Annotated in this window: 91 protein-coding genes and 23 pseudogenes (1 of these 114 cut by a window edge); 57 read left to right on the top strand and 57 right to left on the bottom strand. The window is 51.7% G+C overall.

Annotated features, from left to right (window positions below; all coding sequences use genetic code 11):
- Positions 1-415: 415 nt before the first annotated feature.
- Positions 416-1,324 (bottom strand): gluconeogenesis factor YvcK family protein, encoded by a 909-nt coding sequence (locus LU633_RS16320; protein WP_016189788.1) that lies wholly within the window; start codon positions 1,322-1,324, stop codon positions 416-418.
- Positions 1,325-1,338: 14 nt separating this feature from the next.
- Here LU633_RS16320 and LU633_RS16315 point away from each other — a divergent pair, with 14 nt between their 5' ends.
- The 12 genes from LU633_RS16315 to LU633_RS16260 all read left to right on the top strand — a co-directional run bounded on the left by LU633_RS16315 (position 1,339) and on the right by LU633_RS16260 (position 11,790).
- Positions 1,339-1,557 carry a hypothetical protein gene (locus tag LU633_RS16315; RefSeq protein ID WP_016189787.1) on the top strand — a complete coding sequence of 73 codons (219 nt, stop codon included), beginning with the start codon at positions 1,339-1,341 and terminating at the stop codon, positions 1,555-1,557.
- A 56-nt stretch (positions 1,558-1,613) separates the two neighbouring features.
- A complete protein-coding gene (gene moaA / locus LU633_RS16310) occupies positions 1,614-2,603 on the top strand; it encodes a GTP 3',8-cyclase MoaA (protein WP_087949661.1) in 990 nt (329 codons plus the stop codon).
- A 17-nt stretch (positions 2,604-2,620) separates the two neighbouring features.
- Positions 2,621-3,136: a molybdenum cofactor biosynthesis protein B gene (gene moaB / locus LU633_RS16305; RefSeq protein WP_016189785.1), complete on the top strand. Its 516-nt coding sequence runs from the start codon at positions 2,621-2,623 to the stop codon at positions 3,134-3,136.
- 3 nt (positions 3,137-3,139) lie between these two features.
- Positions 3,140-3,625, top strand: a complete 486-nt coding sequence (gene moaC, locus LU633_RS16300) for a cyclic pyranopterin monophosphate synthase MoaC (protein ID WP_016189784.1) — start codon at positions 3,140-3,142, stop codon at positions 3,623-3,625.
- Positions 3,618-3,863 (top strand): molybdopterin synthase sulfur carrier subunit, encoded by a 246-nt coding sequence (gene moaD, locus LU633_RS16295; protein WP_016189783.1) that lies wholly within the window; start codon positions 3,618-3,620, stop codon positions 3,861-3,863. Before moaC ends, moaD begins: the two co-directional genes overlap by 8 nt.
- Positions 3,864-3,903: 40 nt before the next feature.
- Positions 3,904-4,317, top strand: a complete 414-nt coding sequence (gene moaE / locus LU633_RS16290) for a molybdopterin synthase catalytic subunit MoaE (RefSeq protein ID WP_046372257.1) — start codon at positions 3,904-3,906, stop codon at positions 4,315-4,317.
- Positions 4,318-4,593: 276 nt separating this feature from the next.
- Positions 4,594-5,706: a DUF1615 domain-containing protein gene (locus LU633_RS16285; RefSeq protein ID WP_016189781.1), complete on the top strand. Its 1,113-nt coding sequence runs from the start codon at positions 4,594-4,596 to the stop codon at positions 5,704-5,706.
- A gap of 172 nt (positions 5,707-5,878) precedes the next feature.
- A complete protein-coding gene (locus LU633_RS16280; protein WP_016189780.1) occupies positions 5,879-6,589 on the top strand; it encodes a Bax inhibitor-1/YccA family protein in 711 nt (236 codons plus the stop codon).
- Between the two features lie 725 nt (positions 6,590-7,314).
- Positions 7,315-7,698: a YbhQ family protein gene (locus LU633_RS16275; protein ID WP_016189779.1), complete on the top strand. Its 384-nt coding sequence runs from the start codon at positions 7,315-7,317 to the stop codon at positions 7,696-7,698.
- Between the two features lie 307 nt (positions 7,699-8,005).
- The gene (gene rhlE / locus LU633_RS16270; protein ID WP_016189778.1) at positions 8,006-9,412 is read left to right on the top strand and encodes an ATP-dependent RNA helicase RhlE; all 1,407 of its coding nucleotides are present in this window, start codon (positions 8,006-8,008) and stop codon (positions 9,410-9,412) included.
- 56 nt (positions 9,413-9,468) lie between these two features.
- Positions 9,469-10,410 carry a tRNA dihydrouridine(16) synthase DusC gene (gene dusC / locus LU633_RS16265; RefSeq protein ID WP_016189777.1) on the top strand — a complete coding sequence of 314 codons (942 nt, stop codon included), beginning with the start codon at positions 9,469-9,471 and terminating at the stop codon, positions 10,408-10,410.
- 198 nt (positions 10,411-10,608) lie between these two features.
- Positions 10,609-11,790 (top strand): MFS transporter, encoded by a 1,182-nt coding sequence (locus LU633_RS16260; RefSeq protein ID WP_040465382.1) that lies wholly within the window; start codon positions 10,609-10,611, stop codon positions 11,788-11,790.
- A 375-nt stretch (positions 11,791-12,165) separates the two neighbouring features.
- Here LU633_RS16260 and LU633_RS16255 read toward each other — a convergent pair whose 3' ends face one another.
- Positions 12,166-12,372, bottom strand: a complete 207-nt coding sequence (locus tag LU633_RS16255) for a hypothetical protein (RefSeq protein ID WP_016189775.1) — start codon at positions 12,370-12,372, stop codon at positions 12,166-12,168.
- A 111-nt stretch (positions 12,373-12,483) separates the two neighbouring features.
- Between LU633_RS16255 and LU633_RS16250 the strand changes: the two genes are divergently transcribed.
- Both LU633_RS16250 and LU633_RS16245 read left to right on the top strand, forming a co-directional pair.
- Positions 12,484-14,058: a methyl-accepting chemotaxis protein gene (locus tag LU633_RS16250; protein WP_040465381.1), complete on the top strand. Its 1,575-nt coding sequence runs from the start codon at positions 12,484-12,486 to the stop codon at positions 14,056-14,058.
- A 36-nt stretch (positions 14,059-14,094) separates the two neighbouring features.
- The gene (locus LU633_RS16245; protein ID WP_016189773.1) at positions 14,095-14,334 is read left to right on the top strand and encodes a hypothetical protein; all 240 of its coding nucleotides are present in this window, start codon (positions 14,095-14,097) and stop codon (positions 14,332-14,334) included.
- Between the two features lie 154 nt (positions 14,335-14,488).
- On the opposite strand, the gene LU633_RS16240 is transcribed toward LU633_RS16245, so the two are convergent.
- From LU633_RS16240 to LU633_RS16220, 5 genes and pseudogenes are all read right to left on the bottom strand, one after another.
- The gene (locus tag LU633_RS16240; protein WP_016189772.1) at positions 14,489-15,520 is read right to left on the bottom strand and encodes a methionine synthase; all 1,032 of its coding nucleotides are present in this window, start codon (positions 15,518-15,520) and stop codon (positions 14,489-14,491) included.
- A 26-nt stretch (positions 15,521-15,546) separates the two neighbouring features.
- Positions 15,547-16,530: a DUF1852 domain-containing protein gene (locus LU633_RS16235; RefSeq protein ID WP_016189771.1), complete on the bottom strand. Its 984-nt coding sequence runs from the start codon at positions 16,528-16,530 to the stop codon at positions 15,547-15,549.
- A 1,062-nt stretch (positions 16,531-17,592) separates the two neighbouring features.
- Positions 17,593-18,786, bottom strand: a complete 1,194-nt coding sequence (locus tag LU633_RS16230; RefSeq protein ID WP_046372256.1) for a L,D-transpeptidase family protein — start codon at positions 18,784-18,786, stop codon at positions 17,593-17,595.
- A 178-nt stretch (positions 18,787-18,964) separates the two neighbouring features.
- Positions 18,965-19,369: pseudogene (locus LU633_RS16225) on the bottom strand (glycoside hydrolase family 15 protein); the annotation flags it as partial.
- Positions 19,370-19,375: 6 nt separating this feature from the next.
- Positions 19,376-19,848: pseudogene (locus LU633_RS16220) on the bottom strand (DedA family protein); the annotation flags it as partial.
- Positions 19,849-20,119: 271 nt separating this feature from the next.
- Between LU633_RS16220 and LU633_RS16215 the strand changes: the two are divergent.
- The 3 genes and pseudogenes from LU633_RS16215 (at position 20,120) to LU633_RS16205 (ending at position 24,448) form a co-directional block, all read left to right on the top strand.
- Positions 20,120-20,705 (top strand): annotated as a pseudogene (locus tag LU633_RS16215) (Yip1 family protein).
- A gap of 269 nt (positions 20,706-20,974) precedes the next feature.
- Positions 20,975-21,916, top strand: a complete 942-nt coding sequence (gene pbpG / locus LU633_RS16210) for a D-alanyl-D-alanine endopeptidase (RefSeq protein ID WP_016189766.1) — start codon at positions 20,975-20,977, stop codon at positions 21,914-21,916.
- A 93-nt stretch (positions 21,917-22,009) separates the two neighbouring features.
- The gene (locus LU633_RS16205) at positions 22,010-24,448 is read left to right on the top strand and encodes a DUF3772 domain-containing protein (protein ID WP_016189765.1); all 2,439 of its coding nucleotides are present in this window, start codon (positions 22,010-22,012) and stop codon (positions 24,446-24,448) included.
- Between the two features lie 260 nt (positions 24,449-24,708).
- Here LU633_RS16205 and LU633_RS16200 read toward each other — a convergent pair whose 3' ends face one another.
- From LU633_RS16200 to LU633_RS16185, 4 genes are all read right to left on the bottom strand, one after another.
- A complete protein-coding gene (locus LU633_RS16200; RefSeq protein WP_016189764.1) occupies positions 24,709-24,936 on the bottom strand; it encodes a tautomerase family protein in 228 nt (75 codons plus the stop codon).
- A gap of 21 nt (positions 24,937-24,957) precedes the next feature.
- Complete coding sequence (locus tag LU633_RS16195; protein ID WP_040465379.1) at positions 24,958-25,893, bottom strand: pseudouridine-5'-phosphate glycosidase; 936 nt, start codon at positions 25,891-25,893, stop codon at positions 24,958-24,960.
- Positions 25,894-25,911: 18 nt separating this feature from the next.
- Positions 25,912-29,766, bottom strand: coding sequence for an amino acid adenylation domain-containing protein (locus tag LU633_RS16190; protein ID WP_016189762.1), 3,855 nt, complete (start codon positions 29,764-29,766; stop codon positions 25,912-25,914).
- 149 nt (positions 29,767-29,915) lie between these two features.
- Entirely contained in the window at positions 29,916-30,401 is a 486-nt protein-coding gene (locus LU633_RS16185; RefSeq protein ID WP_040465285.1) for a MarR family winged helix-turn-helix transcriptional regulator, read from the bottom strand.
- Between the two features lie 121 nt (positions 30,402-30,522).
- Here LU633_RS16185 and upp point away from each other — a divergent pair, with 121 nt between their 5' ends.
- From upp to LU633_RS16170, 3 genes are all read left to right on the top strand, one after another.
- Positions 30,523-31,188: a uracil phosphoribosyltransferase gene (gene upp, locus LU633_RS16180; protein WP_016189760.1), complete on the top strand. Its 666-nt coding sequence runs from the start codon at positions 30,523-30,525 to the stop codon at positions 31,186-31,188.
- Entirely contained in the window at positions 31,181-32,041 is an 861-nt protein-coding gene (locus LU633_RS16175; protein ID WP_016189759.1) for an EamA family transporter, read from the top strand. Before upp ends, LU633_RS16175 begins: the two co-directional genes overlap by 8 nt.
- A 93-nt stretch (positions 32,042-32,134) precedes the next feature.
- Positions 32,135-32,308 (top strand): hypothetical protein, encoded by a 174-nt coding sequence (locus LU633_RS16170; protein WP_157275205.1) that lies wholly within the window; start codon positions 32,135-32,137, stop codon positions 32,306-32,308.
- Between the two features lie 225 nt (positions 32,309-32,533).
- Here the strand turns inward: LU633_RS16170 and LU633_RS16165 are convergent.
- The 3 pseudogenes from LU633_RS16165 to dld form a co-directional block, all read right to left on the bottom strand.
- A pseudogene (locus LU633_RS16165) lies at positions 32,534-32,884 on the bottom strand (D-lactate dehydrogenase); the annotation flags it as partial.
- An 8-nt stretch (positions 32,885-32,892) separates the two neighbouring features.
- Positions 32,893-34,057: pseudogene (locus tag LU633_RS16160) on the bottom strand (IS3 family transposase).
- 73 nt (positions 34,058-34,130) lie between these two features.
- Positions 34,131-35,543 (bottom strand): annotated as a pseudogene (gene dld / locus LU633_RS16155) (D-lactate dehydrogenase); the annotation flags it as partial.
- Between the two features lie 184 nt (positions 35,544-35,727).
- Here dld and bglX point away from each other — a divergent pair.
- The 3 genes and pseudogenes from bglX to LU633_RS16140 all read left to right on the top strand — a co-directional run.
- Positions 35,728-38,025, top strand: coding sequence for a beta-glucosidase BglX (bglX, locus tag LU633_RS16150; RefSeq protein ID WP_016189756.1), 2,298 nt, complete (start codon positions 35,728-35,730; stop codon positions 38,023-38,025).
- A 469-nt stretch (positions 38,026-38,494) separates the two neighbouring features.
- Positions 38,495-39,361, top strand: a complete 867-nt coding sequence (locus tag LU633_RS16145; protein ID WP_040465284.1) for an oxygenase MpaB family protein — start codon at positions 38,495-38,497, stop codon at positions 39,359-39,361.
- Between the two features lie 125 nt (positions 39,362-39,486).
- Positions 39,487-40,887, top strand: a pseudogene (locus LU633_RS16140) (methyl-accepting chemotaxis protein); the annotation flags it as partial.
- Positions 40,888-40,889: 2 nt separating this feature from the next.
- Here the strand turns inward: LU633_RS16140 and LU633_RS16135 are convergent.
- Positions 40,890-42,212: an IS4 family transposase gene (locus LU633_RS16135; protein WP_046371868.1), complete on the bottom strand. Its 1,323-nt coding sequence runs from the start codon at positions 42,210-42,212 to the stop codon at positions 40,890-40,892.
- An 81-nt stretch (positions 42,213-42,293) separates the two neighbouring features.
- Between LU633_RS16135 and LU633_RS16130 the strand changes: the two are divergent.
- The 3 pseudogenes from LU633_RS16130 to LU633_RS16120 form a co-directional block, all read left to right on the top strand.
- A pseudogene (locus LU633_RS16130) lies at positions 42,294-42,809 on the top strand (methyl-accepting chemotaxis protein); the annotation flags it as partial.
- Positions 42,810-42,949: 140 nt separating this feature from the next.
- Positions 42,950-43,507, top strand: a pseudogene (gene idi / locus LU633_RS16125) (isopentenyl-diphosphate Delta-isomerase).
- 90 nt (positions 43,508-43,597) lie between these two features.
- Positions 43,598-44,762, top strand: a pseudogene (locus tag LU633_RS16120) (IS3 family transposase).
- 147 nt (positions 44,763-44,909) lie between these two features.
- On the opposite strand, the gene LU633_RS16115 reads toward LU633_RS16120, so the two are convergent.
- The 8 genes from LU633_RS16115 to LU633_RS16080 form a co-directional block, all read right to left on the bottom strand.
- Complete coding sequence (locus LU633_RS16115) at positions 44,910-45,014, bottom strand: protein YohO (protein WP_016189752.1); 105 nt, start codon at positions 45,012-45,014, stop codon at positions 44,910-44,912.
- Between the two features lie 81 nt (positions 45,015-45,095).
- The gene (locus tag LU633_RS16110) at positions 45,096-45,629 is read right to left on the bottom strand and encodes a DUF3833 domain-containing protein (RefSeq protein ID WP_016189751.1); all 534 of its coding nucleotides are present in this window, start codon (positions 45,627-45,629) and stop codon (positions 45,096-45,098) included.
- Positions 45,629-46,864 carry an SAM-dependent methyltransferase gene (locus tag LU633_RS16105; protein ID WP_016189750.1) on the bottom strand — a complete coding sequence of 412 codons (1,236 nt, stop codon included), beginning with the start codon at positions 46,862-46,864 and terminating at the stop codon, positions 45,629-45,631. Before LU633_RS16105 ends, LU633_RS16110 begins: the two co-directional genes overlap by 1 nt.
- A gap of 3 nt (positions 46,865-46,867) precedes the next feature.
- Positions 46,868-47,581: a DUF1365 domain-containing protein gene (locus tag LU633_RS16100; RefSeq protein ID WP_016189749.1), complete on the bottom strand. Its 714-nt coding sequence runs from the start codon at positions 47,579-47,581 to the stop codon at positions 46,868-46,870.
- Positions 47,578-48,855: an NAD(P)/FAD-dependent oxidoreductase gene (locus LU633_RS16095; RefSeq protein ID WP_016189748.1), complete on the bottom strand. Its 1,278-nt coding sequence runs from the start codon at positions 48,853-48,855 to the stop codon at positions 47,578-47,580. Before LU633_RS16095 ends, LU633_RS16100 begins: the two co-directional genes overlap by 4 nt.
- Positions 48,856-48,857: 2 nt before the next feature.
- Positions 48,858-49,574, bottom strand: a complete 717-nt coding sequence (locus tag LU633_RS16090) for an SDR family NAD(P)-dependent oxidoreductase (RefSeq protein WP_016189747.1) — start codon at positions 49,572-49,574, stop codon at positions 48,858-48,860.
- Entirely contained in the window at positions 49,571-50,002 is a 432-nt protein-coding gene (locus LU633_RS16085; RefSeq protein ID WP_016189746.1) for a nuclear transport factor 2 family protein, read from the bottom strand. The genes LU633_RS16090 and LU633_RS16085 overlap by 4 nt, the downstream gene beginning before the upstream one ends.
- Positions 50,003-50,010: 8 nt before the next feature.
- Positions 50,011-50,745 (bottom strand): MerR family transcriptional regulator, encoded by a 735-nt coding sequence (locus LU633_RS16080; RefSeq protein ID WP_016189745.1) that lies wholly within the window; start codon positions 50,743-50,745, stop codon positions 50,011-50,013.
- A 178-nt stretch (positions 50,746-50,923) separates the two neighbouring features.
- On the opposite strand from LU633_RS16080, the gene LU633_RS16075 reads away from it, so the two are divergent.
- The 4 genes from LU633_RS16075 to ybiB all read left to right on the top strand — a co-directional run bounded on the left by LU633_RS16075 (position 50,924) and on the right by ybiB (position 55,920).
- The gene (locus tag LU633_RS16075) at positions 50,924-51,442 is read left to right on the top strand and encodes a GNAT family N-acetyltransferase (RefSeq protein WP_016189744.1); all 519 of its coding nucleotides are present in this window, start codon (positions 50,924-50,926) and stop codon (positions 51,440-51,442) included.
- Positions 51,443-51,682: 240 nt separating this feature from the next.
- Positions 51,683-52,258, top strand: a complete 576-nt coding sequence (locus tag LU633_RS16070; protein WP_016189743.1) for an Ail/Lom family outer membrane beta-barrel protein — start codon at positions 51,683-51,685, stop codon at positions 52,256-52,258.
- Between the two features lie 492 nt (positions 52,259-52,750).
- On the top strand, positions 52,751-54,916 hold the full coding sequence (dinG, locus tag LU633_RS16065; protein ID WP_016189742.1) for an ATP-dependent DNA helicase DinG: 2,166 nt from the start codon (positions 52,751-52,753) through the stop codon (positions 54,914-54,916).
- 32 nt (positions 54,917-54,948) lie between these two features.
- Positions 54,949-55,920: a DNA-binding protein YbiB gene (gene ybiB, locus LU633_RS16060; RefSeq protein WP_016189741.1), complete on the top strand. Its 972-nt coding sequence runs from the start codon at positions 54,949-54,951 to the stop codon at positions 55,918-55,920.
- 124 nt (positions 55,921-56,044) lie between these two features.
- On the opposite strand, the pseudogene LU633_RS16055 reads toward ybiB, so the two are convergent.
- From LU633_RS16055 to LU633_RS16040, 4 genes and pseudogenes are all read right to left on the bottom strand, one after another.
- Positions 56,045-56,533: pseudogene (locus LU633_RS16055) on the bottom strand (flavin reductase family protein).
- A gap of 85 nt (positions 56,534-56,618) precedes the next feature.
- Positions 56,619-57,790, bottom strand: a pseudogene (locus LU633_RS16050) (M20 aminoacylase family protein).
- A gap of 1,058 nt (positions 57,791-58,848) precedes the next feature.
- Positions 58,849-59,370: a 5' nucleotidase, NT5C type gene (locus LU633_RS16045; RefSeq protein ID WP_016189737.1), complete on the bottom strand. Its 522-nt coding sequence runs from the start codon at positions 59,368-59,370 to the stop codon at positions 58,849-58,851.
- 92 nt (positions 59,371-59,462) lie between these two features.
- Entirely contained in the window at positions 59,463-60,092 is a 630-nt protein-coding gene (locus LU633_RS16040) for a flavin reductase family protein (RefSeq protein ID WP_016189736.1), read from the bottom strand.
- 121 nt (positions 60,093-60,213) lie between these two features.
- On the opposite strand from LU633_RS16040, the gene rlmF reads away from it, so the two are divergent.
- Positions 60,214-61,125, top strand: coding sequence for a 23S rRNA (adenine(1618)-N(6))-methyltransferase RlmF (gene rlmF / locus LU633_RS16035; RefSeq protein ID WP_016189735.1), 912 nt, complete (start codon positions 60,214-60,216; stop codon positions 61,123-61,125).
- 9 nt (positions 61,126-61,134) lie between these two features.
- Here rlmF and ybiO read toward each other — a convergent pair.
- The 9 genes and pseudogenes from ybiO to rhtA all read right to left on the bottom strand — a co-directional run.
- Positions 61,135-62,565: pseudogene (gene ybiO, locus LU633_RS16030) on the bottom strand (mechanosensitive channel protein); the annotation flags it as partial.
- 152 nt (positions 62,566-62,717) lie between these two features.
- Complete coding sequence (locus LU633_RS16025) at positions 62,718-63,932, bottom strand: IS91 family transposase (protein ID WP_046371879.1); 1,215 nt, start codon at positions 63,930-63,932, stop codon at positions 62,718-62,720.
- Positions 63,933-63,940: 8 nt separating this feature from the next.
- The gene (locus tag LU633_RS16020; RefSeq protein WP_161796965.1) at positions 63,941-64,081 is read right to left on the bottom strand and encodes a hypothetical protein; all 141 of its coding nucleotides are present in this window, start codon (positions 64,079-64,081) and stop codon (positions 63,941-63,943) included.
- A gap of 399 nt (positions 64,082-64,480) precedes the next feature.
- Positions 64,481-64,681 (bottom strand): annotated as a pseudogene (locus LU633_RS16015) (hypothetical protein); the annotation flags it as partial.
- A 337-nt stretch (positions 64,682-65,018) separates the two neighbouring features.
- On the bottom strand, positions 65,019-65,741 hold the full coding sequence (gene glnQ, locus LU633_RS16010) for a glutamine ABC transporter ATP-binding protein GlnQ (protein ID WP_016189732.1): 723 nt from the start codon (positions 65,739-65,741) through the stop codon (positions 65,019-65,021).
- The gene (gene glnP, locus LU633_RS16005) at positions 65,738-66,397 is read right to left on the bottom strand and encodes a glutamine ABC transporter permease GlnP (RefSeq protein WP_016189731.1); all 660 of its coding nucleotides are present in this window, start codon (positions 66,395-66,397) and stop codon (positions 65,738-65,740) included. The genes glnQ and glnP overlap by 4 nt, the downstream gene beginning before the upstream one ends.
- 78 nt (positions 66,398-66,475) lie before the next feature.
- The gene (gene glnH / locus LU633_RS16000) at positions 66,476-67,222 is read right to left on the bottom strand and encodes a glutamine ABC transporter substrate-binding protein GlnH (protein WP_016189730.1); all 747 of its coding nucleotides are present in this window, start codon (positions 67,220-67,222) and stop codon (positions 66,476-66,478) included.
- Between the two features lie 351 nt (positions 67,223-67,573).
- Positions 67,574-68,077, bottom strand: coding sequence for a DNA starvation/stationary phase protection protein Dps (dps, locus tag LU633_RS15995; RefSeq protein ID WP_016189729.1), 504 nt, complete (start codon positions 68,075-68,077; stop codon positions 67,574-67,576).
- Positions 68,078-68,413: 336 nt separating this feature from the next.
- Positions 68,414-69,307 carry a threonine/homoserine exporter RhtA gene (gene rhtA / locus LU633_RS15990; protein WP_016189728.1) on the bottom strand — a complete coding sequence of 298 codons (894 nt, stop codon included), beginning with the start codon at positions 69,305-69,307 and terminating at the stop codon, positions 68,414-68,416.
- A gap of 352 nt (positions 69,308-69,659) precedes the next feature.
- Between rhtA and ompX the strand changes: the two genes are divergently transcribed.
- From ompX to LU633_RS15960, 6 genes are all read left to right on the top strand, one after another.
- Positions 69,660-70,172, top strand: a complete 513-nt coding sequence (gene ompX / locus LU633_RS15985) for an outer membrane protein OmpX (RefSeq protein ID WP_016189727.1) — start codon at positions 69,660-69,662, stop codon at positions 70,170-70,172.
- Between the two features lie 334 nt (positions 70,173-70,506).
- Complete coding sequence (gene mntR, locus LU633_RS15980; protein ID WP_016189726.1) at positions 70,507-70,959, top strand: manganese-binding transcriptional regulator MntR; 453 nt, start codon at positions 70,507-70,509, stop codon at positions 70,957-70,959.
- 24 nt (positions 70,960-70,983) lie between these two features.
- Positions 70,984-72,099: an SLC13 family permease gene (locus tag LU633_RS15975; protein ID WP_040465283.1), complete on the top strand. Its 1,116-nt coding sequence runs from the start codon at positions 70,984-70,986 to the stop codon at positions 72,097-72,099.
- Between the two features lie 116 nt (positions 72,100-72,215).
- Positions 72,216-73,325, top strand: a complete 1,110-nt coding sequence (locus LU633_RS15970; RefSeq protein ID WP_016189724.1) for an HlyD family secretion protein — start codon at positions 72,216-72,218, stop codon at positions 73,323-73,325.
- On the top strand, positions 73,322-74,890 hold the full coding sequence (locus tag LU633_RS15965) for a DHA2 family efflux MFS transporter permease subunit (protein ID WP_016189723.1): 1,569 nt from the start codon (positions 73,322-73,324) through the stop codon (positions 74,888-74,890). The genes LU633_RS15970 and LU633_RS15965 overlap by 4 nt, the downstream gene beginning before the upstream one ends.
- A 1-nt stretch (position 74,891) precedes the next feature.
- Positions 74,892-76,448, top strand: a complete 1,557-nt coding sequence (locus LU633_RS15960; RefSeq protein WP_016189722.1) for an efflux transporter outer membrane subunit — start codon at positions 74,892-74,894, stop codon at positions 76,446-76,448.
- Here LU633_RS15960 and LU633_RS15955 read toward each other — a convergent pair.
- The gene (locus LU633_RS15955; RefSeq protein ID WP_232426824.1) at positions 76,387-76,548 is read right to left on the bottom strand and encodes a DUF2778 domain-containing protein; all 162 of its coding nucleotides are present in this window, start codon (positions 76,546-76,548) and stop codon (positions 76,387-76,389) included. The genes LU633_RS15960 and LU633_RS15955 overlap by 62 nt on opposite strands.
- 120 nt (positions 76,549-76,668) lie before the next feature.
- Between LU633_RS15955 and tnpA (LU633_RS15950) the strand changes: the two are divergent.
- From tnpA (LU633_RS15950) to LU633_RS15935, 4 genes and pseudogenes are all read left to right on the top strand, one after another.
- A pseudogene (gene tnpA / locus LU633_RS15950) lies at positions 76,669-76,986 on the top strand (IS200/IS605 family transposase); the annotation flags it as partial.
- 161 nt (positions 76,987-77,147) lie between these two features.
- Positions 77,148-77,315 (top strand): annotated as a pseudogene (locus LU633_RS15945) (IS256 family transposase); the annotation flags it as partial.
- Between the two features lie 182 nt (positions 77,316-77,497).
- Positions 77,498-77,923 carry an IS200/IS605 family transposase gene (tnpA, locus tag LU633_RS15940; RefSeq protein ID WP_046371944.1) on the top strand — a complete coding sequence of 142 codons (426 nt, stop codon included), beginning with the start codon at positions 77,498-77,500 and terminating at the stop codon, positions 77,921-77,923.
- Between the two features lie 758 nt (positions 77,924-78,681).
- A complete protein-coding gene (locus tag LU633_RS15935; protein ID WP_016189718.1) occupies positions 78,682-80,274 on the top strand; it encodes an ABC-F family ATPase in 1,593 nt (530 codons plus the stop codon).
- A 530-nt stretch (positions 80,275-80,804) separates the two neighbouring features.
- On the opposite strand, the gene LU633_RS15930 is transcribed toward LU633_RS15935, so the two are convergent.
- Together LU633_RS15930 and moeA are read right to left on the bottom strand one after the other, a co-directional pair.
- Complete coding sequence (locus LU633_RS15930; protein ID WP_016189717.1) at positions 80,805-81,572, bottom strand: molybdopterin-synthase adenylyltransferase MoeB; 768 nt, start codon at positions 81,570-81,572, stop codon at positions 80,805-80,807.
- Between the two features lies 1 nt (position 81,573).
- On the bottom strand, positions 81,574-82,812 hold the full coding sequence (gene moeA, locus LU633_RS15925; protein ID WP_016189716.1) for a molybdopterin molybdotransferase MoeA: 1,239 nt from the start codon (positions 82,810-82,812) through the stop codon (positions 81,574-81,576).
- Positions 82,813-83,149: 337 nt separating this feature from the next.
- On the opposite strand from moeA, the gene LU633_RS15920 reads away from it, so the two are divergent.
- From LU633_RS15920 to LU633_RS15895, 6 genes and pseudogenes are all read left to right on the top strand, one after another.
- Positions 83,150-84,118: an isoaspartyl peptidase/L-asparaginase gene (locus LU633_RS15920; protein WP_016189715.1), complete on the top strand. Its 969-nt coding sequence runs from the start codon at positions 83,150-83,152 to the stop codon at positions 84,116-84,118.
- A complete protein-coding gene (gene gsiA, locus LU633_RS15915) occupies positions 84,115-85,977 on the top strand; it encodes a glutathione ABC transporter ATP-binding protein GsiA (protein ID WP_016189714.1) in 1,863 nt (620 codons plus the stop codon). Before LU633_RS15920 ends, gsiA begins: the two co-directional genes overlap by 4 nt.
- 42 nt (positions 85,978-86,019) lie before the next feature.
- Positions 86,020-87,552: a glutathione ABC transporter substrate-binding protein GsiB gene (gsiB, locus tag LU633_RS15910; RefSeq protein WP_016189713.1), complete on the top strand. Its 1,533-nt coding sequence runs from the start codon at positions 86,020-86,022 to the stop codon at positions 87,550-87,552.
- A gap of 62 nt (positions 87,553-87,614) precedes the next feature.
- Entirely contained in the window at positions 87,615-88,535 is a 921-nt protein-coding gene (gene gsiC, locus LU633_RS15905) for a glutathione ABC transporter permease GsiC (RefSeq protein WP_016189712.1), read from the top strand.
- Between the two features lie 9 nt (positions 88,536-88,544).
- Positions 88,545-89,450, top strand: coding sequence for a glutathione ABC transporter permease GsiD (gene gsiD, locus LU633_RS15900; protein WP_016189711.1), 906 nt, complete (start codon positions 88,545-88,547; stop codon positions 89,448-89,450).
- Positions 89,451-89,454: 4 nt separating this feature from the next.
- Positions 89,455-89,900, top strand: a pseudogene (locus tag LU633_RS15895) (DUF4385 domain-containing protein).
- 168 nt (positions 89,901-90,068) lie between these two features.
- Here the strand turns inward: LU633_RS15895 and rimO are convergent.
- Both rimO and LU633_RS15885 read right to left on the bottom strand, forming a co-directional pair.
- The gene (gene rimO, locus LU633_RS15890) at positions 90,069-91,379 is read right to left on the bottom strand and encodes a 30S ribosomal protein S12 methylthiotransferase RimO (protein ID WP_198292510.1); all 1,311 of its coding nucleotides are present in this window, start codon (positions 91,377-91,379) and stop codon (positions 90,069-90,071) included.
- Positions 91,380-91,729: 350 nt separating this feature from the next.
- Positions 91,730-91,999: a haloacid dehalogenase-like hydrolase gene (locus LU633_RS15885; RefSeq protein ID WP_016189707.1), complete on the bottom strand. Its 270-nt coding sequence runs from the start codon at positions 91,997-91,999 to the stop codon at positions 91,730-91,732.
- On the opposite strand from LU633_RS15885, the pseudogene LU633_RS15880 reads away from it, so the two are divergent.
- Positions 91,978-92,850 (top strand): annotated as a pseudogene (locus tag LU633_RS15880) (serine-type D-Ala-D-Ala carboxypeptidase); the annotation flags it as partial. The gene LU633_RS15885 and the pseudogene LU633_RS15880 sit on opposite strands and share 22 nt — an antisense overlap.
- Positions 92,851-93,035: 185 nt before the next feature.
- Here the strand turns inward: LU633_RS15880 and ybjG are convergent.
- Positions 93,036-93,635, bottom strand: a complete 600-nt coding sequence (ybjG, locus tag LU633_RS15875) for an undecaprenyl-diphosphate phosphatase (RefSeq protein ID WP_016189706.1) — start codon at positions 93,633-93,635, stop codon at positions 93,036-93,038.
- Positions 93,636-94,107: 472 nt separating this feature from the next.
- Here ybjG and LU633_RS15870 point away from each other — a divergent pair.
- Positions 94,108-95,123, top strand: a pseudogene (locus LU633_RS15870) (IS256 family transposase).
- A 20-nt stretch (positions 95,124-95,143) separates the two neighbouring features.
- On the opposite strand, the pseudogene LU633_RS15865 reads toward LU633_RS15870, so the two are convergent.
- Positions 95,144-96,792: pseudogene (locus LU633_RS15865) on the bottom strand (aspartate:alanine antiporter).
- Between the two features lie 379 nt (positions 96,793-97,171).
- Between LU633_RS15865 and ybjM the strand changes: the two are divergent.
- A complete protein-coding gene (gene ybjM, locus LU633_RS15860; protein WP_016189701.1) occupies positions 97,172-97,528 on the top strand; it encodes an inner membrane protein YbjM in 357 nt (118 codons plus the stop codon).
- Positions 97,529-97,791: 263 nt separating this feature from the next.
- On the opposite strand, the gene LU633_RS15855 is transcribed toward ybjM, so the two are convergent.
- Positions 97,792-98,055, bottom strand: a complete 264-nt coding sequence (locus LU633_RS15855) for a GrxA family glutaredoxin (RefSeq protein WP_016189700.1) — start codon at positions 98,053-98,055, stop codon at positions 97,792-97,794.
- 519 nt (positions 98,056-98,574) lie between these two features.
- On the opposite strand from LU633_RS15855, the gene nfsA reads away from it, so the two are divergent.
- Both nfsA and LU633_RS15845 read left to right on the top strand, forming a co-directional pair.
- Positions 98,575-99,297, top strand: coding sequence for an oxygen-insensitive NADPH nitroreductase (nfsA, locus tag LU633_RS15850; protein ID WP_016189699.1), 723 nt, complete (start codon positions 98,575-98,577; stop codon positions 99,295-99,297).
- 217 nt (positions 99,298-99,514) lie between these two features.
- Positions 99,515-99,994, top strand: coding sequence for a YbjN domain-containing protein (locus tag LU633_RS15845; RefSeq protein WP_016189698.1), 480 nt, complete (start codon positions 99,515-99,517; stop codon positions 99,992-99,994).
- A gap of 382 nt (positions 99,995-100,376) precedes the next feature.
- On the opposite strand, the gene LU633_RS15840 is transcribed toward LU633_RS15845, so the two are convergent.
- On the bottom strand, positions 100,377-100,676 hold the full coding sequence (locus LU633_RS15840; RefSeq protein ID WP_233481928.1) for a hypothetical protein: 300 nt from the start codon (positions 100,674-100,676) through the stop codon (positions 100,377-100,379).
- Between the two features lie 712 nt (positions 100,677-101,388).
- On the opposite strand from LU633_RS15840, the pseudogene LU633_RS15835 reads away from it, so the two are divergent.
- Positions 101,389-101,739: pseudogene (locus LU633_RS15835) on the top strand (ISNCY family transposase); the annotation flags it as partial.
- 62 nt (positions 101,740-101,801) lie between these two features.
- On the opposite strand, the gene LU633_RS15830 reads toward LU633_RS15835, so the two are convergent.
- Positions 101,802-102,032: a hypothetical protein gene (locus LU633_RS15830; protein ID WP_087949657.1), complete on the bottom strand. Its 231-nt coding sequence runs from the start codon at positions 102,030-102,032 to the stop codon at positions 101,802-101,804.
- A gap of 437 nt (positions 102,033-102,469) precedes the next feature.
- Between LU633_RS15830 and LU633_RS26260 the strand changes: the two are divergent.
- Positions 102,470-102,875, top strand: a pseudogene (locus LU633_RS26260) (YbjO family protein).
- On the opposite strand, the gene LU633_RS15815 reads toward LU633_RS26260, so the two are convergent.
- A protein-coding gene (locus LU633_RS15815) for an IS1 family transposase (protein WP_233481927.1) occupies positions 102,816-103,513 on the bottom strand; the annotation gives its coding sequence in 2 pieces (ribosomal slippage) (positions 102,816-103,264 and positions 103,264-103,513; 699 coding nt in all). The pseudogene LU633_RS26260 and the gene LU633_RS15815 overlap by 60 nt on opposite strands.
- A gap of 143 nt (positions 103,514-103,656) precedes the next feature.
- Between LU633_RS15815 and rlmC the strand changes: the two genes are divergently transcribed.
- Positions 103,657-104,784, top strand: a complete 1,128-nt coding sequence (gene rlmC / locus LU633_RS15810; protein WP_040465371.1) for a 23S rRNA (uracil(747)-C(5))-methyltransferase RlmC — start codon at positions 103,657-103,659, stop codon at positions 104,782-104,784.
- A gap of 183 nt (positions 104,785-104,967) precedes the next feature.
- Here the strand turns inward: rlmC and LU633_RS15805 are convergent, their stop codons facing one another.
- The 7 genes and pseudogenes from LU633_RS15805 to cspD form a co-directional block, all read right to left on the bottom strand.
- A complete protein-coding gene (locus LU633_RS15805) occupies positions 104,968-105,456 on the bottom strand; it encodes a transporter substrate-binding domain-containing protein (RefSeq protein ID WP_267921499.1) in 489 nt (162 codons plus the stop codon).
- A gap of 168 nt (positions 105,457-105,624) precedes the next feature.
- The gene (gene artM, locus LU633_RS15800) at positions 105,625-106,293 is read right to left on the bottom strand and encodes an arginine ABC transporter permease ArtM (RefSeq protein WP_016189692.1); all 669 of its coding nucleotides are present in this window, start codon (positions 106,291-106,293) and stop codon (positions 105,625-105,627) included.
- The gene (gene artQ / locus LU633_RS15795) at positions 106,287-107,009 is read right to left on the bottom strand and encodes an arginine ABC transporter permease ArtQ (RefSeq protein ID WP_016189691.1); all 723 of its coding nucleotides are present in this window, start codon (positions 107,007-107,009) and stop codon (positions 106,287-106,289) included. The genes artM and artQ overlap by 7 nt, the downstream gene beginning before the upstream one ends.
- 7 nt (positions 107,010-107,016) lie before the next feature.
- Positions 107,017-107,748, bottom strand: a complete 732-nt coding sequence (gene artJ / locus LU633_RS15790; protein ID WP_016189690.1) for an arginine ABC transporter substrate-binding protein — start codon at positions 107,746-107,748, stop codon at positions 107,017-107,019.
- A gap of 14 nt (positions 107,749-107,762) precedes the next feature.
- Complete coding sequence (gene artP, locus LU633_RS15785; RefSeq protein WP_016189689.1) at positions 107,763-108,491, bottom strand: arginine ABC transporter ATP-binding protein ArtP; 729 nt, start codon at positions 108,489-108,491, stop codon at positions 107,763-107,765.
- Positions 108,492-108,692: 201 nt separating this feature from the next.
- The gene (locus LU633_RS15780; protein WP_087949655.1) at positions 108,693-109,232 is read right to left on the bottom strand and encodes a DUF3828 domain-containing protein; all 540 of its coding nucleotides are present in this window, start codon (positions 109,230-109,232) and stop codon (positions 108,693-108,695) included.
- 1,110 nt (positions 109,233-110,342) lie between these two features.
- Positions 110,343-110,538: pseudogene (gene cspD, locus LU633_RS15775) on the bottom strand (cold shock domain-containing protein CspD); the annotation flags it as partial.
- A 322-nt stretch (positions 110,539-110,860) separates the two neighbouring features.
- Between cspD and clpS the strand changes: the two are divergent.
- Together clpS and clpA are read left to right on the top strand one after the other, a co-directional pair.
- Positions 110,861-111,181, top strand: coding sequence for an ATP-dependent Clp protease adapter ClpS (gene clpS / locus LU633_RS15770; RefSeq protein ID WP_016189684.1), 321 nt, complete (start codon positions 110,861-110,863; stop codon positions 111,179-111,181).
- Positions 111,182-111,209: 28 nt separating this feature from the next.
- Positions 111,210-113,486 (top strand): ATP-dependent Clp protease ATP-binding subunit ClpA, encoded by a 2,277-nt coding sequence (gene clpA / locus LU633_RS15765; protein WP_016189683.1) that lies wholly within the window; start codon positions 111,210-111,212, stop codon positions 113,484-113,486.
- Positions 113,487-113,570: 84 nt separating this feature from the next.
- Here clpA and infA read toward each other — a convergent pair whose 3' ends face one another.
- The 3 genes from infA to cydC form a co-directional block, all read right to left on the bottom strand.
- Positions 113,571-113,789: a translation initiation factor IF-1 gene (infA, locus tag LU633_RS15760; RefSeq protein ID WP_002211347.1), complete on the bottom strand. Its 219-nt coding sequence runs from the start codon at positions 113,787-113,789 to the stop codon at positions 113,571-113,573.
- Between the two features lie 347 nt (positions 113,790-114,136).
- A complete protein-coding gene (gene aat, locus LU633_RS15755) occupies positions 114,137-114,829 on the bottom strand; it encodes a leucyl/phenylalanyl-tRNA--protein transferase (RefSeq protein ID WP_016189682.1) in 693 nt (230 codons plus the stop codon).
- Between the two features lie 32 nt (positions 114,830-114,861).
- Positions 114,862-115,343, bottom strand: the 3' end of a protein-coding gene (gene cydC, locus LU633_RS15750) for a heme ABC transporter ATP-binding protein/permease CydC (protein WP_016189681.1). Its footprint extends 1,246 nt past the window's final position; 482 of the gene's 1,728 nt are visible here — the last part of the coding sequence; its start codon lies off the right edge, out of view; the stop codon is at positions 114,862-114,864.

Below are 115,343 nucleotides of genomic sequence, written 5' to 3'. Positions count from 1 at the left end.
ACTGTTATCCAGTCCCGGAATCTATCCCGTAAAAGCCTGCCGCTGTGCAGGTTTTTTTATTTCGGCATGGTAATGGTACTGCATTTCGTTTACGGGGAAATGTGTAACGGAAGTACCCGTATCCGCGATGGTTCAATACGATTTGTGGCGAGAGTCAGGCAGCCCCGAAAACCGCGCTGCCCGCGACGTGCTGCGCGATGTGTTTTTTGCACTGATTGAGCATCAGAGCAGAATGTGATGGGGGACCCGGTGCGTGAGGCTTTCTGCGAACCTGTTTATCACGTCATGATGATATTGGCTGAGAGCCGAAGCGAAGCAGGATAATTGCGCATCGTCCGGTATGCCAGCCCCTTAGCGAACAGATAAAGTCGCTCGCCTGATGCCATCACGAAAAGCCCTGACCGTGCATTATTCCTCAGCCCAATAACTGAATCGCATGTTCCAGCGCAACGTGCAGGAGTTGACGGTCGTGGCGATACTGAATATCCGCAGCCTGAAGCGGTTCCTGAACAATCAGCCGATCAGTCACATTAAGCGTATCCATAAATGGGCTGACCACCACCGCGTCAATCACTTTCTTGCCGATGTATTTTTCCATCATAATCAGTTTGTCAGCCAGCGTAAGCTGTGCCGCTGCGGGGCTCAATTCTTTTCCCAGGTTACCGATAAAGATCATGGTGGCCGGGGTCCGGCGCAGCGCCTGAGTCATTTCGGGTATAAGCAGTATCGGTATCAGGCTGGTATAAAAGCTCCCTGGCCCAATCAGGATCAAATCTGCTTCGCCGATGGCCTCAATCGCTTCACGCGTGGCATTGACCATCGGCGACAGCATCATTTCCAGTGGCGGCAACTGCAGCTGATCGATGGCGGTTTCTCCATAAATCTGATTGCCCAGTGTATCGACTGCCATCAGATCAACAGGCTGTTCGGACATGGGTATCAGAAAAGCGTCTACCTTTAACAGATTACGGATCAGATTAATGGCTTCCAGCGGCCGCACGCTGAGATGATCCAGCGCTTTTAGCATCAAATTACCCAGGTTATGTCCGGCGAGTTCGCCATTGCCGGAAAAGCGGTATTCGAACATGGCGGAAGCCACGCCGGGTTCAGTAATCAACTGGTTCAGACAGTTGCGCATATCGCCCCAGGCAATGCCGCCTTCGGAGCGACGAATACGTCCGGTAGAACCGCCATTATCGGTGGTGGTCACAATACCGGTAAGGCGCGAGCCTAATGAAGAAAGGGCGGACATGATGCGGCCCAGGCCGTGACCACCACCCAGAGCGACGACGCGATCAAGATCGGCTAACGAACGGTTGCGCATAAGTTTATATCCAAATGTTAGGGCATGACGGGAAATGGTCTGGCTGCATTTGTGTATTCTACGCTGACTTGCCGCAGGGTGTGGATGAAAAAAAGATAAATATCAAAATGTGTGGTGCTGGTGTGAACTGGTCAGGCCTGCTCAATAGCGGTATTATCTCGCTACCCGAGCTGACCGACATGTGGCAGAGCAAACGTAGCCGCCATATCCGGCGTAATGCCCGGATGAGGTGACCGCAACATGAAGATGCACAACGCTATAGCGCATCGTCCGTTTCTGGAAAGGTGTCCTGGTGCAACAATTTACTGATAACTTCGCGCGCAGGTTTTATTACCTTCGTTTATCCATTACCGACGTGTGCAATTTTCGTTGCAATTACTGCCTGCCCGAGGGCTACAAACCCCATGGCAAAGTCGGTGAGGGTTTTCTCTCTGTGGATGAGATCGCACGCGTGACCCGGGCCTTTGCCACGGCGGGCACGGAAAAAGTCCGCCTTACCGGTGGTGAGCCGACCATGCGCCGTGACTTTACCGACATCATCGCCGCGGTACGTGAACATGCTGGTATTCATCAGCTGGCGGTCACCACCAACGGATACCGACTGGCGCGTGACGTGGCGGCGTGGCGTAAGGCGGGACTGACCTCGCTCAACGTCAGCATTGACAGTCTGGATGCCAGGCAGTTTCACGCCATCACCGGGCAGAACAAATTTCATCAGGTAATGAACGGCATTGACGCGGCTTTTGCCGCCGGATTCAGTAAAGTGAAAGTGAACATGGTGTTGATGAGACATATCAACCGCCACAGCCTGCATACCTTTCTGGAATGGATCCGCCATCGCCCCATCCAGCTGCGCTTTATTGAACTGATGGAAACGGGTGACGGTGGGGAACTGTTTCGCCAGCAGCACATTGCCGGAGCGGTTATCCGTGACGAGCTGTTGTCCGAGGGCTGGGTTTGCCAGCCTCGCGGCCGCAGCGATGGCCCGGCTCAGGTGTTTCGCCATGCGGACTACCAAGGTGAGGTGGGGCTAATCATGCCTTATGAAAAAGATTTTTGTGCCAGCTGTAACCGCCTTCGCGTCTCGGCAACGGGAAAACTGCATCTCTGTCTGTTCGGTGAGGGAGGCATACCCTTGCGTGATTTACTGGTCGGTGACCACCAGCTTAACGCGCTGCAGACGCGCATCACTGCGGCACTGCTGGGTAAAAAGCAGACGCATTTTTTGCATCAGGGCAATACCGGCATCACTCAGAATTTCTCCAGTATCGGTGGTTAATCTTAAGGACGTCAATGATGGCAAAATCCACGGCTGAATTTATGCCGCTTCATATCGCGCTGCTGACCGTATCGGACAGCAGCGATCTCCCAGAGGATACCTCTGGCGACTGGTTGCAGAGGGCGCTCCTCGAGGAAGGACATGCGCTTGCTGATCGGGCGCGGGTGGCGGATAACCGCTATCAAATTCGCGCACGAGTATCAGGCTGGATTGCCAGTGATCGGATACAGGTTGTTATTGTGAACGGCGGAACTGGCTTTTACCCCAAAAACAGCACACCGGAAGCGCTGCTACCGCTGTTTGACCGGGAAATAGATGGATTTGGCGAACTTTTTCGGATGATCTCCTATGAGGAAATCGCCACGGCCACCCTGCAGTCGCGGGCGGTAGCGGGAATCGCTAATCAGACGCTGATTTGTGCGATTCCCGGTTCTACGGGTGCTTGCCAGAGCGCCTGGGAAAGCATTATTCGTGAACAGCTGGATGCCCGCACGCGCCCCTGTAACTTCGTTTCTCACCTGAAGAAGCCCTGAACCATGTCGCAACTTACCCACCTCAACGCCGCCGGAGAAGCTCATATGGTGGACGTTTCAGCAAAAAATGACACCGCACGGGAGGCCAGAGCGGAAGCTTTTGTGCTGATGAATCCTGAAACCCTCAGCATGATTGTTGAAGGTCGCCATCACAAAGGCGATGTGTTCGCCACGGCGCGCATCGCGGGTATCCAGGCGGCAAAGCGCACCTGGGAACTGATCCCACTGTGTCACCCTCTACTGTTAAGCAAAGTCGAGGTGTCGTTACAGGCCGATACGGCAAACAGTCGGGTACGAATTGAATCCCTCTGTCGTCTGACCGGTAAAACCGGCGTGGAAATGGAGGCGTTAACGGCGGCGTCGGTGGCAGCACTGACCATCTACGATATGTGCAAAGCGGCACAAAAAGATATCAGCATCGAATCCTGCCGCCTGTTGAGTAAGCTTGGTGGAAAATCAGGTGATTATCAGGCGAAGTGCCATGATTAACGTCCTGTTTTTTGCACAGGTGCGCGAGCTGACCAACACCGCCAGCCTTACCGTAGCGGCGGAGTACGCGACGGTGGAAGCGCTGCGTTGCGCACTGGCAGCAAAAGGTGAACGCTGGGCGCTGGCACTGGAGCCGGGCAGGGTGCTGACGGCGGTGAATCAAACGCTGGTTTCAGCAAAGCATCCGCTTTCACCCGGGGACGAAGTTGCCTTCTTTCCCCCGGTTACAGGAGGTTAAGTTGGAAACACGAATCGTTGTCGGCCCCGCGCCTTTTGCAATGGATGAAGCCTGTGGTTGGCTTTCAGCTGATGATAAAGACGGGGCGGTAGTGACCTTTACCGGCAAAGTGCGTAACCACAACCTTGACGATCCTGTTGCTGTGCTGACGCTGGAACACTACCCGGGGATGACGGAAAAAGTGCTGGCAGATATCGTCGGTGAGGCCCGTCATCGCTGGTCGCCTGGGCGCATTATCGTGATCCACCGCACCGGGGAGATGTTGCCAGGCGAGGCCATTGTGCTGGTTGGCGTTAGCAGCGCGCACCGGGCCGTTGCCTTCGCCGTGGCCGAATTTCTGATGGATCAACTGAAAACGCGGGCGCCTTTCTGGAAACGTGAAGTCACGACAGAAGGTGAACGCTGGCTGGCTTCCCGCGAGAGCGACCAGCAGGCCGCCGCACGCTGGAAATAGCGGCCTGGCCCTGTGCCGCTGATGACTGTTGTCCTGGCGACGGAAGGCGTTCGGCATACCGGGCTGGCCCGACAGGAAGGGTGCGGGTATCTTCGTTAACCACTACACGCGATGAAAAAGCCAGAAGGCAAACCTTCCCGGTATTGATTTTTACCCTGTGCCTGAGGCATGAGAAACCGTCATTGTCTGTGGGCTGTTTCAACAGGTCAGCATTGGGTGGCCGTGTTATGCAGGTAATAAAACAGTCTGCTGCTGCAGACGGTGATAAGGAAAATAATGAATTACGCCATCGTAAAACCCCTGGCGCTACTGGCGCTGCTGGTACTGGCAGGATGCAGTAGCAAAACCGCCGATAAAAAACCGCAAAAACGTCCGGCTGAGGTCAAAGCACAGATCAATCAGCTGCTGCCGCCGCAGGTGAACGACCGCCAGGGCTGGAGCAATGATATTCTGGCGGCATTTAACGGACAGGGTATCGATCCTTCCGTCAGTAATCTGTGCGCGGTGATTGCCGTCGCTGACCAGGAGTCGGGTTTTAACGCCGATGCCAGCGTACCCGGTCTGCCAAAAATCGCCTGGGGTGAAATTGACAGACGCGCGGCGAAGCTGCATATCCCGGCCATGCTGGTGCGCGCAGCGCTGATGATTAATTCCCCCGATGGCAAAAGCTATGCTGAACGGCTTGACCATGTGAAAAATGAAAAAGAGCTGAGTGCGATTTTCGACGATTTTATCAATATAGTCCCGCTGGGTCAGAGGTTATTTGGCAGGCTTAACCCGGTCCATACCGGAGGACCGATGCAGGTCAGCGTAGCGTTTGCCGAAGCGCATGCCAGCGGCTATCCCTGGCCTGTGGACGGTACGCTGCAGCGGGAAGTATTCAGCCGCCGTGGAGGCGTCTGGTTTGGCACGCTGCATCTTCTCGGCTATCCGGCAGATTACAGCCGCCCTCTCTATCGCTTTGCTGACTTCAACGCGGGATGGTATGCCAGCCGTAATGCGGCCTTTCAGGCGGCGGTTGTCCGTCTCAGCGGTATTAAACTGGCGCTTGATGGTGATTTGATACAGTACGACACCGATGCGGCAGGTTCCACTGAACTGGCAGTGCGCACCCTGGCTAAACGTCTGGATATGAGCAACAGGGAGATTCGTCGTGCGCTGGAAAAGAGCCAGACGCTGGCATTTGAGAAAACCGCTTTATGGCAGCAGGTGTTCGCGCTGGCAGATAAGGATGCAGGAAAAACCTTGCCGCGGGAGATGCTGCCGGGAATCAGGCTTGAAAGCCCGAAAATCACCCGCAACCTCACCACTGCCTGGTTTGCGCAGCGCGTCGACGGGCGTTATCAACGCTGCCTCGCGCGGGAAGGACGGGAGCGTAGCCCAGGCTGAAAGGTGGCCCGCTGGGTAACGTCTGCCTGTGCGTGGAGATGCAGGGGGCTGGCTGTTCCGTGAGCTAGGGGCCGGCGAAAAAAAAGTGAAGGAGCTGGCCTGAGTCGGGCAGACTGTGCCAGACTCAGTGTTTACCGTTTCTTCATTCGTTAACATTTAAAAGGGGAGCATCATGGACAGATATCAACGTGCTGGTGGTTCTATGGTTTCGTCAGCCAGTACCGGGCTACAAACCTATATGGCGCAGGTGTACGGCTGGATGACCTGCGGGCTTTTACTGACGGCGTTTGTTTCATGGTTTGCGGCCAACACGCCTGCGGTGATGGAGCTGGTTTTCGCTAATCGCATTACGTTTTACGGCCTGATTATTGTTCAGTTGGGGCTGGTATTTTTGCTCTCCGGCATGGTGCATAAGCTGAGTGGCGCGTTAGCGACCGGCCTGTTTATGCTGTACTCGGCGTTAACGGGATTAACCCTCGCCAGCATCTTCCTTGTTTATACTGACTCCTCCATAGCCAGTACCTTTGTGGTTACCGGCGGCATGTTTGGGGTGATGAGTTTTTGGGGCTACACCACCAAACGCGACCTCAGCCGCATGGGCAGTGTTTTATTTATGGTGCTGATCGGTATTGTGCTGGCCTCGCTGGTCAATATCTGGCTGAAAAGCACCCCGTTGATGTGGGCTGTCACCTATATTGGTGTGCTGGTGTTTGCGGGGTTGACCGCCTGGGACACCCAAAAGCTGAAGAATATTGGGGAAGGGATCAATGTTAATGATAAAGAAAATCTGCGTCGTTACTCCATCATGGGGGCGCTAACTCTCTATCTGGACTTCATTAACCTGTTCCTGATGCTGCTGCGTATTTTCGGAAATCGTCGCTGACGGTGTTTGCAGGGCGGCGGTCGCTGCCCTGCAAGGTTGATTCGTTTTTTATGACTTCCTGTTGCACATTTTTTCCTCTCATTTTTTTCGCCTGACTTTCTAAGCACATATAGCGCGCCAGCAATATAGCAGAGTATGCGCCATACCATCGGCTGTCACTGCCGGTTGCCGTCACGTCAGAGCGTTTTCACAGGCGAGTATCCACTGCCAGCGGCACGATCAAACCGATGCTACCAGCGCGTCAGAGGAAGGGGGGCGGATGGCTGCTGGCAGCAGGGGTGGCGGGCAAGGAAGGCACGGACCGGGCGCCCTGATCTACGACTGAATATCTCTTTATTCTGCTCTTTTATGCAGGGCTGCGTTGCCAGTTGTTGAGCGCCCCTGCCGCCCGCAGGCAAACCCTTGACCCGTTCCCCCGACCGCGACAGCGGTTGCGCCCGGTACGCCTGCATCAGCTGGCTTAGGCAGGATAAACGGCGAGTGGAGAGACTAAAGCCTGGACGTCAGGACTATTAATGAAAATCCTTGCGACTTTTGTGGCATACTGTGCGGGTTCCTTCTTCGAAAAGTGAAGAATAAAGTGTAGTCTTTGTCACAAAACAGTGGCGACGAGCCGCGAACTTTGCGGCATTATCCGAAAATTGCGTTAATCTGAGGAAATTCGTTTTCACCAATTGCGTTAACAAAGCTGGGCAAACCCCGGTTGGGTTTGCCAGGAGAAACTAATGAAATGGTCTAATCGTGTTCAGATTGTCACAGGACAAACTTGGATACACATAATGCTACACCTGATGCTGATTGCTGCACTGGTCTTGGGATGGAAACACCTGGCGCTATTGTATGTCAGTATAGTCCTGCTGACGCTTTACGCAGGTGTGTTTGCTGCTATGTTACTCACCCAGCGTCTGACGGGCTTTCGTCGGACGGGTGACTTCCTCGAGGACGTGACTACCACGTACTATTTCGGGGCGGCCATGCTGGTGCTTTACCTGCTTTCCCGGGTGATTCACAACAACCTGCTGCTGGGTATCGCAGGGGTGCTGATGCTGACCGGGCCCGCTGTGGTTTCGCTGCTGGCTAAAGAGACGGTTCGCTCTCGCCAGCGCTGATGCACCACGGACCACCTTTATGGCGGTCCGTCTTTCTGATTTCTTCTTTCAATAACCCGGGTGTAGTCAAAGCGCGAATTCATAACCCTGCCTGTGCTTTCAGACATGCGGACTTAGCTTATTTTCTCATCTCAGCGCATTGCAAAAGAAATGCTCTCTTTACTGTTTAAATTTCTGATACAATCCGCCACTCACGCACAGTAGTTTGTGCCCCCTTTCAAGCGTCAGGCAGTGCCTGGCGTCACATATCCCCCTGGAAACTACACTGCCTCAGGCGGTCAGGGCGGATCCGGAGTCAGTCAATTTTATGTCATTTGATTCTCTCGGCCTGAATGCCGATATTTTGCGTGCTGTTACGGAACAGGGCTACAACCAGCCGACCCCCATTCAGCTCCAGGCTATCCCCGTCGTGTTGGCGGGGCGTGACCTTATGGCCAGCGCCCAGACCGGCACGGGTAAAACCGCCGGATTTACCCTGCCGCTGTTACAGCGATTAAGCAGCACGGAAAGCAATCAGAAAGGCCGTCGCCCGGTTCGGGCGCTCATCCTTACCCCCACTCGTGAGCTGGCGGCTCAGGTTGGCGAAAACGTCCAGGACTACAGCAAATACCTTAACCTTCGTTCGCTGGTGGTATTTGGTGGCGTCAGCATTAATCCGCAAATGATGAAGCTGCGGGGCGGTGTGGATGTACTGATTGCCACCCCCGGACGTCTGCTGGATCTGGAACACCAGAACGCGCTGGATCTTTCTAAAGTCGAAATTCTGGTGCTGGATGAAGCTGACCGGATGCTGGATATGGGTTTTATCCACGATATCCGTCGTGTGCTGGCAAAGCTGCCTGCAAAACGTCAGAACCTGCTGTTCTCCGCCACCTTTTCCGATGAGATTAAGACACTGGCGGAAAAACTGCTGCATAACCCTGAGCAGGTGGAAGTCGCCCGCCGCAACACTGCTTCCGAGCAGGTGACGCAACATGTGCATTTTGTTGATAAGAAACGCAAGCGGGAACTGTTGTCCCTAATGATCGGAAGGGATAACTGGCAGCAGGTGCTGGTATTTACTCGCACCAAGCACGGTGCCAACCATCTGGCCGAACAGCTGAATAAAGACGGTATCACCGCCGCTGCAATCCACGGCAATAAGAGCCAGGGGGCGCGGACCCGTGCGCTGAGTGATTTTAAAGATAGTAAAATTCGCGTGCTGGTGGCCACCGACATTGCGGCTCGCGGTATTGATATTTCTGAACTGCCGCACGTGGTGAACTATGAACTGCCCAACGTGCCGGAAGATTACGTACACCGCATTGGCCGGACCGGACGTGCGGCTGCAACTGGCGAAGCGCTGTCGCTGGTTTGTGTCGATGAGCATAAGCTGCTGCGTGATATTGAGCGCCTGCTGAAACGTGAGATCCCCCGTATCGCACTGGAAGGCTTTGAGCCGGACCCGTCAATTAAAGCGGAGCCGATTCAGAATGGGCGTCAGCAGGACGGTGGTCGCGGTGCGCCGCAGCGCCGTTCCGGCGGCAACCGTTGCAATGATGGCGAACGCAGGGCCTCGTCAGGTGGCGCGAACCGTGGGAACGGTGATGGTGCAGAGCGTCGGCCGTCCAGCGGCCCGCGTTGTCCCGGTTCTGCGGCTGGTGCAAAACCAGCAGGCAGCAGTAACGGTGCGCCACGTAACAGAACCCGCCAGCGCCGTTCCAATCCGGCATAATGTTCTCTTTGGGGATCGTCAGCACCCCACTTTTAATGCGATCAACGGGTTGCAACATGCGCGTTTTACTGGCCCCGATGGAGGGCGTACTGGACTCGCTGGTGCGCGAGCTGCTCACTGACGTTAACGATTACGACCTTTGCATTACGGAATTTCTGCGGGTGGTCGACCAACTGTTGCCGGTCAAATCCTTTTACCGACTCTGTCCTGAACTTCATCACGCCAGCCGTACCCCGTCCGGCACGCTGGTGCGCATTCAGCTGTTGGGTCAGCACCCGGCATTTCTGGCGGAAAATGCTGCACGAGCGGTGGCGCTGGGTTCCTGGGGAGTGGATCTCAACTGTGGTTGTCCGTCAAAGACTGTCAACGGTAGCGGCGGTGGGGCCACGTTGCTGAAAGATCCCGAACTGATTTTCCGGGCAGCCAGCGCCATGCGTGTCGCTGTGCCACCACACCTGCCGGTCACGGTGAAAGTTCGCTTGGGATGGGAATCCGGCGATTGGCAGTTTGAAATCGCTGATGCGGTGGCGCAAGCTGGTGCTACTGAGCTGGTGGTTCACGGACGTACCAAAGAGGATGGCTACAAAGCCGAGCGGATAAACTGGGCAGCCATTGGTGAGATTCGTCGGCGTCTTAACATTCCGGTTATCGCTAACGGTGAGATCTGGGATCGGCAGAGTGCCGAAGCCTGTATGCAAATGACCGGCTGTGATGCGGTGATGATCGGCAGGGGCGCACTGTGTATCCCTAACCTGAGCCATATGATCAAAAATAACGCGCCGCCAATGCCGTGGGCAGAGGTGCTTAAGCTGTTGCACCGCTATATTAATCTGGAAAAACAGGGGGATACCGGGTTTTATCACGTCGCGAGGATTAAGCAGTGGCTGGGCTATTTACGCAAAAATTATAGCGAAGCCGACTGTCTGTTTGGCCATATCCGCGCGATGAAAACCTCTTCTGACATTGCGGCATTTATTGAACAATCGGTACAGGGATAATCTCAGTTACCTGTCCATGTTAGCGGTCTCCCGTAATCTATTACGGGATTCTCAGAGGACAGCGTGCAATCCTGCCTTGGTGCACATTCTGCTACCTTTCAGCCCCCTGCTGAGGTATTTTTTAGCGATGTTTACGCGATCTCAGAAGCGACCAGGCGTATGATGTCGGCCACTTCTCATTTATTATCTGGTTCAGACATGTCTTCTGACTTTCCCTTGTCCGGGGCACAGCTTAATAAGCGCATTATCTCTGTGGTGGTGCTCACCTTTTTTTGTTACCTGTCGATTGGCCTGCCGCTGGCGGTCCTGCCAGGTTATGCCCATCATCAGCTGGGCTACAGCTCGTTTATCGCCGGACTGATTATCAGCCTGCAATATTTTGCCACCCTGATCAGTCGGCCCCTGGCCGGGCGCTATGCCGATCTGCTTGGCCCGAAGAAAGTGGTGCTGGTTGGCTTGTTATTGTGTGGGGCCAGTGGGTTATTCACCGTACTGGCTGTGCTGCCTGTCAACAGCCCGTTAACCAGTCTGATCCTGCTGGCGGCGGGCAGAGTGGTGCTCGGTGTTGGAGAAAGTTTTACTGCGACCGGCTCCACGCTTTGGGGTATTCATATTGCCGGTGTGGTGCAAAGCGCACGGGTGATTTCCTGGAACGGGGTGGCGACCTATCTTGCGATGGCGCTGGGCGCACCGCTGGGGGTGCTGCTTAACAGCGCCTTTGGCATATCCGGATTTGCCGTTCTTATCGTGCTGATAGCGGTATACGGCTTTTGGCTGGCGACCCGTCGCCCGGCGGTAGTCGTGACAGTGGGACAGCGTATTCCTTTTCACAAAGTGTTTTCGCGTATCTGGCTCTTCGGGCTGTGCCTGGGGCTGGGAAGCGTTGGCTTTGGCACTATCGTCACCTTTATCACTCTCTATTTTTCCAGTCATAACTGGCAGGGTGCCGCTTTTTCGCTGATGCTGTTCAGCCTGGGGTTTGTGGCGATACGGCTGGTGTTCAGCAATGCTATTGGGCGTTTTGGTGGCATCCGCGTGTCGCTGTTTTGCTTTGCTGTTGAAAGCGTCGGACTGCTGGTGATCTGGCTCGGTGCCTCGCCGCTGCTGGTGGATATCGGCGCGTTTTTCACCGGGGCGGGGTTTTCTCTGGTGTTTCCGGCGCTGGGAGTCGAGGTGATCCGCCAGGTCGCGCCGCAGAATCAGGGGGCGGCGTTGGGGCTCTATTCCGCCTTTCTTGATTTCGGCCTGGGGATTACCGGTCCTCTGGTCGGTTTGCTGATGGGCTGGCAGGGTGTGGATGTCATCTACCTTGCCGCCGCGATGGTGGTATTTGTGGCATTTATGATTATTCTGCGACGCCAGTTCGGTGGCAGCAACTAACGCCTTTTTCGCGGAGGGCGCTTATTCTGCTGCGCACTGTTAAGGCCAGTGGCTGCCTGAAAAGAAATCAGCATGGCCGGCGCATGGCCTGTGGGGTAACATCTGGCTCTCAAAAATGTTAGTGCTGAGATAATAATTTCTGACTTCTGACGCGAGCATGCCAAAAACAGGCGTCTGAAGTTTCAGACGTGTATAGCATGCTCCCCTCTGTACCATATACAGAACAGCGGCAGCAGTTGCTATTTCGTCACTGCTAACAGACGCACCGCAGGGCAGCCAATAAATACGGGCTGAGTCCATTCATTTTTCGCTATCAGCGGATAGTAACTGTAACGACGGGGAACAGAGCCGCTGGGTGTGTGCATTCACCAGCCTTCACGGCCAATGCGCATGGCGGGTGGGCAATCCAGAGATATAGCCGGAACCGTGCAGGGCATCCATAAAGTAACCCTTATCGACAGGATGCTGATAAAAGGGCGTATTAAATATTTCCTGTTGCATCACAGCTTTTTTAACCGGTTGATATATCGCAATCTTATAATATTTCATACCGAATTCAGGCGTACGGAGACACAAAGTCACGATTTATTCCTGAAATTTATCGTGCGAATGCCGATATAAGATCAGTTGCCAGCGGGTGATGTGGTGCGCAATTCCCGCAAGTACTCCTGGACTGAAACGGAAGGTGAAAATATGTTTATTCACGGAAAAATGAAACTCAGCATCATGTTAATGATGGCATTTCTTTGTGTCATTCTTATGGGCGTTTTTATGACGGCATTTGCCGGATTCAAGCTCAATTCTGTCAGCGAACAACAGGATTTAACGCATGCCCGGCTGTCTGATTTACAAGTGTTGCAAACCCTGAAAGACAATATAAATCAGCAAACGGCTTTACTACTCGAATTGCCTGGCGCTATGCAGCCATCGGCGCTGGGCGATCTGCGGGCACAGTTTTTTTCACTACAGAAAAACAGTGATGACACCACCGCACGTTTTCGTATGTTGGTGAATGGCGCTAAAAGTATTCCTGGTATTAATCTTGCCGAAGTTGAAGAGGCTTCTGGCCTGCTTAACAAGATAGAAACGGCTTCCCCTCCTTTTAATACGGCGGCGCAGGCCGTCTTTCAGCAAAATGGCGCGGCGGCAGCGGATAAAGTGAGCAGCGGGCTATTGCCCGCACTTTCCCTTTATCGTACGGCCGTAGATGGCATGGTTGCCTATCAGGCGCAGGTGACATTGAAAACGGCTCAGACATCGACTCAGGCCTTGTCCGGCGTTTATCTGACGCTGATTGCCCTGACGGCCGTGTTTGTTATGCTGGGCTGTGTGATGAGCTGGCTGATAAACCACCGGATTAAGGGACAGCTTGGCGGGGAACCTTCGCAGGCACAGATGCTGGCTGCCACCATTGCCGCAGGCGATCTGACCACCCAGATTACACTGCGTCATCATGATACCGACAGTCTGCTGGCATCACTGGACAGCATGCAAAGTAATTTGCGTGGTCTGGTGTCGCAGATTAAGGAATCTTCCGCTTCCGTGGCGTTGGCCGCCGGGGATATTTCGCAGGGTAACACTGAACTTTCCTCGCGCACCGAGCAGCAGGCCGCCGCGTTGCAGGAAACCGCCGCCAGTATGGAACAGCTTACCGCCACGGTAAAAAACAATACGGCCAGCGCACAGCAAACCGCTGAGTCTGCCCGTCAGGCTGCGATACTGGCGCGTACCGGAGAGCGTGATATGCAGCATATGTCTGAGACAATGAATGCTATTTCACTGAGCGCTGTGAAAGTCCGGGATATTACCTCAGTGATTGAAGGTATCGCCTTTCAAACCAATATTCTGGCACTCAACGCGGCGGTTGAAGCGGCGCGTGCCGGGGAACAGGGTCGTGGCTTTGCTGTTGTCGCGGGGGAAGTCAGGACGCTGGCACAACGCAGTGCTACGGCAGCCAGAGATATCAAACAATTGATTGAACAGGCCGTTAGCCAGGTTGAAAGCGGTGTGGCGGTTGCGGCTGGTACAGGCCAGAGCATCCTGAATATTGTGGGTATGGTCGGTGAGCTGGCCGAGGCGATGGATAATATTTCGCTGGCGTCTGCTGAACAAATGCAGGGCATTTCACAGGTCAGTATTGCGGTAACTCAGATGGATGGTGTAACGCAAAATAATGCCGCGCTGGTTGAAGAATCTTCCTCTGCATTGCACTCGCTTTCTGAACAGGCCAACGCGCTGCGTGAAACGGTTAATACATTTCGCGTGTAGCGGGTGATACGGGCGATATGCGCGGCGTACCGACAGGTGCGCCCGCTTTTACTGCAACATGCGCCTCAAATCTTCTCTTCCTGCAATATCAATATGCTCAGGTTTTTTGGCGAATCTTATCCAGTTACGCCATATTGTTCGATTTCTGTAGTGTTTACTGGCAGCGTGGCCGGAGTTGATTCTCATTTGCTTTATCCAGAAAATGCGGTGGTCAAAATTTTAGCCCGTTGGCAAGATAACGCCCGGGATAGCCGTGAAATGCACCGGACTTTTTAAAAGCAGGATTGGTAAAGCGGAGAGCTGTCGTTTATCCTGGCGATTGTGCGTGAGTTAAACCAGCAAGGGACTCAGTCCGGTATCTGTTCAGGCTGAATGTCGCCTGCATACAACGCGGACTGAGTTTGGGCAACGGATATGCCTTTAGATCGGGTTATTTCGCCAGCAGCTCGTTGCGGACGATATCTGCGCCTGCACTCAGGGCACTGAGCTTACCTTTTGCTACCTGACGAGTTAGCGGTATCATACCGCAGTTGGTGCTTGGATAGAGTTTGTCGGCATCGACAAACTGCAGTGCTTTACGTAGCGTATCGGCCACTTGCTCCGGGGTTTCAATCGTACTGGTCGCCACGTCAATTGCACCCACCATCACTTTTTTACCGCGAATCAGTTCAATCAGATCCATTGGCACACGCGAGTTTTGACATTCCAGCGAAATAATATCGATATTGGATTTTTGCAGCTTAGGGAAAATCTCTTCGTACTGACGCCACTCTGAGCCGAGGGTTTTTTTCCAGTCGGTGTTGGCCTTAATGCCGTAACCGTAGCAGATATGCACTGCTGTTTCGCATTTCAGCCCTTCAATGGCTTTTTCTAACGCGGCGATTCCCCAGTCATTGACCTCATCAAAAAAGACATTAAATGCGGGTTCATCAAACTGGATAATATCAACGCCAGCCGCCTCTAATTCTTTTGCTTCCTGATTAAGAATTTTTGCAAATTCCCAGGCCAGCTTTTCCCGGCTTTTATAATGGCTGTCATAAAGCGTATCAATCATCGTCATGGGACCCGGCAGCGCCCATTTAATAGGCTGCTGAGTTTGTCGGCGTAAAAATTTGGCATCTTCAACAAACACCGGCTTTTGACGAGACACTTCACCGACCACGGTGGGCACACTGGCGTCATAACGATTGCGAATTTTAACGATTTTGCGTTTTTCAAAATCCACGCCGCTGAGGTGTTCAATGAACGTGGTGACGAAATGCTGTCGCGTTTGTTCACCGTCACTGACAATATCAATGCCGGATTGCAGCTGATCTTCAAGGCACAGACGTAGGGCGTCTTTTTTACCATCAATCAACTCCTGGTCCTGCAGTTTCCAGGGAGACCAGAGCGTTTCTGGCTGTGCAAGCCAGGAAGGTTTCGGTAAGCTGCCAGCAGTCGACGTGGGTAACAACTTTTTCATACAGGTGACCTTATATTTTTAATCAATCAATCAGCGGAACCCGCGGCCCATTGTTCAAGTTCGGTTTGGTAGGGTTTGATAAAGTGTTCTTCAGTAAATTTTCCCTGCTCAACAGCCAACTGGCTACGTTCAACACGATCGTAGACGATGCGGGTTAATGAGTAATCCTGGTACTGCAGGTTGGGCTGATACTGTTGCCCTGCGGCAGAATTGGCATTGTAAATTTCAGGGCGATAAATCTTCTGGAATGTTTCCATCGTACTGATGGTGCCAATTAGTTCAAGATTGGTGTAGTCACCGAGTAAATCACCGGGAAAATAAAAAGCCAAAGGTGCAACGCTGTTGGGTGGCATAAAGAAGCGAACTTTTAAGCCCATTTTGGCAAAGTATTTATCGGTCAGAGATGATTCATCCTGCTGATATTCGACGCCCAGAACCGGATGCACGTTGCTGGTGCGGTAATAGGTGTTTTTAATTGAAACACTCAGGCAAATAACCGGGGGCTTACTGAAATGCTCTTTGTAAGCATCTGAATTGAGGAAACGCTTAAATATATTGCCGTGCAAATCACCAAAATTAACTGGCGTACCGAATTCGTTCTTATCTTTATTATATTCTGACAGTAATACGCTAAAGTCATAATCCCTCACCCAGGAGGAGAAGTTATTGCCTAAAATACCCTGTGCGCGTTGCCCGGTTTTTTTATCAACAATGTTGGTCTGCAATATTTCGATTACCGGGAAGCTGTCGCTGTTGCCATTAACGCCAATATTCAGCTGCACGGAAATGATGTCAACCTCAACAGCGTAACGGTCACTTTTTGGATTATCCCACTGTGCCAGCGCGTTAAAACGATTGTCAATCATTCTCAGGGCGTTACGCAGGTTCTCCTGACGTTTCTCTCCTCTGGCCAGATTAGCAAAGTTGGTGGTAATGCGCGTATTTTTCGAAGGGTTGTAATTCTCGTCGAAAGAAATGCTCTTAATGGAAAAGCTAAACGGGTTGTTCATCGCAATCTGGCATCCTGATTTCTGATATAAAAACTGACTTATTGCCTGCATTCAGAATCTTCTGATTCTCGTGACGGGCTTTATTATCCAATTAGTCATTATGTTAGCGGTAACGCATATTTTATGCCTGAGCTGTGGTATGAGTAAAAGTGATTTAATTTCATTGAACATGAGCCATCTTCATGATTGACCTGTTCATCTGCATCGTACTGATGCTGACGCGCAGGCTACCGGGTGGCTTGCCGTGCAATCCGTGGCGTTAAATGCCGAATGTCTGATATGAACTGAGCGCCTGTCTTTCTGGTTTTAGCGCGTCGTTTCGATTTATTTATCTGAATTTATTGTTTTCTATTCTGGCGCGTGAACGTTATTTATTTCGTATACGCTGTCGCAGTCAGCTCGTGGTGGCGTGAAGAAGCAGGGATGAAAAGAGCGATAAAAATAATGGATGATGAGAAATATTCAACATCCTGACTTGCGCCCCGACTGAGCATTTTCTCATCCGTCGGTTTTTAACGCCTGTACCGGACCTCATCTGTCTGTTTCACCCTCACCAATATTGAATGTTTTTCATGGCCTTTCGATCATACGAGCGGGAATGAGAGATGTTGATGATCGTGAAATGGTTTCGACAACTTTTTTGAAAAAGAGACCGTTGAAGAAGTGAGTCAACCAATGCTTTGCTATTGCACGGCGGAATACCAATCATTTTAGACTGGCAGATTCACTACTGCTCAGGACCGGCATATTTTGCAGGCATCAGCTTCTTCCTTTTTTTGCAGGCGGATGGATAAGCAAAATCCCTGCAGCAGGTCCGGGTGAAGCACCACGCCCTTTGAAAAGACATGGATCAGAGCTGACTTGAAATAAATCCAGGTGCTGGCCCGCCAGTCATTTGATGGGCGACGACTCTTTGCGTTTTGCTCCCGCTAATCACAACGACGATTCGACAGTAAGTACAGTCTAAAAGAAAAGCGACTATTTCAGGCGAGATAGCCGCGCCGGGCGTTTCATCTGGCAATAACCGCTGGCCCGTCAGAGCCAATAGCTATCACTGCCTGTTTAAGGCTGAGTGGCCGTGCTATCGGATGTGGCTTTGTTTTCATAAACGGGACCGGGCTGGCTCGGCACCACGAAACCGTTGTCGGATGAGGCCGCGGGTGGCGTTTCGCCGCTCTGCGGCACCTCGCTGTTAGCGGGCACATTCCCGGCAGGAACAGAGGTGTTTGCTTCCTGATCTGTCACTGAGGTCATCGGCGCTTCATTTGGCTGTGCCTCTTGCGACTGTTGTGGTGCGGCGACCGGCTTTGCAAAGCTGTTATCGGCACCGGTATTCAGTTTAACCGGCATACCACTGCGGGTTTTCAGCGCACTTTCCAGTGCATTGCTGTCAACGCTGGCATCGCTCACCACTTTATTGACCGCTGGCGTGATGCTCAGTGGAACTGGCTCGCGGGAGTTGAACTGCTCCTGGGTCTGGGAAAGCGGGTTATGCACTTCAACCAACCGTGAGCCATCCGGCTCGACGGACGCCTTAATCGGCTGATCGATAAACTGCACCCGGGTACCCACAGGAACATTGTCAAACAGCCATTTAATATCATCGGCCCGCAGACGCACGCAGCCGTGGCTGACGCGCAGGCCGATACCAAAGTTAGCGTTGGTGCCATGAATGGCATACAGGCGTCCAATATAAAGGGCGTACAGGCCCATTGGGTTATCCGGGCCTGGAGGGAAGTAGGCTGGCAGCGGTGAACTCGCTGCAACCGAATCTTCATGCATCTTCTTGGTTGGCGTCCAGGTTGGGCCGTCTTTTTTACGTTCAACCTTGGTCGTCCAGTTGATCGGCGTGTCCTTACCCAGTTCGCCAACGCCAATGGGCAGCACCACCACAGTTTTGGTGCCTTTAGGGTAGTAGTAAAGGCGCATTTCCGCGCTGTTGATCACGATGCCTTCACGCGGGGCGTCAGGCAGAAGAAGTTGCTGAGGGATGATCAGCTTAGATCCTCCTTTGGGCAGGTAGACGTCCACACCTGGGTTGGCTTCCAGTATGTTGCTCAGGCCCATTTGGTACTGGGCAGCAAAAGCCTCAAGCGGCAGCTTGTTGTCCTGGGGCAGGGTGACTTCAATATTCTCACCGATAAGACGACTGTTGGCCGCAGGCAGAGAGTAAACAATGGCTGAGGCCGACTGGCTGTAAGCAGTCAGAGTCAGAGTCAGGGCTAAAGCGGCAAATGCGCGGATGCTCTTTTTCATATTTTTCAGGTAAAGCGCCATGTAATCAGTGGATAAATGAACCTGTACCGACAGGTGCAACCAGTTGCACATTATATGGTCATAATCCGGCAGGAATAAACCGTGATTTATCCCTTCACAGTCATATTTAGCCAGAATTTTCTGTAAAGAAAAGCAGGCGCCAATAAAAATACCTGTTTCAGGGCTGCCAGAGTGGATTGTCGCCATCAAGCTTGCTATTAAGGAAACAGGGTGCGCTAATTAAAGCCAAATGGCTCAGTGCCTGCGGTGTGTTGCAAAGCGCATAACCCTGTTTATCGAACTTTTCTGCATAAAGTCCGGGTGGACTGGCATAACGTAGGTGCTTTTCAAATTCAATGTGGGCCTGATAAATGCGCCCCGCCCGCGCCAGACATTCGACGTACCAGAACGAGCAGGCGGCGAAATCCCCTTCGTCGCCATTAAGTCCGTCAGCGGGCGTTTCCTCCATATTATAGCGTCGCACCAGACTGTCGCTCACCAGCCGCTTTTCGATCGCTTCCAGCGTGGCCAGCCAGTCGGGATCGGTTGCGTCGACGAACCTGACCAGCACAGCCAACAGTACCAGTCAGAACAGCGGTTTCAGATGCTGTTCCAGCTTGTGCAGCCAGGGGGCTATCACTTGTCCCCCTGCGTAACCCAAAGAAACAAAAATTAATGCCCACAGTGTCGTGCCAATGACATTAAATAGCAGGAATTCTTGAGGCTTCAGCTTGCTGGCACCGATAATGCGCAGGCCATATATAAAGCACACTCCAATAACAAAAAGCACCAGACGTTTGCGAATCAGCCTGTTGGCGCGGGCAATTTGTGTCTGATGTTTATGGCATCGTTTCAGGACGGTCGGGTCATAATAACGTCCAATAAAAAAACAGGGCAGTGTCCCCCAGAATGCCGCCGGGTTTGGTCGTCAGCACCACTACGCCATAGTGGAGCAGCCCCTGATGTGCCGCGACGCCGTACAGTAAAGGTTTCCCCCTCCGCCAGGCAGCCGATAAACAGCGCCAGATAACCATATTGCGTCATCAGATGATTGACATACATTTGCCTGTTCTCCTTATGGCTGTTGACAGCCTGCAGGTTCTGTCAGCGTCTGAATTTGCTGCTGGCCGTCCTCTGCCATCCGCGATTTTTAGTCTGCAAACATTGAGTCTATACACTGGTGTTTAAATTGCGTCGAAGGCAGTTTTTTCGTCGAAAATTGAACTGATTAGTGTGTTGCGGCGCAGATTAAAAAACAAACAGTGTGGCACCTTTTATACTTCAGACGATACGCCGATGAGGCGGCCACCTTTCGTAGCAGAGGAGTGAAAATATGAATCATGTCTGGGGACTGCTGGTGCATCCTGGCCAGGAGATGCGCCATATCCGGCGGGAAAATGAAACTGTATCTCATCACTACATGCACCATGTTTTACTTATGGCGCTGATTCCGGTGATCTGTGCATTTGTCGGCACGACGCAAATCGGTTGGGATCTGGGGGCGCCGCTAACCCTTCCGCTGTCGTTAGCCAGCGGAAGGGTTAGCGGTATTGTTTTATGCGCTGATTCTGGCGGGGGGGGCGGTGATGGGCCGTGTTATTCACTGGATGGCACGGGATTTTCCACAGCGCCCTGAGCGGACTCGCTGCACGGTCTTTGCCGGTTATGTTACCACGCCACTGTTTATCAGCGGGCTGGTTGCACTCTATCCACTGGTGTGGCTCTGCGTTCTGGTTGGCGCACTGGCGTTGTTATATACCGGCTACCTGCTTTACGTCGGTATCCCGACCTTTTTAAATATTGAGCAGCAGGAAAGCCTGTGCTTCACCGGTTCGACACTGGCAATTGGAGTGCTGGTTCTTGAAGTTCTGCTGGCCCTGACGGTGTTGCTTTGGGGCTATGGTTATCAGCTGGTTTAATCTTGCTCGTCCGTTTGAGTGGGGCCATGCTTAACGTGCGTGCGGCGGGGCTAAGACCCTGCTGCAGTACCTGACTGCCGAAATGACGCACAACCGGATCTTGTCTTCCTCAGGTCAACACGCCATTAACGCCTGGAAACGAATAAACTTTAGGAAACTACTAAATATGCGGCGTATGATACGCAGGCCAGCCCCGTGAAGCCTGCACAGCGCGGTGGCGGCGTGCAGCAAGGCTGCACATGAATCACCACCCGGTTAAGTTTTTTAAGATGCCTGCAAAAATTCGCTTGTCGTTTCTCAGTCTGGCTTTCCTTTTCTCCGGCGCGGTTTTCCTGCATCCGGCCAGCGCCAGTCCCCGCCAGGCACAGCTCGCCACCCAGCCGGAGATTGCCTCTGGCAGCGCCATGATTGTTGATCTGAATAATAACAACGTGATCTATGCCAGCCACCCGGATCTGGTTCGGCCAATGGCCTCGATCACCAAACTGATGACGGTGATGGTTGCGCTGGATGCCCACCAGCCGATGGATGAAATGCTCAGTGTCGATATCAGCCACACGCCGGAAATGCGCGGCGTTTATTCGCGAGTGCGGCTGAACAGCGAAATCAGTCGTAAAAATATGATGTTGCTGGCGCTGATGTCGTCAGAAAACCGTGCTGCAGCCAGTCTGGCGCATCATTATCCCGGTGGCTATGACGCGTTCATTCGCGCAATGAATGCGAAAGCACATGCATTGGGCATGACCAGTACCCGCTACGTTGAGCCGACCGGGCTGTCAATTTTCAATGTTTCCACCGCACGCGATCTGACGAAGCTACTGATTGCCACCAAACGCTATCCCCTGATCGGTGAACTCAGTACCACCCATGAGCAGATGGCGACCTTCAGAAGTCCGAACTACACTCTGCCATTCCGCAACACCAATCATCTGGTGTACCGGCCTGACTGGCATATTCAGCTGACAAAAACTGGCTTTACCAATCAGGCAGGTCATTGCCTGGTGATGCGCACGGTGATTAATCAGCGCCCGGTCGCGCTGGTGGTGCTGGACGCTTTTGGGAAATATACCCATTTTGCTGACGCCAATCGTCTGCGAAACTGGCTGGAAACCGGCAAGATTTCGCCGGTCCCGCCTGCCGCACTGAGCTATAAAAAGCAGAAGGCAGCGGAAATGGTCAGTAATGACGGTGCAGCTGACGTCATTGAGTAATTAACTTTATCCTGCCGTTGCAGGCAGGATAAATGCAGCGTTCACCCAGGTGGACGCGCGTTTAGCGATCCTGTTTTTTATCCGGAATTTTTCATGTCTGATTTACGAAACCTCTTTCGCCTTTGTCTGTTAGTTTTTGTCACCCTGCTGACGGGGATGGTCCATGCTGCCAGCGATGAGGCCAGCCAGCAGGCAGGCGAAGCGCCGGTAAAAGTCAATGCGGCGGTTGAACTGCCGAAAATGCAAAAGGTGCTGGATAAAATCAAGCAGCAGGTCTCGGGCGAAACCAATGACGGCCGCCTGTCCGCGCTGAATGATATGGCCATTGAACTTTCTGGCGATGCCGACACGTTGATCCAGGGGATTACGCCTCAGCGGACGCAGTTACAGGCACAGCTGGGTGTGCTGGGACCAGCACCGAAAGCGGACAGCGGCGTAAAAGAAACCGCTGAAGTGACCAGCAAGCGTAAGAATCTGGAAAACCAGAAAGCAAAGATCGACGACCAGGTTCAGCAGGCTGAGTCGATTAAGAGCGGGGCGATTAATCTCTCTGCGCAGATTGTCAGCCTGCGCCGTGAAGGGTTAAAAACCCAGCTTGCGCTCAATACAGGCAGTTTTTTTGGTCCGCGTTTCTGGGCGCCGATGTTCAACACCGAGAGTGATGATGGTGCCAGAATCAGCGATTTCCTCAGCGAGTTGGCTAACACCGCTACGCTCTCATGGCAACCGGACTGGCGTCTGGGGACGGTGATTTGGATATTGCTGGCGGTGCTGGTTGCCAGCCAGGGACGGCGTTATCTTGAGCAGTTTCTGGCATGGGTGGGCATCCATCTGCTGCCGGAAGGGCGACTGCGCCGCAGCTTCCTGGCTGCCGCAACGGCAATAACCACGCTGGTTGCGGTGGCGCTGGCGTTCAATTTCCTTAACCTTGCATTTACCCGACATAGTGAGGTGGTGGATGATGTGCGCACCTTTGCCGATAAGCTGGTTGGGCTGAGTATTATCTGCGGACTGATTGCCGGACTCGGCAGGGCGTTTCTTTCTACCCGCCGTCCTTCCTGGCGCCTGCCCAATATCTCGAATCCGGTGGCACTGGCGCTCAAACCCTTTCCGCCGCTGACCGCCGGACTGGTGTTTGTTTTTCAGATGCTGGAAACCCTCAATCAGAGCGCGAACACCAGCGTTGCCACTACGGTACTGGCCAGTGGTGTTACCGCATTGCTGATTGGCTGCACGGCGCTTTCCATCAGTTTTCGCGTCAACCGCGCCAGACGTAAAATCATTCTGGCGGGCGGACAGCCCGAGGCCCGTTCTACGCTGGTGGGGCTGATCCAGATGGCGATCACCCTTGCCGGGATAGCGATTTTACTGGCGTTGGTGATTGGTTACGTGGCGTTGGCCCGTTTCCTGGCCTATGAGCTGATTTGGATGGGCATTGTTTTGGGTTCTTTTTATATCCTCAGTCCGCTGGTGGCCGATGCTTGTGAAACGCTGTTCTCGGTAAATAATGCGTCGGGAAAAAGCATTCAGCGTTCACTGAATATTGATGCGCGACATCTCGGCCAGGTGGCGACGCTGCTGGGGGCAACCGGTAAAACGCTGCTGGTGCTGGTGGCGGCTATGGCGCTGCTTAACGGCACCTTTGGTAGCGGGACGCCCATTGAGCTGGTGCAAAAAACCATTGAGTTCTGGGGCGGGAAAGGGCTTGAAACGCTCAATATCGTGCCGGCGCACGTACTCAACGCGCTGCTTTGCCTGATCGTTGGTATTTACATACTGCGCGCTGCCCGGCGCTGGCTGGACCAGGATTTCCTGCCGAAAACCACCATGGACGCCGGGATGCGCGTGTCGCTGATTACCCTGTTCAGTAACCTCGGCTATGTGATGGTGTTTCTGCTGGCGCTATCCATTATGGGGCTACAGTGGAACAAGCTGGCGTGGATCGTCAGCGCCCTGTCGGTGGGTATCGGTTTTGGTCTGCAGGAAATCGTAAAAAACTTTATTTCCGGTCTAATCCTGCTAACCGAACGGCCTGTAAAGGTGGGCGATCTGGTCAGTATCAGTGGAATTGAGGGCGATATCCGGCGCATTAACGTGCGCGCCACTGAAATCCAGCTTGGTGACCGTTCGACGGTGATCGTACCGAATTCGCAATTTATCTCTCAGAACGTGCGCAATGCCACCATGGGCAATGCGCAGGGTGTTGCGACCATCACGCTGACCTTCCCACTGGATATCGATCCGGTGCAGGTTCGCCAGCTGCTGCTGGATGTTTACATTGAGAACGAGCGTATTCTTGAGACACCAGAACCATCGGTGACCTTTAAAGATCTGATCCCTGAGGGCATTGTTCTGTCGGTGACTGGAAATGTGGCTAGCCCGCGTCAGGTATCGGGTGCCAAGAGCGATTTGTTGTTCGATATTCTGACCCGTTTGCGCAAAGAAGGCGTGGTACTTTCGTCGCCGCAAACAATGATTGTGGAACAGCGCAACGGGCAAAAAGTGCTGCTGGATGATGGCGCAGAAAGCTGATCGTCCGGTTACGGGCTGGTTAATATCTAATCGCCGCCCGTGGCAAAAGCGATATCAATTGTTGAGTTAGCAGGGACAGGTCTTCGTGCAAAAGCGCAGCCGGATGGACGACTGCGTGGTCAAGGGCTGGCTTGTCCGCCAGTGTTAAACGTGGTGTTAATGCTGCTGGTTAGTGAGCGTCAGGGATGCAATAGCAGCTTGTCAGTAAATCGCCGTTCTCGCCGCAGGCTGTCAGGTTGCGGCGGTGCGGGGTCGGGTAATTATGTGTAGCTGACGGGTTTGATCACCCGATAATTCGGCTGGTTGATATACTTTTCCAGCACCTGTTCTGACCAGCGGGCTTTCGCCACCGGTTCGATAGTGACAGAGACGAACCGACTGTCCACGCCAGGTTTTTCAATGATAACCTCGGTGAGGGCTGACGAGAGCGCGTTCAAATCGACCTGCTCTTCCGGTCCCTGATGGAAACTCACATTAACGTGCGTCATTGTTTCTGTTCTCCTCGTGATTTACTGATGTTTCTGGCGATAAAGGTAATGCGCCATGGCAATCTCTCCCGCTATCCGGGCCGTATTTATCAGCACCGCCTTATTCGCTTCTGCGGAGCGACCTGCGGTCATCTTCTCCACGGCTTTCATAATAAATTTTGTGACGCCGTTGCCGGTAATGCCGTTATTTTTTGCCTGAGAGGTGGCCTCTTCAATGGCCTGCTGAACCTCTTCGCTGTTAATGGCGTCTTCTTCCCGCGTTGGTGTGGCAATCACCAGCCCGGCTGCACCCGGCAGGTGGCGATTGATTTCAATTGCACGGGCAATCTGCTCGCTGCAATCAATGCGCATGGGGCTTTTAAAACCGCTGCTGCGGCAATAAAAGGCCGGGAAATCATCGCACTGCCAGGAAACGACAGGCACGCACTGGGTTTCGAGGTATTCCAGCGTCAGGCCGACATCAAGGATGTTTTTAACCCCGGCGCAGATTACCGTAACTTTTGAGCGCGTAAGCTGAATGAGATCGGCGGAGATATCCATGGAGGTTTCCGCTCCACGATGCACTCCGCCCAGTCCGGCTGAGGAAAAGAAGGGAATACCGGCCAGTTCGGCAATCACCAGAGATGATGCCACGCTGGTGGCACCCATTGCTCCGGTGGCCAGTATAAAAGGCAGATCGCGGCTGGATACCTTGGCGATACCCGCCGTGGTGGCAAAACGTTCCAGCTGCTGGTAATTCATGCCCACCAGAACCCTGCCATTATCAATGCCAGTGGTGGACGGAACGCAGCCGCTGGCGCGCACGGCGGCTTCAACCTGCAGGGCGGTTGCCAGATTGTCCGGGTAATTCAGGCCGTGCGTGATGACATTGGACTCCAGTGCAACCACCGGGCGGCCCTGTGCAAGGGCTTCTTTCACTTCCGGGAGATAGTCCAGCTCAAATTCTTTATTCAACATATTTTTCATCCGTGTGGCTCAGGGCAATAGCAGTTTTTGCAGCAGTTCATTAATGCCATCAGGCTTCAGTAACCGAAAGTGGTCGGTATCGAGTTCAATCAGCGCAGGTTTTTGCTTACTGAAAACCGGGGCATTATCCAGAAAAGAGTAGTTATCTCCCAGCGCCTTAACAATGGTGATGGGTGCGCTGATTTGACGATCCTTCAGTTCATCAAAGGTATAGCTAAAGTTATAGGTCGTTTCGACGATGTGAATAATACGTGCAACGACGTCAACGTGAAGCAGAGGAAAACGCTGGCAGATGAAGGCAATAAATGCCTCACGGGTTTTACATTTTGCCAGGCAACGCTCAAGCAGTTCTCCCCCTATCTGATGAGCGAACACCGAAAATAAAATCGCCACAAAGACCGGGTTATCAAAGGTCACCCAGTGGCTGTAGCGCTGTTCACGCTCGATTTGTGTGATGGGTGCACCGGGTGCTAACAGGCAGAGCGCTTCAACCGTTTCCCCCTGTGCTTCCAGCTGTGCCGCTGCCTCAAAAGCAACGCGCGCACCAAAGGAGTAGCCCCAGAGGGTATAAGGTCCGTCTGGCTGAACGGTTTTAATCTGAGCGATATCCTCCTGCGCCATGTGCGTAATGGTAGCCAGAGGTGTTTCACCTTCGTTGATGCCCAGCGACTGGATGCCAAAAAAAGCGCGCTGGTCGGGGAGTTTTTCCGCCAGTTCCCTGAGATTTAACGGATAGCCACCGAGGCCCGGCCAGCAGAATACGGGACGTTGTGTAAAGCCGTTCAGATTGATAATCCTGGAACAGGCCGCTGAATGCTGGCCGTATTTTTCCACGGCGCTGGCCAGTCCACTGACCGTGGGCGTTTGAAAGATCGTCTGCAGCGGTAACCTGATGGCAAAGGTTTTATTTATGCGGTTGATCAGCGCGACAGCGGTAAGGGAATTACCGCCGCTGGCGAAAAAGTCTTCCGTGGCCCAGACCTGCTGCCACTTCATTACCGAACACCAGATTTCCCCAATGGTTTTTTCCACGTTGGTTTTGAGCGCTATTTTTTCACTGTTCCCCTCAGTCTGATTAAGCTCGGGCAGGGCTTTCAGTGCGAGACTATCGATTTTCCCATTGGCGGTCTGCGGCAGACGATCAAGAATGACCACGTTATTTGGGATCATATAGCTGGGCAACTGGTTAGCCAGATCTTCTTTCAGTAGCTCAACGGGGCCCTGCATATGGATGCGATCTTCATTCATGCCTTTATGCAGATACTGTGCTTTGCTCACCGGGCCACCGATGCAGAAATAAAAGCAGTCCATTGGCATATTAAACTGTGCCAGTATCTTGCGCATTTCCGTCGCAGCGGGGAGGTCGTGATTGCTTTTAGAACTGTAGCCGGATGGCATCATCCCCAGTAGGTGGTCATTGTTTTGCAGGCGATGCATTTCACGCCCTGCCAGCACGTAATGCTCATCCGGGTCTGCACCGTTGCAAACCACGCCAATACCAAACTGCGCCCGTTCAAAAACCCGCTGGTTAATGGCAATCACATCCTTTTTCTGCAGCATGCGCTCGTTGATATAATGCAGTGCGCCATGTTGAAATAAATAGAGTCCCGGATCCAGCCCATCGACAGGGCAATGAAGTTGCAGCCAGGTCTGGATGCTTGCTGCATCGGGCTTTGCTGGTGAGGTACTGACAAGATAGCCGCCAAGATAATCGTTATCCTGTTTACCGTCGTACCAGTGTGGGAGCGCACCTCTCTGCGAGCCAGAGCGTTCGGCATACAGCCCAAATGCTGGCAATAATTCATCAAATAACCCCAGCATATGGCCGGTTTCCATCTCCAGCACTTCACGCAAATTATTCTTGTAGACCGGTTCAATGGCGTCGCGGTCACCGATGAAATGCAGTTTTATCCAGGGGGCTGATGTGCCGGAGAGCGGTGCGATGGGAACCAGAGAATGCGCTACCGGATGATAGTAATAAACGGCACCCGGCAGTCCCGCGATACCGTCCAGTTCAAGGTAAAGTTGGGTGGCATAAAGCGCGCCCGGTGAAGCATAAGTGTATTTGGGCAGCAGCCTGTCTTCACTGATAAACTGCCCGAAATAGCGCAGCAGTTTTCCAAGATTATCAAGGTTAAGGGCATCCGGGGTGCTGACGGCATCTGGCCGACGCTGTAATACCTTTATCAGCGTTTCCCGTTTAATATGCGGGTCGCCCTCAAAAAAACGGTAGGTTTTACGGCCAAATGCCGCTTCCCAGTGCTTTCTCTCCGGGGTTTTAAAGGGCAGGGCGATGCTTTCCGCCTCCTGCCGTGCTGACAATTGACGACAGCCTGCGTTAGAAAGCTGTGCTTTCACCTGAAGTTTGTTGGCCTTGGTAATATGATGGCGATCGTGATTGCCTTGGTCCATCAATGCCGCCTGATGTTTGTCCAGTTCAATACAGGCGATCAGCACCTGAAAGCCCGAACAGGTAGCGTCCTGCACAATCACTGCTGCATTTTGGACCCAGTGATGTTTTTCAATCGCCAGCCGGATTTCGTCCAGTTCAACGCGATAGCCGCGCAACTTTATTTGGTTGTCCGCTCTGCTGACAAACCAGGTGTTCCCGGCCGTATCCTGACGGACCAAATCGCCAGTCCTGTACAGGCGCTCATGGCCGGGTATGATTCTGCCGCTGGCAGAAATAAATTTTTCGCGGGTGAGGTCGGGACGTCGCCAGTAACCCCTGGCAACCTGCGCACCTGAAATATAAAGCTCACCGGTTTCCCCGGGTTTGACTGGCTCATGTGCGCTGTTCAGCACATGGTAGCGCGTGTCAGCTACGGGGTGACCAATGGCGATGGCATCGGGATAAGAGGAAACGGCCAGCGCATCAAGGGTAAAACTGGAAGCATTGATGGTGCATTCGGTGGGACCGTACAGATTGGTCAGGCGTGCCTCAGGCAGACGCTGGAAAAATTCTTCAGCCAGGCTGCGGGTCAGAATTTCACCGCCGCTAAATACCTGTTTTAACGTCACGCAGTCAGGAAATAATGGATGCTCAACCAGCGCCTGAAGCAGGGTAGGAACACATTGCAGAATGGTAATGCTGTGCTTTTGCACTATTTTAATCATCGCGTCCGCATCGCGGTAACAGTTTTTTGGACCGACCATCATTCCACAGCCCAATGCCGGTGCCAGTATTTCCCACTGGGCAGCATCAAAACTCACCGGCGTTTTCTGCAAAAGGGTGTCCCGGTAGTCAAAGCCGAAGCGATCTTTCAGCCACGCCATCTGAGAAGAGATATTGTGCCAGGTCACCATCACCCCTTTGGGTTTACCGGTACTGCCAGAGGTGTAGATCATATAGGCCAGTCGCGCCTGGTTATGGTCGGGTGTTCTGGGGCACGGAGCAGGCCTGACCTGTTGCAGATCGCTCTGTGTGAGAACAGTGACGCTCTTATCCACAATAGCCATCAGCTGCGCTTTCAGGTGCGGCTGCGTCAACAGCACGGTAACGCCGGAGTCTTCGATCATATAGCGAATACGTTCGGCGGGGTACTCGGGTGCCAAGGGAAGATAGGCGCGTCCGGCGGCCAGAATGCTCCAGGCGCCACATACCATGTCGACTGAGGGATCACACCATAGCCCTATAAACTGGACGGTTTCGTCAATCAGCGCGTCCAGACTGGCTGCATCACGCGAGACCCGCTGCTGGAAATCCCGGTAGGTGAGTGAGGTGCTTTCATCTTTTACAGCAGTTTGCTCTGGCATGCTCAAAGCATGGTCACTTAGCATGGCCAGAATATCGTGGAGTTTGTCGTGTAACCCCGGTTCATATGAAGACGCAACAGAGCAGGCAGCATGGTGTATAAAAGTCATAATCTGTTATCTTTCTAAATGTTATAGTTCAGTAGGAAGATACTTTTGTGTAAATCTATGTCAAGTTTCTTTTTGAAGGGTTAAGTTTTTGAGAATAGTTCGGATCTGAAGCAGGGTATTTCACCGACCTGAACGGGTCGGTGATGGGGTTACTTTTCTTTCGCTAACAGCCAGATACGCAGTAGCGTGGCGAGCTGCTCACGCTGTTCCAGTGTCAGTGGCGAGAGGATGTCATCCTCATTGGCGACGTGCTCGGATATGGCCTTGTCAATAAGCTGTTTACCCAGAATCGTTAATGACAAATTGCAGCTACGCCGGTCTGATTCACTGTAAACCCGCTCAATAAAGCCGCGCTGGACCAGTTGCTCAACGCGCGTACTCATCGCACCCGATGACAGCATCAGTGTCTGGTAAAGTTTCGTTGGCGTAGTAGGGATGTTAAGCCGCCGCAGGGTGGCGAGAATGTCGAATTCAGTTTGGCTGAGTTCATTGTTTTTAAATGTCTTTTCGAGATTTTTCTCCACAATCCGGCTCATCCGGCTCAGTCGTCCAAGCACCCCCATAGAAGAACAATCCAGATCGGGGCGTTGCTGAAGCCACTGAACGAGTAGCCTGTCTACATGGTCGTACTGCATGGTCTTCCTCATAAAAAGAGACTTGAAAAGGAAAGCTGATGTGATTATCTTTCATAAAAGATAGTTATATGAAAGATATAAATATCTTAACATCTTATGGCGGTTTCTCAAGGACGCATCTATGCCCGTATATCAAAATGTTCACGTATTACCCGATTCACCCTGGCTGTCTGCTTTACATCTTCAGATGCGTAACCGCACAACCGGCCTTAAGGACTTCGTTCATGCTTCCAATCAGGTAATTCGCCTGCTGTTACAGAGCGCGGCAAACTTTTTGCCTTATCAGGAGGCGACAGTCACCACGCCAATTGGTGACGTTTTCCACGGGAGAATGCTGGCGCAGGGTTTGTGCGGCGTCTCGGTTATCAGAGCAGGGGAGAGCATGGAAACAGCGTTTCGGGAGATGTTTCCAAATCAGCCCATCGGTAAAATTCTTATTCAGCGTGATAAACAGACCAAACAGCCGCATTATTTCTATGCGCATTTGCCTGCCCAGGTCAAAGTGCTGCAAATCATGCTGTTCGAGCCAATGCTGGCGACCGGTGGATCTTTACTGAGAGCCATCGAGGTACTCAGAGAAAACGGCGTTGCAGAGAAAAATATCATTGTGGTGAATTTTCTTGCGTCACCATCGGGTCTGGAAAGGGTTATTGCAGCCTGTCCGGCATTGACCATTGTGACTTCATCTATTGAACAAGGGCTAACCGAGGCCGCATTTATGCGTCCGGGCATTGGGGATTTTGGCGATCGTTATTTTGGTACCTGGCCCGGAGCCGATCATGAATAAATTATCCACGTTCTCTGATATTCTTATCACCGCACTGGCCCCGGTTATCTGGGGAAGTACCTATATTGTTACCACGCAAACGCTGCCCCCCCACATGCCGCTACTGGCTTCCGTCATCAGGGCGCTGGGTGCCGGATGTATTCTTTTACTGATCTGCCAGATACGTCCGCACGGGATCTGGTGGCTGCGCATTGCGATTTTAGGCTTCCTTAATATTGGTCTGTTTTTTTATTGTCTGTTTGCCGCCGCTTATTTTCTTCCGGGAGGGCTGGCCTCGCTGGTGATGTCCTGTCAGCCGATTATTGTGATGGTAGTGGGTGCCATTATTTTCAGGCACAAGCTCAGGCCTGTCCATTTGTTCTCTGCAGCGATTGGCGTAACGGGAATCGGCCTTCTGGTGCTCAACAGTGCCGTGGCATTAAATTTTAAGGGCGTGGCCATCGGGCTTATCGGTACTTTCAGCATGGCAATGGGCATTTTGCTGAACAAACACTGGGGCAGACCTGAAAATATGTCATTGCTGGCCTTTACCGGCTGGCAACTGGCGATGGGGGGCTTAATGCTGCTGCCCGCTGCGCTGACGCTGGAGAAATTACCTGAGACGCTGACCTTCACGAATATGCTGGGCTATGGTTGGCTGACGCTGGCGGGCGGCGTACTGGGCTATGTTGTCTGGTTTCGTGGCATTGAGAAACTGCCACCGGTGACCACGTCCTTTCTCGGATTTATAAGTTCCCTGTCGGCATGTGTATTGGGCTATATCATTTTGGGGCAGACCTTTACGCAACTGCAGCTGTTGGGCTGTGTGGCTATTGTGTCATCAATCTATCTCGCCCGTCCGCAGCACAGGTGATACCGCAACAGGAAAAGGCACCTCATTCAGTGGAGCGTCGCTGTTAATGGTCCAGGTTGATTGTACCGGTAAACATTCTTTTGAGAATCAAAAATGAGAAACAATCAAACTATCGTCATGTTCGATCTTGACGGCATGCTCTTCGATAGGGCGCAGGCATACCTACCAGGCTTGCTGGTGGACAGCTGTGATGATGTGGTGGATCAGTGCCATAAAATAATGACGCAACATATCACTGAAAATCTGTTATTCAACACGTCGGACTGACCCTGCCCAAACAGTGATGACCACGCTGAAAACCTGATTTACTTGCTCAGGCGTGGTTGATTCGCTTTCTCCTTTAACGTGCGGCGGAGCGACCCGGCGACATTGCTGCTGCGCTATCGGTGCGTTTTTATCCGGGCGTTGGCCGCGACGGATAATGACGCTTGTAAGGCGCAGTCATTTTAAGTCCTGGCAGAGTTGAATCTCGTCGTGGCGCTGCCCTGCCCTTTAGTCCTTAGCTGACAGTGGTTGCTCCTGTGATGCCGGCGCAGTCTGTTTTTCATCGCCCCAGTTACGCGCTTTAGTGGTTTTACCAATTCCCGGATTCAGGTTGTTGGTCGGGTCGAACTGCTGGTAAAAGGCCCGCATCGCCGGGCTGGCATGGTAAATATGACCGACATTATGTTCCGCCGGATATTGCGTGCCGCGCGCGTTGAGGATGGACAGCATCTTCTCCTTGAGGGCGTGAACGTCAGCGCCTTTGCGCACGATATAATCCTGATGAAATATGTGACAGAAAAAATGGCCGTAATAAAGGCGGTGGACCAGCGCATCGTCAAACTCTGCGGGCAGCTGTTCTGTAGTGGTCAACTAATTTTGGCCACACGACCTGACTGTTCGTGGAACAGCCGCTCTGATTCATTTGGCGTTAAGCCGCCGTTATTCCAGTGAGGCCTGAGAGCACTGTAGTACCCCGTGATATATCGGATTATCGATAACCGTGCTTCCCCTAAGCTTTCGTAGCCCGTCGTTGGTACCCATTCACTCTTCAGACTACGGAAGAACCGCTCCATCGGACTGTTATCCCGGCAGTTTCCCCGGCGACTCATGCTCTGTGTGCTCCGGTAGTGCCACAGCATCTGCCGGTACTGACGACTGGTATAATGACTCCCCTGAACACTGTGGAACATCACGCCTGATGGCCGCCCCCGTAGCTCCCATGCCATCTGAAGTGCTTTTATAGTGAGGTCTGAGCCTGGTGAGTACGACAGCGCCCAGCTCACCGGTTTACGGGCAAACAGAGCCAGCACCACGGCCAGATAAGCCCACCGTTTGCCCGTCCAGATGTAGGTCACATCACCGCACCAGACCTGATTCGGTTCTGTCACTGCAAACTGCCGGGCAAGAAGATTCGGGATTTCAACATGCTCATTGCCCCCACGTTTGTATTTATGCCCCGGTATCTGACAACTGGTGATACCCAGCTCTTTCAACAGTCGACCAGCCAGCCATCGACCGAGTTGTACGCCCTTTGTCGTGACCATCGTGGCGATACTTCTGGCACCGGCGGAACCCCCACTGGCGTTCCAGACCCCGCTGACCAGACGGCGTTTAACAGCACGGTCAGCATCAGGCTCAGTACTGTTTTTACGTGTGTAGCGATAACTGCTGCGGTGAACACCGAACAGTCGGCACAATGGGGCAACCGGGTACTGCGCCCTCAGACTGTCGATTATCGAGAACTGTTGAGGGAGTCCGACATCAAGAGCGCTGTAGCCTTTTTTAGGATTTCGTTTTCCATTTCAAGGCGCTGTATACGTTTTCTCATTTCCCTGAGTTCAGTTTGCTCAGGAGTGACAGGCAGCCCCGATGTTTTTTTCCCTGACGCTGCAGACGTAACGATTTTACCCACCGGTTGATGGCAGAAAGACTGACATTCATCGCCTTAGCAGCTTCACCGTGTGTGTAGTGCTGGTCGAGGTCCCGCTTTGCCGCTTCAAGTTTAAATTCAGCAGTAAATACCTTGCTCATTGGTTCACCTGTGAAATTTTGAGGTGAGCATATCACCTCAACTCAGATGGCCAAATTCAGTGTGCCACTACAGTTCAAACCAGTCGCGATCATTGCGTCGCAGAGCGATATCCAGTGCCAGAATATCTTCCACGTCATCATTATGGACGGCGTGATACCTTACCGCCGCTCCGGCAGCCGCAAAACGGTGCAAAAAGGCTTTTGCGCCTTCTCTGGCGGTGCATTCGAAGTATTCTCCCGCCGCGCCGCGAAAGTAGTGCTACAAATAGTGCAGGGCTTCTGCCACACCAGGTCCGGCCATTTTCAACATCAGGTGGTGTTGATAACGGTCACGGTATGCCAGCAGACGCTCCGGTAAATGTTCCGGCAGCAGCACACTTAACTTCTGTAGCAGGCGATCGATCAGGTTGGGCTGGCAAAAGCCGATCTTACTCAACCAGACATCCATCCGTCCCTTCAGGTTGAAAAACAGTGGCATTTTATCTGTGCCAAGCTTATCGATCATCACGGAGATGTCTTTACCGTAGACATGCTCGATATCAAAAGCATCGCGGTGCAGATATTCCGCCGCCACCGGCAGTTCAGTGAAATGGCTGGGGATATGACGACGAAGTTCATCCAATATCTCCGGTCGATCGGTGCCGATATAAAATACCTGTTGGACCTTTTCGCTGATAAAGGTATCCAGCCGCACGGCGAACACCGCCAGCTTGCCTGCACAACCCGATGCTTCAAACAGGCGACGGAGATCGGCGTTAAAGCGCGAGGGCGTGTCCGCCTCCACATCCTGCACCCGCTGTGCATAATCACCATCGGAAGCGCAGCGATTGTCATGCTGGACGTGATGCGGTTGCCAGCTTTCGTCATCCAGCCGGGCGAGAATGTGCTCCAGGGTGATGCCTAAATCGATGCCAGGATGGTTAACCAACTTGAGTTTACCGCTGGCGTCGATTTGGGCAAACAGGGCCATCTCGCTGAAGGCCGGGCCGCGTTTTATCAGGGAAGCCCCGGAATTATTACAGATGCCACCCAGCACCGATGCGCCAATACATGAGAAGCCAATCACCGAATGCGGTTCACGGCCCAGCGGCTTGAGGATCTTTTCCAGCTGGTAAAGCGTACTGCCGTGCAAGGCCAGAACCTGTTTGCCGCCGTCGGGCAGCTGGATCTTATCCAAACGCACGGTGCTCATTATAATGATGTCACGAGGGTAATCATTGCCGTTTGGCGTCGAGCCTTCGGTCAGTTCGGTATTGGCTGCCTGCATCAGGATGATAACCTCTGCTGCCACGCAGGCCTGCAATATGCGCCATTGCTCCAGCAGTGTGCCGGGTAAGACCACGGCCAGCGCATCACCTGTGCCTGAGCGAAATCCTTTTCGGTAGCGTTCCGTCGGCTGTGGATCGGTTAACAGGTGATTGCGCCCGACAATACGGGTCAGTTCGGTGACCAGATGCTGACTGGTCGGGGAAGAAGAATTGATCATGACCTTAGTCCTTTTATCTGCCACGTCATAATGTTAGCAGCGTCTGCACAGACTGCCCGGTTTTAAAAAACAGATCCACCTCGCAGCCGTGTGTGGAAAACTATCTGCTATCCTCAACTTATGGCACACTTGGTGCCTTACAATCCTGTAACACTCCTGCCGTTATGTGAGAGAAACCAATCTGATGAAATGGATTTGCTCTGCCAGCCTTGCTGCCGTTCTGATCGTGCAGCCGTCGTTTGCTGAAAACCGACCTGCTTCCCACCTGCTGACGCCGCAAGCTCGTGATGCCTTTGTCACTAATCTGCTGAAAAAAATGACGCTGGATGAAAAAATCGGTCAGCTTCGCTTAATCAGCGTGGGGCCGGATAATCCAAAAGAGGCGATCCGCGACATGATCGCCCATGAGCAGGTTGGCGCAATATTCAATACCGTCACCCGAGAGGATATCCGTGCGATGCAGGATCAGGTGATACAGCTCAGTCGCCTGAAAATCCCGCTCTTTTTTGCCTACGATGTGGTGCACGGTCATCGCACGGTGTTTCCTGTTCCACTCGGGTTGGCAGCCAGCTGGGATCTGGATGCTGTGGCTGAAGTTGGGCGTATTTCTGCTTATGAAGCCGCCGACGACGGCCTGAACATGACCTGGGCTCCCATGGTGGATGTGACCCGTGAACCTCGCTGGGGAAGGACGTCGGAAGGGTTTGGCGAAGATACCTGGTTGACGTCGCAGATGGGCCGGGCGCTGGTGATGTCAATGCAGGGCAAAAGTCCGGCAGACCGCTATTCACTGATGACCAGCGTTAAGCACTTTGCCGCCTATGGTGCGGTGGAAGGCGGCCGTGATTACAATACGGTGGACATGAGTCCACAGCGCCTGGCACAGGATTATCTGCCGCCTTACAAAGCAGCGCTGGATGTCGGTAGCGGCGGCGTGATGGTGGCACTTAACTCGCTGAACGGCGTACCGGCTACGGCGGACAGCTGTCTGCTGAAAGATGTGCTGCGCAAGGACTGGAAATTTAAGGGCATCACCATTAGCGATCACGGTGCGATTAAAGAACTGATCAAACATGGTGTTGCCAGCGATCCGAGGGATGCGGTGCGTATCGCCATTCAGTCCGGCGTTAATATGAGTATGGGCGATGAGTTTTACAGTAAATATCTGCCGAATCTGGTGAAAAGCGGTGTGGTCAGCAAATGGGAAATTGATGACGCAACCCGTCACGTGCTGAACGTTAAGTACGACATGGGTCTGTTCAACGATCCCTACAGCCATCTTGGGCCAAAAGAGAGTGACCCGCAGGATACCAACGCTGAAAGCCGTTTGCACCGTGAGCAAGCGCGCGACGTCGCGCGTAAAAGTATGGTGCTGCTGAAAAACCGTCTCGATACCCTGCCGCTTAAAAAATCTGGTACCATTGCCCTGATTGGTCCCCTCGCCGACAGCCAGCGTGACATTATGGGAAGCTGGTCGGCAGCGGGCGTGGCATCACAATCGGTCAGCGTGTTACAGGGGATGAAAAACGCCACCCAGGGCCACGCCACAATTCTGTATGCCAAAGGGGCAAATGTTACCGACAACAAAGGCATTCAGGATTTCCTCAATATTTATGAAAAAGCTGTAAGCGTCGATCCCCGCTCGCCGCAGGCGATGCTGGATGAAGCTGTGGCCACCGCGAAGAAGTCAGACGTGGTGGTGGCTGTGGTGGGGGAAGCTCAGGGCATGGCACATGAGGCTTCCAGTCGCAGTGATATCACTATCCCGGCCAGCCAACGGGTGCTGATCGATGCGCTGAAAGCAACGGGCAAACCGCTGGTGCTGGTGCTGATGAATGGTCGCCCGCTGGCGCTGGTGAAGGAAAATATGCAGGCGGATGCTTTGCTGGAAACTTGGTTTGGCGGTACGGAAGGCGGTAATGCTATTGCTGACGTGCTGTTTGGTGATTACAACCCGTCGGGTAAGCTGCCGATGTCGTTCCCGCGTTCCGTGGGGCAAATCCCGATTTATTACAATCATCTGAATACCGGGCGTCCTTATGATGCCGATAAACCGAATAAATATACCTCGCACTATTACGATGCTGCGAACGGCCCGCTGTTCCCGTTTGGTTACGGTCTGAGCTATACCACCTTTACCCTTTCGCCTGTTACTCTCTCGTCAAAAACCATGCCCCATAAAGGTACGGTCAACGCCAGCGTCACCATTACCAATACCGGTAAACGCGACGGGGCTACGGTAGTCCAGCTTTATCTTAACGATGAAATGGCCAGCATTAGTCGTCCGGTTAAAGAGCTGAAAGGGTTTAAGCGCATTATGCTGAAGGCGGGTGAGACGCAAACCGTCACTTTCCCAATAGAGGTGAAGGCGCTGACATTCTGGAATGCGAAGATGCAGCAGGTGGCCGAACCCGGTAAATTTAAGGTGATGATTGGCCTTGATTCTGCCCGCACTAACAGCGCGGAGTTCGACTACCTGTAAGCTGACAGGCTTATGCTTACCCTGCAGTCACCCGGCTTTCGGGCGGGGTGACTGAAGAGTTACGCAAGTGCGTGGCTAAGTCCGGTTAATCCTGTTGGCAAAACCATGGTTTTTTCCTGTGCTGGCGTGTTAAAGTTTTAATCCGTTGCAAAAGATTCTGGTAATGCATTGCGTCTGGCGGGCAGTAATAGTGGTTTTTTGCCCTCAAGTAATTGACCTGAGCGCGCATATTATTTTCCCTGGTGTTTACCCCTGACCTTTTATTCGTCGTAAGCATTTCTGGCGAAGTGCAGCGTGTTACCCGAAAGATATGCCTGATTTTACCGTCGAAAATTGCCGCGAGGATGCGTATCATTCTACGGCCAGAGTGGCTGTCATTCTTAAATGGCGGTTTTCTATGTCATTCAGGATGCTCTGCCGGGACAATTTTTATCCCTTTACTTTTCTGCAACAGGTAACAGGAACCGGTATGTTTTCGTTGCGCGATCGTATACAGCAACAGATTTTTCGACTCAACGGGCTGGCCAGTAATGATTTTGACCTTTCCGTCCCGGCGGGCGATCCCGGTTTATTCGGTCCTGAAAGTATCATCTGGCGCGTGCACGGTGATTTTTCTTCAATGCTATGCGGCGGCATTTCTGCGCTGTTACTACAAATGCTGCACCCGCTGGCGCTGGCAGGCGTCTGGGACCATTCTTCTTTTCGCGAGGATATGCTGGGACGGCTACGGCGAACCAGCCAGTTTGTTGCAGTCACCACTTTTGGTAATAGCGCGGATGCGAACAGCCTGATCGCGAAAGTCAAACGCATTCATTCACAGGTATCCGGGGTGGATGCGCAGGGCATGCCTTATGCCGCCAGCGATCCGGCGCTGCTCACCTGGGTTCATGTTGCGGAAACCAGCCGCTTTCTTGCTGCCCATTTACGCTACAAAAATCCACAGCTCAGTCTGGCAGAGCAGGATCGTTACTACGCCGAAGCGGCGCGGGTAGCGGAAATGCTCGGCGCGGAGCGTGTCCCCAAAACCGTGGGGGACGTTGTCGATTATCTGCTGGCGATACAACCGACGTTGCGCTGTGACCAGCGCACCAGAGCGGTACTGGATATGTTGCTTAATGCGCCCGCTCCCAGCTGGCAGGCGCGCCCCGCTATGCATGTGATGATGATGGCCGGGATAGCGCTGTTACCTGAATGGGCGCAGCAGCAGTTTGGTTTTACTTTCTCACCGTTGCATCGCCGTTTTATCCATCTTCGTCTTGATCTGCTGGCGGTGGCGCTGCGTGCCTGTATTCGCCAGGGCGCGTATCATCGTGCAATGCAGCGGATGGGGCGCTAGCCGGATCGTCACACCAGTACCCGCATTAATTTCTGCTTTGTGATCGGGATCACCTCAAGTTTCTGCCGGGTAAGCCGTTAATTCGATCAGGCAATTGTGCCTTAGTGTGTCTGGCGAGGCTCTTCATGTTAAAAACAACCCAGGGCAGATTTACCCTGTTGATCATCAGCTTCTTTCTGCTGCTGCTGTTGATCACTGTCGTGGTAATAAAAATATTTGTAGCGCCTCAGCTGATGACCAGTGAGAGTCGGTTAGTGCGCTATGAAGTGGATACGATTAGCTCACGTATCACTGATATGATGAATCGTATTCAGGCCCAACAGCGCAGCATTACGGAAACGGTTGCGGTGCTGGACAGCGACAGCATTGATAAAGTTTTGCCTGCGCTGGTTAACCAGTATCAGGATGCCAATGTGTTTGGCGGCGGTATCTGGCCTTTGCCAAAACAGCGCGATCCGGCCAAAGATAAATTCAGTACCTTTTTTGTCCGTGACAGCAGTAACGTCCTTGAGGTCAACACCTTCTGGAACTCCGCAGAAGCGCCGAATTATTATGAACAGCCTTGGTACAAAGACGGTATGGCAGCGTCGAAAGGGCAGTGCGCCTGGGCGAACGTCTATCAGGATTCCGCCAGTCCGCAGCCCCGTACCAACTGTGCAATGGGAATTTATCGAAACGGCACGGCGTGGGGCGTTGCCACCATTGATGTAACTCTCGGTTTCTTTAACCACCTTGCAAAAGATATGGGGCGTGCTGTACAGGGCCAGGTACTGATTGTCGAAGCTGATGGTAAAGTTGTGGGAGACGCCAGCCTGGTGGATTCCGCGCCAACCTTGCGTAATCTGAGCGAACTTTCCGCACCTATGGCTGTGCCTTTGCGTGCACTGTTGAGCAACGCAGGTTCAGAATCATCACAGAGTCGTTATGACGACAAAGATGGCGAGCATACGGTGTTCCTTCAGCATATTAGCGGCAGTCCGTGGTATATCGCCAGTGATGTCCCCACCGCACTGTTGTCAAAACAAAGTAACGCCATCCTGATGCGCCTTGGACTGGTACAGATACCGCTGGCAGTGTTATTGCTGCTGGTACTGCTCGGTTTTATGCGTAGCCTGCTGAGACGGCTGAACGGACTGAACGACAATATTCTGGCCCTGTCTTCTGGCGGTGCCGATTTGACACAGCGTCTGCCTGCCAGCGGTAGCCCTGAGTTCGATGCGGTTGCGCGGAGTTTTAATAACTTTATCGGCTATTTGCAAGGACTGCTGCGCCAGGTGGGTGACAGCGCACTGGCTATCACCTCGGCGTCGAAAGAAATTGCCAGCGGCAACCTCGATTTGTCTGCCCGTACCGAAGATCAATCCAGTTCTATTGTGGAAACCGCCGCGTCAATGGAACAGCTCACCGGTACCGTGCGACAGAATGCTGATAATGCCACCCACGCTAACCAGCTGGTGGGCGATGCGTCCCGCGTGGCAGAACGCGGTTCCAACGTGGTGAAACAGGTCGTCACTACTATTAATGCTGGTCACTTAAGGTGACCAGCAACCTTTTTATCCGGATATTTCCTGCTCTTTACCCTCAACTCTCTCGGGTAACTTCGCTCTCTTCTACCCGGTAACACAAGCCATTTCGCCTGTTCATACAGGGTTCTCAGTTCTCCCGGCATTTTTCCCGGCGAAGCCCAGGGCAGGGTTATCAGCATCCGGATTATTTCGCTTATCGCTCCACTGAAGCTCAGCTGGTAAGGCAGGTAATCTCCTTTCAGATGGAACGCCATCTGCACCATCTGATATCGCACCAGGTTATAAGCCAGCAGTACCCCCCATAGCTCCTGTCTCACCAGCTCCGGCAGGCGACTGCGTAATGTCCACCGGCTGTCCAGCATACCCTGCTTTGCTTCCCGGTAGCCCAGTTCTGTTTCCCAGCGGTGGCGATATAGCTCGCTGATATCTTTACCCGGATAGCGATTCGGGTCTGTCAGTGACGTCAGCACCTGCCTCTCTTTACCGTCTACCCTGCGGGTCAGCAGTCTTGCCACCATTTCTTCCGGGACCCCTGGCCATTGCTTCCTGGCTCGTGGACTGGTTTTCAGGCATATCAGTTCATCTCCACGCCCCAAACGGCGAACCACCTGATACTGTACGTGTTTTTTCAACGGCAACAACCAGTGACGGTGTTCTCCTGCTGTCTGCCAGTGATGAAGCAGACCCATCGAATAAAATCCCTTATCGAACAGGGTGATACTGTTATTCGGGGTTTTCTCCGTCAGGTGTTCAGCCAGCCGCATTTCACTGACTTTTTCACTGTCGAATGCACTGGCGGCGATCAGATGGCTGCTCAGCTCCATCAGACAAACCATTCGCACCTGAGGATAGCCGCCTTCGCCGTACTGGCTGCTGTGTTTACTGAAGACGGCTCTGTTTTCCGGCGTATCGGCGGTACGCCAGACCACGCCGTCGACAGCAAACAGATTCAGACCGTGCCATTTTGGATGTGCAGCCTGCTGATTCCAGTGCTGCTGTGTGATATCAAAAAGCTCCCGCACTGCATTTTCACCCAGAGTCTTACGGCGCTGAATGACAGCGCTGCGTGCGGTAAAAGGAGCTCCGGTCCGGTCAGTAATATCCATCAGATTGACGATTTCGGTCATCGGATGATCGCAAAAAATGGACATCCCAACGACAAGCCAAATCATGGATTCGAGGGAAAGTTTACGTTTACGCAAAGTAACGGTATCGGTCAGGGTGAGCGCCTGCTGAATAAGCTCGGGAGGAATAAGGTCGGCGAGACTACGGGCGCGCTCAGGAGTGGCGGCATTGATGATGCCGAGGGCCTGGGAAAGTTCCATTTAAAAAGGGTTCCATGATGAACATAGAACCCTTTTTACCGCATAAACCGGATCGGTCAACCGATCCTTAAATGATCGGCATTAGTCACTACTATGGGTGAAATTAACGCATCATCACACAAAGTGGTCGATATCATCGGCGTGATTGACAGCATCGCCTTCCAGACGAATATCCTGGCGCTTAACGCCGCGGTTGAGGCTGCGCGGGCTGGCGAGCAGGGGCGCGGCTTTGCCGTGGTGGCTTCAGAGGTGCGAAACCTGGCACAGCGCTCGGCCAACTCTGCCCGTGAAATCAAGAAGCTGATTGAAGAGTCAGTTGCAAATATCGATCACGGTAGCCAGCTTGTTCAGGAAGCGGGCAGCACCATGGATGAATTGATGACCGGCGTCAGCAGCGTTGCCACGCTTATGGCAGAAATCATGTCAGCCAGTCGTGAACAAAGTATGGGTATCGATCAAATCAACAGCGCTGTAAACCAGCTCGACAGCACCACACAGCAAAACGCTTCGCTGGTGGAGCAGGTGTCTGCTTCCGCTCAGGCAATGGAAGAACAAAGTCTTCAGCTGGCACAGGTGGTCAGTAGTTTCAGACTTTAACACCCCGCCCGATCCGGTGACGCAGGATCGGGCAACCTATGAATGCCCCTCACGGGTTGTCACAAACTCAAACGAATTTATCCCTCAGGCCAGCGGCAAGCTGTGCCACAATATTTGCCATAAACCCTGAAGGAGTTTGCATGTCTGCTATCGAAGTGGTTCTGGTTGATGGTAATGATCGCGCCATTGGCAGAATGGAAAAGCTTGAAGTGCACAGGAAAGACCTGCTGCACCGTGCCATCACCGTTTATGTTTTCAATTCACGTCACCCAGCTGTTGCTAGAGCAGCGTGCCTGCTCTAAGTATCACTGTGGCACCTGTGGAGTAACACCACCTGCGGTCATCCCTATCCTCATGAATCCACGCAGTATGCAGCAGAGCGCCGTCTGCGCGAGGAGATGGGGCTGCGTCTTGCACTTTGCCCGATGTTTGAACTGAGCTATCGTTTGCCGCTGAGTAACGGCCTGACGGAGCATGAGTACGGACATGTTTACTTTGCCCGAAGCGATGCGCTGCCAGAGCCGAATCCGCAAGAGGTGGGAGGGTGGCGTTACCTGTCTCTGCCAGATATTCAGCATGAAATTGAGCAGCACCCTGCGTATTTCACTCCCTGGTTTTTGCACGCTTTTCCCGGTATTTCTGCAGAGCTGGGGCGTTTTAACGCTCGAGGTCACGCGAACTTGTCATCATCTGCGTAAGAGGAATGACGGTGGGTGTGTAGTGGCACACTGAATTTGGCCATCTGAGTTGAGGTGATATGCCCACCTCAAAATTTCACAGGTGAACCAATGAGCAAGGTATTTACTGCTGAATTTAAACTTGAAGCGGCAAAGCGGGGCCTCGACCAGCACTACACACACGGTGAAGCTGCTAAGGCGATGAATGTCAGTCTTTCTGCCATCAACCGGTGGGTAAAATCGTTACGTCTGCAGCGTCAGGGAAAAAAACATCGGGGCTGCCTGTCACTCCTGAGCAAACTGAACTCAGGGAAATGAGAAAACGTATACAGCGCCTTGAAATGGAAAACGAAATCCTAAAAAAGGCTACAGCGCTCTTGATGTCGGACTCCCTCAACAGTTCTCGATAATCGACAGTCTGAGGGCGCATTACCCGGTTGCCTCATTGTGCCGACTGTTCGGTGTTCACCGCAGCAGTTATCGCTACACACGTAAAAACAGTACTGAGCCTGATGCTGACCGTGCCGTTAAACGCCTTCTGGTCAGCGAGGTCTGGAACGCCAGTGGGGGTTCCGCCTGTGCCAGAAGTATCGCCACGATGGTCACGACAAAGGGCGTACAACTCGGTCGATGGCTGGCTGGTCGACTGTTGAAAGAGCTGGGTATCACCAGTTGTCAGATACCGGGGCATAAATACAAACGTGGGGGCAATGAGCATGTTGAAATCCCGAATCTTCTTGCCCGGCAGTTTGCAGTGACAGAACCGAATCAGGTCTGGTGCGGTGATGTGACCTACATCTGGACGGGCAAACGGTGGGCTTATCTGGCCGTGGTGCTGGCTCTGTTTGCCCGTAAACCGGTGAGCTGGGCGCTGTCGTACTCACCAGACTCAGACCTCACTATAAAAGCACTTCAGATGGCATGGGAGCTACGGGGGCGGCCATCAGGCGTGATGTTCCACAGTGTTCAGGGGAGTCATTATACCAGTCGTCAGTACCGACAGATGCTGTGGGGCTACCGGAGCACACAGAGCATGAGTCGCCGGGGAAACTGCCGGGATAACAGTCCGATGGAGCGGTTCTTCCGTAGACTGAAGAGTGAATGGGTACCAACGACGGGCTACGAAAGCTTAGGGGAAGCACGGTTATCGATAATCCGATATATCACGGGGTACTACAGTGCTCTCAGGCCTCACTGGAATAACGGCGGCTTAACGCCAAATGAATCAGAGCGGCTGTTCCACGAACAGTCAGGTCGTGTGGCCAAAATTAGTTGACCACTACAGTGCGACATCAGTGCGACATCTCGGTTTCTTGACAGGAACCTGTTCGTTTATCAGAACCGGGTGCGCTTAAAGCAGTGAATAAGTCTGGGAAAGGCGCGGCGTGGTCGGATATGAGGCGAACTTTTCCGCCCTGTGTCTTTAAGAACGCAGCAGAATGGTGTAGCCCGTAAGCACGACCCCGCCGATGCCGCCAAGCGCCATCATCAGGAAAAGAAAAGTCACCGCAATTTTTTGCCAGTTCATATCATCGCCTGTTTTATCTGAAGTGGAAAGAGGGGGAATTATAGCGGAAACTGGCCAGCGGGGTTAAGTTTTTGACGGTTTTTATTGCCAGGCTTCTGGCTCTTTGCTAAAGAAAAGCGTGATGTGCGCGACTTCGACGCCGAATTTTTTCATGGAGGTCACGTTCATTAAATGGTGCGTGTCCTGCTGAAAAATCCAGTCGTCAAAGTTGAGCCTGTAACTGTCTGAACGGGTTTTTACCGTCATCGTGTAGCGCCAGTTGAACGCATTGCCCGCACTTTTTCCCGTTGCCGTGCCAATGATATCAGCCGCCGTGCCAGTGTAGCGGCCGTCTGCCCGCTTGTGAATATGCCAGAGGCGGGTCTGGGTTTCGCCATCGTCATAAGCAAACCGTTCATCCAGCGTCAGCGTGTCTTCCGTCACCGTGCCGTGGATGCGCACCTCAAAACGACGAATTTGCCTGCCACGGTAATCCTGTACCATCCCCCATGCCCGTGATTCGCCGTTGAACCAGCGAAAGATGTCCAGCTGCGGCTGAGTGTGCTGATAAGTATCAACGTCATTCCCGCAGCCAGCAATCAGCAGGCTGGCGACCAGTAACAGGTAGCGGCACATCAGGCATTCTCATTTTTTTGAGCGGTAAGCTGGACGGTGCCAATAGTTCCTGCAAGAAAACCGGCCTCGCAGTAGCAGAGGTAAAACCGCCACATCCGGTGAAAATGCGAATCGAAATGTGCGTTTTGTAACTGTGGCATGGCGGCTTCATAGCGCAGCCGCCATGCCCGCAGGGTACGGGCATAATCCGGTCCGATTTCAAACAGGTTGTGCAAGGTAAACCTGCTGGCGGTAAGATTTGCCTCCAGCATACTGACTGCGGGCAGAAAACCCCCGGGGAAAATATAGCGCTGGATGAAATCGACGCTACGTGCATAGCGTGCAAATCGCGCTTCGCTGATGGTTATCGCTTGCAACGCCAGCCGACCGTCTGGTTTTAACAGGTCGCGACAGCGGGCAAAAAACAGCGGAATATACTGCTGGCCTACCGCTTCGATCATCTCCACCGACACCAACTTGTCATACTGGCCATTAAGCTGCCGATAGTCCTGCTTCAACACCGTCACGCGGTCGGCCAGCCCGGCGGCGGCAATGCGGCGGCAGCTGTAATCATACTGCTCCTGCGAAATGGTGGTGGTGGTAACGCGACAGCCATACTCCCGTGCGGCAAACTCGGCCATCGCACCCCAGCCGGTACCAATTTCCAACAGGTGATCGTGAGAGGTGAGCTGAAGCCGGCCGCACAACCGACGCATTTTCGCCTGCTGCGCTTCTGCCAGGGACATTTCCGGCAGTGCATACCAGCCGCTGGAATAGAGCATCGACTCGTCGAGGAATGAACGATAAAAATCGTTACCGAGGTCGTAATGCGCGGCAATATTTTTTTTAGCCTGACTGACGCTGTTACGGTGCAGCAGGTGCCTGCATTTGTTCAGAAGGGCTGCCACCCGGCTAAAACGCGAACCTAGTTTATTCAGCACGCTGTCGTTAATGGCCAGGGTTTGAATAACCGCCGTCAGGTCAGGCGTGTTCCACTCCCCATCCATGTAAGTTTCCGCTGCGGCGATACTGCCGCCAAGCAGGATCCGCCGGTACGTCCGTGAATGGTTCACCCGGATTTCAGCCTGGAGTTCTGCCTGGGGATTACCGAAAAAACGACTTCCCAGATGAGGGTCGTGCAGATGCAGACCTGCCCCTTCAATCTGCTTTAACAGCGCAAAGACTATCCGTCGCGAGGTGGATAAACGTTTGCCGCTACGCGGACGAGGGGAGTAAGTCAGTTCAGGTTGGTACATCCGTTATTTCTCCGATTCAGGATGAGGATACACCGGCGTGCCCTTGCGCCACAATTTCCATGCCTGCCAGTATATGGCCAGCGCAGTACGTACGGTTGTCAGAGGGAAGCGCCAGAGATGGTGACGCAAATTTTTTTGGTTCAGCGGCTGATAACGAAGATGCAGCGTGGCGTCAAAAACTTTACCCGTCCGGTGGTTCTCGATATGTACTGAAAGAGATTTACCCGGTGCTGACAGCCGCCAGTGATAAACCATATCCAGTGGATTAAACGGTGAAACGTGAAACGATTTTTGAGTGGTCTCGCTGCCCTCCGGCTTAACGGCATAGGTGTAGCGCTCATTCCAGGGGGTATTGCGCACTTCAGCCAGCATCCAGCGCAGTCGATCCTGGTCGTCGTAAAGATAGTAAAAATTGACCGGGTTAAACGAGCAGCCAAAATAACGTAGCTGAGTTAACAACATCACGCGTCCGGTGAGTTGTTCGCCGGTCAGCGCGGCAATGCGTGCCTGAGCACGCATTTTGATCTCGCCACCGCCGAGATAATCGGCCGTACAGAACGACGCCGCTGAAAATTTTCCTTCATTGATCCCCACCTCTTTTAGCAATGGCAGTTCATCGAGATCGATCAGCAACATAAAAAGATCATAGCTGAACTGGTGATCAACCGGGGTAAAGCGGCGATGACGAACGTGGCCGCGGTAAATTGCGCTGTTCACAACAGGGTCGCCCGTTCCATACCGGCCACCACGTCCAGCGCACTGCGAATGCCATCCTCATGGAAACCGTTATAGCACCATGCGCCGCAATACCAGCTGCGATTAACACCGTTTAACAGCAGACGCGTGCGTTGTGTCAGCAGGCTTTGCAGACCGAACTGGGGGTGATGATAGACATAGCGGCCCAGAATTTTAGTGGGATCAATAAAGGTGGTATCGTTGAGGGTGACACAGAAAGTGGCCCCGGCGTTCAGTCCCTGCAGGATATTCATGTTGTAGGTCACCGTGGCGGCGGAGTGCCCGCTATCCGATTGCGATCTGTCCAGACGGTAGTTCCAGCTGGCCCAGGCACGAGGATTTTCGGGCAGCAGGCGGGTATCCGTGTGGAGTACCACTTCGCTGGCACTCCAGGGAACGCCAGACAGCATTTGTTGCTCTTCGTCAGTGGCATAGTCCAGTAATGCGAGCGTTTGATCGCTGTGGCAGGCAAAGATAACCTGATCAAAGGTATCACTTCCCGTCCGTGTGTGTAGCGTTAAGCTGCTGGCATGCCGTTGAACCTGCAAAACGGGGGTGCTGAGGTGAATGTGCAGTCGGTCTTCGATTTTAGCCATCAGTCTGCGGATATATTCACGAGAGCCGCCCGGAATGACATACCATTGCGGGCGCTGACTCAGATCCAGCAGGCCGTGGTGATTGAAGAACTGCAAAAAGAATATGAGCGGCATTTGACGGATTTCGTTTAGCGAGCATGACCAGATAGCCGCGCCCATTGGCAGAATATAGTGGTCACTAAAAAATGCATTGAATCGCTGTTTTTGCAGGAAATTTCCCAGAGTGTCCTGGTGTGACAGAGCACAGCCGTGCGCCTTAAGCCACTGCTTTGCCCGGCGATTGAACCGTACAATATCGGCGAGGAATCGCCAGAATTTTTTCCGTAGCAAGTTACCGCGTTGGGCGAACAGGCTGTTAAGAGAGTGGCCGTTGTATTCCAACCCGCTCTGAACGTTCCTGACAGAAAAACTCATTTCAGTGGGCTGTCCTGCTAGTTCCAGTTCAGCCAACAGCGCATGAAAATGCTGATAGGTGCGGTCATTAAAGACGATAAAACCAGTGTCAATGGCATAATGCTGTCCCTGCACCGTGACATCCACCGTGGCGGTGTGGCCACCCAGTCTGTCGCCCGCTTCAAACAGATGAACCTCGGCCCGCTCCGCCAGTTTCCATGCCGAACTGAGTCCGGCAATACCGCTGCCGATAATAGCTATCTTCACCATTACCTCGCTACCCGCTGGGTAAGCAGACGTTGCATGGCATAGGGAAGCCGTGAGGTGACGCGCAAAATAATTGAAAACAGGCGGGGAAAGGCAAACTCGGCTTTGCCTTTTGCCAGACCGCGTCGTATATAGCGCGAGGCCTGCTCAACGTTGACAATCATTGGCATAACAAAATCATTGCGGCGGGTCAGCGGCGTATCAACAAAGCCAGGCATGACCAGACTGATCGCAATCTGTTTTCGTTTCAAATCCTGGGCGAGACTGCGGGCGAAATAGGCCAGCGCAGCTTTTGAAGCACCGTAGGCCTCTGCACGGGGCAGCGGCACCAAGCTTGCCATGGAGCCCACCAGAGCGACGCGGCTACCCGCGGGTAGCTGTGGCAACAGTGCATCCAGGCAGTTAATCGGCCCGTTAAAATTGGTTTCCATCACACGATGCACTTTCTCTGCTTCCACTTCGCCATGATCGATGTATTCACAGGTGCCTGAGCAGAGAATAACCAAGTCTGCGCTTTTACTGCTCAACACCCGGCGGGTTTGTGCAAGATCGGTAATATCGAATTGGCAGAGTTGGATACTGCTGAACTTTTCGCACAGTGTTTGTAACTGAGCACTGTTACGTCCACAGGCGGTGACATACCAGCCCTCGCTGGCATAATCCAATGCCAGTTGATAACCAATCCCGGAACTTGCACCGGTAATCAGCAATCTTTTCATGGTCTTAGCCTCTTTTTAAGCTGCCTGATCACCGCACTCAGCACCGGGATTTTCTCATACAGCATAGCACCCATATCGTAGTAATCCCGTTGAAAAATAATTTTGTCACCACCAAAGCGTAAGTGGCTGCTACCAGCCACCTGAAGCGCCTTTCCCCGCTGTAATGCGGGATGGGCGTAAATCATTTGCCATATTAACAATGCAGTTCCGTTGTAGAGGTGGCACTCATTTACTTCAAACCGACAATAATGGAGGTTTTTCAAGAGTAAAGCGAAGTAGGTTTCCACAACCTGCAGGCCGTTGTGTTCAGCGATGGGATCAACAAGGACGATATCATCGTGATAAATATCTACCAGCTGATGCAGACTGACATTGTCCAGAGACTGATAAAATGACACCAGTTTGTTTAATGTTGCCTGCTGATTCATCTTTTTACTCAGTGATTACCCTGAAATGCGACCTGAAGACCTTGCTCCTGCCATTGTGCCAGCTGCTTCTGCTGACGGCGGGTCGGCGGTTTACCGGTAAACAGAAAAACATGCTGGCCGGGAAACAAATCCGGGCGCGGTAATTCCAGCGGTTCAGCCAGCACGTCCATTCGCCAGCCCTGCTGCGAGAGACGCCATGCTTCAAGCCAAATCCGCGTGCGGTCCTCGGTGCCCCAGCCAACGATCAGCGCATCCTGACCGGGCTTTTTCCTGCATCCGGTTAAACAAAATGCGACATAATCAATTAAAACCCCATCCAACAGACTACACATAATGCGCGCGGTGTTTTGAACCAGCCCAAGACGCTGTCTGACAGGAATAAAAACGTGGTCGATAAGCAGATTTGCCGGGGTTTCACGACAGGCGGCCGCGATTTTTGCGCGTAATTTGGCAGGCTTAACGTGACGCAAAACGGCAATAATTTCGTCCTGCATGGCAACCCATTCATTATTATTACTGATGTTATCGCCCTCAATCAGGGCTTTCACCTTACCGACGGGTACACCACTCTCGATCCAGCGCTTGATGTCTTCAATGCGTTGAATATCTTCATCATCAAACTGTCGGTGCCCAGCTTCGGTACGCTGAGGTTTCAGCAATCCGTAGCGGCGCTGCCAGGCGCGAAGGGTCACGGGATTGATGCCACAGCGTTCGGCGACGTCGCCAATACTGTAAAGTGCCATGAAAATCCTCTGAACTTACTTTTCTTATTTAACCGTAGCGGACTCTGCTAAGGTGTACAACTATTATTTTTTTGTACAATTTATCAGTCGCGGTATTTCAGGATATAACTCAATCATTCTAGGGTGTTGCATCCAGTAGTCACAATCCCCGTTTCCGCTCCACATTTTATCAGTTGTGATGAGGCAAAAAAATGCGCACCTTTCCTGCCAGTGTCTGAATGCTGATGAAGCAAAGGCCGAATTACCTTCCCTGATCCACGTACTCAGTGTCTGCATGGCGCAGGATGCCAGCGTTGGGTTTATCAGCATGGACCCACAGCTCATGAGCCGTTTCTGGCTAAGTGTTGTCGACGGTCTTGCCAGTGGTGATAAAAAACTGTTGGTTGCCCGTCAGGATGGCGCTGTGGTAGGCACGGTGATAGTGGTTCTGGGTATGATGTCAAACGGGCAGCACCGTGCTGAAATTGCAAAATTGCTGGCCCATACTGACGCCCGGCTGCAGGGCATTGTCAGTGCGCTGCCAGCGCAGGCTGAAACCCTGGCGAAAGAAGCGGGCAGAACGTTGCTGGTACTGGACACGCGTCGCGGTGATGTGGCAGAGCAGCTTTATCTGCGTGAGAGATGGCAGATTAGCGGCACCATTTCCGATTTTGTGCGTTCGACGGAAGGTAAACTTGATGTAACAACGGTAATGTAACAGCGTGTTTCTGCCCTGTGATGTGTGACAAGACCCGATTGACATGGTGTGAGAAGAGGAGCTGGCCCGGTGTGCTTGAGGTGTTTACTGTTGCGGGCTGTTGTCTGAAAAGTGCCCGGAAGCCATTGTGTTAAGCAGGTATCTTCCCTAAAGTTCCCGCGCGGCGTTTAACGTGCTGGCGGGTAGATTTCGGGCTGAATGCAGTCCGAAGGAATGGATGAACGAATAAGGATATTGCATATGTTGAAGACGCTTTCAGTGGCGGCGCTGGTTGCCGCTTTGCTCTCGGGATTCGCACAGGCGGAAACCCATTCCCTTTCCGCGGGTTATGCTTATCAGGAAGTGAGTGGATTTAACCATTTTGCGGGTATTAACCTGAAATACCGCTATGAATTCGATGAAAGATACGGTCTGATTAGCTCTTTTAGTTTTGTTTCAGGCAGCGATCCTTACGATGCCACCAGCAGCAATGGTGTTGTGGTTAAAAACAGTGTCCGGGTGAAAACCACCAGCATGTTGGTTGGTCCGGCTTACCGTATCAATCGTCACGTTAGTCTCTATGGTCTGGTCGGGGTGAATAATGCTCAGGTAAGCTATTCGCCTTTACGAGATGATTCGCTCAGGCGTCCCTATGCCGGAGACGATAATCTCTACATGATGAAGCACACCACCAATTTCGCCTGGGGTGGAGGGCTGCAAATTAACCCGGTTGATTATCTGGTTGTCGATCTCGGTTACGAAGGTACCCGGGGAAAAATTCAGGGCAAGAACTACACAATGAGCGGATTTACTATCGGCATGGGATATTCCTTCTGATTACTGTAGCGGGCAGCGCCCCTTTCAACTGCTGACCTGAACGCAGTGATTTCTGTGAGCGCGGTCTGCTGCTTCCGATGCTGTTCGCTGCGGCAGGATGAAACCAGCCCCGGCAGAATGGCCCATGCGCCGGCTTTTCCAATTCTGATGGCTTATTTAACCACAGTGATATCTGTCTGTATTGCCTGCTGTCTCTCCGGTTGACCGCTGTGGCTGGGTGTGTGCCTGATTGGGTGTAATGACGCTGTTGGCCAATTCTTTTCGGAACGATATAAGTGACACTGTCCCCATTTTGCAACCAGTAAAACGGTGGTTAGCTGCATTAGCCCCGCAGGCTCTGGTTATTTCTGTTAAGCGCAATGGTTAAACGCTGAGTTGTGTATTTTGCGTTATGGCTAAATTGCGAATCAGCCCGAAAGATTACACGTAACAGGCTGACGTCGACCAGATACTGTGTAAAAATACAAACCATTTTAGTGAAAAGTGGTTTGTATGGCGCTGAATACTGCGTTGAAAGCGCAAATTGCTGGCTGGTACAAAGCTCTTCAGCAGCAGATCCCGGATTTTATTTCCCGTTCACCGCAGCGGCAGATGATTGCTGAAGTGACAAAAACCCTGGCAGGGGACGCGGGGCGCCATCTGGCGATTGAGGCACCCACTGGCGTGGGTAAAACGCTCTCCTATCTGATTCCCGGCATTGCGGTCTGTCGTGCTGAAGAAAAGCCGCTGGTGGTCAGTACCGCCAATGTGGCATTGCAGGATCAGATTTACCGCAAGGATCTGCCGCTGCTGCAGAAGATTATTCCTGACTTACGCTTTACCGCTGCCTTTGGTCGTGGGCGCTATATTTGCCCACGCAACCTTTCCGCACTGGCAAAGGACGAAGAAAAACAGGGTGTTTTCCTGCTGTTTCTTGATGACACGATGACGGCCAGCAAGGATGAACGGGCGCGGTGCACGCGTCTGGAAGAGGATCTCAATCGTTACCAGTGGGATGGTCTGCGCGATCACTGCGAAGAGACGATAGAAGATTCGCTCTGGCAGCGCCTCAGCACCGACAAAGCCAACTGTCTTGGCAGCAACTGTCACTGGTTTCGTGAATGCCCGTTCTTTGTGGCGCGGCGTGAAATTGAACAGGCTGATGTGGTGGTAGCTAATCATGCGCTGGTGATGGCTGCGCTGGAAACGGACTCGGTGCTGCCCCCGGCTAAAAATTTGTTGCTGGTGGTGGATGAAGGGCATCACCTGCCTGATGTGGCGCGGGATGCCCTTGAGGTCAGCGGGGAGATCACCCCGGGCTGGATCGGCGTCCAGCTGGATCTGTTCGCTAAACTGGTGGAGCAGTGTATGGCGCAGTTCCGGCCCAAAAGGCCCCCAGGCTTGAGTCAGCCTGAGCGACTAAAGGCGCACTGTGATGATGTACATGAACAGATGCAGCAGCTGTCGCAGATCCTTATACAGCTTCTGCCGCCGGGGCACCAGGAAGGGGAACATCGCTTTGAAATGGGGCGACTGCCGGAGGCGGTACAGCCGCTGTGCGGCACCTTGTTCAAATACTTTGACGCGCTGCGCGGCTTGGCGGAAGCGCTGGTTAACGATCTGAGCGATAAGTCCGGTCAGTTCGACGTGGTCCGACTGCACCGTACGCTGTTACAACAGATGAACCGTGCTTTAGGCTGGTTTGAGGCCAGCAGTAAGCTGTGGCGACTGGCGGCGCTGGAGCAGGCCTCTGGGGCACCCGTTTCCAAATGGGTCAAACGGGATATGCGGGAGGGAATGGAACATCTGACTTTACACTGCGCGGGGATCCGCGTCAGCGAACAGCTGGAAAAACTGCTGTGGCGTAAAATCCCCCATGTGGTACTGACCTCGGCCACGCTGCGTTCCCTGAGCAGCTTCCAGCATCTGCAGGAAATGTCCGGGCTGAGTGAAAAAGCAGGGGATCGCTTTGTGGCGCTGGATTCCCCTTTTAATCATATCAAACAGGGCAAACTGATTATTCCGCAGATGCGTTATGAACCAATACTGGCAAGTGAATCTTCTCATCTTGCTGAAATGGCACATTTTTTTCGTGCGCAAATGCGAATGGCGGCGCATAAAGGTATTCTGGTGCTGTTTGCCAGCGGTCGGGCGATGCAGCAGTTTATCGCTTACCTGCCCGAACTGCGGTTGGCTATGCTGGTGCAGGGAGATAAGCCGCGCTCTGCGCTGATCGTGCTGCACCGAAAAAGGGTGGAGCAGGGCGAAACCAGTATTCTGGTAGGGCTTCAGTCTTTTGCGGAAGGCCTGGATTTAAAAGGTGAGCTGCTCTCGCAGGTGCATATCCATAAAATTGCTTTTCCGCCGGTGGACAGTCCGGTGATTTTGACCGAAGGTGAATGGCTGAAAAGCCTGAAGCGCTATCCTTTTGAGGTGCAAAGCCTGCCGAGCGCCTCTTTCAATTTGATTCAGCAGGTCGGCAGGCTGATTCGTAGCAACGAATGTTATGGTGAAATAGTGATTTATGATCGGCGTTTACTGAGCAAAGGTTATGGCGCAAGGCTGCTGGGTGCGCTGCCAGTGTTTCCCATCGAGCAGCCACTGCTGCCGGAAGGCGAGCTGCCTGTCGCGTCAGAGGCTGCAGCAGTAAAAAAAGTTGCGACGAAACGACGACGCTAAACCCGTCACGCATTTTCTAACTGAGTAAGATGATGGAATACAAAAAAATTATCAAAGAAGTCGGGCGCGGAAAAAATCACGCACGCGATCTGGATATCAACACCGCATACCAGCTTTATCATTGCCTGCTGGACGGTGCCGTCCCCGAACTTGAAATGGGCAGCATCCTGATTGCTCTGCGCATAAAAGGCGAAGGGGAAGAGGAGATGCCGGGATTTTACCAGGCGATGCAGGAACGGGTGTTGCAGCTCACCCCGCCTGTTGGTTTGCCAATGCCGATTGTTATCCCCAGTTACAATGGTGCGCGCAAGCAGGGAAATCTGACTCCGCTGCTGGCGCTGCTGCTGTCGACATCAGGTTTTCCGGTGCTGGTGCATGGCGTCAGTGACGATCCCACGCGGGTGACCAGCGAAACGATTTTTGCTGAACTCAGTATACCGCCGGTGACCTTTGCAGAAGAAGCACAGGCCCGGCTTGAACGCGGTGAGCTGGTGTTTATCCCGGTTGGTTCACTTTGTCCGCCGCTGGAAAAACAGCTGGCTCTGCGCTGGCGCATGGGGGTGCGCAACAGTGCGCACACTCTGGCGAAACTGCTTACGCCCTTCGCAGAAGATGCAGCACTGCGCCTTTCCTGCGTGTCTCACCCCGAATATATTCCTCGCGTAGGCGCGTTCTTTCGGCGTATTGGTGGGCGGGCGTTGCTGCTGAACGGTACGGAGGGGGAGGTTTACGCCAGCCCGCAGCGCTGTCCTTCCATTAGTCTGATTGCTGGTGCGGAACCGCAGGTTCTGCTGGCACGTCAGCCCGATGATACTCTGCCCCCGGACGGCTTGCCAGAAGCAAAAGATGCGCAGACCACCGCTGCATGGATTACCCGCTGCCTGCGACATGAGGTGGCTGTCCCTCAGTCGTTGCGTTTGCAGATTGCCTGTTGCTACATGTCCACTGGCCTTGTACAAAGCGTGGAAGCAGGGTTGGCAATGCTGTCGGCACAGGGGTATTAAACCTGTGCTTAAAGCGGCGTGAAGAAGTGTAGCGCCGAAAGGGCTGCACCTTATGTTTTCTCTACCTTACCGCTGGCGCGTTGTGGTCCACAGGGTGCCGCCGCTTACGCCTTTTCCGCGCGGCTTATTTCAATTTTTCCTCAGAAACCGTCAGCACGTTCACCGATTCATCCGTGGCATAAAATTGCCCGCCTGCCACATAGTGCAGGCTGCGCAGCGGCGGGGCCGTGCGTTCAAAATGCCAGTGGCCGCCGCTGAACACGCGAGTATCTGCCCAGGCACCCAACACCTCGCCAATAAAAAGGTCGTGCACCTGCTGATTGTGGGTTCCGCAATCAGCAGGCCAGCCGTGCCGTGCAGCCGCCGACAAAGGGCAAGTCAAAACTGTCAAAACTGAACAGCTTCACGCCGCAGTCGGTCAGCTTGTCTGGCGCACCTGAATAACAAACATACCGCTGGCCTCAACCAGCTGGCGGGTTTTGGAGATTTTATCGATCACCATGGTGAGTTTCGGCGGAGAGAAATCCAGTCCGCTGGCCCAGGCAGCGGCCATCACATTGTCACAGCCATCGTGCCGTGCGGAAAGTAAAATAGTGGGGCCGTGGTTGATCAGACGCTACGCTTTTTCTGGTTCTACCGGGGCAATGCTGCTTCATTGCGTTATCCCTGCAATTTCATACTGTGATGTTTTCGCCGCGTCATGGCTGAGGTGCTTGTTTCAGAGGTAACAACTGTTCTGCCAGCCCTGTCCACAAGGCCACGCCTTCTGCGATAATGTCATCATTAAAATCGTAATAGGCATTATGCAGCGGGCGGGAAGGGGTTGTGCTATCGGCACTATCCAGAAATAAGCACCATGGCAGGCTTCCAGCATACAGGCAAAGTCCTCTGAGGCCATAGAGGGATTAACTTCCCAGTGGACCTGCCCGGCAGGCAACAGTGCCAGTGCGCAGTTTTTGACCTTTTCTGCTTCTGCGGCGTGGTTGCAGGTTACCGGGTAATCGGTCAGGTAAGTGATATTACCGACGATCCCCAACGGCGCGGTCAGATCGGTGAAAAACTCGTCAATCATTTTGCGGACCTTCACCCGCACATCGCTTTGCAGGCAGTGAAGCGTGCCGCGCAACACCATGTCTTCCGGGATAACGTTAATGGCTTCGCCGCCGTTAATTTGCGTAATGCTGACCACCGCAGAAGCCAGCGGAAACAGGCGTCGTGCAGGAATGGTTTGCAGCGCGAGCATCAGCTGTGCGGCGGCAACAACAGGATCTGCACCGTTCTCCGGCATGGACGCATGACAGCTTTTACCGCGTAAGGTGATGGAAAAAGCGTCCAGCGAGGCCATCATCGCACCGCTGTTAACAGCAAGATGGCCAACTGGCAGCCCCGGTCAGTTGTGGATGCCATAAATGGCATCCATAGGAAAACGTTCAAACAGGCTGTCAGCCACCATTTTCTGCGCACCGCCGAGATTCTCTTCGGCGGGCTGAAATACAAACTGCAGGGTGCTGCTAAAACAGCGGGTGGTAGTAAGGTGGCGGGCTGCAGCCAGCAGCATCGCCATATGGCCGTCATGGCCGCAGGCATGCATTACACCGGGCTGAGAAGAGCGCCACGGTGCATCACTTCGCTCTGTGATTGGCAGGGCATCCATGTCGGCACGAAAACCGATGGTTGGGGCGGGACCGTTTTTCAGTGCCCCCACCACGCCGGTTCCGGCCAGCCCGGTATGCACCTGAAGTCCAAAGCTGTGCAGCAATTCGGCAACCCGACGCGAGGTAACATGTTCCTGATAGCCTAGCTCGGGTTGAGCATGAAACGCTCTGCGCCAGCTGATAGCCTCTTCAATCAGCGAAACGGGAATGGTCATATCCTCTCCTTTTCGGGCGGCTGTTGATGACAACAAGAGTTATAAAATAGCATAGAAAGTGGCAGTGATTGCAGGTCGACGGGCATGAAAAGAGAGTTGCCGTGCCAGCAGGATTATTTTGTCGTTAGCAGCGTGTGGTATGGCACCCCTTCATCGTTTGCAGTATCACAACCTGCGTGCCGTAGTCGACGCATGGTCAGCAGTACCACGGCAGCTGCGCGTCCCATTCAGGCTGGCTCGGATAGCGCCCCCAGCGATATAGCGCAAGGGCCAGTCGGCACTAAATAAGCGTTCCTGATTGTGCTTCACTTTGTATCTGGCCTTGCCATATAAGCCGTTCCTCATGACTGGCATGGAATGCAGGCATACCAGGGTATTAAATTCACCTGAACGAATCGGTTAATTTATAACCAGCTCGTTCAGGTGTCGCGTATTTGGAACAGTTATTTAGTCTCCTTTATCATGTTTACGTTCAAATGATGAGACCGAACCGCCGTCCAGGTGTTATCGACCAGCTGCCACAGGGCGTTTCAGCTTGTCGTCGCATACCATTTTATAAAAAGGCAGTCCGGCGAGATGCCGTTATGCCAGTCCCGGTCAGAGTCAGCTGGGGCGGTAAAAAGCAATGCGTGCTGTGACAGGGGGTCGCAGGCGGGGGCGGGGCGCAGGAAAAGATACCTGCTGTTCCACAGGTGCTGGCACCGAATCAGGGCAGTCATAAAATTGCATCGCCCTGGTGGCTGGCGGGAATGCCAGAGAGATCATCGCCACTTTGGTTAGCGTTGAAGATGCTCATGATCCACTCACCATATCTTGTATCGATCTGCGGTTTCATTAAGGGCAGGCTGCGTGTTACCTGAATTTTCTGGCACCGTGCGTGCAGGAAAAACGTCTGATTACGCTTGCGGTGAGTGGGGATGGGACGGGATAGCTTTATGCTATCTGTTTGTTTAAGGATACACGAACCAGGCGACAAATAATTAACCTCGCTGCCGTCATAAACGAGGCTGGCTTTTACATGATAAAGCCAGCAGAAAACCTGTTCTGAGACCGCCTGATTACAGCAGCAGGCTGGCAATATCCTGCCAGTTGTCCACCCGCTGATAACCCGTTATGTGTCGATTGTGTGGCGCTGAATAAAGGATGCCTTCACCACAAAAATCTTTAAAATTTATAATGTTATCGTCAATCATATAGTCAGCATTGATAATTCCCTTGTTGCCGCAAAAGACGATGTTCGCGGGTTTTATTGCCGGGAAATGCTGTTGTAGCCACTGAAACTTGGCGTTAAACGAGCTGGGGATCTCCATGGCAGCGGTGGTGATAAAGATATCGTATCGTTCACTCAGGGCGCTGATGACTCTCTGGCTGTCGGCCATGACTGCAAGATCGGCAAAAAAATCCGGGTGGCTAATCAGCGCCAGAATCTGCTGTACCTTTTCCGGTTGCAGGCCCTGCAGACTGAACACATTCAGATCGCCAGGGTTCAGCTCACCCCCAAAATGTTGGTTAAGGGTGGCAAGCATTTTGGGATGAAAATCGGCAATGACTTCATCCATATCGATGGCTATTCGTTTCATTGATCGCTTCATGACTGTTTTGAAAGAACGAACATCATAGCAAAAAAGCCCGGTGCAGCCGCGTACAACCCTGGCAAAAAAGTGATTATTGCTTAATGTCGTGCATCGGGGCGTACCAGATCGAAACGCAGTTCTTCGCTGATGCCGTAGTAGGCGCTGGGGCCACCGGCACGCAGAATCGGTCTGGCCCTGGCCGTCTGATACACTCCTTCTGCAAGCAGGCTGTTATCAATGTGAACCACCACGACTTCTCCCAGTGCCAGCCATTGATCCAGTTGCTTGCCAGCCGCATCCTGTAACTGAATAAGCTGGCTCAGACGGCATTCAAAATTGACCGGACTTTCGGCCACTATGCTGACATTAATCAGGCTGGCGGGGAGAGGCGTGACCCCGGCCAGTAAAAACTCGTCTTCGTCATGAGGTACGCTCGCTGAACTTTCGTTCATCGCCACTGCCAGATCGCGCGTGGACAGATTCCAGACAAACTCTTTGGTTTGCGCAATGTTTGCCACGCTGTCTTTCCAGTCCTGGCTGGCGAAACCGATAATTGGTGGCTGATAGTTGAAACAGTTGAAGAAGCTGTAGGGAGCCAGATTACGGCAGCCCCGGTCGTTCTGTGAGCTGATCCAGCCAATTGGCCGCGGGCCAATAATAGCGTTTAGCGGATCGTGAGGGAGACCGTGACCAAGACGGGGTTGATAAACATAGCGAGACGAAGTCATAGCGGCTCCTGAGCCTGTGGATTTACCCCGGCGTTTGCCGCCGGAGCACGATGAAGTCACAATGATTTACGATTGCCTGAGCAGCAGGTATCTTACGTGCCTGCCGATAAGAGAGCCGCCCATGAAAAACACCCTCGAAAAAATGCAACTCCATCCCCGTAACCGCCATCGCGGTCGCTATGACTTTGCTGCACTTATCGCCAGCCACCCGGCGCTAGTGGAATTTGTCTCAGTCAATGCCTGTGGCGATGAGTCGGTGGACTTTGCCAATCCGGCCGCGGTGAGGGTGCTGAATCAGGCGCTGCTTCGTCATTTCTATCAAATTGCACACTGGACCCTTCCCGATGGTTCTCTTTGTCCGCCCGTGCCGGGCCGTGCTGATTATATTCATTATCTGGCCGATCTGCTTGCAGAAGATAACAAATCGCAGGTGCCACGCAACATTAACGTGCTGGATATTGGCTGTGGCGCAAACTGCATCTATCCGCTGATTGGCCAGTATGAATATGGCTGGCGTTTCACAGGCAGCGAAGTGAATGAGGCTGCGATGCGTTCAGCCACCTCGGTTATCGCCGCCAACCCCGGATTGGCTCGTCAGGTGCGCCTGCGCCGACAAAAAGATCCACAGGCAATATTCAACGGCATTGTTCATAAAAATGAGCATTATCACGCGGTCATGTGCAACCCGCCGTTTCACGCCTCCGCCAGCGATGCGAGAGAAGGGAGCCAGCGTAAAGTCCGCAATTTGGGGCTGGACAGCCGCGCCCCACTCAATTTCGGCGGCCAGCAGGATGAACTCTGGTGCGAAGGCGGTGAAAAAGCCTTTATCAGCCGGATGATTGCTGAAAGTGTGCTCGTTGCCCGCCAGTGCATCTGGTTCACCTCGCTGGTGTCACGCAGGGAAAACCTGCCTGATTTATGGCGGGCGCTGGAACAGGCTGGCGCTGTCGCAGTGCGCACGGTGGATATGGCACAGGGCCAGAAGCAGAGCCGTTTTATTGCCTGGACCTTTCTGCAACAGCCGCAGCGTTAGCAGCAGATGTCACGGTGCTAATTGGCGGCGGGCAGTGCGGCCAGCGGCACCGCCCACCTCCTGGCCGCTCTGCATCACCTGTACGGTCTGGTGAGGCGCTTTAATCCCTGCCGCGTCAAAACGCTTTTTCACCATATTGTCCAGCGCAAAACGTACCGTCCACTGCTTCAGCGGCTGGGTAGTAAAGGAAACGCGTACGGTAAAACCCTGGTTGGTCAGCCCGACCAGTCCTGCAAACGACGGCTCGCCGATGACCATTCCACGGATGTCGCTGTCCTGCATGAGTTCATCCACTGCTGCCTGTATCGTGGTGTTGACTCTGCTGCTGTCCTCGCTGTGCTCCACATCGTAATTGGCGACACAGGAACCAATTCTCCGCATAAAATTGGCAAAGGTAGTAATCGAAGAGCACGGAATAATGTGATAAGCGCCGGTATCCTGCCGGACGCCAACCGATCAAATCGACATGCGTTCCACCGTGCCGGTGACTGCGCCAATGGTGACCAGATCGCCGGTATTCATGCCGTTCTCGAACTGGATAAAAATGCCGTTGATGATGTCTTTGACCAGCGTCTGTGAGCCAAAGGAAACCGCCACCCCAGCGCACCGGCCCTGGCCTTGGCCAGCAGGGGCGCAATATTTACCCCGATTTCAGAAAGTAAAATCATGATGGTAATGCTGCTGATAATGACCAGCAGCGCATTGCAAAATAGTGTCAGTAGCATGCGGGGGCGTGCGCTGGGCATCGGCCTGCCGTGGGAGTCGGAAGCAAGGCCGTTTTCAATCAGGCTGGCAAGTAGCGTCCAGCCCACGGCGGAGAAGAACAGGATAACCACAATGCAAATCACAATATCGACGAATTTCACTCCGGCACCTTGAGTAAGCCACTGCCATAAATTAAACAGCTTCCATGCATTGAGCAACAGTAAATAAATGGCCAATACGGTGAGGGATCTTACCATCTTAAGTATGACGGATAGCCAGCCGTTAAGCCTCTCAGGGTAATTACGCCGAAAATCGGGCGAGAGAAGGACGGTTTTGCCAGTCCGGCGCGTAAGGATCCCTGATACCCGTGCGCCGATGCCGATAATAGCCAGCGTGTGTACGGTAGCCAGCATCATAAAGTTAAGGTTGTTGCCGGGGTTAAACACCGATAAAACAAACAGTGCGACAGGCGCTGCCCAGCCAGTGCCAGACCATCGCAAAGGCCCGAATAAACAGGGCAAAAAAGCGCATCGAGGGGCCTGCCTGAAGGTTAAGTTCGAGCTGTATGCTCTGGCGATTGCTGAAAATTAAGCAGAGTGCTCAAATAGTGATCAGCGCCATTAGCAACATGTTAACTGGCGAGACTACCTGCATATTAATCTGATTGGAAACGACGGGTACGATGACTAACAGGCCATATCCTATCAGATTGTTCAGCCAGCTAAGTCGGTTGTTCATGGTTAGGAAACTGAATCATCGTTTTAAAAATTTCCTGACCATGAGCAGCAGTGTCTGTAATGCAGTAATGATGTGCCATCGGGAACGTTATGGTCATAAAATGGCATTTGCGGCGCGTTTTTAACCTGAAAGCTGTTTTTCAGACGCACTTATCCCGCAGTCTGTGCCAGAAGCCATCGTTTCCGGTCGATGTTATGCAGTCTTTCTGCCACCAACTCCGACGCGTGCCTCCCGGCCTGCGCACTGCTGAAGCGCAGTCGGTTGCCGCACAGAATGCATTTGTACGGATCCGTGCGCAGAAATTCTTTCATCAGCGCGGCGAAGCCGGGCTTCTCCGGTTTTTTCCGCGCTTCCATCTCCAGGGCTTCATACACCTTCGGCAGCAGGCTACCCCGTTTACGGTTTGATAAAAAACCGTAATAACGCACCATCTTAAAATGCTTCGCCGGGATATGGCTGATATAACGTCCGATCATATCTTCCTGCGTCAGCGTCTGCTGCCGGTACTGCTGCGTACGGTGGTCGTAATAGTGGTGCACCACCGCGCCGCCGCTGTAGTGCCTCAGCTTCGCCGCCGACACGGGGGGCCGTTTCAGGTACCGGCCCAGATATTTGACGCTCCGCCAGGCCCCCCGGGTCTTCTTCGCGAAGTGGACCTTCCAGCGGCGCCCGTACTGCGCCTGCAGATAGCGCAGCCACTGTTTTTTGTCGTGGATATGCCCCAGCCCCGGCAGCCTGCCGGGGTTAATCAGGTCATAGCTGTGGCGCAGCAGCCGGATGACGGCTCCGCGCCAGATTTCCTCCACGGCATGCTTTTTAAAGAAGAGGTCGCGCCATACGCCGTGTTTAATATCAAGCCCGCCGCGGGTGACGGAGAGATGAATGTGGGGATGCTGGTTGAGCTGGCGACCGTAGGTGTGCAGGGCGCAGAAGATACCGACTTCCACACCCTGTTTTCTGGCCCAGCGGAGCATGGCGCGGGTGGCTGCGCGGAACAGGGCATTGAGCAGAGGCCAGTTATTGTTGAAAAAGGGCCACAGCAGATGGGGCATGGTGAAGGTGATATGCTGCCAGTCGCAGTCGGGCAGAATTTGCTGTTGCTCTGTAATCCACTGCTCCGTGGCCTTATGTCCGCAGGAGCTGCAGCCTTTTGATTTACAGGTCTGGCAGAAGAAGCGGGTGTGGGTGCAGTCCGGGGAGGCGCAGCAGTATCGCTTCACCCCCATGGCAGCAGTGCCGCAGGCGAGCATGCGCTCGACGCAGAGTACGGTCCAGGGGCTGAGGGTGTCCCCGTGTTTATCCATATACCGGTTCCAGGCGTCATCAGTGGTGAACAGCAGTTTTGCCGGGCGCGGGATATACATGCGGCGGATTATCGCTCTGCAGTGGCACCGGTATTATAGTGCCAGTCGTCACAGTCATCGGCCCAGTTGTCGGTGTGTTTATCCCAGGGAGCGAAGGTCACCGGCAGCATGCCGGATTCTGTGGCGATAATAAACACATCGGCTGGCATGGACTCAAGGACGACATCGCCGTCGGGTGAGTCAGGCGGCTCAAAGCCGCGGATGATGCAGACGAGAGGCGGGTCGAAGTGTGTATCGAGGAAAAACTGTGGCCCCAGGTGGACACAGTGACGAATGGCATCCTGCGGAGTGTCGTAAAAAACTCGTCGGGGTCGTCATAATCGCTCCGGGGCGGAATGGACACCAGAAAACGCTTAGGATATCCGGGTATAGCGCGTCGGGACGAGGGCGTGGGTTTACGCTTTCTGGGGGCTTTGCTACGGGCCATGTGAATGATTTCCTGAGAAATTAACATACCGCAGAGTATAAAGCTGTGAGCCGGTCATGAACACCCTCGGAACGGCAGAGCCGTGACGCTCGCCCTGTAAGGGCGCTATGTTCCATTAGCGGGCGCGGCTATCCGGCAGGTGAAAGAAGCGCAGTTGCGGGTAGCGCGGGCAAAACAGTAGCCGCAAAATGGCTTTAAATAACTCGATAAGCGCAAAGGCATTTAGCAATAATTCCTGCTGGTTGGCGATGGTACGGCTGGTGGCATTCAGTGAAACACTGAGCATTTATCGGGCAAACAGAGCTATGGCGAGCAGCAATATGAACGCCACTCTTTGCTGGCGAGATCGTCGTATGCCCTGTTTTCTTTAATGTTGAATATTACAACACGAAGCGGAACTTTTTATTGAAATGCCCTGTGGGATGCGATCAAAAACATTTCCTGTAAAACTCATTTAAAAAATGGCCGTGTTATCTTGCAGGGCAATGCCGGCCTGATTTGTGTTTGTACCTGACAAGTTGTACATCATTTATTTTGATAATCAGTTATCTGTGGCGCACTGCGGACACAGATAATCTGTCGTTTTTTATTCGAGCTGATAGTTTGACGTTCTGACCTGCTGAAATATTTTCAGATTCAAGTCCGGTCATGTTGTCCGGTTAAGAGACGTGCTGTAAAAATTCGCGTAGCCGATCACTTGTAGGAGTGTCAATCAATCGATCCGGGTGGCCGTCTTCTGCAATACGCCCTTTATCGATAAAGATCAGCCTGGATGAAACTTTCTTAGCAAAACCAACTTCATGAGTGACGATCACCATCGTCATGCCTTCTTCTGCCAGATCCTGCATCACCTTTAGCACTTCATGGCGTAATTCGGGATCGAGGGCGGACGTGGGTTCATCGAACAACATCATTTTTGGCTTCACTGCCAGCGCTCTGGCAATGGCGACACGCTGTTGCTGCCCACCTGATAATTCGTAGGGAAAATGATGGGCGCGTTCAGCTAAACCGACTTTACCCAGCAGCGCTTTCGCCAGTCGGTGTGCGTCCTCTTTCTTCGTACCACGCACGCGAATGGGTCCAAAAGCCACGTTGTCCAGAGCGGTCATCTGCGGAAAAAGATGAAATTGCTGGAACACCATGCCGGCTTCCTGACGGATAAGACGCGCATCGACCTTGGGATCGTTAACCACCAGTCCATCGACAATCAGTTCACCGCTGGTAATTTCTTCCAGTTTGTTAATGCAGCGCAATAATGTGGATTTTCCGGAACCCGATGGGCCGATAATCACCACCACTTCACCCTGGTTGATGGTCAGATCGATATTATGCAGCACCTGAGTTGGGCCAAAATGCTTACAAACATTTTTAAATTCAATCACAGGATTTTCATCCTTCTTTCAATGTGGCGGAGAACAAAACTCAAAACCAGAGTGATAATGAGATAGATAACGGCGACAGCGCTCCATATTTCGAGCGCACGGAAGTTACCGGCGATAATTTCCTGACCCTGACGGGTCAGCTCGGCTACCCCGATCACAATAAACAGCGAGGTGTCTTTAATGCTGACAATCCATTGATTACCCAATGGTGGCAACATACGGCGTAAGGCTAATGGCATGACCACATAGCGAAGGGTTTCACGACGGGACAGGCCCAATGCCAGGCCAGCTTCGCTGAAACCTCTGTTTATGGAGAGAACTGCACCACGGGTGATTTCCGCTATATAAGCACCGGAGTTGATCATAATAGTCACCACGGCGGCACTGAAGGGATCTATTCTCAGGTTGTTAAATGCCATGGGCAGCGCAAAATAGATAAACATAACCTGAACAACAATTGGTGTGCCGCGAATTAACTCGATAAAAACCAGGGCGACGTTGCGGGAAATCCGTCCACCATAAGCGCGCGCAAAACCGGCTAACAGGCCAATAATCAAGCCACCAATCAGGCCCAGGATTGAAATCCACAGCGTCAGCTTCGCACCTTCTAGCAGGGCCGGAATCGAAGGCCAGATAGCGCTCCAGTCAAACTGCATTATTATTTCTCCGGTTCAAAATTGTTGCGTTATGGGTAAGAAGCTGGTTTATTTCACTGCCAAAATCGGGATACTGTTTTATTGTGGTTCAGCACCGAACCATTTTTTGTAGAGTGTGTCGTAGGTTCCGTTTTCCCGTAGAGTTTTTAATGCGCCGTTAACTTTTTCACGCAGCTCATCGCTACCTTTAGAAAACGCAATCCCGTATTCCTGAGCCTCAAGTGAACTGCCAACAGCCTTGAACTGGCCTTTGCCTGCGGTATGGATAAAATAGAGAATATTAGGCGTATCATGCAGCACGGCATCTGCGCGGCCCGTTCCCAGTTCCATATAGGCATTGTCAATATTTGGGAACTGACGCAACGCTTTCGTTTTAATGTGTTGTTTGGCATAGTCAACAGATCCGGTACCGCTTTTTACGGCAACGACTTTGTCATCCAAATCATCAATGCTTTTAATCTGATCGTTATCAGCTTGTACCATTACCTGTAAGCCACTTTTGTAATAACCGTCTGAGAACGCAAGCGCTTTTTTTCGCTGTTCAGTAATGGTGATGCCAGCCATTGCCACGTCAACATTGCGGGTCTGCAGGGCAGGAATAATGCCGCTAAAGTCCATTGGTTTTAGCGTATAGTCGATATTGAGCTGCCGGGCAATTGCGTCCCACAAATCAATATCAAAACCAACATATTTACCCTCCTGCTTAAATTCAAAAGGCACAAAAGCCGTATCGGTCGCCACGACGAGTTTTTTTTCTATTGCGCTGGAAGAAATGGCAAAAGCGAGTGTGAGTGCAGCAAAAGAAAATTTAACAATTGTTCTCATTATTTATCCTTATATAACGGGCAGGATCGGTGGGCAATTAACTATCAGCATCCATATGAAAAATTTACGACATGTTTATGGAATATATTTAAAGCAGCACTTTAAGTCAAATTTACCGTAATGTCTCTAATGAAGGCTAACGATGTGCAGCTAAAAGTATCAGGCTAAGTTTATTACATCGCAATCAAGTTTTAGCATGAGGGGGAATAAATACAACTTGATTACAGGAGGATAGGATCAGCGTGGGCGGGATATAAAACGCCCGGACAATGGAGTATGACCCACAAAAAAACAGACGGTAAGGACCGTCTGCTGCTGATAAACGTATCGGATTTAACGGGATGAAAAATATTATTCAATATTGGACTCAATAAACCACAGGAATTTGTCCAGATCGCGCGATGCAGCGGTAAAAATATCTGCGGTGTCTTCGTCTTCCACTTCGCTAATGGCCTTACGAGTATCGTTTGCGACAACAGCATAACGTTCAGCCAGTGCTTTAAGGTGATCCTGTACGGTATGAATATTCAGTGGATAGCTTTTAAGCGGTGTTCTGTCATTAACGACCTGAGTGGTTCCCAGCGCTACGCCGCCCAGCTGAACGACTCGTTCTGCGATGGTGTCCTGATGTTCTGTAATGGCGGTGCGGAAGCCGTCGAGCATTTCGTGGACGCCGATGAAATTGGCACCACGCATGTTCCAGTGGGCTTGCTTGGTGATCAGGGACAGATCGATAAATTCCGTAACCAGACGGTTGAGCACCTCAATGGTGGCGCGTTTTTCGTCATCTGCCACGTTGTTACGGGTGTAAATTAAATCAGAAGATTTCGTTTTAACCAGTTTAGCGGTACTCATCATTTATTCCTCATAAAAAGAAGTTGCCCTCAAACCTGAGCGAAGAGTATAGCACCACGCTAAAATATTGCCGTAAAGTTACTGCCTATTAGTCAAATAACCATTTTCGCATTTATGTTATAAATTAAAGGAGAATTGGTTACAGACGAAAACAGTAATGATAAGGGTTATCACCTCGCGGGCCGTAATAGTAATATTATTTTAATATTGATAACGTTATTTCACTACTTTTGGCAGTTAATCCGATTTTTTTAAATTGTAGTTAATTTGATTAATTATCAATATCAGGCAATTAAATTTCTGCCCCATTACTGATGATTATGTAAAACCACAGAGTCAGCCCTGTGTCAGATTAACAGAATCCACTTTGTTCTTTGAGGGGCGCATAGTCAGCGTTGAACCTGCAGAGGCAATCACTACTCCCAGTAGTCCCAGCCACTGAACGGCTGACAGCATCTCACCCAAAAACAGCATGCCTGACAGCGCTGCCATCACCGGTTCAAGGCTCATTAACATTCCGAAAATTCTGGCGGGCAGGCGGGTAAGCGCGATCATTTCCAGCGAGTAGGGCAGTGCGCTGGAGAGCAATGCAATGGCTATTCCTGTCGGAAGCAACGACAGGCTCCAGATGCTGCTGTTGGCACAGGTCAATCCAACGGGAACAAAAATGAGCGAGGCGATCAGCGAGCCGGCAGCGACAGTTGCTGGTCCGTGTCCGGTGCCGGCACGCTTGCCGCACAGAATATAGACCGCCCAACAGCCGCCAGCGAGCAGGGCAAAAAAAGCGCCTTGTGGGTCAACGCTGTATATATTCTGTCCCAGCGGCAGTAAAAACCATAATCCTGATAACGCCATTAATATCCAGATAAAATCCAATGGTCGGCGAGAACCAGCCAGCGCCAGCGCCAAAGGTCCGCAAAATTCGAGTGCCACAGCAACGCCCAGCGGCACCGTGCGTATTGACAGATAAAAGGAGTAATTCATGCTGCCCAGCGCAACGCCATACAACACAAGGGGAATAAACTGTTCGCGGCTAAAACGTAAGCGCCAGGGCTTGAAGACAACGCAAAGGATTGCAGTGCCCAGTCCCAGGCGTAATGCGGTGATGCCTGGTGCGCCGACCAGGGGAAAGAGCGTCTTGGCCAGTGCGGCGCCGCCCTGAATTGAGGTCATGGAAATGAGTAAAACCAGCACGGGTAGCCAAAGCGGAGAGCGCGAAGAAGTTAACATCCTGTAGACCAACCTTATTTTTGTCCACGAGCGGAAATAGTGTCTACAGTGTAACGGAGAGCACAGCAAAACTTTTAGTGTTCGGTTAAAAAAGTCAGAAAAGAAACGTTTAACGTAAAGAAGTGTCAGTAATAATTAAGAATTATCTGGATGAACATTTTTTTACATTGTAATGGAATCCTTAAGGGAACACTGAAAATATAAGTTAAAATAATGACATACGAAACTTCATTAACGTCCTGTTACACGAAATTTTCCCTTGGACAACAAAAACGGGGCAGAGTTTCTTTCTGAGTTTTGTTATATTTTCAGAGTTGTCAGGAGAATAAGTATTTTCACATTTGAGGTGGTTATGAAAAAAATTGCATGTCTTTCCGCTTTGGCCTGTGTACTGGCTATGACTGCTGGTTCTGCAATGGCGCAGAGCACTGTTTCCGGTGGCTATGCCCAGAGCGATATGCAGGGTAAAATGAACAAAGCCAACGGTTTCAACCTGAAATACCGTTACGAAGATGGCAGCAACCCGCTGGGTTGGATTGGTTCTTTCACCTATACGGCAAAAAACAACACTGACGCTGGCGTTTATAACAAGGCTCAGTACTACGGTGTGACTGGTGGCCCTGCTTTCCGTCTGAATGACTGGGCGAGCATCTACGGTGTAGTTGGTATCGGTTACGGTAAATTCCAGGCTAACAGTGTCGCTCGTAACAAGTCTGACACCAGTGATGTTGGCTTCTCCTATGGTGCAGGCCTGCAGTTTAATCCTGGCATCGAAAATGTTGCTCTGGACGTTGGTTACGAGCAGAGCCGCATTCGCAGTGTTGACGTTGGCACCTGGATCGCTGGCGTAGGTTACAGCTTCTAAGTTGTGACGATTTGCCAGCTTTTGCTGGCAAAAAAATCCGCTCTTAGTGGCGGATTTTTTTATGGCTGCGTTGTGGCCTGTCTGACCTGTTGGTGAGCATCTCCAGCAGCTGAAGGCGCAGAGTGAATGGTGATCGGCAAAGCAGCTGCAGTAAAATTGGCGTGTTCATGGCAAAACCCTCCGTTCACTATAACGACAGGTATAGCACTGGTTGTATTTCATAGCCAGTGCTATTGTGTGAAAATTTGTGCTTCTTTGCGCTTCGTTTACAATGTGGCACCATCAGGTTGATGCGGCTGTGTCTGTACGTCATTGAAAATTATGAGGAAGCTGAATGAGTCGTCGCGCAAAAACGGTAGTATCCACACCACTTAAAGACATAGAAGAACACGTCGAAGGTTTTCGTCAGGTGCGTGAAGCGCATCGCCGGGAGCTGATTGATGATTATGTTGAGCTTATTTCCGACCTGATTCGCGAATTTGGCGAAGCGCGTCAGGTGGATATGGCGGCACGTCTTGGCGTCTCCCAACCTACCGTAGCGAAAATGCTGAAAAGGCTGGCTGTCGGCGGATTGATTGAGCAGGTGCCTTACCGTGGCGTGTTTTTAACAGCCGAAGGTGAAGCCCTGGCTGAAGAAAGTCGCAAGCGCCATCACATCGTAGAAACATTTTTGCTGGCCCTTGGCATCAGCCCGGATACGGCCCGTCGGGATGCTGAGGGGCTTGAGCACCACGTCAGTGACGAAACGCTCGCTATTTTTCAACAGTTTTATGAAAGCAGACAATAACGTTCGCCACTTTTGTGAGTCCGTATGACAACATTGCTCAGATCCTTCCTACACGACCGTTTGCTGCACTTATTAGTGTTACTTGGCTTATTACTGGCCTGTTTTGCGCCATTTTCACTGGCGGAGCTTCCCGGTGCCGTTGACTGGCAGACTATGATGACGCTGTGTGGGCTACTCATGCTTACCAAGGGCATTGAAGCCAGCGGCTACTTTGATGTGTTGGGGCAGCGTCTGGTTCAGCATTTTCACTCTCAGCGCGGGTTGGCGCTGTTTTTTGTTTCTGCTGCGGCGTTGCTTTCCACTTTTCTGACCAATGATGTTGCCCTGTTTATTTTGGTGCCGTTGACGCTTTCGTTGCGGCAATATTCGGACTTGCCGCTTTCCCGCTTAATTATCTTTGAAGCCCTCGCGGTAAATGCGGGCTCGCTGTTAACACCCGTTGGTAACCCACAAAATATTCTTCTGTGGCAGCATGGGGGAACCGGGTTTGGCGGATTTATCTGGCAGATGCTGCCGCTGGCCGCAGTACTGGTTATTAGTCTGCTGCTGCTGACCCTTGTTTGTTTCCCCCGCCGTGCAATTGAGCGTACTTCCGACGGTTCTGCGCAACCCTGGCAACGTCCACTCCTGCTGGTCAGCGTGCTGCTGTATGTGCTTTTTCTTGCTGCTCTTGAGCTGCAATTCGCCGGCTGGGGGCTGCTGGTGGTATTTATCGTATTGTTTATTGTGGCGCGTCGCATCTTGTTGACAATTGACTGGAGCCTGCTGGCGGTCTTTATCGCCATGTTCGTGGATGTACATCTGCTGACCAAATTACCCCTGCTTGTGTATCTGCTACAACAAATTACTCAATTATCGGCGGGTGCACACTACCTGGTGGCTATTGGTTTTTCACAGGTTATCAGTAATGTGCCGGCCACCATTCTGCTATTAAACAGTCTGCCTGCTGGTGTACTGCTGGCCTGGGCGGTAAACATTGGTGGTTTTGGCCTGCTACCGGGATCGCTGGCGAACCTGATTGCGCTACGCATGGCGAAGGACCGTACTATCTGGTGGCATTTCCATCTCTATTCTTTACCCATGTTGGCCTGGGCGATGCTGGTCGGATGGGGATTACTTTTAGCATTGAATGCGGCCTAGCCGGATTATGCCGATGATCGGTAAAGAAGTGCTGGATTTTGTCAGTTTACGTCTTATTGTTATTGCTGTGTAAATTTGCGGGTCTGCCATGGCTCCACAGCTAACTAATGAGAACTATGGACAATCAATCAACTTCCCACCCTGATGATAAGCAGCAACAGCAGGACAATGTTGAACAACCAGAACGCCAACGTCCCGGTAAAAAACCGCTGGTCATTCTGGCAATAGTGGTGGTGATTGTTTTGATTATTGCGCTCTGGTTCTGGTTGAGCACCCGAAATATCGAATCCACCGATGATGCGTTTACCGATGCCGACGCGGTTACCATCGCACCTAAGGCCTCTGGCTACGTTACGCAACTGTTGGTACGCGACAACCAGCGGGTGGAAAAGGGTGATTTGCTGGTGGTCATCGATCCGCGCGACGCTATGGCGCAGCGCGACCAGGCCGAGGCGCAGCTCGCCCTCGTAGTGTCACAATGGCATCAGGCCGAGTCGCAGCTGTCCCTGTCGGAAGTGCAGTATCCGGCACAGAAAGATCAGGCGCTGGCACAGCAGGCAAAAGCCGAGGCAGACTTTCTTAATGCACAGGAAGATTACAAGCGTCAGCGTGGTGTTGATCCCCGCGCCACTTCCCAACGCAGTATTGATGCTGCCAGCGCACGGTTAAGAAGTGCGAAAGCCGAACTGGAAAGTGCGAAAGCCCGGGTTGAAGTGGCTTCACAAATTGCGCTGCAAATTCGCCAGCAGAAAACCAATGTAGAAGCGCGTCAGGCACAGGTTCAACAGGCTCAGGCGCAGCTCAATATCGCAAATCTGAATCTTTCCTGGATGGAAGTGCGTGCGCCATACGACGGATTTGTTACCAGGCGCAATGTGCAGATGGGAACGCTGGTACAGGCCGGTACGTCGCTTTTCTCACTGGTTTCTGCTGACACATGGATAACCGCTAACTTCAAAGAATCCCAGCTTTCTCGTATGAAACCGGGCAACAAAGTTGAGATAACCATTGATGCCTGGCCTGACAGAAAATTACATGGCCATGTTGACAGTATTCAGATGGGATCTGGTTCGCGCTTTTCCACTTTTCCCGCTGAAAACGCTACCGGTAATTATGTGAAAATTGTGCAGCGCGTACCGGTAAAAATCGTTATTGATGAAGGACTGGACCCGAACAGGCCATTGCCGTTGGGGCTGTCAGCCGAGCCTGAGGTGGCGGTTGAATGAGTCACAGCCAAAACTGGCAGTCGACCAGCAACCCGTGGCTGGTTGCCATGACGGCCACACTGGCGGTGTTTATGGAGATCCTCGACACCACTATTGTTAACGTGGTGCTGCCGCACATTGCCGGTTCGCTGTCAGCCAGCTACGACGAATCAACTTGGGTTCTGACCTCTTACCTAGTGGCGAATGGGATTGTTCTGCCTATTTCGGCGTTTTTCAGTCGTTTGTTTGGCCGTAAACAATTTTTCCTGATCTGTATTGTAATGTTTACCCTCTGCTCTTTCCTCTGTGGCATCGCCACCGAGCTTTGGCAGATTATTCTGTTCCGCGTGCTTCAGGGGTTCTTCGGTGGCGGTCTGCAGCCGGTCCAGCAATCGGTGCTGCTGGACTATTTCAAACCTGAAGATCGCGGTAAAGCCTTTGGCCTCTCCTCCATTGCCATTATCGTTGCGCCTATCCTCGGTCCGACGCTGGGTGGCTGGATTACCGATAACTACAGCTGGCGCTGGATTTTCTTTATCAACATTCCCGTGGGCATTTTCAGCGTCCTCGCTATTTATCAGCTGCTGGAAGATCCGCCGTGGGAGAGCAAATGGGCGAAAGGCAAACTGAAGATTGATTACATCGGCATCAGTCTTATCACGCTGGGACTGGGTTGCTTACAGGTGATGTTGGATCGCGGTGAGGATGATGACTGGTTTCATTCCCGGTTTATTATCACCTTTGCTGTTCTCACTGCGGTGGGTCTGATTGGCACCATTTACTGGTTGCTGTATGCCAAAAAACCAGTGGTGGATCTCTACGTGCTGAAAGACCGCAATTTCTGGGTTGCCAGCCTCCTGATGTCCGGTATGGCGATGATTCTTTACGGCAACTCCGTGGTTATTCCACAGCTGGCACAGCAGGACCTGGGCTATACCGCCACCTGGTCAGGGCTGGTGCTGTCACCCGGAGCGGTGCTGATCGTGCTGTCTGTCCCGCTGGTGCTGAAACTCATGCTATGGGTGCAAACGCGATTTATTATCGCCTTTGGTTTCACCTGTCTGTTTCTGTCATTCCTGTACTCAGCGACCCTGACGCCAAATGTCGATTTCACCACGTTGCTCCTTATGCGCAGTGCACAAACCATTGGTCTGGGTTTTTTATTTGTGCCCCTGACCACCATTGCCTTTGTGACCATTCCGCAGTGGCTGAATGCGGATGCGTCAGCACTGTTCACCATGTGTCGTAACGTCGCGGGCTCCATTGGGATCTCACTCTCCACGGCGATGCTCACCGAGCGTGCGCAGGTGCGCAGTGCGCATATGGTGCACAATATGACGCCGCTGAATGAGCCGTTTAATCTGACGGTAGAGCGTTGGGCGCAGGGCATCAGAGACTTCACTACGGCAGTGGGCGATCCGATGACGATCGCCACCGGGCAGATCTACAAGCAGATGATCGCTCAGGCACGCATTCTGGCCTATATCGATGTTTTTATGTGCTTCAGCATAATCGCACTTATTCTTATTCCTTTTTTTTTACTGCTTGCGCCAATCAAGAGCGAAGGCAGTGCTGGAGCACACTGACATGAACGTTTTTCCTTATATTGCGTGTTCGCGAATCAGCGTGCTGCTGGTCGCGACCCTGGCGATGTCGGCCTGTTCGGTTGGACCTGACTATCACGCGCCGACGCCCGCCACGCCGGGAGCATTTAACACGCTGGCGTTGGATCGTGCCTCCAGACCTCAGGCAACGGCCGTTAACCCGGCCTGGTGGAAATCTTTTAACGATCCGCAACTCGACAACCTGATTGAGCGAGCCATTGCAGGCAATCTGAGTCTGCAACAAGCGGTATTACGTATTGCCGGCTCGCGCCAGCAGCTGAACCAGGCAAGGGGTGCCTGGCTGCCGTCCATTAACGACAAAATTTCTGCACAGCATCAGCAAATGGGGCTGAAAGGGATCCTGGAATCCCAAAGTGTCTACCAACAGGTTAATCAGACTAACCCGCAGTTAAGCTCCTCGCTGTATGATCTGACTAAACCGGTCGGACTGTATCAGAGCAGTTTTGATGCGTCCTGGGAATTGGATCTGTGGGGCAAAGTTCGCCGCCAGGTTGAAGCGGCGGACGCGCAGCAGCAGGCTTTTCTGGAAAGTCGTAACGATGCGCTGGTATCGCTTGAGGCAGAAGTGGCTCGTACCTGGCTGCAACTGCGCGGTACACAGGCAATTACCCAAACTTTGCAGAACCAGATTGAGATGGCGCAGCAGACGCTGGCGCTTACTGAGAGCCAACAGAAAAATGGTCTGGTGCCCGTGCTGGATGTTGAAAAAGCCCGCGCCCAGCTTAGTTCTTTACGCGCCCAGCAGCCGCAATACGAGGCACAGATCCACCAGGCGATGAACGGTCTGGCGGTGCTGACCGGTCAGCCCCCCGGTGCACTGGACAAGGAACTGGGCGCTGCACGCCCGATGCCTGCGTTGCCCAACATTGTGCTGGTCGGACTGCCGTCAACCCTGGCGCGTCGCCGACCGGATATACGTCAGGCGGAAACCCTGCTACATGAAGCAACGGCCAACATTGGCGTTTCCGTGGCACAGCTTTTCCCTGATATCTCCCTGAGTGGCCAGTTTGGTATGCGCAATACCGATATCAGCTATCTGGACAACTGGAGTAGCCATTTTTACAGCGTGGGCCCGTCGATTTCCGTGCCCATCTTTCAGGGGGAACGGCTGATTGCGGGGGTGAAGATGGCGCGTGCCGAACAGGCCAGCGCGGCGCTGTATTATCGTCAGACTGTACTGAGTGCCTTGCAGGATGTTGAAAATGCGTTGATTAGCTATCGTACCGATCAACAGCAGGTGGAAGGATTGGATCAGACGGTGGGTGCTTTCCAGAATGCCTTTAATCTGGCGAACGATAGCTATGCTAAAGGACAGTCATCGTTCATTGATGCACTTGATGCGCAGCGCCAGCTCAGTCAGGCGCAGCAGCAGGCGATTTCAGCGCGGGTACAAAGCAGCCTCGATCTTGTGGCGCTTTACAAAGCACTGGGCGGTGGCTGGGAACTGTATCAAAACGTCAACCTGCCTGACTATTCGTTATTTGGCCAGACGGAAAGCGGGCATACGCCAGCCGGGTAACAAAATCGTGGAGATCGGTACGAATAACGACCTTCCAGCCACCTGTCGGGCGATCCACAATGTGATATCTGCCGGGTGGCAGTGGTTCTGCTTTGGGTATGTCAACACAGCCGCTCTGATTCCTGAATTCTCCAGATCCGGAACAGGCCGGAAAGGTTCCGACGCCGCGCAGCGTGAGCTGAGATACTGACTCGTTGTTAATGACAAATCTTCCCTCTAACTGTGCGAGTGGAAAAATGTGAAAATTCTGGAAGCGGAATGCTGTGCATAGCATATCCATATGCTTCTGGAGATCCCGCCAAAGATGAGCGTGTCTTATCTGAAGGGAAAAAGCAGCCTGGTGCTTTACGAGGAGTCTGGAGATATGAAATTCAAATACAGGAACAGGGAGTTGTGGTGCAGAGGGTACTACGTCGATACGGTGGGTAAGAACAAGACGAAGATACAGTAATACATAAAGCATCAGCTTGAAGAGGATAAAATGGGAGAGCAGTTATCAGTCCCATATCCGGGTAGCCCGTTTACAGGCCGTAAGTAGAGAAGTCTGATGCAAATGTCAGGTCGTCTTGCGCCTGCCAGGACGCGGCTGGTAAGAGAGCCTTATAGGGGCATCAGGAAAACCTCCGGCGAGACTGTAATTAAAATTGTGTAATTGCCTGTTTTTGATATGTTCACTCCAACAATGGAGACAGGCAAATTATGGACGAGAAGAAACTTAAGGCCCTTGCTGCTGAACTGGCTAAAGGCCTCAAAACTGAGGCCGACCTTAATCAGTTTTCCCGCATGCTCACGAAGCTGACCGTTGAAACGGCACTCAATGCAGAACTGACTGACCACCTCGGGCATGAGAAAAATGCCCCTAAAACCTTTGACGTGGTGGCAGTTACACAGAATTATTTACAGGGTCCCTCCGGCTATGCCGGAGGATATTTACCCCTGCATGAACACCACCTCCTGTGGAGGTGGTCAGCAATAAGCTGGCTCTGCCAGTCATGCTACTCATGGGAAAATCCGGATCTGTTATCCCCATAACTGCCAGGGATTTAACCATGAGCAGATTCCAGAAAGCATCTCATGTGCACTGGTGTTGTCAATATCATATCGTATGGACACCCAGGTACCGGTTTCGCATCCTTAGTAACAATGTTGGTAAAGAGGTCTGTAAGCCGATAAGGATCTCAGGTGAGCAGCCCGGGATAGAAGTAGTGGAGCTGAATGTCCAGACAGACCATGTCCCTTTGCGGGTAAAAGTGCCTCCATGGCTTTCGATTTCCCATGTAACAGGCGACTTAAAGGGTAAAACAGCCCTTCGATTGTTCAATAAATTTCCCTGCCTGCGTAAGAACAAGCAGTGGGGGAATGATTTTTGGGCAAGAGGTTATTGTGTCGATACCGTAGGTATAAACGAAGAAATGATAATAAAGTACGTGAAGTATCAGGAAAACATGAAGTTGAAGAGAGCCAGCTTCCACTGAAAGAAGTGTGAAGGGAAGGCTCTCTGAGTCTGGACTTAGTGCGCCCCTGTGGGGCGAAATCAATGCCACCTGCTATGCAGGTGGTTTTTTACTCAGGGATACCACATAAACACGGGATATTTACCTGTTTAAAACGGACGGATCTGTATGTGCGTTTTCAGACGGTGATGCAAAATCTGCTGACTAAAAGTCAGACCTCGCAGATACAGCCATTGACCACCGGGCAGCGTTGATTAGTAGTGAATGCCACCCGCAGAGGAGCGACAGGCGCGTTTTGCAGGCGGCACGACATACCTTACTGCGGCAGCTTTTATGAAAGATGTCTGGCTCAACTGGCTGCCATGAGAGTGGGTTGAATGACCGGGTTTCTTAACCGCTATCGACTTTGGGTTTAATAACCAGGCTATGAAATATCCGTGGCACCGGCACCGTTACCTGCGGTAAGCGGGTTTGTATTTGCTGAACATTCCCCTTTAGCGTTCGCCGATAAAATGCAAACCAGTGACTGGATGTCTCTCCCGGCAGCCACTTCGTTCAGAGTGGCGCTGGCAAAATGCAGTCTGCTTTGGTGGGGTGTACTGAAATTCTGCGGCACAGCCAGAGGATATCGGAAACAGATAAAGGTTATCCTGGCTGCACAATGTCATGTCACTCACCCTCCATTTTTGCTGTTGCCGCGCTGGTATATTCGCTGCCTGTTTTTTTTGGCATAATGCTCACTGGTTCACATTCTCCCATCGTAAACGAAAGGCAATCTTGTGCTAGTTTCCAGCAACGTCACCATGCAGTTTGGCAGTAAGCCGCTGTTCGAAAATATCTCTGTCAAATTTGGCGGCGGTAACCGCTATGGCCTGATTGGTGCCAACGGTAGCGGTAAATCCACCTTTATGAAAATTCTCGGCGGCGATTTGGTGCCCAGCGCCGGGAATGTCTCTCTTGATCCTAATGAGCGCATTGGTAAGCTGCGTCAGGACCAGTTCGCCTTTGAACAGTACAGCGTGCTGGATACGGTTGTTATGGGCCACGCGGAGCTTTGGCAGGTCAAAGAAGAGCGCGATCGCATTTATGCACTGCCGGAAATGAGTGAAGAAGACGGCTACCGCGTGGCGGATCTGGAAGTGCAATATGGTGAAATGGATGGTTACACCGCCGAAGCGCGCTCGGGCGAGCTGCTGCTGGGCGTGGGTATACCGCTGGAACAGCATTATGGCCCGATGAGTGAAGTGGCGCCCGGCTGGAAGCTGCGTGTTCTGCTGGCGCAGGCGCTGTTTTCCAACCCGGAAGTGCTGCTGCTGGATGAACCGACCAACAACCTTGATATTGATACCATTCGCTGGCTGGAGCAGGTGTTGAACGAACGCAACAGCACCATGATTATCATTTCCCACGATCGTCACTTTCTGAATATGGTTTGCACCCATATGGCCGATCTGGATTACGGTGAACTGCGCGTTTATCCGGGTAATTATGATGAATATATGACGGCAGCGACGCAGGCACGCGAACGTTTGCTGGCAGACAATGCGAAGAAAAAAGCACAGATTAATGAACTGCAATCCTTTGTCAGCCGTTTCAGCGCAAATGCCTCCAAATCGCGTCAGGCGACTTCCCGTGCGAAACAGATTGACAAAATTAAACTGGAAGAAGTGAAAGTCTCTAGCCGTCAGAATCCGTTTATCCGCTTTGAACAGGATAAAAAGCTGTTCCGCAACGCGCTGGAACTGGAAGCACTGACCAAAGGCTTCGATCAGGAGCCGTTGTTCAAAAATCTCAATCTGCTGCTGGAAGTGGGAGAGAAGCTGGCCATTCTCGGACCGAACGGTATCGGTAAAACCACCCTGTTGAAAACGCTGGTGGGTGATCTGCCGCCTGATGTGGGCACGGTGAAATGGTCGGAGAATACGCGCATCGGCTACTATGCACAGGATCACGCCCATGATTTTGCTAACGATCTCACTGTGTTCGACTGGATGAGCCAGTGGAAACAGGAAGATGACGATGAGCAGGCGGTGCGAAGCATTCTTGGGCGCCTTTTATTTAGTCAGGATGATATTAAAAAACCGGCTAAGGTGCTGTCGGGTGGCGAGCAAGGGCGGATGCTTTTCGGTAAGTTGATGATGCAAAAGCCAAACGTGTTGATTATGGATGAGCCTACAAACCATCTTGATATGGAGTCGATCGAGGCGCTGAATATGGCGCTGGAAATGTACGAAGGTACGTTGATCTTTGTTTCCCATGACCGTGAGTTTGTCAGCTCCCTGGCCACCCGCGTGATTGAAATGACACCTACGAAACTGCATGACTTTACCGGTAATTACGAAGATTATCTGCGCAGTCAGGGCATCGTTTAACTTCATTCTGCACCATTGAAAAAGGGGATTGAACGATCCCTTTTTGTTGCCGAATTAACCCCCGTATCGTGGGTGAGGTAGCGCTTGCTGTCTGCAGCTTGGCGGCAGCGGTTTTAGTGCATCCCCAGCGCGGCGCGGTCAACGTCGCTTTTTGTGAAGGTGGAATTTTACTGTCAACTAAAACGCCTGCAGTGGGCGAAGTTGTCTGCCCGTCGTTTGTACCGCATATGCTGAAACTGTTTTTTTAAATCTATTGCCAGATCCGTCGGGCGTGCAATCAACGTCACCTTCTGTGTGTAGCGCTCACTTAAACTCATCGACTTAAGCAGGGTCGCCAGCATCGGTAGAATCGCACAGAAAGAGACGTATTTTGCATTGTGGGCACACAATGACCGGATTAAACCCGCTACCCTGAGCCACGCGTTCGTTTTGACCTTGCCTGATGTGCGGTGCTGATAATTATCCTCAATCTACAATATCAGGCCTGGCCCGGTGGCGTGCATTCGACGTCGCGCTCCCCGAAGGGGCATTTAATTAGCTGGCATTGTGCGCCCGCACACCTCGCAGGCGGAATCTTTCAGCACCTTGATCTGGCGGAATTGCAGGGTCATGGCGTCGTACAGCAGCAGCTTCCCGCTTGCGTCGTCTCCGTAGCACGTCAGCAGGCGGATGGCTTCCATTGCCTGCAGTGCGCCGATTACTCCAACCAGCGGTGCCATTACGCCAGTTTCTGCGCAACCGGGCGTGCTGTTGCCCATCAGGCGACTGATACAGCGATAGCAGGGCGCATTTTCCTGCCAGCGGAACACGCTGATTTGCCCTTCCATGCGGATTGCTGCACCGGAAACCAGCGGTATTTTACTGGCAAAACAAAGGCGATTAAGTTGCTCGCGGGTGGCAAGATTATCGCTGCAATCCAGTACGACATGCTGCCGGTTAATCAGCGTATTGAGTGCCGCATCATCAAGTTGTGCATCCACGGTTTCAATGGAAATATGGGGATTGATGCTTTGCAACTGCCGCTGGGCTGACCGCACTTTCGACTGGCCAATAGCAGTATCATGATGCAGGATCTGCCGCTGCAGGTTGGAGAGTGAAACCGTATCGAAATCCAGCAGCGTCAGTGCACCAGCACCAGCAGCAGCCAAATAAGCACTGGCGGCACACCCCACCCCACCCAGCCCCACGATCAGAACGCTGGCGACTTTAAGCTTTTCCTGCCTGTCGAAATCAAAGCCGTGCAGCGCAATCTGGCGGTTGTAGCGTAATATCTCATCATTGCTCAGTTCAGCCTGCATCTTAATAGCCCGCCAGCAGACTGTTAAACGGCTCGACATCGACCCATTCCCCGGCGGCAACATTGCCGCGCTCGCGTTCCAGTACAATAAAGCAGTTAGCCTGGCTGAAAGAGCTAAACACATGGGAACCTTGTGGCCCGGTAGTATGGACTTGCAGCTCACCCGATGCGTCAGGTAGCAGCAAACCACGTTGGAAATCCAGTTGTCCCAGCTTTTTCTTCAATGCATCTGCGGCTCTGACTCGCTGGCGTGCAGGCAGCGCAGATGCCTTTTGTCCGGCCAGCCTGGTCAGTACAGGTTGCACCAGCTGATAAAAGGTGAGCGTCGCAGAAACAGGATTGCCGGGCAGGCCGCAAAACCAGCTGTGTTTCAGGCGACCGAAAGCGAAAGGCTTGCCAGGTTTGATCGCCAGTTTCCAGAAGGCAATCTCACCCAGTTCTTCCAGCATCGCTTTGGTGTAGTCTGCTTCACCAACGGAAACGCCGCCGCTGCTGATCACCACGTCAGCTTCTCGGTCAGCCTGAAGAAAAGCCGCGCGCAGTGTCTGCGGATCATCAGCAATGATGCCCAGATCGATAACCTCGCAGCCGAGCTTGTTGAGCATCAACTGCACCGCGAGGCGATTAGTATCATAAATTTGACCGTCAGCTAATGCCTTGCCGATGGGTTGCAGCTCATTACCGGTAGAGAAAATTGCCACGCGCACTCTGCGTATCACTTCAATTTCTGCCACGCCCAGTGACGCCAGCAGGGGTAACTCCGCCGTGCCGAGACGCACGCCCTTGTCCAGTACTCTGGCACCGGCCGCGATGTCCTCACCGGCCAGACGAATATTCTGACCATAAACCACGTCGGTATTTATCTTCACCTGGTCATTCACCAGACATGTTTCTTCCTGCATCACCACCGCTTCCGTGCCATCCGGCAGCGGCGCACCGGTCATGATGCGGATACAGCTGCCGACGGGCCAGAGGTCTCGCCATGGTGCGCCAGCGAAAGTTTTCCCGGCGACGGAAAGCGGCTGACCAGATTGCACATCGTGCAGGCGCACGGCATAGCCATCCATCGCGGCATTATCAAATGGAGGAACCTGAACGGGGGAAATGGTTGGCCGCGCGGTTATGCGTCCGCCAGCGGCGGTCAGCGGCAGGGTCTCGGTTTGCGTCAACGGGACGATGCGGCACAACATGGTTGACAGTGCGTCATCAAGTGAAATCAGTCCGGCGGTAAAAGTTTCCATAGAGTCTCCGGCATACCCGATTTAGCGGGCGGTCATACGGTCAGATGTCGTTATTATGGCGCGAAGTGCGACCAGGGTCACCAAAACCTCGCAGTCTGTCGCGCTGCGGTGCTGTGTACTGCCCTGAAAGACATCCAGCAGGGAGCGGGTATGCGAATGCTTTTTCATCAATGTGCGGGCGACGCATGAGATAGAACTTTTGGTTATTAACAGGGAACCAACATTCTGCTTTACATCGCATTACGGCCTGCCTATAGTCGAAAACGAGTTTAATTTGAACCAAATCATTCCAACCTGGTGTTTTTCATGCTGATTTATCGCGCAGGGTAACCGGATTATGGTCAGAGCAGTCATTGCCATTCACGGCGGTGCGGGTGCAATTGCCCGCGCGAACATGAGCGTGAAGCAGGAGCAGCTTTATATTCAGGTGCTTTCAGCCACCGTTTCCAGCGGGCAGGCCATTTTGTCCGCCAGCGGCACGGCGCTCGATGCGGTCACTGAAGCGGTGCGGCTGCTGGAAGAGTGCCCTTTATTCAACGCCGGAAAAGGTGCCGTTTTTACCCATGCTGGCACCCACGAGCTGGATGCCAGCATAATGGATGGTCGTACCCTGCAAGCAGGTGCCGTGGCCGGTGTCAGACGCGTGCGCAATCCGGTGCTGGCGGCGCGTGCTGTGCTGGAAAACAGCCCCCATGTGATGTTTATTGGTGAAGGTGCTGAAGCCTTTGCTTTTCGCCAGGGGCTGGAACAGGTTGACGAGGACTTTTTTTCAACCCCTTTCCGGCGTGATCAGTTACAGCGAGCGCTGTCAGCCAATTGTATGACGCTGGATCATGATGGTGCAGGAGAGGGCGCGCCGCTGGATGCGGATCGTAAATTTGGCACGGTGGGTGCCGTAGCGTTGGATCTGCACGGTAATCTGGCGGCAGCCACGTCCACTGGCGGCATGACCAATAAGCAGGTGGGCAGGGTAGGGGATTCGCCACTGATCGGTGCGGGCTGCTATGCGAACAATGCCAATGTAGCGGTGTCCTGCACGGGTACCGGGGAAGTGTTTATGCGCGCGCTGGTGGCCTATGATATCGCCGCGCTGATGGAATACGCGAGCCTGTCGCTGAAAGAAGCCAGTGAGCGGGTGATAAAAGATAAAATTGTGGCGCTGGGCGGCAGTGGCGGGGCTATTGCCATTGACCGTGAAGGCAATGTCGTGCTGCCCTTTAACAGCGAAGGTATGTACCGTGGCTATGGTTACGTGGGCGAAACGCCTGTGGTGGGTATTTATGGTGAAAGCCAGAGGGAAGCATGACGGTGACCAGAGAATCAGATTTGCCTGCCGATCAGGTATTAGCCATTAAAAATTTGAGCGTCAGCTTCCGTCAACAGGGCGAAGTGGTGCAGGCGGTAAAAAATCTGTCGCTGGACGTGAGCCGCGGTGAGACACTGGCTATCGTCGGTGAGTCCGGTTCTGGAAAATCGGTGACGTCTCTGGCACTTATGCGGCTGGTGGAGCTGGGTGGTGGCAGCATAGACAGTGGTGAGATGCTACTGCGGCAGCGCAATAATCAGGTTGTCAATCTGGCACGGGCGCAGCAATCGCAACTGCGTAGGATCCGCGGTGCGGATATGGCGATGATATTTCAGGAGCCGATGACCTCACTCAATCCGGTTTTTACTATCGGCGAGCAAATAGCGGAATCCATTCGTCTGCATCAGGGCAAGAGCCACCGTGACGCCCTGCATGAATCACTACGTATGCTGGATCTGGTGCGTATCCCGGTGGCAAAAGATGTACTGACGCGTTATCCGCATCACCTCTCCGGCGGGATGCGGCAGCGGGTAATGATTGCTATGGCGCTCTCCTGTCGCCCCGCGCTGCTTATTGCTGATGAACCTACTACCGCGCTCGACGTCACCATCCAGGCGCAGATCCTGCAGCTGATTCGGGTGTTGCAAAAAGAGATGCAAATGGGGGTGATTTTTATCACTCACGACATGGGCGTGGTCGCGGAAATGGCCGATCACGTACAGGTGATGTATCGCGGAGATGTCGTGGAAACCGGCCCGGTTGAACGCATCTTTCACCAGCCTCAGCAGGATTACACTAAAGCGCTGCTGGCGGCCGTTCCGCGCCTGGGTGAGATGACGGGAACCTCGCTCCCGGTGCATTTCCCTATGCTGAATCCCGGTAATAGCGAGCAATCTTCGTCACCCCAGGATACCGTGGTGACGGACGCTGGCCCGGTGTTGCAGGTCCGCGATCTGGTTGCCCGTTTCGATCTGCGCAGCGGCATTTTAAATCGCGTGACGCGCCGGGTGCATGCGGTAGAGAAAGTCAGTTTCGACCTGTGGCCGGGTGAGACGCTGGCGCTGGTGGGTGAGTCCGGCTGCGGTAAGTCTACGACGGGGCGAGCGCTGTTGCGCCTGGTGGAAAGCCAGGCGGGCACCATTACCTTTGATGGTCAGTATATTGATACGCTTAAGGGCGCGGCACTGTCTCATTTGCGTCGGGATATTCAGTTTATCTTTCAGGACCCTTATGCCTCGCTCGATCCCCGGCTGACGGTAGGGTTTTCAATTATGGAGCCGCTGCTGGTGCATGGTGTCGCCCGCGGTAAGGAAGCGGAAGACCGCGTGGCATGGCTGCTGGAAAAAGTTGGCCTGTTGCCAGAGCATGCCTGGCGTTATCCCCACGAATTTTCGGGCGGTCAGCGTCAGCGCATCTGTATCGCCAGAGCGCTGGCGCTTAATCCAAAAGTGGTGATCGCCGATGAATCGGTCTCCGCGCTGGATGTCTCTGTTCGCGCACAGATAGTGAACCTGATGCTGGATTTACAGCGTGAATTCGGTATTGCCTTTCTGTTTATTTCACATGATATAGCGGTGGTGGAGCGGATCAGCCATCGCGTGGCGGTGATGTATCTGGGGCAAATTGTTGAGATTGGCCCGCGCCAGGCGATATTTGAACATCCGCAGCATCCCTATACGCGCAAACTACTCGCGGCTGTGCCGGTGGCCGATCCTGGACACCGACGACGTGACCGCGCGCTGCTGGTGGATGAAATACCCAGCCCGGTACGCGCGCTGGATGATGAACCCGTCGTGGCAAAGCTGGTCGAGGTGAGCGCAGGACATTACGTGGCACGTCATGCCGTGGGCGGCGTCTGAACAGGCTGTAAACAACAAGGAACGACAGGAGAAACACGCAAGATGATCATTTCCAAACGTACACTCTTTACTGCTGGGTTATTGAGCAGCTTTGCTGCTGTTCCGGCTTTTGCAGCAAAAGACGTGGTGATTGCTGTTGGTTCCAACTTCACCACCCTCGATCCTTACGACGCAAACGATACGCTGTCGCAGGCGGTGGCGAAATCCTTCTATCAGGGGTTGTTCGGCTTTGATAAGGATATGAAGCTGATTAACGTACTGGCCGAAAGATATGATGTCAGTAAGGATGGCCTTAGCTGGACCATCAAGCTAAAAAGCGGGATAAAATTTCAGGACGGCACGGATTTTAACGCCGAGGCGGTAAAGGTTAACCTGGACCGCGCCAGCAATCCTGACAACCATCTGAAGCGTTATAACCTGTTCAAGTCGATTGCCACCACCGAGGTTGTCGATCCGACTACGGTGAAAATCACTCTGAAACAGCCGTTCTCCGCCTTTGTTAATACCCTCGCCAGTCCGGCTGCGGCAATGATTTCCCCCACAGCGCTTAAGAAATACGGCAAGGATATTGCTTTCCATCCGGTGGGTACGGGGCCATTCGTACTTGAAACCTGGAACCCGACCGATTTTGTTAAGGTGAAAAAATTCGATGGTTACTGGAAAAAAGGCTACCCAAAACTGGATACGCTGACCTGGCGCCCGGTGGTGGATAACAATACCCGCGCGGCGATGCTGCAAACCGGCGAGGCTAATCTGGCTTTCCCGGTTCCCTATGAGCAGGCAAAACTGCTGGAAAAAAACAGCAAATTAGATTTAGTTGTGTCACCGTCAATCATGCAGCGTTATCTGAGTATCAACGTGACGCAGAAGCCGTTTGATAACGTTAAAGTGCGCGAGGCGCTCAATTATGCCATCAGCCGTGACGCCCTGGTGAAAGTGGCTTTTGCCGGCTATGCCACGCCAGCGAGTGGTGTGGTACCGCCCGCCATCCAGTATTCACAAAGCTACCCGGCAGCACAATACAATCCGGCGAAGGCTCGCGAGCTGCTGAAAGAAGCGGGCTTCCCGAATGGTTTTACCACCACGTTGTGGTCTTCGCATAACCACACCACCGCGCAGAAAGTGTTGCAGTTTGCCCAGCAGCAACTGGCGCAGGTCGGCATCAAAGCCACCGTAACCGCGATGGATGCTGGGCAGCGTTCGGCTGAAGTGGAAGGCAAAGGGCAGAAAGAAAGCGGCGTGCGGCTGTTCTACACCGGCTGGTCGGCTTCCACCGGCGAGGCCAACTGGGCATTAACGCCGTTGTTTGCCACCCAGTCCTGGCCACCGACCATTTTCAACACTGCATTTTACAGCAATACGAAAGTGGATAACGATTTAGCCGATGCGCTGAAAACCACAGACAGCAGCCGTAAGGCAGCACTGTATAAAGATGCGCAGGATCAAATCTGGCAGGACAAACCCTGGGTACCGCTGGTGGTTGAAAAACTGGTTTCTGCCAAAACTAAAAGCCTGTCGGGTTTCTATGTTATGCCGGATACATCATTTAGCTTTGATGATGCCGATTTGCAGTAAACTCCCGCTGAAATTCAGCCGCGCTGTTTGAGGGCGCGGCCTCCCCCGGCGCAGGAAAATTTATGCTTAACTATTTTATAAAACGTTTGCTGGGACTCATTCCAACGCTGCTGATTGTGGCGGTGCTGGTGTTCCTGTTTGTTCATTTTTTGCCGGGCGATCCCGCCAGGGTTATTGCCGGCCCCGAAGCGGATGCGACGGTGGTGGCGATGTTAAGACAGCAGCTGGGGCTGGATAAGCCGCTGATGGTTCAGTTCTGGCATTTTATTTCTGGTGCCGTTCAGGGGGATTTTGGCCAGTCAATTGTCTCGAAGCGCACGGTCTCTTCAGAAATTGCTCAACGCTTTTTGCCCACGCTGGGGTTGACTGTCAGCAGCATGCTGTGGTCAGTGATCTTCGGCATGGCGCTGGGAATTATTTCAGCAGTATGGCGGAACCGTTGGCCGGATCGCCTGGGTATGGCGCTGGCGGTGACAGGGATCTCTTTTCCTGCTTTTGCTCTGGGCATGCTGCTCATGCAAATTTTCTCCGTGGAACTGGGCTGGTTGCCGACGGTAGGCGCAGACAGCTGGCGCCACTATATTCTGCCTTCTGTCACGTTAGGCGCCGCGGTGACGGCGGTAATGGCACGTTTTACCCGCGTCTCTTTTGTGGAAGTCATGCAGGAAGATTATATGCGGACGGCCCGTGCCAAGGGGGTGCGTGAAACGCGGGTGGTGATTAAACATGGCCTGCGTAACGCACTTATTCCGGTGGTGACGATGATGGGGCTGCAGTTCGGTTTTCTTCTGGGTGGCTCCATTGTGGTGGAAGTGGTATTTAACTGGCCGGGACTGGGCCGCCTGCTGGTGGACTCTGTGGAAATGCGTGATTATCCGGTAGTACGGACGCTGGTATTGCTGTTTTCGCTGGAGTTTATCCTGATTAATTTAGTGGTTGATATGTTGTATGCCGCGATCAATCCGACGATACGCTACAGATAAGGATGGTTGATGAAAAACTGGCGACGTAATGCGGCTCTCGCTGCTATGCCAACCCTGACTCAGCACCCGGTGCGCACGCCCTGGCGCGAGTTCTGGTGCCGCTTCAGGCGGCAGACGGTAGCGCTAATTTCCGCAGGATTTGTGCTGTTGCTGATCTTTCTGGCCGTGTTTGCCCCCTGGCTTGCCCCCTTTGATGCAGAAAATTATTTTGATTATGGCCGGTTGACCCAGGGACCGTCGTTAATGCACTGGTTTGGCGTTGATTCTTTGGGGAGGGATATTTTCAGCCGTGTATTATTGGGCACCCGGTTTTCGCTCGTTTCTGGTTTTGTTTCGGTGGTGCTGGGCGCGGTGACCGGCACTTTCCTCGGGCTGTTGGCGGGTTATTACGAAGGCTGGTGGGACAGAATTATTATGCGCATCAGCGATGTGCTGTTTGCCTTTCCGGGAATTCTGTTAGCGATTGCGGTGGTGGCGATTACCGGCAGCGGCATGTCTAACGTGATTATTGCCGTGGCAATTTTCAGCATTCCTGCCTTTGCCCGCCTGGTGCGCGGCAATACCCTGGTGCTGAAGCATCTTACCTATATTGAGTCAGCCCGTAGCATTGGCGCATCCGATCTGACCATAATTTTGCGGCATATCCTGCCGGGTACGCTGTCGTCCATTGTGGTTTATTTCACCATGCGTATTGGCACGTCTATTATCAGCGCCGCCAGCCTGTCTTTTCTGGGGCTGGGCGCACAGCCGCCAACCCCCGAATGGGGGGCGATGCTCAATGATGCGCGTGCCGATATGGTGATGGCACCGCACATTGCCATTTTTCCCAGTCTGGCGATTTTTCTTACCGTTCTGGCGTTTAATTTACTGGGTGATGGCCTGCGTGACGCGCTCGACCCAAAATTGAAAACCTGACGTGATGAAAGCTTTCAAATATCAGCAGGATTTTAAAAAAATTGATTTCCGTCAGCACCCCGAAAGCTATCAGGTTGGACGAGGGGAGCAGGGTGTTTTGCTGGTCGAACCTTATAAAAGTGAGATTTTACCCCATTGGCGCTTTAAGACAACGGCGGTGGCTGAAGCGTCGGCAGAAAAAATTATGCAACTGTTTGAAGATTATTGCGCCGCGGACGATTTTGTCGGGATGGATATGGCAAGACAATTTATTCAGATGGGTACACCCGCGCATGTCGCTATGCCAACCATCAGGGCGGAAAAAAGTATGACGCGCAGGGTGGCGTTTTACCGCGAACGTTGAACGCAGAAAAGGCCGTGGCGGCGGTTTTTAAAGGTTACCGGGACAACATTCGTGCCGGCAAAGATTACCTGCTACGCCGTAAAGAACACCAGAAACGCGATGGCTAAACGACTGCTCACAGAGTGCCTGAGGTGTTACCACTGCCCTGCAGTGACAGTCGCTTACGGGTGCGTAATTTGTGGCGGCGGCGTGAGGCAGACTCTGTTAAATGCGCTGTCAGGCGCAGCGCTTAATCGTAAAATGCCTGCTGGTGAAAAAAAGCAAGCGGGTAAATATCAGATTTTTGTGGCCCACAAATCGTATTCGTCGGCGTTGTCGACGCACGCACGGATTACATCGCCTGGCTTGACATGCTTCTCACCATTGAGATAAACCGCTCCGTCGATCTCGGGAGCATCGGCCATACTGCGCCCAATCGCGCCTTCTTCATCCACTTCGTCAACAATCACCAGAATTTCGCGTCCCACTTTTTCCTGGAGGCGGCTGGCAGAGATAGCCTGCTGAAGCTGCATAAAGCGGTCGTAACGTTCTTCTTTAACTGCTTCTGGCACCGGGTCCGGCAGCTGGTTAGCGCCTGCACCTTCCACCGGGCTGTATTTGAAGCAGCCAACCCTGTCAAGCCGCGCTTCCCGCAGAAAGTCGAGCAGCATCTGAAAGTCTTCTTCGGTTTCACCCGGAAAGCCAACGATAAAGGTGGAACGCAGGGTCAGGTCCGGGCAGATTTTCCGCCAGCGCCTGATGCGCTCCAGAGTGCGCTCAACCGCCCCCGGTCGCTTCATCAGCTTCAGAATGCGCGGGCTGGCGTGCTGCAGAGGAATATCCAGGTACGGCAGGATTTTTCCTTCTGCCATCAGCGGAATAACCTCATCAACGTGCGGGTAGGGGTAGACATAGTGTAAACGTACCCAGACACCCAGTTTCGCCAGCTGTTCGCACAGGCTGACCATACTGGTTTTTACCGGGGAACCGTTCCAGAATCCGGTGCGGTGTTTCACATCAACACCGTATGCAGACGTATCCTGTGAGATGACCAGCAGCTCTTTTACCCCGGCCTCCACCAGACGTTTTGCCTCATCAAGGACGGAGCCAATCGGACGGCTGTCCAGATCGCCACGCATTGAGGGAATGATGCAGAACGTGCAGCGATGGTTGCAGCCTTCAGAAATTTTCAGATAAGCATAGTGGCGCGGTGTCAGTTTTACGCCCTGCTCAGGAACCAGACTCAGAAACGGGTTATGCTGAGGCTTAGGCACATATTTATGGACATGCGAAAGGACCTGTTCGTAACTGTGTGGCCCGGTGATTTCCAGCACCCGCGGATGCACCTCACGAATTTGGTTTTCTTTTGCGCCCAGGCAGCCGGTGACAATCACTTTGCCATTTTCATTCAACGCTTCGCCGATGGCTTCCAGCGACTCCTGCACCGCGCTGTCGATAAAGCCACAGGTGTTGACGATGACAATTTCCGCATCGTCATAGCGCGGTACGACATCGTATCCCTCGGTGCGTAATTCGGTCAGGATCCTTTCTGAATCAACAAGATTCTTTGGGCAACCCAGCGAGACAAAACCAACGCGGGGCGCCATTGTGGTATTTTGCGACATGACGTATTTCCAGTTCAGTACGGCTCTTTGCGCGGGATTCTACCGGGGTCCGGGTTAAATTTATACAGCAATGTTAATGGTGGGGCTTTTGCTTTTAATGTTGCAAAGAATATTAACGTTCAGAAAGGGGCACAAAACGTTTATCTGCTGCCAGATAATCAGCAGGCTTACGGCAATGCGCGCCCGCTGACTGGCAAAAAATAGTGATTATCGCTGCCAGTGGTGTATTTCCCAACCACGCTGCAGTGCAAGCTGTCGCAGTGATTCTACGGGATTGATAACCTGTGCGAGATCGGCATGCTCAGGCATGGGCAGTTCGTTTATTGAGTCGCTTATGCCCAGGTATGCGCGAAACGTGGCGCTGTCGTCTCTGATAACCCGCTGTTGAGCCGCGTTATCTTGCCTTCTTTGTAGGTCATGGTGCCAAATGTTTTACCGCTGTAACGCTCATCAACAATCTCTACGCCAATAGCCAGTGCCACATCAGCAACAAGTTGTTCAGCAATCGAGCCAACCAGATGTTCGCAGCTGGCAGAGATAACCACTACCTTGTCGCCTCGCTCTTTGTGCCAGGCCAGTTTCTCCCGTGTTACAAGGGTCATCTTTGATGTTTCTTAAGCCCGGCGACCGTATTCCGGTTTCAGAATTGAATCGGTGCGCCGTTATCCAGGCATTGCTCTGGCGGATTATGTCGCCGGAAGTCAGGATTCGTTTGTCAGCCTGATGAACAATTACGCTCAGTCGCCGGGATTGAAAAATACTCATGTTAAGACGGTACACGCGCTGGACTCAGAGGGACAATTCAGCACCGCACACGATATGGCGTTGCCGGGGCAGGCACTAATACGCGATGTGCCGGACGAATATGCCTTGCACAAGGAAAAGGAATAATATCCGGCAACCTAACCGTAATCGTTTGCTCTGGAACAGCAATCTTAATGTTGACGGTATCAAAACGGGACATACGCACGGCACCGTGAATTACCTGGTTGCCTCTGCGTATGAAGGCAATCAGCGATTGATTTCGGTTGTATTGGGAGCTGAAACCGATGTTATGCGGTTGCGTGAAAGTGAAAAACTGCTGACGTGGGGTTTTCGTTTTTTTAAGACGATAACACCAGTCAAAGCGGGAAAACCTTTTGTCACCCATCACGTATGGTATGGCGAAAATAAAGAGATCCAACTTGGCGTGGTTGAAGATACGTCAGTTACCTTGCCGAAAGGGCAGGTAAAAAATCTCAGAGCCATCTACACCCTGTCACAGCCGCAGCTACTGGCCCCGCTGCAGAAAAATCAGGTGGTGGATACTATTGAGTTTCAACTGAATGGCAAGATTATTGAGCAACGTCTGCTGGTTGTGATGGAGACGGAAAAACAGGTCAGCCTGTTCAGTCGTATTGTTGATTACGTAATGATAAAGGTGAACAGCTGGTTTGGAAAATGGTTCCCCTGAGAGGAGGTTGGTTGCTGTCTGAACGTTTTATATTGATTGGTTATTCGCACTGTGTCGCAGCATGCCGCAGAGGTGTCTGATTTATCGGGAATGCATGCGGAAGCTACACGAATCCCGGGACTCATTCAGAGCCCGGATGGAATGGGTAAGCCAAACGGCACGGATGCGCTAAAGGATTATTTGATTCAGTAAGTTACCCAGCCTTTACGAATGGGAAGGGCAAACAGTAACCGATACAGTGCGGTGATATTTTGCAACAAACATCTGCCGCAGAAATGCCAGGCAATCTGTGTAAAAAGACAGGAAAGCATGCCAATCAGTAATCCCCCCAGCATATCCATAGGCCAGTGCACGCCAAGATAGATACGCGACCACGCAATAGCCAGCGCTGTCAGCATGATTAATATGCCTGACCAGATGCGATGCCAGCACAAAAATGCAATAGTAAAAGTGAAGATAGCCGTACCGTGGTTGCTGGGATAGGAGTCATCTGCAGCATGAGATAAGAACTGGTGGCCAATAAAAAAGGGGCGCGGATGAGGCAGCAGCTTTCCGATACACCATGAGATAGTCATGGCATAAACCAGAGCAACAATGGTTTTGAGCACCAGCTGACGCTGAAGAACAAGCTGCCTTTTGCGGCCCCACAGCCACAGCGAGACAATCAATAAAGGCACAATGGCAATCAGATCTTGTGCGATGAACCTTGCTACTGAAATTAACCAGCCTGGAGATTGTGGAGTGGCATTGATCCAAAGAAACCAGAGTCGGTTCACCTCTTCCATCATTATTTACTACCTCGCTTTCAGTGATGCTCAGGGCAATTGTCATTCAAAGGGCGGCAATATGAGACTGATTCTTCTCAAGAATATTGCATGACAGAATAAAAGCGGGGTAAGTAAAGATAAACAGATAAATTCTGCAACCGATGTATGGTTGTCCTTTCGTTAAGAATAGAAGGCGTTTTTATTGTTACGGAAGAGACATATTTATGGCAGCCAAAGCGTGAAGTAATAAAAAACCCGCTAAAAATAGAATTGGCGGGCTCCACAATTTGGGATTTGAAAGAAAAGCAGTGGCAATGATTATGACCCCTGCTTTAAAAGAAAGTTCTCGAATCTTTTAAATTTATTTTAATTACCGAACATGGACCAGATGATAATGATGAGGGTAGCCGCCAGGGTCGAGTCTGTACATAGATTTGTGTAATTGCCTGATTTTGACATGTTCAATCCAGCATCAAAAGCAGGTTAATTTATGGACGAAAAACAGTCGCAGTCCCTGGCTAACGAACTGGACAAAAATCTCAAAACCCCTGACGATCTCAGCCAGTTTGAGCGCCTGCTGAAAAAAATCAGTGTCGGGGCGGCGCTCAACGCCGAAATGACCCGTCACCCCGGCGACGATAAAAATCAGCCAGAACCGGCGACCAACGCCCGCATTCAAAGAGCTGTATGACGCCGATGTCTCGCCAGCGCTGGTCTCAAAGGTAGCTGATGCCGTCATGGAGCAGGTCACCGGATGGCAAAACCGGCCACTGGATGCCGTTTGTCCCATCGTTTACCCTGACTGTATCGTCCTGAAGGTCCGGCAGGACAGTCGCGTCATCAATAAATCCGTGTTCCTTGCCCCGGGTCTCAACATCGAAGGCCAGAAAGAACTGCCGGGTATGTGGCTGGCCGAAAACGAGGGCGCGAAGTTCTGGCTCCATGTGCTGGCCGAATTAAAAAATCGCGGCCTGAACGATATCCTCATCGCCTGTGTTGATGGTCTGAAGGGCTTCCCGGACGCTATCAACGCGGTGTATCCGCAGGCCTGCGTCCAGCTGTGCGTCGTGCATATGGTGCGCAACAGTCTGCGGTTCGTCTCCTGGGAGGGCTACAAAGCCGTCACCCGTGACCTGAAAGCCATCTGTCAGGCCACCACGGAAGAAGCAGGCGCGGGAAGCGTTCGCCGGCGCCCGGGACAGCCGCTACCCGCAGATAAGCCGGAGCTGGCAGGCAAACCGGGCCAGCCTGTTGACGTTCTTCGCTTACCCGGCAGACATCCGCAAGACGCTCGACACGACCAGCGCCACCGAGTCGCTGAACAGCGTGATCCGGGATGCCATCAAGAAGCGGAAGGTGTTCCCGACTGACGACGCAGTGAAAAAGGAGGTGTGGCTGGCAATCCAGGCCGCATCACAGAAATGGAGGATGCCACTGAGGGACTGGCGTATGGCGATGAGCCGTTTTATTATCGGGTTCGGTGACCGCCCGGACGGCCACTACTGAGAAAAGGCATTTACACAGAATCATGTACAGGGTCCCAGGGTCAGTAAAACGTTAGCAATGGCATAGGGTTCCGGCATAGCCCAGTGCCGGAATATTACTTCGTGCCGTATCACTAATAATTTCCATTGCCGGAGCACAGGTTCTGGCCCCCATAATAGCGCCAAACAGTAATGCCCGATTCATTTTAAGCGCCCAGGCCCCAAACATAAAGCACAGCAGGACGGGGAACAGGCTGACCAACAGACCTGCCACCAGCATTAACACGCCGGTATCCCCAAGCCCGTGCGACAGGCCGCTACCGGCATTTAAACCGACACCCACCATAAAAATCATCAGGCCAAATTATTTGAGCATGGTAAGTGCACCCTGTGGGATATAACCAAAGGTAGGATGATTCGCTCTCAGGAAACCCAGCATGATGCCAGAAAATAATAAACCTGCGGCATTACCTATGCTGAAATTAAAGTTGCTGAACTGAAAGGTGATCATACCTGTCATCAGGCCAATAATAAAAAATGCGCAGAAAGCGATAAGATCGGTAACCTGACTGTGAATTGAGGTGAATCCGATGCGATCAGCCACTGACTTGACCCGGCGCGCTTCGCCACTGATCTGCAATACATCCCCTTTATTAAGGATGATGCTGTCATCAATAGGCATTTCAATCTGGTTACGTATAACCCGATTGAGAAAGCAGCCATGATCGGTAAGTTTTAGCTGACTCAGTCTTTTATTCACCGCATTATTATTTTTAACCACAATCTCTTCATTGATAATCCGCATATCCAGCAGATCGCGGTCAAACACTTCTTTACCATTACGGAAGCTGGCATCCAGGCGTGAATGTGCATCCGGGTAGCCGACCAGAGAAATCTCATCGCCCTGTTGCAGCACCGCATCAGCCATCGGGGTTTGCCAGAATGCCGTTGCGACGAATTCGCTCTATGTAGCAGCCGGTTTGACGGTAAATACCTAACTCACGCAGATTTTTTTCCATCGGTCCATGCCACCAGCTCTGGACCAACGCGATAGGTGCGTATTACCGGGAGATACACTTTACGCTTACTGTCGGGATCCAGGCCGCGTTCGCGCGCGCTGGTCGAGAGGTCCTGATGCTGTAATTTTGGCAGGTAACGAGCGCCAAAAATCAGGCTAACCAGGCCTATCAAATAGGTCAGTGCATACCCCAGACTGAGGTTAGACTGTGCCTGAGTAAGACGCGCGCTACCCGGATAAGTTTGCCGGAGTGTGTCTCCTGCACCGACCAATACCGGCGTGGATGTCATCGAACCAGCCAACATTCCTGCGGTTAATCCAATATCCCAGTTAAAAAGCTTACCTAAACCTAATGCAATCATCATTGCACTGATCACCATCACCGCAGCCAGCATCAGATAATTCTTACCATCCCGAAAGAAAATAGAAAAAAATTTGGGCCAGCTTCAACACCGACGCAAAAAATAAATAACATAAAACCCAGATTCAAAGCGTCCGGATTAATAGCAAAATGTTGTTGGCCTAAAAGAAGAGCAACGACCAAAACACCAATGGAATTACCCAGCTGAACAAAACCAAGGCGTAATTTTCCCAAACACAGCCCTAAGGTCAGTACGACAAATAATAACAATATGTTATTTTTGCTTAACAAATCTGCGACGTTTATATTCACGGTTTAACTTCTTATTCACGAGTAACGCGTTGAAATAATGGATTTTTTGCGCTAAATTTTTGCGTATTAAAAATGCGGTGGAAAATTAAGCTCCTGATCCTCTGTCTGAAGATGACAGGGAGTCTTAATTTTACTTCCCGGTAATATCAGAAACAGAATGAAAAAATAAGCATAACTAACAGATTCTGCGTTTTAACAAAATTAACCCACACCAGATAAATCGGTGGATATTTTAATCGCTACCTTCTTTTTCAGCCAGTGAAAGCCATATGTAATTTAACGTTTTTTGCTTTTTTCCAACTGTAACGACAGGTCTGAAGTATGTCTGGCGTGATGTTTACATCAATTATTGAGAGAGAAACCTATGGTGTTTAAGGGGATGTCGTGGACAGGCGTGGCAATCAGCTTTGTCCTGTACAGCATCGTTTTTATGGCGCTGAGGTATGACATGTTCACTGAAGGTGGTGCCGTGATGCAGGCGCGTCCCGGTTTGCTGATGTTGATCTTACCCGGTGCAGCTGCAGCGTTGACCTCGAAAGAGGCTCCACTGACGGTTACGTTACTGGCAGCAGTGTCTGCAACGCTTTTTTGCCTTTTTATTCTGAATTTTTACTCTGATATGTGTTACGACCCGATTCAGGAGTTGGCTTTTGATGCCAGTGCCATTTTCTGGTGCGGATCGGGTTCGCTGCTGATCATGCTAATAAGAACGTTATTCTGGCGCTCGCATGACTGAACTTGCGGGCTGATATTGAGCATGGTGGTTGAATTGCCCAGGATCTTTGGCGTTAATAAAAAGCCCGCTTTGTCGGAGCAGCTCAGGATGACTGAACTGCTGCTGTTTCCTGGTAAGAATCAACCAGGCAGAAATAAATCCTGACCTGTCATTTTCGGGTCGCGCGACCAGAGGGTAGGGATAATCTGTTCGTCACCACGCTCACCGGACTGGTGACGAACTTATAACAAAATCAATCACGTCGGTAGCAGGTCGAACGGATTTTACTGGAACAGGCCGAGATTTTCTTTCGCGTAAGCTTCGAAATCAGTACAGCCACCAATGTGGTTCTGGTCGAGAAAAATCTGCGGGACTGTTTCAACAGGTTTTCCGACTGTTTTTTCCAGGTCTGCTTTAGTGATCCCTTCCGCATAGATATCAATATAACGAAAATTGAAATCCTCGCGTTCTTCAGACAGTTTCTCAGCCAGTTCTTTGGCTCGTATGCAATAAGAGCAACCCGGGCGTCCGAAAATTACTGCAAACATACGTTTCCCCTTAATGGTTAAAATGGTGTGATTTAAATCACAAAATATTGTTTATTGGCGCTCATCATGCCTGTTTCATTGAGTAGCAGAAAGAAGAAATTACCTGTTAATCCAATTTGTCCAGGCGATGCATTTTTTACATCAAAGATATTCTGCCACAGCCACAGCCACAGCCACAGCCACAGCCACAGCCACAGCCACAGCCACAGCCACAGCCACGCAGCAGGATACGTCAGCCGCTAACTTTCAGTGGAATAAGAAAAGAAGGGCGTTGTAGCTGTGTTAAGCAAAATGCCGCGCCCATTATCTGGACTGGAGGTGACAGGTACAATGACATGGAGCGTGCATGGGATCGGGTGCTACTCTTAATGACTGGATTTTCCGGTGCCGTGGCGATAGTGATAATTTTCATACCGCCATGCTCAGTTGTTAACTGCGGTGTTGACCACCGCAAAACGCGTTGCGCAGGTAATGGCTCTGGAAGGTGCTGCATGCGAGATGCGCTACATGGAGATAAGCATGAATCCCACAATCGATTTACTCTGTTCACACCGTTCAATTCGTGCTTTTACTGATCGACCGGTCAGTGATGCTGAACGTCAGGCCATTCTGGCGGCTGCCCAGTCAGCATCCAGTTCCAGCTTTTTACAATGTTCCTCGATTGTGCGTATTACCGATCGCGGAATGCGCGACAAGCTGGTGTCCCTCAGTGGCGGACAGCAATATGTTGCTCAGGCGGCGGAATTCTGGGTATTTTGCGCGGACTTTAACCGGCATCTGCAAATTTGTCCGCAAGCCGAACTGGGGCAGGCTGAACAGCTCCTGTTAGGGTGCGTCGATACGGCACTGATGGCACAGAACGCAATGATTGCTGCTGAGTCGCTGGGGCTGGGCGGCGTGTTTATTGGCGGCATCCGTAACGGGATTGCGGAGGTGACCGCGCTGTTGAATTTACCGAAATTTGTTTTGCCATTGTTTGGGCTTTGTCTCGGATGGCCTGCACAGTCCCCCCAGCACAAACCTCGCATGCCGGTTACCATGCTGATGCATGAAAATCGCTATCAACCTCTCGATCCACAGGTGCTGGCTGAATATGACCGTCAGCAGTCAGAATATTATCTGACTCGTGAAAGTAACCCCCGGCGTGAAAGCTGGAGTCAGCATATTCAGAAGACCATTATTAAAGAAAACCGACCTTTTATACTGGATTATTTGCATAAACAGGGGTGGGCAATCCGATAGGTTATCTGGCTACGTTGTAGCGTGGGTTGTGACGTTACACCAGCCCCGATACGCTATCAATTCACCGTCATTCGAGGCTGGGCTGCAACTGTCAGAAGAATCCGGGATTATATCTGAAAACGTTTTGTTGACGCCTTATTTATGTCGCAGTCGTGGTGTTTAACCGCCTTTTTGCGTAAGCTATGACGCAATTTTAGGGCAGTAATGAGAAAAGTTCATGGATTCACTCGTCATACCGGATATTGATCTAATCCGATACTGGCTGGATCAACAAAACGTGACCTGGTTTGAATGTGATACCTGCCAGGCACTGCACCTTCCCCACATGCAAAATTTTGATGGCGTGTATGATGCAAAAATTGATCTGGTGGACAACGTAATTCTTTTTTCTGCGTTGGCGGAAGTTAAACCCACCGCATTGATCCCTCTGGTTGGCGATTTGTCGCAAATTAACGCCAGTTCTTTGACGGTGAAAGCATTCGTTGATATCCAGGATGATAACCTGCCGAAATTGATTGTTATGCAATCACTCAGTGCTGCCGCAGGTATCACTTTTGGACAATTCGTTCATTTTATTAAGCAAAGTGAAGAACAAATTTCTATGGTGGTTATGGAAGCATTTGCTAACCATCTGCTGATGATCGGGGATGACGACGATCGAAGCGACTACCTTTTTCCTCATTCCATGCTGCATTGATTGCTCTTTTTCGGTTCCGGGTGAGTCAGTCTTAGCCCGGATCATCTTACTTCGTATCATCCCCGTTGTTATAAAGCCAATTTTTATTGCGATAGTGCAGACTTTTATGCTGCTTTCAGGCGAAATTATCCCGATTTTCATCTTTAGTTATCCTCTGTCTGGCCTGTTAAATAGAGCAAACGGTCATTAACAATCGATAAAAGACGTTTTTTATTGGTGAGGTTATGTCTGCGTGGCTGCATTTCGTGTGTGACGTCGCGGTGGGCATAGGTTTTTTCTATATAAGAGCAAAATGAATATTCGTTCATTGTAATAGCCTTAGCAGAACAGCGAGCGTTTGGGCTGGCCTGTAGATGCTGTGTTTATTTCTTTGAAAGCATGTTTAACCAACGTAAAAAATGGTTGTCAGGTGTGGTAGCAGGTGTGCTGATGGCCGCTGATAAGACGGTAGACGTCTACAGACACGCTGAGAAACAATAACTCCCCGGGCTTCTGAGAATAATGTTATCGCCCGCGGCACTGAGACCAGTTCGCTCCTGACGGCAACCCGCCTTGTATAGGTGCCAGAGATCAACAAAATCAACAGGCACAGGAAAAACAGGATGGTAAATCCGCTGACCAGTAATGGGGAAAGAGGAGGAATAAGCACGGCTTTTCCTGCCCAGCGTCGTTTTCTGTGCACGAGCGCTTCCTGTCTGAAAAGCATTCTTTTACTCTCCTGAAAAACGGCGACTCAGCATCCACCGCCACCGTATACAATAAATTACGCATGGCTTTTGCCGGGCAGAAAGTGATATTTCCCAAGAGCAGAAAGGTGCATGAAAATGGAAGAAATGCGAATTGAGATTTCTGGTAACATTAAACTTTATTTAGAAGGGGTTAGTAATGGCCCCACACCATTTGCGGGGCCATTAATTAGGTTATCCCCTGTAATATATAGAGTTTCTCTCTCTACTATTACCAGGGTTACCCCTCTGTGTTTCTCCTCTTAATACAGGGACATCACTGCCAGATGCTGTGTTATGAACAGCTTCTGCAAGAGTACCAGCACCAGAAACAAATTTAATTTCATCGGAAGATAAGGTTCTCATTTTTTTCTCCAGTATAACTGTGCTTAACAGGAGTCTCTTTTATGCAATAATCACCTACATTCGTCAACATTTACTTGTTTTTGTGAAAAAAATACACAGTAAAATGTAAATTTCGTTTTATTATTTCATTAATAATGAAGGTTTTTAATGCCAGGAACGAATTTTTTCGGACAAAATATTAAGTGATACCTAATGCTATTCGCATGTTTTTTTCTAGTAGTACTGTGACCGACGATCCCTTATATATCGATGCTTATTTACATTAATCACAGGTCGCGGCCGTTTCCACGGTGATTTGCCGGTTATCTTTTTGAACCTAAAGAGGAAAACACCCGTATACTCGGAGAGAAAATTAAAGTTTACGACTATTCGAATGGTACACTGTCTTTTAAATTGGGGCATCACAGCCTGCGATATCAGGTTTTCGACAAACTCAATTGCGTTGACCAGGGATAAATAGTCGATAACAAACGCCCCGGTGCCGTACTGAGACTGGCACAGGATAAAATGGATGAGCTGGATCGTCACGGTAAACGGGTACGAAACAAAAGTATGCCGAAACTTCGGGCACAGCTTCGTGTACAGGAACAACGCAAAGCCATCAACCCTGTTCTGGTCAATCCAGAAGAGTTCAGAGCAAGTCTTAAAAGATAACGTTGGCTGATATGCTCCAGACTGAATACAAAATTAATTAGCCATTGATAGTAATCAGTTATCTATTTTTTCGATTGTAGGTATTTTTCTGCATGACTGAAGCACTTATTAAAAAGCATATCCATATGTATTTTATCTTCGGGAGTTTGTGGTGGATATTGTTTCGGTACATCAATGGTATTTGTAACTCTGTTTACTTTACCTTCAAGGCCGACAGTCCTCCCTTTTGAATCATTGTAGATGCGTCCATCAGAAGCAGTATGCTGAGTTGATGATGATTTACTAACGTTCATGGCAAACCTCGCAAGAGAGTGTGAAGTGACAAATTATTAAGAATTTCAGCCAGAAGGAAGATTTTTTTCAAATGGAATTTAAGCCATTGCCTACAAAAGTGACATTTCTATTTTGGAGAATTGCGTGACATTTTTAAATTGCAATAACTTTTTAAAAGCCAATCAAAAACATCGTGAAATTTATCACAATAGTTCAAAATTTTCGCAAAAAACTATCAATTTTCAGTGTTTTCCTGCACAGAATCCATAAATTCCCCCCGCCCCACGCCAGACTGGCGTTGAGGGCTAAAATCTACTTATAGCTGGGGTCCAGAATTGATCACCACCCCACAAGCAGAAGATATGTCAGAAGTGCTAAAAGCAGGTAAAGCGGTTCTGTCATCGGTCCCAGTCCTGATTGTGGGAATCGGCATTATTGCATTAGCGTCGTTCTCCAGGTGCATGAGTTCGGAATAAATGAGCTGCTGAGATTTATTCATCGCAGTGCGCAGGCATGGGACCCCACGCTGATTTTTATTATCAGCCAGCTACTTTTCTTTATGCAGTTACGCTGTGCACTGGTATTACTGTGGGGGCGATGCTGGGGAAGGTGGTGCTATGCTGATACAATCGGTGGTCGTTCTGTATCTGTATTCTGCCTCAATGGGATGGGTTTACCCTGAGCTGTTTAATATTAGCGGCAACAGTTTGGGGCCACTCATCCCCCGATTAATTTCCGTGAAGTTACCGGATTTGGCAATACTGTTTTTGTTTTTTGTCCCGGAAACTGGTCGTGACGCAGATTTATTGATAATGATGAAGAGTAAGATACCAACCGATGATCTTATCATGCATTTCCTCTGACTTAGAAAAGCAAATTGTTCTGCGGGTCAGTCGTTTGATATGTGTGCGAAGATTAAGATTATGTCGTTCTGTCCGTTGGGTATATTTCTTGCTCACCACGTGGCCTGTTGCACTTAACAGAACTTTATAAACCGGCCACGCATCTGCCATATAAAAGGCAATGTTAAATTTGCTTAACAGGGCCAGCAATCGTCGCAGGGTCGGGGCATTTCTCGGGCCGAAGACGTGGGCCAGAGCACGTTTGCGGATACGGTCATAAGCATAGAACAACCACCGGGGATTGCTTTTACACCGCACGTAAGACCATTGTTCACCGGCTTCACAGCAGATAACAACCTCCGTTTCGGGGTCGATATTCTCAGCTACCTGCTTTGGGGAAATTTTTTTACGTGCCGCAGAACCGTATTGAGGCTGATACCGAGAACCCGTGCGGTATCGCGACATCCGTAACCATTCATGGCCATATTAACAATGGTCTGGTGTGTGTCTGGTTTGGCACCGGAGTAGCTAAAATTGAGCAGAAAGGTCTTTGAACAATGCTTGCAGATGTAACGTTGGGCACCGGATGCTGAATGTCCGTTACATCGTACAGCATGAGTTTCATTGCACTGAGGGCAGACGACATCAACTTTAGCCATATGTTACATCCAAAGCGCAAAGCATACGTGATCAGCAAGTCTGCGTCACGACCCGGAAACCAGCCGGGAATTTTTTCGCCAACGCTGAAAGCGCGGTGATACAATTCCTGCCCGATTTTTTTCATACGGATAACCACACTCTGATGTACTGCGCACTTTACAATGCCGATCGCTGCCATTCATGCCAGTGGCTGTCAGTACCTTACGCCAGCCAGATTGAGCGGAAAGAGGAGATGCTGCGCCAGCTTTTGGCCGGGCAGTCATCGGCGCAATGGTTGCCCTCAGTCACCTCTGTTGAGCAGGGCTTTCGTAATAAGGCCAAGATGGTAGTGAGCGGCAGCGTGGAACGGCCTGTACTGGGGCTGATGCATCGGGATGGCTATCCGGTCGATCTCTGCGCGTGTCCACTTTACCCAGGCAGCTTTGCCGCCGTCTTCGCCCGGCTTAAACCTTTTATTGCTCAGGCGGGGCTGACACCCTATAACGTGGCGAAGCGGCGGGGTGAGCTGAAGTTTATCCTCCTCACTGAAAGTCGACATACGGGGCAGTTGATGCTGCGCTTTGTTCTGCGTTCAAAAGAGAAGATTGCACAGTTAACCCAGGTATTGCCTGCACTGCAGCAACAGCTTCCGCACCTTAGCGTCGTTTCCGCCAATATCCAGCCGGTACCGATGGCAATACTGGAGGGGGATGAAGAGATCCCGATAACGGAGAACCAGTCGCTTGCCGAACAGCTCAACGATGTGCCGCTGTGGATACGACCGCAGAGTTTCTTCCAAACCAATCCTGAGGTGGCAGCCTTGCTTTATGCCACTGCACGGCAGTGGGTAAGTGAGTTGGGCGTGCGGACTATGTGGGATTTATTCTGTGGCGTAGGGGGATTTGGGCTGCACTGTGCCAGTCCCGAGATGCAGCTTACCGGGATTGAAATCAGCGCGGAGGCGATCAACTGCGCCCGGCGTTCAGCAACGGCAATGAAACTGGATAAGGTGAGTTTTGCTGCGCTTGATTCAACGGATTTTGCCTCTGGAGAAAACGCAGCGCCTGAACTGGTGCTGGTGAATCCACCGCGGCGGGGAATTGGCGCACAGCTTTGCCAGTGGCTCAGTTCTATGGGGCCAAAATGGATATTATATTCAAGCTGTAACGCACAAACTCTCGCCATTGACATTGCTCTGATGAGCGATTATAAGCTGGAGAAAGTGCAACTGTTTGATATATTTCCGCACACGGGCCACAGCGAAGTGCTGACGTTGTTAAGGCACAGCTGACTGCTTTTAGCCAGCGTTCGGTGATCTGGTGCAGGGTGCCATCCTGTTTCAGCCCTTGCAAAGGCCTCAGGAGAGGGGCGTTATTTTTACGTACGGCAATGCCCGGGCCGTTACCAAAATACCTGCTGTCGGTAATGACATGATCCACTATTCCCAGTTGATGGTTGGGTTTCAGTAATTGTCTTATCCCAGGCGTGTCGCCAAAAATTCCGTCCAGCCTGCCATTATGAATATCGAGTAGCGCGTTATCGTAATTATCGTAAACAAGCGGGGTGATACCCTCCATTCCGATTGCAGATATACCTGCTGGGTGGTTTCACAGCCCATGCGTTTGCCTTTTAGCTGTTCGAGACTGCTGTAGCAGTTTTTAACCGCAATGATGGCTCCAGCGTTGAGTAAACAGGGCTGGATGAAATCCACCTGCTTAAGACGTACATCAGTGATATCCATACCGGAAATCGCTGCATCATAACATCCAAATTTGAGCGATGAGAGCAGCAGAGAAAAATCACTGCTGATAAAGACACATTCTGTTCGCAGGCGCTGGCAGATTGCTTTGGCCAAATCGATATCTAATCCCACCAACTGGTTAACCTTACTGAGAAACTCAAAGGGTGGATTAGCCGTGGGGGGGGGTGCAAAACATAACGAACCACTGGCCAGTGCGTTCATGCTCAGGCTGACCAGCAGCATAGAAAAGCTTGCACATTACTTATCGTCCTTGCGATTAATCGGCGAGGACATTATGACAGTCAAGGTTATCAGGCTATTCGCTGATTAACCACAAAAGAAGGGCTGTTTCCGGGATATACCGGTGGTGCTTTCACCACCGGGAATAAATCAGCTACGGCGTTCGAAGGCCAGAGCACGACGTTCAATCAGACGCATTAACAAAGTAAGCAAACCGTTAACACAAAGGTAGATCAGACCGGCGGTGGCAAAAATCGTCACGTCATAGGTTCTGCCGTAAAGCATCTGGCCATAGCCCATTACTTCCATCAAAGTAATGGTGTAAGCCAGCGATGTACTTTTAAAAACCAGTACGACTTCATTGGAATAGGATGAAAGGGCGCGTCTGAAAGCGAAAGGCAGCAAAATGCGCAGAGTGCTTAGGTTATTCATGCCAAGTGCGGCACAGGACTGCCATTGTCCCGCAGGGATAGCCTTTACTGCACCGTGAAACAGTTGTGTGGTGTAGGCGGCACTGTTCAATGATAATGCCAGCAGTGCGCAAAGCCACGGCTGAGAGAGAATATGCCACAGCCAGGGCACGGCCTGAATAGCAGGAAATTGTCCCGGACCATAGTAAATCAGGAAGATTTGTACCAGCAGTGGCGTCCCGGTAAACAGCGTAATATAACCCCGCACTACCAGTCGCAATACCGGAATTCGCAAAGCCAGGATGACAGTAAAGATCAGAGACAGCAGCAATGCCAGAAGCAGAGCCGCAGCGGTAAGCGTCAGGCTGGTGTGCAGTCCTTTCAGGAGTTCAGGTAAGTAACTCAGCATTTGTTACTCTTCCGCTCGAATCGGGTGGCACGTGCGTCGAACCACTTAAGGATCTGCTGACTCAACAGGGTAATAAGCAGATAGATAGCTGCAGCAATCATATACCAGGTGAAAGGTTCCTGAGTGCGTGTCGCAATACTTTTCGTCTGCAGCATAATGTCATTGACGCTGATCAGCGAGACCAGCGCGGTATCTTTAAGCAAAACCAGCCACTGATTGCCCAGACCGGGGAGGGCATGACGCCACATTTGCGGTAAAATCAGGCGAAAAAAAATGGCCGGGGTTTTCATGCCCAATGCCTGGCCGGATTCCCACTGGCCCACCGATACGGCCTTGAGTGCGCCACGCAGAGTTTGTGAGGCATAAGAGGCATAGAGAATCGACAGGGCAATGACGCCGCAAAGAAACGGGCTGACGTCAAAGTTTTCAATGGTTACCTGTACCGGTATTTTGACCAGCCACAGGTTGAGGGTGAAGCCGTCAGAAAGCGTGAGCAAAAGTTGCGAGGCACCAAAATAGACAAACAGAACCACCAAAATTTCTGGCAGTCCGCGAAACAGGGTAACCATGCCTGTGCCAGCCCACGCCACAGGACGCCAGCGTACCGATTCCCAGGCAGCAAACGTTATTGCCAGCGTCAGCCCCACCACCAGGGAGGCAACGGCAAGGCAGACGGTGATGCTGGCGGCGCTTAAGAGAGGATAAAGTTCGTTCATTCAGAAATTACTGCTGGAACCATTTGTCATAGATTGTTTTCCAGGTGCCATCTGCCTTCACCTTATCCAACGCGTTATTGAACTGATTTTGTAACTCACTGTTGCCCTGGCGCACGGCAAGACCCAAACCAGTGCCGAAGTAGGCTTTGTCCGTCACTTTTTCACCCACAGGCGCAAGGTTGGCGTTTTGCTTCAGCCATTCATTTACCACGGCAGTGTCACCAAAGACGGCATCAATACGCCCGTTTTTCAGATCGAGAATTGCATTCTGATAGCTGTCATAAGGAACGGTTTTAATACCGGTCATTTTTTCGGACAGGTATTTCTGATGAGTAGTGCCATTTTGCACACCAACACGTTTATCTTTTAATGCTTCAACCGAGGCAACTTTACCTTTCTGGGCAATAAACAGCGCCGAGTTGTCGTAATAGGCTTTGGTGAAAAGCACCTGCTTTTCGCGCTCGGGGGTGATGTCCATACCCGCCATAACTGCATCGAAGCGTCGGAATTTCAGGCTGGGGATCAGGCTGTCAAAGGCCTGGTTGGAAAAGGTACAGGTTGCGTTCATTTCACGGCAAAGTGCATTGGCCAGATCAACATCAAACCCCTGAATTTTGTTATCCGTACCAACAAATTCAAATGGAGGATAAGAAGCCTCGGTGGCAAAACGTAGGGCTTGTGCAGCGCTGACGCTCAGGCTTAAACTTGCGAGTAGTCCGGCGAGTAAGGCTTTTTTCATCATAGTGTCCTGCATTAGTGGGACAGATAGTGTGCAAACGCATCCGTTTGCGGCTGTGTAAATCGGCTGGCATCACCCTGTTCGACCACGAAGCCATTTTCCATATAAACCACGCGACTGGCGGTTTTACGCGCCACTTCAACTTCATGGGTGACGATTACCTGAGTAATTCGGGTTTCGGCAAGTTCCTGAATGATGGAAACAACCTGAGCGGTTATCTCTGGATCGAGAGCGGCAGTCGGTTCGTCAAACAACAACACGGCAGGCTCCATCATTAGCGCACGGGCAATCGCCACGCGCTGCTGCTGCCCCCCGGAAAGATGCAGTGGAAAGCGATCGCCAAATTTGGTCAGGCGCAGGCGTTCCAGCAGCTTATCTGCACGGGCATGGGCAACATCTTTGCTTATTCCCAGTACACGACAGGGGGCTTCGATCAGATTTTGTTTCACTGTCAGATGAGGCCAGAGATTGTATTGCTGAAAAACCATGCCGACATTCTGCCGAAGTTCGCGAATGGCGTTATCGGAAGGCGTTTTACTGAAATCAAAATGATGACCCGCAATCGCCAGCGTCCCGGAACGCGGCATTTCCAAGAGATTGAGCACCCGAAGAAGTGAACTTTTACCGGCACCGCTTGGGCCAAGCAGCACAAGCGTCTCGCCCTCAGGGCAAGTAAGTTGAATGTCGAACAGTGCCTGGTGGGCACCGTAAAAGCAGTTAATATCGTTAAGTTGAATACTCATGCGTGAAAAATGAATAGCAATTGATGCTGCGGATCTTAGCCTTGACGGCATGATTATGCAATGTTCCCCTGATAAATTCGTGAAAGCGTTGTGCGAAAGCTAAATGCTAGCACAATATTATGCCACCTGAGGTGGGGTGATCCTGTACACAAAAGGATTACAGGGGGCTGCATACCCGATATAAGGGCAGCAGCCAGATATTTATTTCAGCAAACGCTGGCTAAGGGAACCACCGTCAAGATGCGGCGCCGGGCTGAGATAGCGAATATCATCAATTGTCGAGCAGGTGCCTTCACGTACCAGCAGCACTTCATCCTGCCACTTCTGCGATTTATCACCTTCGCGACTCAGGGTAACACGCAGCGGAATATTTCGGGCATCGCTGTTTGGAATAGTGGATGCATCGGCCACGCGTGCGGAAGAAGGACCGTCAGCCAGACTGGAGAACAGATCGCCACGCATCAGGGAAGCTTCTTTTTTCGTATCGCTACCTGCTTTTAATAACGTTTGATATAACCTGTCGCTGAAATAAGGACGATAGGTTGCTAGGTGCTGTGCGTCCGGTAAGCCCTGGGCTGGATGTTCAGTTCGCAGATCGTAGAACTGCTGTGCGACAGAATCCGGGCCACCACTAACACATGGTCCGGTGCGCGTACCGGTGTCCTTATAGGCCGGTTGCACCGATATAGGCCGGTTGCACCGATATAGGCCGGTTGCACCGATGTACAGGCGCTCACCAATAAAAGGGGGGCCAGCAGGGCAATTACCTGATATTTCATCTTGATTTCCTTATTGTTTCTGGATGGCATTTTTTAGCATAAAGCATAACTGCTCTGATTGACCATAAGGGCTGGATGTATTGAGAGCAATAAACAAGAAAAATGCCATGTAATATCTGCTCATTTCTTTTACGTTAAGGGTGGTCGATTGTTGAGTACCATGACGTTTCAGCCCGCGAGGCGATATGCACAGCGAAAATTTTGTTGCTACACCTGAACTTCTGCCGTTGCAGCACCATATAAAAAATGCTTTATCTGAGCGCTTAAAGAGCCGTGTGCCAGGTGCTAACAGCTGGTGGGTACGATAAATCGTGGGAGGGGGCAGTGATATGATGAGGGTAAGCGGATGTGGTTTTGCCGTTTAAGCGCGCTGTCGATGTGCCTTTTATTGCTGCTGGCATCGCTTTTTTTGAATGTTGTTTTTTTGTTCAGGTCACTTCTTGTCGAAAGGCTGCTGTTACTCTACTTTTCCAGCATAGTAGATTGCCAAAAAATAAGCATGCAAGATAATTTTTCACAATGAGTTGGATGCCGGGCAGGGATGCAGGATTTGTGCAGGCACAACGTCACTCGAGTACCTGTCTGTTTACCCGCGAAACTGAACGGGCAATCGTTAGCAGGCGATATCCAGGATAGTCAGGTAATTTCAGAGTTACTCCCACCCCAGGCAGAATAACGGAAGCTATCTGGCTCAATATATTATCAGACTGTTTTAGAAGATAATATTTCTTAAACGTAGCCTGCCTGCGAGAGCAGGATGATATTCAACCGTTCGGAAGAGGTAACCGGTACTCTTGCTGATTAAGGCAATAATACGCTGCTTTGTTGCTATCTTCGTTTCTGGCAGCGGTTCATATTTCAGCAGGTAATCACGGACATCGGCCCGAAGTGAAACAGAAAGCCCAAAGAGTATGTTTCAGGATAAAGCCAAACTATGCTTGAAAATCGGTTACCTGTCCCAATTTGATTTGTATCGCTAAAAAATGCCAGCGGAGGTGACTGGCATTTTACACAAGGATTGTTCAGAATGAGAAAAGGTCAGGCGCAGGTTTCCATCACGGATTCCACAGAGGACGATAAGGCTGGCATGATTGCCTTTCGCACCCTGGTGCACATTGAACTGGACTTGCTGCCCGGCCTTTAGCGCCCTGTATCCATCCATCTTGAATAGTTGAATAGTACGCGAAAATATTATCGCCACCTCCAACCGGACAGATGAAACCAAAACCTTTGGCGTTGTTGAACCATTTAACTGTACCTGTCTCCATACAACGGCTGGATCCCTCGCGATGACGTTCAATTGAGTGAGGTGAATGAGGTAGATGCGTCAGGGCTGGTTAAAATATACACAGACCAAGCCAGTATTGTAGAGAAACAGGACAATGCGTCAAGCAATTGGGACTTCAGGGCCGGGATTAAATCATCAAAATTTGAAGCAGTTAATGCTATTGAAAGTTTTGTGATGAGAGTCGCATGCAAGTAATCTGCGGAAGCAATCCTTCAACGTCGCCGGGTATACGTGGCGTGCTAAACTGGTTGCTGAATGAAATAAATCTGGCGTAATCAAGCAACGTTTTACAGTGGATAGTTATGGGAAAAACTGGCGATTGGCTTAATTTTGAACAGATTGCAGACAACAAGATTCACGAAGAGCTGAAGCCGCCTTCGATGTATAAAGTTATTTTGAACAATGACGATTATACGCCTATGGAATTTGTTATTGACGTATTGCAAAAGTTCTTTTCTTATGATGTTGAACGTGCAACGAAACTGATGCTTGCGGTCCATTACCAGGGAAAGGCGATTTGCGGGGTTTTTACTATGGAAGTGGCAGAAACCAAAGTCGCTCATGTAAATAAGTACGCCAGGGAGAACGAGCATCCGTTGCTGTGTACGCTGGAAAAAGCCTGATTAAGGCGATCTATTGGGGGAGGTGCCTATGCTCAATCAAGAACTGGAACTCAGTTTAAACATGACTTTCGCCAGAGCGCGCGAGCACCGTCATGAGTTTATGACCGTCGAGCATCTATTGCTGGCTCTGCTCAGTAACTCGTCAGCCAGAGAGACGCTGGAAGCCTGTAACGTTGATATCGTGGCTCTCCGGCAGGAGCTTGAAGCCTTCATTGAACAAACTACCCCGGTTTTACCGGTCAGTGCTGAAGAACGAGACACGCAGCCAACGCTCAGTTTCCAACGTGTATTGCAACGCGCGGTCTTTCATGTGCAATCCTCCGGACGCAGCGAAGTTGCGGGTGCCAACGTGCTGGTCGCTATTTTTAGTGAACAGGAATCTCAGGCAGCCTATTTACTGCGTAAATATGAAATCAGCCGACTCGACGCGGTGAATTTTATCTCACATGGCACGCGTAAAGATGAACCGGGCGCATCGGCGTCATCTGACAATCCGGTAAACGAAGAGCAGGCTGGCGGGGAGGAACGTATGGAGAACTTCACCACCAACCTTAATCAGCTTGCCCGCGTAGGGGAAATTGACCCGCTCATTGGGCGCGATAAAGAACTCGAACGCGCTGTTCAGGTATTGTGTCGCCGTCGTAAGAATAATCCGCTATTGGTAGGGGAGTCTGGCGTCGGTAAAACTGCTATTGCAGAAGGTTTGGCGTGGCGGATTGTGCAGGGCGACGTGCCTGAAGTGATGAAGGACGCAACTATCTACTCACTGGATATCGGCTCATTACTCGCCGGGACTAAATATCGTGGTGATTTTGAGAAGCGCTTTAAAGCACTACTGAAACAGCTTGAACAGGATAACAGCAGTATTCTGTTTATTGATGAAATTCATACGATTATCGGTGCTGGTGCCGCTTCAGGTGGTCAGGTTGATGCGGCTAATCTGATCAAGCCTTTACTGTCTGGTGGAAAAATTCGCGTGATGGGTTCCACCACCTATCAGGAATTCAGCAATATTTTTGAAAAAGATCGTGCGCTTGCACGTCGCTTTCAGAAAATCGATATTACTGAGCCCTCAATGGATGAAACGGTACAAATTATTAACGGCCTTAAGCCAAAATATGAAACCCATCACGAAGTCCGTTATACGGCTAAAGCCGTACGAGCCGCTGTGGAACTGTCGGTGAAATATATTAATGACCGTCATTTGCCTGATAAAGCAATTGATGTCATCGATGAGGCGGGCGCCCGTGCTCGTCTGATACCAGTAAGTAAGCGTAAGAAAACGGTTAATGTCTCTGACATTGAATCTGTTGTTGCCCGTATCGCCCGTATCCCTGAGAAAAGCGTTTCCGCCACTGATCGGGACACGCTGAGAACGCTTGGCGACCGTCTTAAAATGCTGGTATTTGGTCAGGACAATGCCATTGAAACCTTGACTGAAGCGATTAAGATGAGCCGTGCAGGTTTAGGGCAGGATCGTAAGCCGGTGGGTTCTTTTCTGTTTGCTGGCCCTACTGGCGTCGGTAAAACGGAGGTTACCGTACAGCTGGCTAAGGCGCTGGGTATTGAACTACTGCGTTTTGATATGTCTGAATATATGGAACGACATACCGTCAGTCGACTCATTGGTGCTCCTCCTGGCTACGTTGGTTTCGATCAGGGAGGGCTATTGACCGATGCCGTTATTAAGCACCCTCACGCGGTGGTCTTGCTTGACGAGATCGAAAAAGCGCACCCGGATGTTTTCAACCTCCTGCTGCAGGTTATGGATAATGGTATGTTGACCGATAACAACGGCCGTAAAGCTGATTTTCGCAATGTGGTGGTGGTGATGACGACCAACGCGGGAGTGCGTGAAACAGAGCGTAAGTCAATTGGGTTAATTCAGCAGGACAACAGCACCGATGCAATGGAAGAGATCAAAAAGATCTTTACCCCAGAGTTCCGCAATCGCCTCGACAATATAATCTGGTTCAAACACCTTGATCTTGAGGTTATCCACCAGGTTGTTGATAAGTTCATTGTTGAATTGCAGGCGCAGCTTGATGCAAAGGGGGTGTCGCTGGAGGTCAGCGATGAAGCCCGCGACTGGCTGGCAGAGAAAGGTTATGACAAAGCCATGGGCGCTCGTCCAATGGCGCGGACCGTCCAGGAAAACCTTAAGAAACCGCTTGCGAATGAGCTGCTGTTTGGCTCTTTAGTTGACGGTGGTTCAGTGTCGGTCGCACTGGATAAGGCGAAAAATGAACTGACTTACCACTTCCTTAGTGCTGAAAAGCGTAAAACTGAAGGTACAGTTCATTAATTTTAATGAATGTTTATAAATTGAAAGGCTGCACATCGTGCGGCCTTTTTACTGTATTACGCCAACCAGCAGCAGAAAAGCGATTTAGCGACTACGGAAGACAATGCGGCCTTTGCTCAGGTCGTACGGGGTCAGCTCGACGGTAACTTTGTCGCCCGTCAGGATGCGGATGTAGTTTTTGCGCATTTTACCGGAGATATGAGCAGTAACCACATGTCCGTTTTCTAACTCAACGCGAAACATGGTGTTAGGCAACGTGTCCAATACGGTACCCTGCATTTCAATATTGTCTTCTTTGGCCATCGAATCCTCTGGGGGTTACAACCTTCATTTTTAACCGGCAAGATAATGCCGAATTTCAGGTATTATGTAAAGAATTGTTGGTGATTTCACCAGCATTAGCGCCTCTGCCAACAGGCAGAGAGGCAACGAATAAACTGTAAAATAATGACGTCAGCGTGGAGAATTGCGGGCTAAGAGTGGGTTTGCATTCGCTTCTGAGCGTAATGAAAACCTGATGACGAGATGCGTTAATATTCCCAGCCAGACCCGGTTCGCGATCCACAGGAAGCGAAGGGCGGACGACATTGCAAACGGGCGCAGTATATCACTGTTATCCACTTTTGCGTGGAAAACATCGTGTATTCATATCAAAAAAGCGTCTGTTGCTGCCAGCAGCTTTCGGCCAAAGGATGATGCGCCATTTCCTCCACAAGCCTCAGATAATGAGATCTGCTTATCTCCTCCGCACCCAGCGAGGCGGTATGTGGGTTCAGTACCTGACAATCGATCAATTTTCCGCCCTGTTGTGCGAAATATTGGCTGAAGACGTGCAGTGCAGTTTTTGAAGCATTTTCCCGGTAGCTGAACATTGACTCACCGCAGAAAATTAGCCCCAGAGCCATGCCGTACATGCCGCCAACCATCTCATCTCCCAGCCAGACTTCGATGGACTGTGCATGTCCGGCCTCTGATAGTTTCAACCATGCTCGTTTAACTTCGTGAGTGATCCAGGTACCTTCCTGGCGGTCACTGGCACAGCCTTCAAGCACACCATAAAAGTTTTGGTTCATTGTAACGCGATAGGGTGAATGCCGATGAAAACGCTTCATGCTTCTGCTGAGATGAAATTTATCTGGGTAAAGTACAGCGCGCGGATCCGGTGACCACCACAGGATAGGATCGCGCGCTGAAAACCACGGGAAAATCCCACGATAATAAGCACTTAGTAAACGGGGAGGGCTGAGATCGCCCCCTATTGCCAGCAGGCCGTTAGGTTCGCGCAGAGCCATTTCTGGCGGAGGAAAGCTGAGTGAATCTCTGGAAAGTTGGATCAGACGCATGAAAATAATCTCTTCCGCACCGAGGCCTCTGACTATAACGTAAATTGTTGATGAGAATACCAGTAGCATCCGCGCTTTGCGATTAAATCATGATGTTTGCCCTGTTCAACCAGGCATCCCTCTTCCATAACGCAAATCCGGTCAAAATGCGCCAGCCCACGTAATCGATGTGTAACCATGATCAACGTCTTATTTTTTGCCACCTCATGCAGCAGGGTGAGAATCTGCCGCTCGGTTTCAGCATCAAGGCCTTCAGTGGGTTCATCCAGCAACAGCAAAGAACCGCCGTGCAGCAGAGCGCGAGCGAGTCCCAAACGACGAAGTTCGCCACCTGAAAGCTGGCGACCTCCTTCACCAAGCCAGTTGTTCAATCCCTGACCGTCGAGAAGTAATCCATCCAGTCCAACCTGATATAACACATCGGTTAATTGTTCATCGCTGCTTTCTGATGCGGCCAGGCAAAGGTTTTGCCTCAGGGTTCCACTAAAAAGATAAACGCGCTGCGTCACCACAC

This window comes from Erwinia tracheiphila (genome assembly GCF_021365465.1).
In the GTDB taxonomy this organism is placed as follows: domain Bacteria; phylum Pseudomonadota; class Gammaproteobacteria; order Enterobacterales; family Enterobacteriaceae; genus Erwinia; species Erwinia tracheiphila.
The sequence above is the reverse complement of the archived record's forward strand: the minus strand, read 5'-3'. Positions and strand labels throughout refer to the sequence as shown.

What these genes read in the sequence shown, in the direction of transcription:
- LU633_RS15830 (WP_087949657.1), bottom strand. Translation starts at nt 102,032, where the DNA reads ATGAACGTTAGTAAATCATCATCAACTCAGCATACTGCTTCTGATGGA.
- LU633_RS16320 (WP_016189788.1), bottom strand. Translation starts at nt 1,324, where the DNA reads ATGCGCAACCGTTCGTTAGCCGATCTTGATCGCGTCGTCGCTCTGGGT.
- ompX (WP_016189727.1), top strand. Translation starts at nt 69,660, where the DNA reads ATGAAAAAAATTGCATGTCTTTCCGCTTTGGCCTGTGTACTGGCTATG.
- LU633_RS16250 (WP_040465381.1), top strand. Translation starts at nt 12,484, where the DNA reads ATGTTTATTCACGGAAAAATGAAACTCAGCATCATGTTAATGATGGCA.
- ybjM (WP_016189701.1), top strand. Translation starts at nt 97,172, where the DNA reads ATGTCGTGGACAGGCGTGGCAATCAGCTTTGTCCTGTACAGCATCGTT.
- LU633_RS15930 (WP_016189717.1), bottom strand. Translation starts at nt 81,572, where the DNA reads ATGCAGGCTGAACTGAGCAATGATGAGATATTACGCTACAACCGCCAG.
- moaD (WP_016189783.1), top strand. Translation starts at nt 3,618, where the DNA reads ATGATTAACGTCCTGTTTTTTGCACAGGTGCGCGAGCTGACCAACACC.
- upp (WP_016189760.1), top strand. Translation starts at nt 30,523, where the DNA reads ATGCCCGTATATCAAAATGTTCACGTATTACCCGATTCACCCTGGCTG.
- dusC (WP_016189777.1), top strand. Translation starts at nt 9,469, where the DNA reads ATGCGCGTTTTACTGGCCCCGATGGAGGGCGTACTGGACTCGCTGGTG.
- artQ (WP_016189691.1), bottom strand. Translation starts at nt 107,009, where the DNA reads ATGAACGAACTTTATCCTCTCTTAAGCGCCGCCAGCATCACCGTCTGC.
- bglX (WP_016189756.1), top strand. Translation starts at nt 35,728, where the DNA reads ATGAAATGGATTTGCTCTGCCAGCCTTGCTGCCGTTCTGATCGTGCAG.
- LU633_RS16080 (WP_016189745.1), bottom strand. Translation starts at nt 50,745, where the DNA reads ATGGCACTTTACAGTATTGGCGACGTCGCCGAACGCTGTGGCATCAAT.
- LU633_RS16085 (WP_016189746.1), bottom strand. Translation starts at nt 50,002, where the DNA reads ATGAATCAGCAGGCAACATTAAACAAACTGGTGTCATTTTATCAGTCT.
- nfsA (WP_016189699.1), top strand. Translation starts at nt 98,575, where the DNA reads ATGAATCCCACAATCGATTTACTCTGTTCACACCGTTCAATTCGTGCT.
- LU633_RS15970 (WP_016189724.1), top strand. Translation starts at nt 72,216, where the DNA reads ATGGACAATCAATCAACTTCCCACCCTGATGATAAGCAGCAACAGCAG.
- pbpG (WP_016189766.1), top strand. Translation starts at nt 20,975, where the DNA reads ATGCCTGCAAAAATTCGCTTGTCGTTTCTCAGTCTGGCTTTCCTTTTC.
- LU633_RS15845 (WP_016189698.1), top strand. Translation starts at nt 99,515, where the DNA reads ATGGATTCACTCGTCATACCGGATATTGATCTAATCCGATACTGGCTG.
- artP (WP_016189689.1), bottom strand. Translation starts at nt 108,491, where the DNA reads ATGAGTATTCAACTTAACGATATTAACTGCTTTTACGGTGCCCACCAG.
- clpS (WP_016189684.1), top strand. Translation starts at nt 110,861, where the DNA reads ATGGGAAAAACTGGCGATTGGCTTAATTTTGAACAGATTGCAGACAAC.
- rlmC (WP_040465371.1), top strand. Translation starts at nt 103,657, where the DNA reads ATGTACTGCGCACTTTACAATGCCGATCGCTGCCATTCATGCCAGTGG.
- LU633_RS16170 (WP_157275205.1), top strand. Translation starts at nt 32,135, where the DNA reads ATGAGAAACAATCAAACTATCGTCATGTTCGATCTTGACGGCATGCTC.
- ybjG (WP_016189706.1), bottom strand. Translation starts at nt 93,635, where the DNA reads ATGGAAGAGGTGAACCGACTCTGGTTTCTTTGGATCAATGCCACTCCA.
- gsiB (WP_016189713.1), top strand. Translation starts at nt 86,020, where the DNA reads ATGATCATTTCCAAACGTACACTCTTTACTGCTGGGTTATTGAGCAGC.
- LU633_RS15920 (WP_016189715.1), top strand. Translation starts at nt 83,150, where the DNA reads ATGGTCAGAGCAGTCATTGCCATTCACGGCGGTGCGGGTGCAATTGCC.
- LU633_RS16040 (WP_016189736.1), bottom strand. Translation starts at nt 60,092, where the DNA reads ATGACTTCGTCTCGCTATGTTTATCAACCCCGTCTTGGTCACGGTCTC.
- LU633_RS15975 (WP_040465283.1), top strand. Translation starts at nt 70,984, where the DNA reads ATGACAACATTGCTCAGATCCTTCCTACACGACCGTTTGCTGCACTTA.
- LU633_RS16280 (WP_016189780.1), top strand. Translation starts at nt 5,879, where the DNA reads ATGGACAGATATCAACGTGCTGGTGGTTCTATGGTTTCGTCAGCCAGT.
- LU633_RS16240 (WP_016189772.1), bottom strand. Translation starts at nt 15,520, where the DNA reads ATGAAAAAGTTGTTACCCACGTCGACTGCTGGCAGCTTACCGAAACCT.
- LU633_RS16190 (WP_016189762.1), bottom strand. Translation starts at nt 29,766, where the DNA reads ATGACTTTTATACACCATGCTGCCTGCTCTGTTGCGTCTTCATATGAA.
- aat (WP_016189682.1), bottom strand. Translation starts at nt 114,829, where the DNA reads ATGCGTCTGATCCAACTTTCCAGAGATTCACTCAGCTTTCCTCCGCCA.
- LU633_RS16235 (WP_016189771.1), bottom strand. Translation starts at nt 16,530, where the DNA reads ATGAACAACCCGTTTAGCTTTTCCATTAAGAGCATTTCTTTCGACGAG.
- gsiA (WP_016189714.1), top strand. Translation starts at nt 84,115, where the DNA reads ATGACGGTGACCAGAGAATCAGATTTGCCTGCCGATCAGGTATTAGCC.
- moaE (WP_046372257.1), top strand. Translation starts at nt 3,904, where the DNA reads ATGGATGAAGCCTGTGGTTGGCTTTCAGCTGATGATAAAGACGGGGCG.
- LU633_RS16110 (WP_016189751.1), bottom strand. Translation starts at nt 45,629, where the DNA reads ATGTGCCGCTACCTGTTACTGGTCGCCAGCCTGCTGATTGCTGGCTGC.
- rlmF (WP_016189735.1), top strand. Translation starts at nt 60,214, where the DNA reads ATGAAAAACACCCTCGAAAAAATGCAACTCCATCCCCGTAACCGCCAT.
- tnpA (WP_046371944.1), top strand. Translation starts at nt 77,498, where the DNA reads ATGAGCAGATTCCAGAAAGCATCTCATGTGCACTGGTGTTGTCAATAT.
- LU633_RS16105 (WP_016189750.1), bottom strand. Translation starts at nt 46,864, where the DNA reads ATGTACCAACCTGAACTGACTTACTCCCCTCGTCCGCGTAGCGGCAAA.
- LU633_RS16020 (WP_161796965.1), bottom strand. Translation starts at nt 64,081, where the DNA reads ATGCCAGCCGATGTGTTTATTATCGCCACAGAATCCGGCATGCTGCCG.
- glnP (WP_016189731.1), bottom strand. Translation starts at nt 66,397, where the DNA reads ATGCAGTTTGACTGGAGCGCTATCTGGCCTTCGATTCCGGCCCTGCTA.
- LU633_RS15965 (WP_016189723.1), top strand. Translation starts at nt 73,322, where the DNA reads ATGAGTCACAGCCAAAACTGGCAGTCGACCAGCAACCCGTGGCTGGTT.
- LU633_RS15805 (WP_267921499.1), bottom strand. Translation starts at nt 105,456, where the DNA reads ATGAACGCACTGGCCAGTGGTTCGTTATGTTTTGCACCCCCCCCCACG.
- LU633_RS16205 (WP_016189765.1), top strand. Translation starts at nt 22,010, where the DNA reads ATGTCTGATTTACGAAACCTCTTTCGCCTTTGTCTGTTAGTTTTTGTC.
- LU633_RS16070 (WP_016189743.1), top strand. Translation starts at nt 51,683, where the DNA reads ATGTTGAAGACGCTTTCAGTGGCGGCGCTGGTTGCCGCTTTGCTCTCG.
- LU633_RS16185 (WP_040465285.1), bottom strand. Translation starts at nt 30,401, where the DNA reads ATGCAGTACGACCATGTAGACAGGCTACTCGTTCAGTGGCTTCAGCAA.
- LU633_RS16285 (WP_016189781.1), top strand. Translation starts at nt 4,594, where the DNA reads ATGAATTACGCCATCGTAAAACCCCTGGCGCTACTGGCGCTGCTGGTA.
- LU633_RS15960 (WP_016189722.1), top strand. Translation starts at nt 74,892, where the DNA reads ATGAACGTTTTTCCTTATATTGCGTGTTCGCGAATCAGCGTGCTGCTG.
- LU633_RS16260 (WP_040465382.1), top strand. Translation starts at nt 10,609, where the DNA reads ATGTCTTCTGACTTTCCCTTGTCCGGGGCACAGCTTAATAAGCGCATT.
- LU633_RS16315 (WP_016189787.1), top strand. Translation starts at nt 1,339, where the DNA reads ATGTTAGGGCATGACGGGAAATGGTCTGGCTGCATTTGTGTATTCTAC.
- ybiB (WP_016189741.1), top strand. Translation starts at nt 54,949, where the DNA reads ATGGAATACAAAAAAATTATCAAAGAAGTCGGGCGCGGAAAAAATCAC.
- LU633_RS16045 (WP_016189737.1), bottom strand. Translation starts at nt 59,370, where the DNA reads ATGAAACGAATAGCCATCGATATGGATGAAGTCATTGCCGATTTTCAT.
- LU633_RS16175 (WP_016189759.1), top strand. Translation starts at nt 31,181, where the DNA reads ATGAATAAATTATCCACGTTCTCTGATATTCTTATCACCGCACTGGCC.
- moaB (WP_016189785.1), top strand. Translation starts at nt 2,621, where the DNA reads ATGGCAAAATCCACGGCTGAATTTATGCCGCTTCATATCGCGCTGCTG.
- rhtA (WP_016189728.1), bottom strand. Translation starts at nt 69,307, where the DNA reads ATGTTAACTTCTTCGCGCTCTCCGCTTTGGCTACCCGTGCTGGTTTTA.
- infA (WP_002211347.1), bottom strand. Translation starts at nt 113,789, where the DNA reads ATGGCCAAAGAAGACAATATTGAAATGCAGGGTACCGTATTGGACACG.
- LU633_RS16025 (WP_046371879.1), bottom strand. Translation starts at nt 63,932, where the DNA reads ATGTATATCCCGCGCCCGGCAAAACTGCTGTTCACCACTGATGACGCC.
- LU633_RS16135 (WP_046371868.1), bottom strand. Translation starts at nt 42,212, where the DNA reads ATGGAACTTTCCCAGGCCCTCGGCATCATCAATGCCGCCACTCCTGAG.
- LU633_RS16230 (WP_046372256.1), bottom strand. Translation starts at nt 18,786, where the DNA reads ATGAAAAAGAGCATCCGCGCATTTGCCGCTTTAGCCCTGACTCTGACT.
- moaC (WP_016189784.1), top strand. Translation starts at nt 3,140, where the DNA reads ATGTCGCAACTTACCCACCTCAACGCCGCCGGAGAAGCTCATATGGTG.
- LU633_RS16200 (WP_016189764.1), bottom strand. Translation starts at nt 24,936, where the DNA reads ATGACGCACGTTAATGTGAGTTTCCATCAGGGACCGGAAGAGCAGGTC.
- dinG (WP_016189742.1), top strand. Translation starts at nt 52,751, where the DNA reads ATGGCGCTGAATACTGCGTTGAAAGCGCAAATTGCTGGCTGGTACAAA.
- LU633_RS16145 (WP_040465284.1), top strand. Translation starts at nt 38,495, where the DNA reads ATGTTTTCGTTGCGCGATCGTATACAGCAACAGATTTTTCGACTCAAC.
- mntR (WP_016189726.1), top strand. Translation starts at nt 70,507, where the DNA reads ATGAGTCGTCGCGCAAAAACGGTAGTATCCACACCACTTAAAGACATA.
- LU633_RS16275 (WP_016189779.1), top strand. Translation starts at nt 7,315, where the DNA reads ATGAAATGGTCTAATCGTGTTCAGATTGTCACAGGACAAACTTGGATA.
- artJ (WP_016189690.1), bottom strand. Translation starts at nt 107,748, where the DNA reads ATGAAAAAAGCCTTACTCGCCGGACTACTCGCAAGTTTAAGCCTGAGC.
- clpA (WP_016189683.1), top strand. Translation starts at nt 111,210, where the DNA reads ATGCTCAATCAAGAACTGGAACTCAGTTTAAACATGACTTTCGCCAGA.
- gsiC (WP_016189712.1), top strand. Translation starts at nt 87,615, where the DNA reads ATGCTTAACTATTTTATAAAACGTTTGCTGGGACTCATTCCAACGCTG.
- rhlE (WP_016189778.1), top strand. Translation starts at nt 8,006, where the DNA reads ATGTCATTTGATTCTCTCGGCCTGAATGCCGATATTTTGCGTGCTGTT.
- LU633_RS16090 (WP_016189747.1), bottom strand. Translation starts at nt 49,574, where the DNA reads ATGAAAAGATTGCTGATTACCGGTGCAAGTTCCGGGATTGGTTATCAA.
- rimO (WP_198292510.1), bottom strand. Translation starts at nt 91,379, where the DNA reads ATGGCGCCCCGCGTTGGTTTTGTCTCGCTGGGTTGCCCAAAGAATCTT.
- LU633_RS15855 (WP_016189700.1), bottom strand. Translation starts at nt 98,055, where the DNA reads ATGTTTGCAGTAATTTTCGGACGCCCGGGTTGCTCTTATTGCATACGA.
- moeA (WP_016189716.1), bottom strand. Translation starts at nt 82,812, where the DNA reads ATGGAAACTTTTACCGCCGGACTGATTTCACTTGATGACGCACTGTCA.
- dps (WP_016189729.1), bottom strand. Translation starts at nt 68,077, where the DNA reads ATGAGTACCGCTAAACTGGTTAAAACGAAATCTTCTGATTTAATTTAC.
- LU633_RS16195 (WP_040465379.1), bottom strand. Translation starts at nt 25,893, where the DNA reads ATGTTGAATAAAGAATTTGAGCTGGACTATCTCCCGGAAGTGAAAGAA.
- gsiD (WP_016189711.1), top strand. Translation starts at nt 88,545, where the DNA reads ATGAAAAACTGGCGACGTAATGCGGCTCTCGCTGCTATGCCAACCCTG.
- glnH (WP_016189730.1), bottom strand. Translation starts at nt 67,222, where the DNA reads ATGAGAACAATTGTTAAATTTTCTTTTGCTGCACTCACACTCGCTTTT.
- LU633_RS15885 (WP_016189707.1), bottom strand. Translation starts at nt 91,999, where the DNA reads ATGACCCTTGTAACACGGGAGAAACTGGCCTGGCACAAAGAGCGAGGC.
- artM (WP_016189692.1), bottom strand. Translation starts at nt 106,293, where the DNA reads ATGCTGAGTTACTTACCTGAACTCCTGAAAGGACTGCACACCAGCCTG.
- LU633_RS16115 (WP_016189752.1), bottom strand. Translation starts at nt 45,014, where the DNA reads ATGAACTGGCAAAAAATTGCGGTGACTTTTCTTTTCCTGATGATGGCG.
- LU633_RS16075 (WP_016189744.1), top strand. Translation starts at nt 50,924, where the DNA reads ATGAGGCAAAAAAATGCGCACCTTTCCTGCCAGTGTCTGAATGCTGAT.